This window comes from Blautia sp. Marseille-P2398 (assembly GCF_964240315.1).
GTDB classification, from domain to species: Bacteria; Bacillota; Clostridia; order Lachnospirales; family Lachnospiraceae; genus Blautia_A; species Blautia_A wexlerae.
In genome coordinates this window covers 173,015-268,671 of sequence record NZ_CAXSTD010000005.1, presented here as the reverse complement: position 1 = coordinate 268,671, position 95,657 = coordinate 173,015, and the positions used below count along the sequence as shown (strand labels likewise).

Sequence of the window (95,657 nt, the reverse complement as noted above, 5' to 3'; positions counted from 1 at the left end):
GGATTGTTTCAACAGGTGCTATATTTCAAAGATTTCTTTTGTTCTCTCTGACATCTTATCGTCCAGCATCTTTCTGCTATATTTCATAACCAGAATCAAACAAAAACACTGAATGAGAATTATTATCTAAACTCATTATGTACACTCACTTATTGCTTATTGCTTATTTCGACCGTCTAAATTTCAAGAGCATATTGTTCTTTTTTCTATTATAATATATTTATTGTATCAGAACAAGTGTTTTTGCGATTTTTTATGAATTTGAGCAGACATGCTCGAATGTGCAATTCATCCCATCACCTATAGGACGCCACTGAAAAAGTCCTTATTTTGCATAAAACAACACAATATAAAGTGTTTTTATTTGTTTCAATCTACTATATAATGTGTATAAAAATAGTTTTTCAGTGGCGTCCCTATAGAGGTGAGGGAATTCTTGCTACGGTTGTTAAAACATAAATTCTGGACTCATAGTCTGTGCATGGTGCATCTTCACTTGTAGGTTCACCTGCTGTACAGTCTGTGGTGAGCAGTCCCAGATTCATCAGCTCATCCCCGTAGTTTTCTGTTCCATTATACTCATTTCTGTAGATAAAATCCGGATCCAGTCCCTGAAGCCGTACTCTGGTAAAATCAGCATTTACTACATTTCTTTCCCTGTACCAGAATACCAGCGCTGTCTTTTTGTCCTCACTGACTGTCATCCACGCTGTTTCATTGCCCTCAAAAGGACTCTTCAATCTGTAAAAAGTTCCAAACTGAATCAGTTCTCTGTATTCTTTCATAAAAGCAATTTGCTGTTTTACTTCACTGATTTCTTCGTAAGACAGTTTATTCAGATCCAGTTCATATCCGAAGGTTCCGAAATAAGCTACATTTGCTCTTGTATGTAACGGAGTTTTCCGGTTTAACTGATGGTTGGGTACTACAGATACATGGCTTCCCATGGAACTTACAGGATAACACATACTTGTGCCGTACTGGATTTTTACACGCTCTGCCGCATCTGTATCATCACTGGTCCATCCCTGTGGCGCATAATAAAGGATTCCCGGATCAAAACGTCCGCCGCCGCTTGCACAGGACTCAAAGAGGATTTGCGGGAATGCAGTATTTAACCGCTCATACAAATCATAAACTCCAAGAATATATCTGTGGAACACTTCTCCCTGACGGTCTGCAGGAAGTGCTGCCGAATAACATTCCGTGATACTTCTGTTCATATCCCACTTGATGTAGGAAACCTTTGCTTCTGAGAGGATTTTATACATCATCTCATAAATACAGTCCACCACTTCTTTTCTGGAGAAGTCCAGCACATACTGGTTTCTTCCATGGCAGGAAAGTCTCTGGGGTGTCTGCAGGATCCAGTCCGGATGTGCACGGTAAAGGTCGGAATCCTTATTCACCATCTCCGGCTCAAACCACAGGCCGAATTTCATACCCATCTCTTCAATTCTGTCTGCGATTCCTTTAATTCCCCGCGGAAGACGTTCTCTGTTCGCAACCCAGTCACCAAGTCCTGCATGATCGTTGCTTCGTGCACCGAACCATCCGTCATCCAGTACAAATAATTCAACACCACATTCCTTTGCCTTTGCTGCGATTTCTACCAGACGGTCCTCTGTAAAATCAAAATAAGTAGCTTCCCAGTTATTGTTAAGGATTGGCCTGGGACGGTCTCTCCAGTAACCTCTTGCCAGTCTCTTCTGATATAATTTATGGAAAGTCTGGCTCATTCCATTCAGACCCTTATCAGAAAATACTACTACTGCTTCCGGAGTCTGAAAGCTCTCACCACAGTCCAGCTTCCAGTCAAAATTCTGCGGATTGATTCCCACAGTGATGCGGGTTGTATCATGAGTATCCACCTCTGCCTGCATTCTGTGATTTCCGCTGTAGATCAGGCTGAATCCCATCACTTCTCCTGCATTTTCTGTTGCCGACGGACGTCGGAGCACAATAAAGGGATTATGTTCATGGGAAGAATTTCCTCTGATGCTTCCCACAGACTGGATTCCCTGCTCTAATCTGCGTTCTTTCACATGACGTTCTCTGGACCATGCGCCCGAAAACTGCATCCACACATAATCTTTATCCGGAAGATCAAGGCTGAGACTCATTGCATTTAACAGATGTACTAATGATGTACCCTCATTTGTAAATCTGGCGCTTCTGGTGATGATTCCCCCCTGTGCAAAAATAGTATAAAGCAATTCCAGTACAATTCCTGTTACTTCATCTTTCAGTTTTACACATAAGGTCTGGGCTTCTTCGTCATTCTCCGTATAGGTAGCCGGAAGTCCTGAAAGCTTTGGCTTTCCATCTGTAACAGTGTGACTGACATAAGTAAATTCCGAGATCCTGCTGCCGTTTTCCTGAAGGATTTCCACTGCCGGATAACGATAATCAGAGCTTCCATATACCGGATATTCCAGTTTCAAATGCTCCAGCGAAAATTTGCGGTTTCCCTCATAAACACAGGCTGTCATTGCTCTTTGCTTCATTTCAAGAAGATATGAGAAATCTTCTCTGTCATGGATTCTTTTCCCAAAATAGAGGTTTCCAAGATGTCCATTGGGAAGTACGGTCATAATATAACTGATGTTATTGTTGTATAAATGGAATGTCTTTGAACTTTCGTGAAAAATAATACTCATAACTGTCCCCTTTCTATAATAAACTCAATATACATGAAATTAGGGGCAAAAGTTTTTTTGACCCTAACTTGATATCACGGATTGCTCCGCGGCTGTGCTGATATCATATACATTATTATAGAGAAAGTTATTCTGAGGTGTTATGGCATTATGTTTGTCTGAACCTTCAAAATGTTAACTGTTGATCAGCTTTTCCAGCCCATCCTCTGACACTTCCAGGTTCCTGCGGTTTTTACTTCTGTCCTGCCTTCGAAATTGAGTTGGTGTCAGTCCTGTTTCATGCTTGAATGCCCTGGCAAACCGTTCTGCATTTCCATAGCCACAGGATTTTCCAATTGATTCTACAGACAGTTCTGTAAGCACCAGCAATTCTCTTGCCCTTGTAACACGGTATTTCTGCAGAAAATCCTTTGGTGAAATATGAAGTTCATTCATGAAGATGGTGTACAGATAACTGCGGTTAACATTCAAATGCTCTGCCAGTTCCTGTACTCCGATTCCACAGGCATATTCATTTTTTATAAATGCCATGGCTTCTTTGATATATTCTCCATACCCGTTTTCTCTTCCATATTTCTTTTCTTTTGTATTACCCAGATAAGTATCAATCACTACATCTTTTGTAAGAACTGAAAAGAAATCATATAATCGGCCCTGCAGATAATACAGATTTGAGGTGGTGCTTTCTGTATGTTTCAGAATATCCAGCACAATTTTCTTTAACTCTTCTCCACTTTCTGAACGGAAGATCAACTGCTCGCTATTTAATCCGATATCCCGAATATATTTTCCTGCATTGGTGCCACCTACTCCGATCCAAAGATAACTCCACGGATCATCTTTATCTGCCTGATAGAAAGTCTGTGTACCCGGCTCGATCAGAAACCCCTGTCCGGCAGTGAGATAATGTTTTTGTCCTGACGCCTGATACATCCCCTTTCCTTTCACTACAAAATGGATCAGATAATGCGGACGGGACGCCGGACCATAGCAATGCAGCGGCCCGCATTGTGCGTAACCGCTGTAGCTTAGATAAAATTCTCTGAATTTCGGTTCCTGTAATTGTAAGACATATGAATCTTCCATAATATAAGTCTGCTCTCCTGTTTTATAAACAACCATTAACTTTCGGCTATATCATAAGGCCAGTGAACACTCATCTATCTTCTTTAATTCCTCTTCACTGAAAGATTCACTGTCCAGCACTTTCAGGTTCTCAAGGATCTGCTGCGGACGGGATGCTCCTATAAGCACACTGGTTACGATTCCGTCGCGGAGAATCCATTTCAGTGCCATCTGCGCAAGACTTTCCCCTCGCTCTGCTGCAATTGCATTCAGACTGCGGATACTGTTAAGACGTTCCTCACTGAACTGGTCTGCATGGAGAAAACGTCCGTCTGTGTTAACGCGGCTGTCCTTTGGAATTCCATTCAGATATCGGTCTGTGAGCATTCCCTGGGATAACGGGCTAAATGCAATAATTCCCTTTTTCCTCTCTGCTGCAGCCTGTTTCAGGCCATTTGTCTCGATGGTACGGTTAAAGATATTATATCTGTTCTGATTAATGATAAACGGACAATGCAGTTCTTCCAGAATATCTGCAGCGCGTTTCATTGTCTCACCATCATAGTTGGAGATTCCAACATACAATGCCTTTCCGCTTCTGACGATCTGTGCCAGAGCCTCCATGGTCTCCTCAAGAGGAGTCTCCGGATCCATACGGTGATGATAGAAGATATCTACATAATCCAACCCAAGGCGTTTCAGGCTCTGGTCAAGACTGGCGATCAGATACTTACGGCTTCCCCAGTTTCCATAAGGTCCCGGCCACATATCATAGCCTGCCTTTGTGCTGACGATCAGCTCATCTCTGTATGCAGAAAATTCCTCTCTCAGGATTTTTCCAAAATTTTTCTCCGCACTTCCGGGCTGTGGGCCATAGTTGTTTGCAAGGTCAAAATGAGTGATCCCATTGTCAAATGCTGTAAAACACATCTGCTTCATATTCTCATAAACACCGGTGTCTCCGAAATTATGCCATAAACCCAGAGATAACTCCGGCAGCATCAGCCCACTGGCACCACAGCGGTGATATTTCATGGTTTCATAACGTTTTTCATCTGCCTGATACATAAAATAATTCCTCCCTTTTCGTACAGTTTTCAAATCTTCACTTTTATTAAATCCTACTCTAATCTGCAACTTTGCAAATCACATTTTGCACCTTCTCAGACTGTATCAGCATCCTCATCTTCTCATCCCCATCCTCAATCTCAGGCTTACCACATCTAAGACTATCTGGATGCTCCGACACACAGCAATTCTTATACCAGCATTCACCCATAAGAGTCCCTTTAACAGACCACTTTTCATTTTGTGTAAATTCGCCTGCCAATGACTTCATCACTCGTTCTGTAGAATATCTTTTAAAACCTGCTATATACTGCAATGTCTTCTCGTCATCAATCTTTGATAAATTGATTCTATGATTCTCAACTGCTGCCAAGACTTCTTCACGAATTTTGATTTTATCTGTCTTTCCGGTGCCTGTCCATGCTATTAGCTTGTCAAATGCAAGAATCAGATATTCAAAACAAATCATATCCAGAATTACAATTTTTCCTTCCGACTTATCTGTTATTGATTTCAACATACGATACTTGTTACGAATATCCTGATTATCAACCACATAATCAAATGCAACGTAATATTTATCGTCATCTTTAATGTCCAAGTCTATTACCGCATCCAGTAATCCCTGATTGCTTCCTTTACTTTCGACTACAAGCTCATTATCAAAGAAAAACTTGTTAACTAATTTCCAGAAGTGAAGCCCTGCACCAGTATCCTCCGTCCATAAATATCTCATATCACAGCTCCTCTTCCAGCGTTATTCTGTTGTTATCAAACTTCAGCACCTTAAAACTTTTATCAGATACATTAAGTCCGTCACAATTTCGCAGAAAAAGCATATACTGATTTGAGAACTCAAAATTAATGAATCTCCTGATATCATCATTAATCAAGTACTCTGCATTATCTACCACAATGAAACTATCCCGGCACTGTTTTATTGCTTTTAAAAAATCATCTGATTTATAGTTAAATAATTTTATAGTCTTGTATTCGTCTGTTAGTCTTATATCTTCCAGCATTTCATAAAGCACTGTTTTACCGGTGCCGCTGTCTCCGCCAACAAGAGTAATTCTATCCTCAAATTCCAAATCGTATGAAAATGGATCTGCTTTAAAAGTAATGTTCTTATAAATCATCTGCTTCTCTCCTTTCATACTCCTTACTCCACCAGGCATTATAGCCTCTCCCGCCGGTAACTATATCAGAATTATTAAATCGGATTTTTGCATTGTCTGGGATATCAAAAAGTGTCGGTCTTGACATATAAATCTTTATATTTTCCATAGCAAAAATGATCTTTAACACATTCGGACCACATTCCTCAACATTTACCACCTTATCAGGGTGTTTTACAATATTTATCAGTGTCTTGCAGCCTGATGATAAATTACGAATTGTACCTAATCCATATTTTGTTTCTATATGCTTGTCCGGAGTCAGCTTTGCCTCATCTATTTGCCAGATTAAATCAATTTCTTTTTGTGACATTTCTTCATTACCTGTATTCAGATTAAAGTACAGGTCGTTTTGAAGTATCCAGTCTTTTGAATCAATCTTATTTGTATATATATCTATCATTTAATGTTACTCCTTTTCATTGTCAATCGCCGACTTTTGAGAATCGTTGGACCACTATAATGCCCACGTTTTCGCCCTGCATTATAAATCAAAGAATTTACTTGTATATCATATCACATTTTCGACGTTATAAATATCATTTTTTGTTGTCTATTTATCTATAACAGTTAAAGGGACTGCCTATTCTGACAGCCCCTTTTTAAACAAATAAACTATATTAAATTCCTTTAAAGCTAAAGGAGAATTCCATCTTTCCATCTGCATTTAACAGATATTCCTGATGGGTATATGCTCCCCAGCTGTCATCGCCGCCGATTCCCATCTGGCCTTTGGCTACGCGTACTACTGTGTAATGGATCTGCGGGAGTTCGTATGGATGCATGGCATTTTCCATCTCATGTGGAGTGTATGGGAGTGCGGAGAACATCATTGATTCTCCATCCATCTCAAAGTACATTCCTCTGCCCTTGCGGTCTGTGACCTTCGCCCAGCGTACTTCCTCTTTTGCTCCGCATTCCTGCGGTACCATGTATCTTGCTATATTATCCACAACTTTGTTCTGGTAAATGCCCAGTTTTGCACCTTTTTTGCGGTCTGCATAGGTTTCAGCTTCGCCCAGTCCATACCACTGGACATTGTCATAATCTGCATTGAATTTGAAAATCACCCCAAATTCCGGCATATCGCCAAGTTCTTTTACAGGATCATAAGTTAAAGTTGTCTTCACTTTTCCATCGCCGAATACTTCGTAGGTAAGCTGACACTCACTGGCTGGTGTGGTCGGCATCAGATAGGTAAATGTTACTTTTACAGAGTGGTCTGTTTCTTCTGTCTGTGGTGAATTGGATGGACCGTATGCACCTTTTCTGTATTCTTTGTGGCTTAAATACATGCTGGCAATTTTCCACTGTGCGTAGCGCATCTGCATAAGATTTCCACAGTCATTATCTGTAGGTGCACGCCAGAAGTTTGGTTTCGGGATTGCTTCGATCATCTCTTTGCCTGCATATTTGTAGGAAACCAGGCCACCATTGAGGACGGAGAACATTACTTCGAAGTGCTCGCCCCGGACACCAATATTATGTGTGCTTCGGATGATCTGTGGTTTCTTTACAAACGCATCTGATACACATACATCTTTTTCCACTGTAATCGCTGTTTCTGCAGAATCTGATTTTCCATCCAGAACATCCTCTTTCACCTGATATACATACTGTCCAAACGCAATTTCATAACCTGCAGGTGCCCATATCTCCTCCTCTTTCAGATGGAAGGAAACAGTAACTGTATATTCTCCGGCTGCTTCTGCTTTTTCAAAAGGCAGTTTATATTCTTTCTCACTCAATGGCTCAACTGCTGTTTCCAGTACTTCTGTACGGATCACTTTTCCATTCTTTGCAAGTGTTACCTTACAGTCAAAAGTATCTGTATTTACAAAGAGGTTCTTGTTAAGCACTTTTACTGTATCAGCTGTCACCTCTGCTGTAATATTCTGATAATTAAATTTCACTTCCTGCATCTTTGGAGATGGCTCTCTGTCACCGCCATATGCGATTCCGTTGCCGCTGAAATTGTAGTCTGTAGGACGTTCTCCGAAATCGCCGCCATATGCCTGGAACTCTTTTCCATAGCGGTCTTTCTTATAAATAGACTGGTCAATGTAATCCCAGATAAATCCACCCTGATATTTAGGCTCTGTATCTGTCAGGTCAGTATATTTGTGCATGGCACCGCAGGAATTTCCCATGGCATGTGTATACTCACAGCAGATAAACGGTTTGCTGTCATCCTTTGCCAGGAACTCTTTGATTGCTTCTACAGACGGATACATCTGGCTTTCCATATCGCTGGTATCATTATAACTGCGGTCATGGAAAAGTCCCTCATAATGTACCAGACGGGTAGGGTCATTCTTATGGAAAAGCTGAGACATTTCATAGATATCTTTTCCGCCAAAAGATTCATTTCCGCAGGACCAGATCAGGATTGCCGGATGATTCTTGTCTCTCTGGTACATGGAGTTGGCACGGTCAAGCATCATATCCAGCCATTCCGGTTTGTTGTGAGGAACAACATGAGTATAATCCTTTGTAAATTCCGCCACATCCCAGGAACCATGGGATTCCAGGTTTGTCTCATCGATCATATAAATACCATATTCATCACAGAGCTGATAGATCAGTGATGTATCCGGATAATGACAGGTACGGATGGCATTAATATTATTCTGCTTCATAATGCGAAGATCCTTGCGAAGTTCTTCCTCTGAAACATGTCTTCCGCTGACAGAGCTGAACTCATGGCGGTTTACGCCCTTAAACACAATACGTTTTCCGTTCAGAGTCATAATACCGTTCTTCATCTCGAAACGGCGGAATCCAACCTTCTGAGGAATTACCTCCTGAATAGTTCCTGCTTCATCATAAAGTTCAATTGTAAAATCATAAAGCTGTGGATCTTCTGCGCTCCATAATTTCGGATTATTAATTTTCCATGCAAAGCTGTTCTGTACAGTCTTGCTGCTATTTGTTCTCTGAATATAAAATGGCTCTGCATCGGCTTCTTCATTTCCAGCTTCTGTAAGAGATTTTTTCTCTTCCAGCACACATTCTCCATCTTTCTCAAGTCTGAAAACAATGCTTCCCTTTCCCCATGTCTTTACCTTAATTTCAAGATCTGCTACATCCAGATTCTCTTCCGGGATTGCCCGAATCTGGAGATCATATGCATGGGTATCCGGAACTGTATAAAGATACACATCTCTGTAAATTCCGGAGAAACGGAAGAAGTCCTGATCTTCACACCAGCTGCTGGAGGTCCATTTGAATACCTGTGCTGCCAGCTTATTCTGTCCATCTTTAAGATAATCTGTTAACTCAAACTCAGATGGAGTAAAAGAATCCTCACTGTACCCAATAAATGCTCCGTTCAGCCACAATGCAAGTCCGCTCTCTGCTCCCTGGAAAGAAATAAACAGTCTCTTACCCTTCATATGTTCCGGCACTGTAAAATATTTCACATAGCTTGCAACCGGATTAAATCTCTCCGGAATCTGACCGGGATAAATTTCCTCATGTCCTTCCCATGGATACTGGACATTAGCATACTGCGGTGCATCATATCCTTCCATCTGGATATGTGCCGGTACATGGATGTCCTCCCAGTCATAGCAACAGTAATCCTCTTTCTCAAATCCCTGAACTGCACTTTTGTAATTACGCGCATAATGAAACTTCCATAAACCGTTCAGACTGTAGCGAAAAGAAGTTTCCGTCCCATCCTGCACAGCAGTCTGCATTTCATTCCCATCTCTATAATACACATGATCTGAATGAGCTTCCATTCGGTTATCGCAGAAATACTGTGGATCTTTTACCAGTGAATAATCAAATGCCTTCATACTCTTATGTTCTCCTCATGATTTATTTTTTTAACTGTTCTCTCTGCCTGCAATATTATATTTCGCCATACATCCGTAAAACACTTCCAGCAAAATACTTTATATATGACTTTTTTCATAAAAATATCTTATACGATATTGCCAACAGCCAGTTATCCTTCATAAGCAAAATTATAACATTATACCAATCCGCACAGTTTGCATATTTGACTATATAATATTCATTTTCGACTTTTATATATTCCGGTGTCTGATATTTACCATCCTTCCTCTGTCCGGATGTCAAACTTCAGGAGAAGCTGCTCATAATTTTCTCCCTTTTTTCTCCACTCTGCAGGTGACATTCCCATCAGCTTCCGGAAATTCCGGTTAAAAGCAGAGTCCGATGCAAAACCACATTCCGTACCTATGTCAGTAACTGACCTATCTGTCTTTTTCAGTTTTTCACAGGCTGTGCGGACACGTATCAAATTTATATACTCTACAGGGCTCATATGCATACATCCGGAAAAAATCCTGCGAAAATGTGACTCACTCAGATGACAGTTTGCAGACAACTGCTCTATCTTTATATTCTCTCTGTAATGATCTGAAATATAATCCAGTGTATCTGAAATGATCCTCATGCTCCTGCTCTGCTCTTCATAAAGCATTTCCTGTTCCGGCGTCCGGTTCAGCCGGGCAATCCCTGCCAGCAGAGCCATAAGAAGTCCGGATGCCTCCTGAATATAAAACTCCTCTTCCCGGCGCATGATATCCATAATTCTAATAATACATTCAGCTATAAACGGTTCCTCTTTCTCGTTCATCAACAATGCCCCGGCGTTGATCCTTCGCAGCATTTTCTCAGCCTGTACAGCACTCTCACAATTCTTTCGCAAAAATCCCTCAACATCCACAAACAGATACTCCCATTTACAGACCGTATTTCCCATGCTGTTTGTTGTATGAGGAAACCGTTCCGGGATCACAGTAAACTGCCGCCCTGTAAACTTCCTTTTCTCCTCTCCCAGAGTAAGGATTCCCTCTCCATAATAGCAAAAACCAATCTCCATAAAATTATGAAAATGAAGGTCCTCTATACCGGTTCCATAATTCTGCACCCAGCGCTCTCCCAGAAGAGGAAGGATCGGACTTCCTGCAGGCATGTAATAATAGCGTAATTCTATTTTAGGTTTCTTTCTTTTCATAGTCTTTTATCCGAAAACTCCCTATGCAAAAAAGGCAGGTGATCTTCACCTGCCCCACAATAGCACTGCATTTATTCAGCCTTTCGCTATCCTATTCCCCTTTAGTTTCCTTCTCTGCCATTCTTGAAAACACCATCTCATATCCGTCATTTCCATAATTCAGTGAACGATTCACACGACTGATCGTTGCTGTGGAAGCTCCGGTCTTCTCAGAAATATCAAGATAGGTTCTCTTGTCCATCAGCATCTTGGCAACCTCAAAACGCTGTGATAAGGAAAGAAGTTCATTGATTGTGCACACATCCTCAAAAAAAGTATAGCACTCTTCTTTATCCTTCAGGCATAAAATCGCTTCAAAAAGCTGATCCACAGCCTCTGTTCTGATTTTTTTACTCATTTTCATGCTCCTTTTAGAACTCTGTACTTCACTTGCGGACATTTGTTTTTAAACTGTCCGTGTTATGTTTCTAACAGTGATATTTTACCACGTTAAATTATAGGAAGCAAGCCTTTAACCCAAAAGAAATCACAGATTTTTTATTTTTCTCACAAAAGCCTTTTTCGAAGAGTAAGGCAAATAAAATCATCTTTTTCGCAACGCAGCTCTACACCAAATAACTGCTTCTCAGTTTATCAGAATTTACGATTCACATACTCCCTGATTGCATCCGTAGACCGATTAAGGACCAGTTCCTCCGGAAAATCCAGTTTCTCCAGCAAATCTCTCGCCAGATCAAACTCCCCTATCAGCAGATCAAAATGGGCATCACTGTCCATCACCACCGGAACATGATATTTCTTACACAGATTCAGCACCACAGTATCATTCTCCACCGCATTCTGTCGATTACAGTCCGGATCCATAGAATGATTATTCAGTTCCAGAACCTTCCCATATTCTTTCGCCCCCTGAACCAGTGCCTCATAATCAATCTCATATCTCCCGTCATCCGGATGTCCGATAATATTCACATAGGGATTCTTCATCACATTCAGATAGCTTTCTGTATTCTCCAGCTTAGACCCCGGCTTCATGCATGGCATATGCAGACTGGCGATCACCACATCCATCCTCTCCAACGTCCGCTGCGCCAGATCCACAGTTCCCTGCGCATCCAGAATATTCACCTCGGACCCCAGAAGCAACTGAATCCCATACATCTCCCTGGGCACAATTTTCAGATTCTCAAAATAATACTTATGACAGGTTCCCGGCATAGCAGGCGCATGCTCCGTAATCCCCAGAACCTCCAGTCCTTTCTTAGAAGCTGCCTTCGCCATCTCCCTAAGTGAACAATATGCATGTCCACTCACCAAAGTATGTGTATGCAGATCCAACACTGAATTATATCTCATAACAACTCTCTCCTCATTTCGTAAAAAATCTTCCCCCACATTATACTTCCACCCCCACCCATTTCTCAAGCACATTTATTATTTCAGAGGATTGCTATAAGACACACCTCTCCTCCCCAGCCAGTAACCAGCACAGAAAAATAGTTTGTTTCGCGTGCATTTGCAGGATACTTAGATATTCTTGGTCAGAAAAAATCTGCGTTATGAGAAAACAGAGACACTGTCTGAGCCGCAGGCGAGTTTGGCTCTGTTTTCTCATGCTTTTAGCAGATTTTTTGTGGCCTAGAATATCTTAGTGTCCGAAACCGCACACGAAACAAACTATTTTTCTGCGCGTCCCTTAATAAAAAAAACAGAGCCTGCATCTTGGCAAGCCCTGCAAAAAGATTCCATTTCAAGGAGAAATTCAATTTTTTATTTTACGATAAAAGATTTTCTCTTGCTGACAACATCAAAGATAACCGCTGCCAGAAGTACAAGTCCCTTAACAACCTTCTGAATATTCTGGTCAATACCCATAATACTCATACCTAAGTTCAGAACACCCATCAGAAGAGCACCAATGATAACTCCGGGAACAGTACCGGTTCCACCATAGGCAGAAGCACCACCAATGAAACAGGAACCAATCGCATCCATCTCAAAGTTTGTACCTGCCTGCGGGTTAGCTGAATTCAGACGCGCCATGGTAACCATACCTGCGATAGCTGCCAGAAGACCCATGTTTAAATAAGCCAGAAAATAAACTTTATTAGTATTGATACCGGAAAGTTTCGTAGCCTTCTCATTACCACCAACTGCATAGAAATAACGACCTGTAGTAGTTTTGGAAGCAATATATGTATAAATCGCAATAATCACAGCAACCCAAACCAGAGAGTTCGGAATACCTTTATACTGAGCCAGACGGAACATAAATGCCAGAACAACTGCACAGATCAGGACCATCTTAACTGCCGCACCGCCAAAAGCTTCCACACTGTAACCCTTTTTCGCACGGTCTGCACGATTTTTCATTACAAGTAAAACATAAACAATACAAACAATGATACCAACTGCAAAACATGTAACATTAAATCCTTCTTTGCCAACAAAATCAGGAATGTAATTGTTAAACAGTGCCAGATAAGAATCAGGCATTGGAGCCAGTGTCTGTCCCTGAAGGACTACGTTTGATAAACCACGGAACGCAAGCATACCTGCCAGAGTTACGATAAACGGTGGGATTCGTACATAAGCAATCCAGAATCCCTGCCATGCACCGATTGCAATACCTGTGATCAGCATAACAAGCATTGTAAGATATGGATTCATATTATTGAGAACCATCATCTTACCGCCGACTGCTGCAACGAAACATACAACAGAACCAACAGAAAGGTCGATGTTACCACCAGTTAAGATACAGAACAACATACCTGTTGCAAGGATAAATACATATGCGTTCTGAGCTACAAGGTTATTTACGTTCTGCGGCAGAAGCATAACACCTTTGGTGTTTGCTGTAAACATGATGACTACCAGAACCAGAACGATCACCATGGTATATTTCTTTAATACTTCTGAAAAACTAAGCTTTTTCTCCATCTTCTTTACGCTCCTTTTCCTGATTTTACGATCTTTGACATGATCAGTTCGGAGGTTGCCTCTTCTTTGCTGACTTCTCCTACGAACTTGCCTTCATTCATGATATAGATTCTGTCTGACATTCCCAGTACTTCCGGAAGTTCAGAAGAGATCATGATAACAGATTTGCCTGCTGCAACCAGATCGTTGATAATACAGTAAATTTCGTACTTCGCACCTACGTCGATACCACGGGTAGGCTCATCCAGGATCAGAATATCCGGTTCTGCGAACATCCATTTCGCAAGAAGGACTTTCTGCTGGTTACCACCACTTAAGTTACCTACATTCTGCTCAACAGATGGACATTTTGTTTTCAGCTTTTTCCTGTATTCTTCGGCTACTGCATACTCTTTATCTGCATCGATCACCTGTCCATTGCTGATGCCTTTCATATTTGCAAGTGATGTGTTCATTTTGATGGATTTGGAAAGGATCAGTCCGTTTCCTTTTCTGTCCTCTGTAACATAAGCAAGTTTATTATCGATTGCTTCCTGTACAGTGTTCAGTTTCACTTCTTTTCCGTTCATAAAGATCTGACCGGAAATCTTGGTTCCATAGCTCTTTCCGAAGATACTCATGGCAAGCTCTGTACGTCCTGCACCCATCAGTCCGGAAATACCCACTACTTCCCCTTTATGGATCTTAAATGATACATTGTCTACTACTTTACGTTCTGAGTACAACGGATGATAAACAGTCCAGTTCTTCACTTCCATGGAAACAGCTCCGACTCTTACATCTGGGCGTTTCGGGAATCGGTCTGTCATCTCACGGCCAACCATACCCTGAATGATACGCTGCTCTGAAAAGTCATCTACTTTCTTATCCAGAGTCTCAATGGTAGAGCCGTCACGGATAACTGTGATCTTATCCGCTACATAAGAGATTTCATTTAATTTATGGGAAATGATAATCGATGTCATTCCCTGTTCTTTAAATTTCAACAGCAGATCCAGCAGTGCCTGAGAGTCATCTTCATTCAGAGATGCTGTCGGCTCATCCAGGATCAGGAGTTTCGCATGTTTCGCCAGTGCTTTCGCGATTTCTACCAGCTGCTGTTTACCTACACCAATATCCTTGATCAAAGTTCTGGAGGATTCCTCCAGTCCTACTATTTTCAAATATTTGTCTGCTTCTCCATAGGTTTCATTCCAGTTGATGGAGAAGGATTTACCTCTTTCATTACCCAGGTACATGTTCTCGCCGATGGTCATATAGGGAATCAGCGCAAGTTCCTGGTGAATGATTACAATTCCTTTTTCTTCACTGTCTTTGATTGTATTGAATTTACAGATTTCACCGTTATAAATGATGTTGCCTTCATAGGTTCCATACGGATAAATACCACTTAATACATTCATCAGGGTAGATTTTCCGGCACCGTTCTCACCTACCAGTGCGTGGATCTCGCCTTCTTCTACCTGAAGATTTACGTTATCCAGTGCCTTTACACCCGGGAAAGTTTTGGTGATATTCTTCATTTCCAAAAGTATCTTAGCCAATTTCTATTTCCCTCCCTTTCCATAACAAAGCATTTAAGTACGTCTTGGAAAGAAACGGAAATTTCTTCCAAGATAGATTTCTCTAAGATAGTTCTTCTTGTAAGATAAATACTTATTACTGATTAATACAGGCGGGAACTGCGCCCGCCTGTACAGTTTGTTAATTCTTATTATTTAATCTGATCCTCTGTATAATATCCGGAATCAATCAGCATTTCTTTGTAATTATCAACAGTTACAACAACCGGATCGCAAAGGTATGTCGGGATAACGCCTGTGCCGTTGTCATAAGATTCTGTATCGTTGATCTCCGGTTCTTCGCCTTTCATGATAGCGTCAACCATGTTAACTACTGCAGATGCAAGAGCACGTGTATCTTTGAATACGGACATAGCCTGTTTTCCTGCTACAAGGTTCTTAACGTTTGGTGTATCACAGTCCTGACCAGTGATGATCGGATACTCTCCTGTGTAGGAAGCTGCAAGTGCGTTTTCTACACCAAGTGCTGTGGAGTCGTTGGAGCAGAGAACTGCGTCAAGGTTTGTTCCGTCAGAGTAGTTACCAGCGATGATTGTATCCATTCTGTCCTGAGCTTTTGCACTGTCCCAGTTAGCAGTTGCAACCTGCTCGAACTCTGTCTGTCCGGATTTAACTACCAGTTTGCCTTCGTCGATGTATTTCTGAAGGACATCCATTGCTCCGCCGAAGAAGAAGTTACAGTTGTTGTCACCAGGATCACCTGTGAACAGCTCGATGTTGAACGGTCCGTCCTGATTGTCAAGATCAAGTGCATCTACTAAGTATTCGCCCTGTTTCTGGCCTACTTTGTAGTTATCAAATGTTGCATAGTATGTAACTGCATCGGAGTTCATAAGCAGACGGTCATAGGAGATAACCGGGATTCCTGCTTCTTTTGCCTGTTTCAGAGGCTCTCCAAGGCTGCTTCCGTCGATAGATGCAACAACCAGAAGATCACATCCGTTGGCTACCTGGTTCTCAAGCTGTGAAACCTGTGTGCTTACATCGTTAGATGCATACTGAAGGTCTACTTCGTAGCCTGCTGCTTCCAGCTCTTTCTTCATGTTCTCGCCATCCTGATTCCATCTCTGAAGGTCTTTGGTAGGCATTGTAACACCGATCAGTTTCTTATCATCCGCTTTAACAGCTACACCCGGGATAACTACCATTCCTGCTACCATTGATGCACAAAGAATTGCAGATACGACTTTCTTTCTCATTGTAAAAATCCTCCATTTCTTTTTACGTTTCTCACGTTTTCTTGATAACGTTACTATAGCACAGGGCAATCTGGACATGTTTGGCAAGAAACAAGACATTTTAAGAAAAACAAAAAATGCCCTGCACAGGACAGGACATTTTTGTTGCAAGATAATGCTATATACTGATTTACTCTTACATCTGCAAAAGCAACCGGATAATCTCTAAATATTTTATTTAACTGTAATCCGCATTCAGATAAACTTCATCTCTGCGGTGGAAACCTCCTTCAATGATCACCTTATCTATATTCTCTTTTGTCACTGCAGTTGGTTCAAGGATGCAGGAAGGAATCTCATAAGTTCCGTCATTTACTGTTTCTGTCACATCTTCCAGTTCTGCAACTCCCTTTCCACTACCCATTTCCACTGCATATTTCGCTGCTTTTCTTGCCAGATCTTCAATTGGTTTAAAAGCAGTCATATACTGTGTTCCTTCTACTATTCTCTGACAGGCTGCAAGATCTCCATCCTGACCTACAACAACCACATTTCCGGCAAGCTGATTCTCCGCCAGTACCTGTACGACCTGACTGGCAATGTCATCATTTCCGCACATAATTCCCTTAACATGAGGATATTTTTCCAGGGCTTCCTCCACATATCCGACAGCCAGTTCTGCTGTCCAGCCATCACAGTTAGCTTCATAAACCACATGCAGATCTGTGTCTGCAAGCATATCATCAAACCCCTGTTTCACCATCTGGACATTATTATCTGAAGAGGATCCCTGTATCATAAAGACATCTCCTCCCTGAGGAAGTGCATTGACAAGTGCCTGTGCCATGATCTCACCCACCTTACGGTTATCAAAGGAAATGTACAAATCTGTATTGGCATTATTGACCATTCTGTCATAGGAAATAACCGGAATTCCCGCACTCTGTGCCTTCTGTATGGCATCTGAAAGTGCTCCACAGTCTCTTGCGATCACAACGATCACATCCACCTGCTTATTTATAAAGTATTCAATCTGACTGATCTGCTCTTTGACATCTGCACCTGCATCCTGCACATTTACCTCTGCTCCCAGTTCTCTGGCAGTCGCCACAAATACATCTCTGTCGCGGATCCATCTTTCTATAACAAAAGAATCCACTGTAAGTCCGATCTGAACCTTATCCTCTTCCTTATTCTCTTCTGCTGTTTCTTCATTCTTATTCTGTTTTTGTTCTGAAGAGGAACCACATCCTGTCAGCAGTATCATCCCTGTACAAAATGCCAGTATTCCAAGCAGCAGCTTTCCGCAATTCTTTTTTGTCTTATATAATTTCATCAGCCTAACCTCTCTCTGAACTCACTAGGCGTAACTCCTTCATACTTCTTGAAAATCCTGCTGAAGTAATTGGGATCACTGTATCCTGACTGTGCACATATTTCCTTAATGGAAAGTCTGGAATCCTGCAGAAGTTCTCTGGCATTTTTCAGACGTATTTCTGTAAGATATTCAATAAAGTTCTTACCTGTTTCCTGTTTAAAAAGTTTACTGAAATAATACGGACTGATATCTACCTCTCTTGAAACATCATCCAGAGAAATATCCCTGCGGAAATTTTCATTAATATATTCCTTTGCTCTGTCAATAATACTGCCAGCTTCTTTTTCCTTGGAATTCTCCAGTTTCGTACAGATTTCTCTCGTCTTATCCAGAAACCACTTCTTCAGATTTTCTATATCCGTACAGGACTGAAGCTCCCGGATATAGCTTCTCCTGCTGTTAACATTATATTTCAAAGTTCCTGCAAAGAATGCCCTGCGTTCCGCATTCATCACCATCTCCAGGATTTTAATCTCAATGTCTTCTCTTGTGACGGCCTGCTGACTGTGCATCCATTCAAAAAATCCCTCTGCGCAGTTCATCGCTCCCGCAGCATCCTTCTCAAGGATCCTCTTCTGATATCTGATTTCCAGGTCTCTTGGATATTCCCCGTCATATTTCTGTGCCGCCGGTACATCCTCGATATGCACTACATGACTGATGCTCTCTCTCAGTGCGACCACCGCTTCCTTAAAAGATTCCTTCACGCTTCCAAGTTCTTTGACTCTTCCGATTCCACAGCGGAACATACTGTCGATCCGGTTTTCAAATTTATGTACCATATTTCTGGCTCTTGTGACAATTGCAACTCTGTCTTCGTAATCTTCTTTCGCATTTTCATAAGGAACAAGCAGTACGATCCTGTTTCCCATAATAGGACCTACAAGGCATTCAAAGAATCCCTGTGCGATTTCACGAAAAGTAGAATAAAATTTGTTTGCCTTTACACTTGCACCTACTGCATTACTGAGCACCCCATTTTCCATAGAATCTCCAAATTCTATGACCATCATATAACCGTATTTCTGACGGATATCAAGAAGCTGTGTATAATTATCCTGGTAAGTAACAAAATCATCCTGCAGAAGAATATTATTGATATATCCACTCTCAATCATAGGTACCACTGTCTCCAGTTTCTCTCTGATCAAGAGATCATCGCTTCTCTTCTGCCGTATCTGATCTACCTTTGTCATCATCTTCGCGCAGGTTTCCAGAATTACTTTCTTATTTACAGGCTTTGTGAGAAATTCCTGAACTCCCAGGTTCACTGCTTCTTTTGCATAATTAAACTTATCATATGCAGTTATGATCACAAAAACTGCTGAACTGTTAAATTTCTGAATTTCCCTGATTGCCTGTATCCCACTTATTCCCGGCATCTGGATATCCATAAAACAGATATCCGGCGAATATGCCTGTGCCATCTCCACCACAACTCTGCCTGACTTTGCACAGTGGATCTCACATTCATTTCCATATTCAGTTTCAATAATTTTCTTTAATGATTCCAGCATGATACCTTCATCATCTGCCAGCAAAATTCTATACATCTTCTCTCACTCCCATAATACTTCTCTTAGTTTTCATGCACAGGTATATAGATTACTGCTTCTGTGCCTTTTCCTTCACCTTCACTGTTAATCTCCATAAGCCCTGATTCCTCATAATAAAGTTCCAGACGACTGATCACATTATTCATACCGATTCCTGTAGAATCACCTTCTTCATTTCTGTGCTCTCTGTTTCCTGACAGAACACCCTCTATCTGTTCCCGCGTCATTCCCTTTCCATTATCTTTCACGCTGATACGTATATAATCTGCATCTCCTGTAACTGTGAGATGTATTTTTCCTTCCCATTCAATGTCACGTATTCCATGATTGACTGCATTTTCCACAACCGGCTGCAAGATCATACTTGGCATACGCACATTCTCCAGTGATTCATCCACCTCCTTGCTGAAATGGATATCTCCGGCGAACCGGACATTCAGAATATAAATATAGTTATCAACAGCCTCCAGTTCTTCTCCCAATGTGGCGTCTTCCTGTCCTTTTTTTACATTATAGCGAAAAAAATCCGCCATTTTCTCTACAAAAATCCCGGTCTGCTCTGCATCCTCCATCATTGCAAGCTGTGCTCCTGCATTCAGGGAATTAAACAGAAAGTGCGGATTGATCTGTGACTGAAGATATTTCAGCTGTGCTTCTTTCAGATGATTTTCCATAAGAAGCTCCCTCTCCATCATCTGCTGCTCTTTCTCCATACTTGCTTTCGTCCTTGCCATATACAGATCAAGATTCTCTACCATTGTATTAAACGCTCTGGTTACTGTTCCCAGTTCATCCTGTGCATCTGTATCGTGCATCTTTACATGGAAATTTCCCTGACCTACCAGTTGTGCTGTCTCTGCCATATTGGAAAGGGGAACAAACATATTTCTGGTGGCCTGGATGAGCAGAAGCATTCCACCGGCTACAATTATGATCATAATAACTGAATTGCTTATCTCCAGATATCTCATCACTGCACGAAGTACTGCATAAGTACTGGAGTTCTCCTGAAACATCAGGTTATTCAGTTCGTCAATAGATGACTGGATATATCTGTAAAGCTTTGTTGCATCATCATATTTACGCTTATACTGCTCAACGTTCCTTCCTCGTTTGGCAGCTACCGTTTCCGCAGTACAGTCCAGATATGTTTCCGACATTTTCCGGATATTCCGTTCCAGAAGCTTTACGGGATCATTGATATTATCTTCATTAAGTTTCTCAAGTTCATTTCTGTATTTTGCCTCATTCTGATAATAATCAAGAAGTGTCTGAGAATTCTTAACCTTAAGATACTTATACATATTATCCTGTACTTTCTCAAATACCTGTGAAAGTTCGGTAAGCTCTGCATTACTGGCATAAACATTATCCATCTTTTGCATGGAATTATTGATCCGCACATAAAAAAGCATATTCATGGCAAAAAGAAGGACAGCGATCATACCCACCTCTATAACGATTTTACTGACCAGTGAAAAATCTTTCCAGCGCAGCTGCTTCATCCGGACACCCCCTTCCTTCTCATTTCCCGTACTGCATTTTTGTCCAGGAAATTAATATCTACATTATAATAGGAATTGGTCCTTCCATCCTTCTGATATGCTGTCAGAGCTTCTATACTGTATCTGCCAAGCTGCTCTGTATCCACATCACAGGTAACAGAGATTACTCCCTTTTCCACTGCTGTAAGAATATCTTCGGAACTGTAATATCCTATGATTGTAACCTTTCCTGCAAGATTAAAGTCCAGCACTGCCTGACGTGCACATTCTGTAGTCTCTTCATCCATACACACAAGAATATCGGGTACTTTATCTCTCTGCTGAAAAATATCTGTTACCGCTTCTTCTGTCTCAAAGGTTCCGGTTAAGCGAAGATTTTTTCCTGTTATCTGGATATTTTGCAAAGAGCCTGCCTTTGCCTGGGCTGCATTGCTGATCTGTGTATATATCTGGCTCTGGTTCATATCATCAATATTTTTCTTCAACAGAATAAGAATACTTTCCGTATCCTCAGTCACATATTCCGCTACCTTTTCGCCATAGACACTTCCAAGCTGATAATCACTGACACCCACGAAACTCTGACGCTTGCTGTGAACTGCATCTCCCATTACAGTAACAACCGGAATTCCTTTCTGAACAGCCTCATTTATCTTCTCTTCCAGTCCCTGCTCCCCACTGTACTGCAGGATAATCCCATCTGAATTTGAAGCAATACTCATATTCATATAATCTAGCTTGCTGTAATCACTCTCTTTACCGCTACCTCTCAGTTCCAGGATTCCATCGCTCTTCTGTGCATATTCCTGCGCACAGTCATAAACAGCCTGCCAGAAAGAAGAATTCGGACTGTCTACGATCATATCGTATTTATATCTACACACCACATCATTCTTCTCTTCCAGACTACTTCCCCCGGACAGTCCCTCACAATAAGACTCTCCTATCATATAAAAAAGCACTAAAATTCCTGCCAGTGCAAAGAAAACCAGCAGTTTTGTCCGTTTCTTTTTCATCTCAATCTCCGTAAATTCTTTCTTCTATATTTTGCAGAATCTATTATACAATAAATCGGTATGAATTGCTTTCTTTTTTTCATATACTGTAATGATTACATCTGCCACCTGCTGTTTCTTTCATTCTGACACAGATATTCATACTCTGTATTCCTGAATCAGAGAGATATTTTTATGAGGAGTATCTTTGCATGAAGCGGACTTTAATATTTTTTGAAATATTATGCATGATTTTTTTCCTGCTCTTTTCTTCTGCTGACAAACGCACACAGTTCCTTACTTCACTGGCAGGTCCCGGTATGCTTTCCCTTGTAAAACAGGCATCTGCAAAAGCTACAGCTTCTGAGAATTTTTCAACTGACACCACCGCCGGGCTTCCCGTCGAAGAACCTCCCAGAATCGCACTGACCTTTGATGACGGTCCTAATGCCCGGTATACCCCCATGCTTCTGGATGGATTAAAAAAAAGAAACATCAGGGCATCTTTCTTTCTGATAGGCGAGAACATTGAAGGAAACGAAGATATACTCCTGCAAATGCGAAAAGACGGACATCTTATCGGAAATCACACCTGGGATCATGTACAGCTTGACAAGATCCCGGCGGAGAAGGCCCGACTGGAAATTGAAAAAACAAATAACAGAATCTATGAAGCTTCCGGAATTTACCCTTCTTATGTGCGACCGCCTTTCGGCGCATGGATCAAGGATATGGAACTTTCTGTCACCATGCTTCCCGTATTCTGGGATGTAGACACTCTGGACTGGCAAAGCAAAAACATCGATTCTATCCTGTCTATCGCCCAGAAACAGGTTCATGACGGTTCTATCATCCTGATGCATGACGGCTATCAGACATCTGTGGATGCAGCCCTGAAAATCGCTGATCTTTTTACTGAAAAAGGCTATGTTTTTGTCACTGCAGACCAGCTCCTGCTCACATAAAAGATTTGCTTTTTCCTGCCTGATTCGTTATACTGTTATACAAAGCTTGTACAGATTTCTCTGTAGCAGGATTATCCGCAGAGTATGCTGTACATCATTATATACAAAAGGAGTAATTAAACGAATGGACAGACTATTTAACATGGACAACAAATTCTTCACCGTCATGGGACGCGTGGCTGATCTTATTATGCTTAATGTGGTCTTTCTGATCTGTTGTCTGCCGATCGTGACTATTGGTGCGTCACTGACTGCACTCCACTATGTCACACTGAAAATGACACGTAACGAAGAATCTTATATTATCAGAAGCTTCTTCAAATCCTTTAAGCAGAACTTCAAACAGGCAACTGTCATCAATCTTATCATGCTTGCAGTTGCAGCTATCCTTTACATGGATCTGCGTATTGTAGGTAATATCGGCGGAACAATGTCTCAGGTATTGTATATCGTTTTCTTTGCATTTGGTATCCTTTATATGATGGTATTTCTGTATATTTATCCGGTGCTTGCCAAATTCTACAACTCCATCAAAAACACCTTCCGCAATGCATTCCTGATGGCTATCCGTCATCTTCCGTATACAGTCCTGATGGCAGTCATCACTCTGTTACCTGCAGGCGTGTTTTTTATTAAAAGTTTCCGCATACAGTCCATGGCCATCATGCTTCTGTGCATGTTTGGATTTGCACTGGAGGCATTTATCAACGGACATTTTCTGGTAAAGATTTTTGATAATTATATTCCGGCTGATACAGATACCCAGGATACAGACCTTCAGAACGAAAACTCTGCTGAAACTTCATCAGCAGAAAATGATCACACAGTATGACCAAATGGGGAGAAAAACCATACCACTCTCTGGACTATATGCTGAGAGAGCGGTTTGGAGAAAAGGTTTATAAGGTCACGCTAAATGGCGGCATGTCCTGTCCCAACAGGGACGGTAAGATTGGAACCCGCGGCTGCATCTTCTGCAGCGCAGGAGGAAGCGGAGATTTCGCTGCAGATGCCGCACTTTCCATCACTGACCAGATAGAAAGCCAGATCAGTATCCTTTCACAGAAACGTCCGATTCATAAATATATTGCCTATTTCCAGGCGTACACAAATACCTACGCACCTGTGGAATATCTGGAGAAAATTTTTACAGAAGCAATCTCTCATCCAAAGATAGTTGCTCTTTCCATCGGCACCAGACCAGACTGCCTCAGTCCTGAGATTGTGACACTTTTGTCCCGGTTAAATAAACAGAAACCTGTCTGGATTGAACTTGGACTTCAGACAATTCATGAGTCCACTGCCAGGTATATCCGAAGGGGATATCCTCTCTGCGTTTTTGATGATGCCGTAAAACGCCTGCGAAAAGAAAATATCGAAGTAATCGTGCATACAATTCTCGGATTACCCGGTGAAAACACAGCAGATATTCTGGAAACTATGGAATACCTCAACCATATGGATATTCAGGGAATCAAACTGCAGTTACTTCATGTGCTTCGCGGCACTGATCTGGCAGCAGATTACGAGAAAGGACTGTTTCAGACTTACGAACGGGATGAATACATCTCTCTCCTTATAAACTGTCTGGAACATCTCAGACCGGATATGGTTATACACCGCATCACAGGCGACGGCCCCAAAGATCTGCTGATCGCACCACTGTGGGCAAGCCGTAAACGTGAGGTATTAAATATGCTGCATCACAGGATGAAAGAAGAACAAAGCTACCAGGGAAGACTGTTTTCGCACTAAAAGATTCTCTGCTACTCTATGCAAAGGAGGGATAAAATGGCAACACCATTCACAGTTTACAAATTAATCGTATTATACATGCTTCAGAATACCGAAAATACCCTGACAAATTCGCAGATTTCAGAATTTATCCTGGACCGGGAATATACAAACTATTTCCATCTCCAGCAGGCAATCTCAGAACTGGTAGAAGCAGAACTAATCACCATGGACACCCGTTCCAATGTCTCCCATTACCGGATTACCGAAGATGGCATAAAGACTCTCTCCTTTTTCCAGAAAGATCTCTCTCCTGAGATCAAACAGGAAGTCAGGGAATACCTGAAATCCACCGGCTTCAAAGCCCAGGAGCGAATCGTCACTCCTGCCGATTATTACATCACCAAACAGGGAACCTATTCTGTAAGATGCCAGCTCATCGAAAAGGGCAACTCCCTCATCGACCTGAACATCGCAGCTCCTAACCTTGAGGCAGCACAGTCGATCTGTAAAAAATGGTCCACACATTACCAGGAAATATACGGTAAAATAATGGAAGAGCTCTTATAATGCTCTTCCTTTTTATTTCCTAATCTTTACAAAAAAACAGGGATACGTTATACTAAAACAAATATACGTTCTATAGCACTCCTCGTAAATAATGTATATTGATTAAGAGACTTGCTATAATTTGTCAGAAATGCTTTATGTTACTATAAACACGAAATGAAATGTGACTGTTTTATCATCATATTCTATGGAGAAAAAACTATGGATTTATTTGAATACGCCAAATCAAAAACCCTGGACCAGGAATCCCCTCTGGCATCCAGACTACGCCCCACAACTCTGGATGAAGTTGTAGGACAGCAACACATCATCGGAAAAAACACCTTATTATACAGGGCTATCAAAGCTGACAAACTGACCTCCGTCATCTTCTACGGCCCTCCCGGAACCGGCAAGACCACCCTGGCAAAAGTAATCGCCAACACTACCAGTGCAGAATTCACCCAGATCAACGCCACTGTAGCAGGCAAAAAAGATATGGAAGCAGTTGTAAAAGAAGCCCAGCAAAACCTGGGTATGTACGGCAAAAAAACAATCCTCTTCATAGACGAGATCCACCGCTTCAACAAAGGCCAGCAGGACTATCTCCTCCCATTCGTAGAAGACGGAACCATCATCCTCATCGGTGCCACAACAGAGAATCCATACTTCGAAGTCAACGCTGCTTTAATCTCCCGTTCCATCATCTTCGAACTGAAATCCCTGGAGATCTCCGAAGTCAAAGAACTTATCCTTCGCGCAGTCAACGACAAAACAAAAGGAATGGGAAACTATAAAGCCCGGATAGATGAAGACGCCCTCGACTTCCTTGCAGACATGGCAGGCGGCGACGCCAGAAATGCCCTCAATGCCATCGAACTGGGCATCCTCACTACCCCCCGTAGCGAAGACGGTCTCATCCACATCACCCTGGATGTGGCATCTCAGTGCATCCAGAAACGCGTCGTCCGCTACGACAAAAACGGAGACAACCACTACGACATCATCTCCGCCTTCATCAAAAGCATGCGTGGCTCAGACCCTGACGCAGCAGTCTACTACCTTGCAAAAATGCTCTACGCCGGAGAAGACGTCAAATTCATAGCCCGAAGAATCATGATCCTCGCCTCCGAAGACATCGGAAACGCCGATCCACAGGCCCTCTGCGTAGCAGTCGCTGCCTCCCAGGCAGTCGAACGCGTCGGCATGCCCGAAGCTCAGATCATCCTCTCCCAGGCAGTCACCTACATGGCATGCGCCCCCAAAAGTAACTCCGCAGTCAACGCCATCTTCGCTGCCATGGACTCCGTCAAACGCACAAAAACCACAGTCCCGCCACACCTCCAGGACGCCCACTACGGCGGCCACGAAAAACTGGGCCACGGCATCGGCTACAAATACGCCCACGACTACCCAAACCACTACGTACACCAACAATACCTCCCCACCGAAATCCAAGGAGAACACTTCTACGAACTCTCAGAAATGGGCTACGAAAAAAAACTAAAAGAATACCAAACAAAAATCAAATCCCAGTCTTAATAAAAAAATCCGGCAGAAACACTTTTCTGCCTGGATTTTTTATTTCTATCAGCCAATACACAGCGCAGAAAAAAGCAGCCCCTTCCAAGAGAGACTGCCCTTTTCATCATTTAATTCCCATAACCTCCATCTGCGCCAGAATCGCATCCACACACTTCTCAAATCCCAGTTTTCCTGAATTCAGGCACAGATCATAATTTGTCGCATCACTCCAGTCCCCGCCTGCAAATTTACGATAATAATCCTGTTTTCTCTTATCATCTTTGCGAAGGAACTTCTCAATTTCCTCATCACCACCGCTGATCTTCTCTCTGGACTTCTCAACACGGAATTCCCATGGTGCATGAATAAATACTCTCAGTGTATTCGGTCTGTCTCTGAACACATAATTCACGCATCGTCCCACGATCACGCATGGCTCCTTCTCAGCCAGATCATTCACAACCTTTGCCTGATAATTAAAAATATTCTCATCAGAAATAAATCCCTTCTGATCCGGTGCGATCAGTGCCCCTTTATAAAGACCGGTCTTATTGAACAGTGACGCTTTTACTTTTGTCCCTTCTTCAACCTGACCAAATAACTTCACATCAATACCGCTCTCATCCGAAGCCATCTGAATGATCTCTTTACCATAAAAAGGAACTCCCAGTCTCTTAGCCAGCATCTGGCCAACTGTACGTCCGCCGCTACCATACTGTCTCGCAATGGTAATTACAAAATTCTCCATAAAATCCCTCCTGTTTACTCTCCAAGATAAGCCTTCTGAACAGATTCATCATGAAGAAGATCACTTGCCTTACCTTCCAGTGTAATCCTTCCGGTCTCAAGGACATAAGCTCTGTCAGCAATAGAAAGAGCCTTCTTCGCATTCTGCTCAACCAGAAGAACCGTTGTTCCACTCTCACTTACCTCTTTAATGATATCAAAGATCTCATTTACAAAGATCGGTGAAAGGCCCATGGACGGCTCGTCCATCAGAATGATCTTCGGCTGGCTCATCAGCGCACGTCCCATGGCGAGCATCTGCTGCTCACCACCACTTAAGGTACCTGCAGTCTGATTCTGACGTTCCTTCAGACGCGGAAAACGTTTATATACTTTCTCAATGGTCGCATCAATCTCATTTTTATCAGATCTTGTAAAAGCACCCATCTTCAGATTCTGAAGAACAGTCATATTTGCAAACACACGTCTTCCTTCCGGAACATGTGCCATACCCATTGTTACGATCTTGTGAGGCGGAACCTTTGTGATATCCTGTCCGTCATAAATAATATGTCCTGATTTTGCCCGGAGAAGCCCTGTCACTGTATGCAGGGTAGTTGTTTTACCTGCACCGTTTGCACCGATCAGAGCAATAACTTCACCTTCATTTACAGAGAAAGAAACACCCTTCAATGCCTGAATCATTCCATAATAAACCTGTATGTCCTGTACTTCCAGTAATGCCATCTGTCTCTCCTCCTATTCTCCAAGATATGCCTTGATAACTTCCGGATCATGGAGCACATCTGAAGTCTTGCCCTGTCTCAGAACATGACCGAAGTTCAGTACAGTCAGCTCCTCACAGATACCTGAAACCAGCTTCATATCATGCTCGATCAGAAGAATGGTCATATCAAAGTTATCACGAACAAAACGGATGGTATCCATCAGTTCCTCAGTTTCATTGGGGTTCATACCTGCAGCCGGCTCATCCAGAAGAAGAAGCTTCGGCTTTGTTGCCAGTGCTCTGGCAATCTCCAGCTTTCTCTGTTTACCATAAGGAAGGTTGGATGCAAGGATATCTGCCTCTTTGTCCAGATCAAACACTTTAAGAAGCTTCATTGCTTCCTCATTCATGGTTTTCTCAACCTTAAAGTATTTCGGAGTATGTACAATACTTGTAAAAAGGCTGTATTTATCATGATTGTGAAGTCCTGCCTTTACATTGTCCAGCACACTCATCTGATGGAACAGACGGATATTCTGGAATGTTCTGGCGATTCCCGCCTTGTTGATATCAATGGTACTCTTTCCGGTGATATCCTGTCCGTCCAGATTGATGATTCCCTCGTCCGGCTTATACACACCTGTAAGAAGGTTAAAGATTGTAGTCTTACCGGCACCATTCGGACCGATCAGACCATAAAGCTGTCCTTTCTCGATGGAGACATGGAAATCATCCACTGCATGAAGACCGCCGAATGAAATATTTAAATGATTTACTTCCAGCAATGCCATAGCTTATGCCTCCTTTTTCTTAAATTTACTGAAAAGACGCTCTCTCATCTCGATTGCCTTAGGTGCCCAGTTGATCAGCATCATTACGATCAGCACGATTGCATAGAACAGCATACGGTAATCACTGAGTCCACGCAGAAGCTCAGGAAGAAGGTTCAGAATCACTGCTGCAATAATAGAACCACGCATATTTCCAATTCCACCGAGAACTACGAATACCAGGAACATGATAGACATGTTATAACCGAAGTTCTTCGGAAGTGCTGTTAAAGTTGCAAGATTATGAGCATAAAGCACACCGCCGATACCGGCTAATGCTGCTGAGATTGCAAATGCTTTCAGTTTATACTTTGTGATATCAATACCAATTGATTCCGCTGCAATACGGTTATCACGGATTGCCATGATCGCACGTCCGTCTCTGGAATTGATCAGGTTCAGAACTACGAATAAAGTAACCAGGATCAGAATCACACCTATAGTAAAGGTTGACTGTCTCGGTGTACCTGTGATACCCATGGCACCACTGATGATCATTTTTCCACCAGGCTCCATTCCAAGAGACATCTGGTCTTTCATGGAAAAATGGATTCCGTTGCTGTCAATTCCTACATAAAGCACATTGATGATATTCTTAATGATCTCACCAAATGCCAGTGTTACGATAGCAAGGTAGTCACCTTTCAGACGAAGTACAGGAATACCGATCAGGAATCCAAAGATACCTGCACATACAGCTCCGATGATCAGAGCAACGAAGAAACGAAGTCCTGCATTTGTAAATGTATCCATAGTTGCCTTTGTAAATGCTGCACTGGTGAAAGCACCGATACACATAAATCCGGCATGTCCAAGACTTAACTCACCCAGAATACCAACCGTCAGGTTCAGGGAAAGAGCCAGGATAATATATACACAAAGAGGCACCAGAAGACCCTGCATCAGGTTGGAAAGCAGATTCCCTGCGATCATTCCCTGTACGATCAGATATGCTGCAAGAACCATTCCGTATGTAATGAGATTGCTTTTTGTTGTTTTGTTTAATTTCTTCTTTTCCATGTCTGCCACCTCACACTTTCTCCTGAATGTTCTTACCAAGAATACCGGTAGGTTTCACAACCAAAACTACGATCAGAACACCGAATACAATGGCATCAGCCATCTGTGAAGAGATATAAGCTTTACCAAAAATCTCCAGGATACCCAGAACAACACCTCCGATAAAGGCTCCCGGGATAGATCCGATACCGCCAAATACAGCTGCAACGAATGCTTTGATACCAGGCATAGCACCTGTATATGGTGTCAAAGACGGGTATGCAGAGCAGAGAAGCACACCTGCGATTGCTGCAAGTCCGGAACCGATTGCAAAAGTAATGGAGATTGTTTTGTTTACGTTAATACCCATTAACTGGGCAGCGCCTTTATCCTCAGATACGGCAAGCATTGCCTGTCCTGTTTTTGTCTTGCTGATAAAGAGCATCAGACCTGCCATGATCAGGATACCACCGATAATGGTTACGATGGTTACACCAGTGATCACGATAGAACCACCTGCAAGTTTCAGGGATGGAAGACTGATCACGTTACTGAATGATTTGGTATCTGCTCCCCAGATCAGAAGGGCCACGTTCTGAAGCAGGTAGCTGACACCAATTGCTGTGATCAGAACAGCCAGAGGTGAAGCTGCATTACGCAGTGGTCGATACGCAACGCCTTCGATCACAACGCCCATGAGTGTACAGATGATAATGGACAGCAGGATGGCTAAAATCGGATTTAATCCCATGCCGCTGACTGCGACATAAACTACATAAGAGCCGACCATGATAACATCTCCATGAGCGAAGTTCAGCATTTTAGCGATTCCGTATACCATGGTATAACCAAGAGCGATGATCGCATATACACTTCCGAGGCTGATACCACTGATAAGATATGATATAAAACTACTCATAGAAGTCTTTCCTTTCTTATATTTAAATAATTTTATTGTGTGTAAAACTGGCAGATTTGCCTTTAGCGAAATCTGTCTTGTTTATTTTGCCAAAAGTAAATCTGTCATTAACGCATTAATGTAATAACGTATTAGGCAACAGGGCTGTCTGCATAATTCAGACAGCCCCGTTGGCATGCAACCATTGTCCACTCCAGGAACAATTGCATTTTATTTCTTATGAAATCTTTTCAGTTATTTCAATTTCATTATTCCATTGCTGCGTAAGCACCATCTTTGATTTCTACAGCTTTCGGAGCTTTGTTCGGCTCACCGTCTTCTGTCCATGTGATCTCGTCACCTGTAACACCTTCAAGTGTGATCTCGGTCATGCCTTTTTCAAGTGCTGCACAGATATCTGCAACATCCATGTCTGCTTTTACATCTTCTTTTTCTGCTGCTGCTTTGACTGCGTATACTGCATCATAAGCATCTGCTGCGAACTGGTTTGGTGTGTCTTTGTAAGCATCTTTGTATGCTTTTACAAAGTTCTGGGTTTTCTCATCTGTAGAATCTGCTGCAAATGGTGTAAGAAGCATCAGCCCCTCTGCAAGAGATGTATCAAAGTTTTCTACACCAAGGATACCGTCCATACCGTCGCATCCGAAGAATTTAGTTTCAAATCCCATGCTGTCTGCCTGTGCAAGGATCAGGGAAGCTTCTGTATAATAAATCGGAAGGAATACTAATTCAGCACCACCGTCTTTTGCTTTCTGAAGCTGTACGGAGAAGTCTTTATTGTTATCAGCAGTGAATGCTTCGGAAGATACGATTTCAATACCCTGATTAGCTGCTTCTGCTGTGAAGTTCTGTGTGATACCTGATGAATATACATCAGAGCTATCGTAGATAATAGCTACTTTTGTAGCAAGTTTATGCTCTCCAATGTACTGAGCTGCTGCAGTACCCTGGTTCGGGTCAGAGAAGCATACACGGAATACGTTCGGATTAGCAACACACTCTGTTGCAGATCCGGATGGAGTAAGCTGGAACATATTGTCTGCTGCTGTTTCATTTGCTACAGCTACACAAGGTGTGGAAGTAACTGTACCAACCAGGATGTTCATTCCCCAGTCTTTTAATGCGTTGTAAGCGTTCAGGGTTTTCTCAGCATCGTTTTCATCATCTTCAAATTTGAACTCTACCTGATATCCGTTGATTCCGCCGTCTTCGTTTACTTCATTGATTGCAAGCTCTGTTGCATTCTTTACAGCCTGTCCATAGATTGCTGCTGCTCCGGTTACAGGTCCGATTCCACCGATCTTAAATGTAGCATCGTCTGCAAATACAGATACAGGTGCAACTGTTGACATTACCATTGCTGCTGCCGCAGTAACACTGATGATTTTTTTCAGGTTTTTCATAATAAATCCTCCTTATATTTTGTCAGTCCTTTCGTCCCTCTTACGGCTCATAAGATTAGCTTCCGTTACCATTCATTCCACCCGGTATATCATTTTCACCAGATTCCGCAGGTTCATTTATTATGTAGAGGAACTGAAAAGTAACAAAAAGCCAACTGGGTTCCCAGCCGGCTTTGGCTTCCACTGACACTTTAATATGTTGCTGTTTTGAATTATATCACCATATATTTGACCATGCAAGAAAAACTTTATGGAAATTTAAGATTTTTCCGTCTTTCATGGACACTTGACCGTACCGCGCACGCAATTTTATCCCATTCATCGAAAAATGCATTAAAAAAGGTACACACAGAAACCGTAACAATTTCTATGTGTACCTCAAAATTCTGATTTAATTTATCAAATCTTATGTCTCTCTAAAACCGACAATTATGCAATTGCTTTTTTAGCGATCTCAGCAAGTGCTGTAAATCCTTCTGCATCGTTTACTGCAAGTTCAGCAAGCATCTTTCTGTTGATGTCGATGTTTGCAACTTTCAGTCCGTGCATCAGTTTGCTGTAGGATAATCCGTTCATTCTTGCTGCTGCGTTGATACGAGCGATCCAGAGCTGTCTGAACTGACGTTTTTTCTGCTTTCTTCCTGCATAGGAGCTAGCAAGTGCTCTCATTACAGACTGTTTAGCAACTCTATACTGTTTGGAACGGGCTCCTCTGTAGCCTTTTGCCAGTTTTAATGTACGATTATGTTTTTTCTTTGCGTTTAATCCGCCTTTAATTCTTGCCATTTCTTAAATTTCCTCCTGTTTGTCTATCTTCAATGAATAAATGCTTCTTATAAATATGGTAATGCTTTCTTCATGCTCTTAACATTAGTAGCATCAACAACAGTAGATTTTCTCAGATTTCTTTTTCTTTTCTGAGATTTCTTTGTTAAGATATGGCTCTTATAAGCTTTATTTCTTACTAATTTTCCTGTACCTGTTTTTTTGAAACGCTTTGCTGCTGCTCTGCAAGTTTTAATTTTTGGCATTGTTAATTCCTCCTTAAACTGTATCTCTATTATATTTAACGTTTTTCCGTTAAAAACATGGTCATGCTTCTGCCTTCAACCTTCGGTGCCTTCTCCACTGTTGCCACATCTGCAAGCTGCTTTGCAAAATCATCAAGCACATGTCTGCTGCTTGCCATATGTGCCATTTCTCTTCCGCGGAAACGTAATGTTACCTTTACTCTGTCACCCTTGGAGAGGAACTTTCTGGCGGCGTTGACTTTCGTATTCAGGTCATTGGTATCAATGTTTGGAGAAAGTCGCACTTCTTTGACATCGATGGTCTTCTGCTTCTTCTTGGCTTCTTTTTCTTTTCTTGCAAGCTCATAACGGTATTTACCATAATCAATGATCTTACATACCGGCGGTTTCGCCTGCGGGGCAATTTTTACCAGGTCAAGCCCTGCCTCCTGAGCTTTGAACATTGCTTCTTTCGCGGACATGATTCCAAGCTGTTCTCCGTCCGAACCGATTAAGCGTACCTCTTTGTCTCTGATCTGTTCGTTAATCATTAAATTGCTAATTGTAGTGCACCTCCATACCTGTTAGATAGATTCTAATGACTTCTCGTCGCCCTCATTTACATAAAAAAAGCGTGGACAAAATCCACACTCCGCTATCACACTGCTGATATCTTTTCTTCTTAATCTGGGGAACAATCTCTTTATTCCTGCCAACCTTAAATATCAGCCTTCTCTGTGCAATATAAACCCAAGCCGCTAAACTAAATGCGCTGAGGTGAGAGTGGAACTCTGCTTTGTTTTCTTACGTACTTGTATAAGATACCATGTTCAGTCTGCTATGTCAAGTACTTTTCACATTTTCTTTATTTTTTTAGATCTCATGTTACTGTTCACACACCACTATTCCGCGAGGTGTTTTGGCATGAATATGCCAAAATCCCGAGACATACAAGCCAAAATTCCATTGCCGCAGGCAATCTGGAATGAATTTTGGCTACGTTACTGTGAACGGAGTGAACAGTAACGATCTCATGTATATTTTCTCTCAAACTGCACATCCTATCTCCGAAACTTATTCAATGTAACTGTTCAGTACTCTTGCACTACAGCAGTATTGAATAGTTATCTCAGATTTTTTCAGGAGGGTAACTCTATGACAATTCTTAAATGTTCAGCAATGACCTGTGTTTACAACAAAGAACAGCTCTGTTCAAAGGGTGATATTGACGTGACAGGCGAAAATGCTACTTCTGCAAATGAGACAAGCTGCGGCAGTTTCCGAGAGAGAACCGGCAGTTCCATGAAAGACAGCTATACAGATGACTGTGGCTGCGACAAAATCCAGATCGACTGCAAAGCCCATAACTGTACCTATAATGATAACTGCAAATGTACAGCATCCTCCATTCAGGTAGACGGCTCTAATGCACATGCATCTTCCGATACAAGATGTGACACCTTCCAGTGCCATTGTGGCGCATAATATCAACACCATGGCAACAGGATTTTCACCCGTATATCAGGGATAATGAACTTCCCTGATCTGGTCAAAAAAAGAGACATGTCCATCTATATGGAATATGTCTCTTTTGTCTGTCTGTAAATTATTTCACTGCAAAACAGATAATCCTATCTGTTTCTTAAGAAATCCGGAATCTGGATATCCTTCTTCTGAACAGTGCTTGACGGAGTCTTAGATGCTCCAAATGGTGTGGCATTCATAGTTGGAAGGCTGAAGCTAGGCATGTTCATACCGCTTCCTGTTGCAGTTCCGGCTGTTGCTGTACCTGTCGTTGCTGTGGAAGAAGGTCTTCTTGCACCAAAGGAAGAAGCTGTGCTTCTTTTTCCGAAAGGGGTCTGCTGAAGGTTATCATCATTCAGACCTGTTGCAATCACTGTGATTCTGCAGTAGTCAGCAACTGTATCATCATACATGGCACCAAAGATGATGTTTGCTTCCTCACCTGTAAGCTCCTGTACATAGCTTGCGGCATCATTGGCATCCATAAGAGAAATATCTCCGGAAATATTAATGATAACATGTGTAGCACCTTTGATGGTTGTCTCAAGAAGTGGAGAAGATACGGCCTGCTGTACAGCTTCCATAGCTTTGTCGTCTCCTCTTGCTTCACCGATACCGATATGGGCAATTCCCTTGTCTGTCATTACAGTCTGAACGTCTGCAAAGTCAAGGTTAATCAGAGCCGGCAGATTAATCAGGTCTGTAATGCCCTGTACTGCCTGCTGCAGAACTTCATCAGCCTTCTTCAGAGCTTCCGGCATGGTTGTTCTGCGATCTACAACTTCCAGTAATTTATCATTCGGGATAACGATTAATGTATCCACTGCTTTCTTCAGATTCTCAATGCCTGCAAGTGCATTATTCATACGAGTTCTTGCTTCAAAACGGAAAGGTTTTGTAACAACGCCAACTGTAAGGATACCCATTTCTTTCGCTGCTGCTGCGATAACAGGTGCAGCTCCGGTTCCGGTTCCGCCTCCCATACCACAGGTAACGAATACCATATCCGCACCTTCCATTAACTGTTTTACTTCTTCAATGCTCTCCTCTGCTGCTTTCTGTCCAACCTCAGGCTGGGCTCCTGCACCAAGACCTTTGGTAATCTTCTCGCCAATCTGAAGTACAGTTGGAGCTTTGCACAGAGTTAAAGCCTGCTTATCAGTATTAACACCTACAAACTCTACTCCGCCGATGGCCTCTTCCACCATTCTGTTTACTGCATTATTTCCGGCTCCACCTACACCGATCACTATGATCTTGGCAGATGATTCAGCCTCGTTTGACATAATCTCTAACAACGTACTTCCTCCTTTATTTATACCTGATATCCTTTTCAGTGATTTATATCAAAGTTACATATAGATATATCATATATTTTTTTTGAGAATTAATCAACCATTAATTTTGTTTTTTTATACTTTTTTCACTCTTTTTCGGCAATTCCGGTAAATATGTTGTATCAGTGTACGGAGCCTTCTCTGATCTCAAAGTTTCCATATACTATCAATATCCCTCAGAATCATCCCCCTGATAATCACTGTTATCTTCTGTATAATCACCATATCCATCTGAATCATCTGAGTTTCCGTCGTCATATGATGAATCACTTTCTCCATCTTCTGAAGTTTCAGAACTCTGGTCATCTGCGGAACTTTCATCTCCTGAACCATCTCCCGACTCATCAGATGCCGCATCCAGAGATTCCTGTGTAGGCTTCGGTCCCACATAATTACCGGATTCGTCATACTCACCTGCTCCGGTATAATCCCCTTCCTCATCATAACCGCCATTCCAGTTCTCAATTGCTTCCTCAAGAGCAGTCTTCGGTTTTGCACCTACATAATTACCATCCTCGTCATACTCGCCGTCTCCGGTATAATTGCCATCTTCATCATAACCGCCATTCCAGTTCTCAGCAGTAACTTCTTCCTGTTCCAGTTCTTCTTCAAAGGTATTGGACTCCGTAGCCACACTCTCCATATGAAGAATACCTTTTTTTCCCTGAATTTTGGGCAGAATCGCTATCACTCGGTTCATCTTCTCTTCCAGATCAGCATCTTTTCCAAGCTGAACAGTTATATCCCCATAGATGAGGCTGATAAAATAGCTGCTGTCAAACTGGATATGATCGGGGATCATATCATTTTTCTGAAAGATTGTAGACAATGCTACAGCTGTATTCAGTACAGTATCTCCTTTAATATCCAGTTTCTCATCCATCACGATGCTGTTCACCTGAATTCCGTCAAAATACGGAACCGTCTCATCTCTGTTCTGAGAACCCTCCACAAAAATGCCATTTCTGTCAAAATAAATGTAACTGTCAAGATATCGGATGCATCCGACTGTTTTTTTCTCTTTTACGCTGATACAGATGGTATTTCGGTTCAGCTGGGTAACTTTAAATGCATCTACATATGCAATGTCCTCTGTATTTGTAGTGCTGTAGAGCAGTGGTGCAAGGACCGAATTGGAAGCCATCGGTCCCCGAAGCACCATATTCTTTACTTCTTCGTCTGTATAATGGGAAGTTCCCCTCACCTCAACAGTATCTACTTTATAATAGGAAAAAAATACTATCACAGCGACCATAACTCCGGCGCCTATCATACCTGCCAGCATCTTCTTCGTCCTTTTACTCATAGGAGGTCTTTTCCCATAATTACTTTCTCTCATAAATCCTCAAATCCTCTGTCCCCGGCTGCCATATTCTGCAGCCCAAAGTCCGTAAATCTTCACAGATATGCTCATAGCCCCTGCTGATAAACCCGGCTCCTGTAACACAGGTTTCTCCCTCTGCCATAAGTGCGGCAATGAGCAGGGCTGCACCACCTCTGAGATCTCCTGCCTGTACCTGTGTTCCCTTAAGAGTTTTTCCCCCTCTTATGATTGCCTGGTTTCCGCTTACGGAAATATCTGCGCCCATTTTTTTCATCTGAAAAGCACTGCCAAATCTCCGGTCAAAAATATTTTCCCGTATGGTACTCTGTCCCTGCGCACCTGTCAGCACCGCCATCAACGGAGCCTGCAGATCTGTGGGAAAACCCGGATAAATTTCTGTTTCTACTAAAACAGCCGGTCTGACAGCATTCTTTCCATTGACCTCTAGTGTACCACCATTTACTTGATATTGTCCACCTATTTTCCGATATACTTCCATAAACGACTGCAACTCCTCCACAGGTACATCATGAAGAATAATCTTACTTCTTGCTGCCGCAGCCGCACACAGATAGGTACCTGCAACAATACGATCCGGAGGAATACGGTAGTCTCCGCCTTTCAGTTCATCCACTCCTCTGATCGTAATTTCACCGGTTTCTTCTCCTTCTATCAGTGCTCCCATTGTTTTCAGATATCTGCAGAGCCAGAAAACCTCCGGTTCTTTCGCACAATTATAAAGATGTGTTACACCTTTTGCAAGAACTGCTGCCAGTATTGCCTGTTGAGCAGCTCCCACACTCGATTTCGGAAACACAATATCCTGCCCTTCAAATCTGACGCATTCTCCATCCAGGCCTGATGCATTTTCCCGGACATCCGCGCCAAGTGCTCTCAGTGCCATAAGATGGAGATCTATTGGTCTTTTCCCGATCGTACATCCGCCCGGATACCCTATCCTGCATTTTCTGTTTCTTGCAAGCACCGCACCTGCCAGAATGATCGAAGAACGCATTCTGCCTGTATAGACTGCAGGAATTTCTGTTCCGTCTGCGCAGGAACAATCCAGATAAAGATCATGATCGTCCCACCAGGTCACTGCACCAAGACTTTTCAAAATCTCTTCCATACAGAAAACATCTGAAATTCTGGGACATCCCCTCAGAATGCTTAGTCCTCTGTGCATCAGAGATGCGGCTATCATTGGAAGTGCTGCATTTTTTGATCCCTGTATAAAAATCTCCCCGCTGAGAGATGCTTTACCTGTCACATGGATTTCATCCAACCTTTTGCTCCCAAAGAGTCTCTTACTTTACAGTTTATGGCTTTTTCTATTATATGTTACGCCATTCTGAAACCTGTAATTCAATTTATCCTGTCACATTTCCCAACATTCATCGCAAGTCCCATTTCCCCAAGAAGAAACACTGCCGAAGTTCCTCCATAGCTGATAAAAGGCAGCGTAATGCCTGTATTGGGGATTGTATTGGTCACCACTGCAATATTCAAAATAACCTGAAGAGCCAGATGCCCCATAATCCCGCAACAGATAAGAGCTCCGGCCAGATCTTTTGCATGCATGGCAGCCACACCCAGCCGCCACAGAAGCATTGCAAACAGAAAAATCAGAAAGATAGCTCCGGCTGCTCCCATTTCCTCACATATAATCGAAAAAATCATATCATTCTGCGCTTCCGGAACAAATCCAAGTTTCTGCAGACTGTTTCCAAATCCTCTGCCGAATATTCCGCCGCTGCCGATGGCATACAGTCCCTGGATCGTCTGAAATCCTTTTTCATATTTCTCCGGATTTCTCCAGATTGCAAGACGTTCCAGACGATAGCTCTCTGCAGCAAGAAAAACAGCTATGAAACCTGCACCTGCGCTGCCAAGCCCGATAAATTCCAGATATCCCGGATTGGATACAAAAATCAGGATTCCACCGATACCCAGAATAATGATCGCTGTACTCAGATTATTTGAACCTACAAGACCAATGATCGGCAGCAGGGTCAATATTGTCCTGCACATAAATCCAAAGCCCATGGTTGCTTTTTTTGTACGCTCGATCTGCCATGCAAGAAAAAGGATTACAGCAACTTTCGCAAACTCTGAAGGCTGAAAAGATAAAGGTCCAAGATTCAGCCATCTTTTTGAGCCGTTGATCTCCTGACCTACAAAAAGTACTGCGCCGGACAAAAACATTGAAATCAGATATGCCACTGGTCCCAGCCTCAGAAAAAAATGATAATCAATGGAAGAAACCATATACATTACTCCCATACCCAATGCTGTGGCAAATAACTGTTTCTTAAAATAACAGGCAGAGTCGCCGAAACGTACTCTGCCATTATATTCACTGGAGCTGAATAATACTGCCAGGCCAAAAATCACAAGCAGTACTATCAGTACCAGCATCGTCATATCTGTTTTTGATAAATCTGTCGCTCTTTTTCGCGCCATCTGTTTCTCCGCAAAATTATCTATAGCCGGTCACTGCAGCTTCGTCTTTCTCTGCCGGACAGCTATAATTCTTACTTATAGATATTCTACAGATTTCTTACATATTCCTTGAACATATCTCCACGCTGTTCATAGTTATCAAACTGTCCCCAGCTTGCACATGCGGGAGAAAGCAAAACAGCATCTCCAGGCTGTGCTTTCTCCTCACATACCTTTACTGCCTCTTTCAGATCTTCGCAGAGGATGATGTCATGGAAACCATGTTTCTCGGCAGCTTCTTTGATTTTCTCCTTTGTCTGACCGATTAGCACCAGATAACGTACCTTTCCGTCAAATGCCTCAATCCATTCATCATAACCGGACTGTTTATCATAACCGCCGCCGATCAGAAGTGTCGGACGGTTCATTGCCTGGATTCCTTTAATTGCCGCATCCGGGTTAGTTCCTTTGGAATCATTATAATATACAACGCCTTTTTTCTCTGTCACATATTCGATTCTGTGTGCAACAGCTGTAAATTCACAGATGCTCTTACGGATGCTGTCCAAGGATACTCCATCGTAGTAAGCCATTGCAACTGCAGCCATAACGTTCTCAAAATTGTGTTTTCCAAGAAGCTTCAGATCTTCTGTCTTAACTACTTCGATTTCTTTTTCTCCGTCCTTCAGGATGATTTTATTTCCATCCAGATAAATTCCCTCATCCAGTTTACGTCCGCTGGAGAAATATACCACTCGTGGAGTCAGATGTTTTCCAAACTCACGCAGAACCTCATCTTCATAATTCAGCACGCATACATCTTCTGTACCCTGATTCTCAGTGATCAGTTCTTTCACACGTATATACTCTTCCATTGTATGATGACGGTTCAGATGGTCCTCTGTAATATTCAGGATTGCAGATACCTTTGGTGCAAACTCATCAATCGTTTCTAGCTGAAAACTGCTGATTTCTGCAACAGTTACAGAATTTGGCTTCATCTCCAGTGCTTTGGAAGTATATGGGGTTCCGATATTGCCGACTACAAAAACAGACTCACGTGCATCCTGCATAATTTTTCCAAGAAGTGCTGTTGTAGTAGTTTTTCCGTTTGTTCCTGTGATGGCAAGCACTTCACCGTCACCTACTCTGTATGCCAGTTCTACCTCTCCCCATACCGGAAGCCCCTGCTCATAAAAACTCTTTACAAGTGGAAGATCTGTAGGCACTCCGGGGCTTAAAACTACCAGATCAAGACTGTCCTGTACTTCTTTCGGAAGTTCTCCTGCATATACAGTGACCGGATATGTCCCATCTGTTTTATGTACAACTGCGTCTTTATCTGTTTCGGCATTTCCGTCATAGATAACCGGAAATGCTCCTACCTTTGCCAGAAGGTCAGATGCTCCGATTCCGCTTTTTCCGGAACCGAATACAAGTACCTTTTTTCCCTGTAATTCCATAATAATTTTCCTCCCTTTTATCAGCATAACGCTGAAATCTGCTTAGCCAAAATCTTACAGTGCCAGCAGTGCGACCATACACATAACCGCTGTAATAACTGAGAATACCGCAACTACACGTGTTTCAGACCATCCGCATAACTCAAAATGATGATGGATCGGTGCCATCTTAAAAATACGCTTTCCATGTGTTGCCTTGAAATAAGTTACCTGAATGATAACGGAAAGTACTTCGATCAGATAGATCAGACCCACGATCAGGATAAATAACGGCATCTGCATCACATAAGCCGTACCTGCAACAAAACCGCCCAATGCCAGAGAACCTGTGTCTCCCATAAACACTTTTGCCGGATATACATTAAACAACAGAAATCCCATCAGACCTCCCACAACTGCACCTGTGATCGGCTCGATCCCCGATTTCATTCCAATAGAAACTACTGTAAAAAATACTGCAACGATCAGAGTCACACTGGAAGCAAGACCATCCAGACCATCCGTAAAATTAACTCCATTCACAGTACCGATCACAGCAAAGAAAAGAACCGGAACTGCCAGCCATCCAAGATTCAGGAAATGTCCGCTCCAGAATGGGATTCTCATAGTCAGTGAGATATCTGTATACTTAACAATATAAAATACAAAAATCGCAGTCAGAACTACCTGAAGTAAAAATTTCTGCCATGGCAGCAGTCCGTCTGAGCGTTTCAGCACAACCTTCAGATAATCATCCAGAAATCCGATAATTCCAAATCCAAGAGTCAGGAACAGTACCGGAATGATCTTCGGATAATCCCCTACATAAAATAATGCAGTTATCGCTGTGGCGATCAGAAAGATCACTCCACCCATTGTAGGTGTTCCTGCTTTCTTTAAATGGGACTGTACGCCCTCTGTTCTTTCTGTCTGGCCCATCTTCAGTCTCCGGAGAAAAGGAATGATGACCGGTCCTAATACAACGCTGATTGCAAAAGAAATCAGCACAGGGATTACAACTTGAAATTCCATCTTACACCTCGTTCATTCTTTCGTTTTTTCCTGAAAGTTTTTTACTTTCAGATTTCTTTTAGTATAAGGCTTTTTTGCTTATTTATCAACCCTGCCTGCGGAATTTCCCTAATTGCCTTCTGCAGAAAAATCAGAAACATCACTTTTTTCAATTCCAAGATATGGCAGGATATTCTCAAAAATACCACGTATCACAGGTGCAGCTACTGTCCCTCCATAATAGATTCCTTTCGGATCATGAATAATACACAGTCCCAGTATCTGCGGATCTTCTGCAGGTGCAAATCCCAAAAAAGAGGAAATATAACGATTTGCACTTCTTGGCAGTGTCTGAGAAGTGGCAGTTTTCCCACCGATAGCATATCCTTCAATTTTTGCATTTTTTCCGGAGCCCTGAGATACTACTGTTTCCAGGATTTCTCTTATTTCCTTCGAAGTCTCTTCAGAGACAATTCCTTCCTTTACCGGAAAAATCAGTTTCTCACCCTCTGTTCTGTCAGGATTTAACACTGCGACTCCAAAATGCGGTGTCACCCGTCTACCTCCGTTTATAAGCGAACTTACTGTTGCAGCCAGCTGAACAGGTGTAATCTGAAAAGACTGTCCAAAAGAAACCGTTGCCAGTTCCACTTCTCCCATATTTTTCTTCTGATGCATAATAGTTCCTGCCTCTCCCGGAAGATCTATCCCGGTTTTATCCAGAAGTCCAAACTGTCTGAAATACTTATAATAACGTTCTACCCCAAGGCGAAGCCCCACCTCTATAAACACAGGGTTACAGGAATTCTGTGCACCTTCCACAAAATTCTGGGATCCATGTCCTGTTCTTTTTGCACAGTGGATTCTGCGATCCTCCACCACTTTATATCCGGGACAATAAAAACGGTCCCCAGGTGAAACAACACCAGCCTCCAGTCCGGCTGCCATGGTGATGATTTTAAATGTGGAGCCCGGTTCATAAGTATCATTCAGGCAGGGATTTCTCCACATCTGATTCAGTAATTCCTGCTTTCTTTCTGTATTTGTTTTTCCTGATGCTGTCTGCACTGCCAGTTCACTTTGTTCATTGTGATCTTCCGACGGTATTGTTATCCCGGATTTATTTAACTGCATATTCAGATCATCTGTCAGGATAAAAGGATCATTCAGGTCAAATTCCGGCACATTGACACATGCATATATTTCGCCGTTCTGTGGATTCATCAGCAGGATAGATACACGTTCTGCCTGCTTTTCCTCCATTACTTTCAAAGCTGACTGCTGCGCAAATTCCTGAATATTTACATCAAGGCTGATCATCAGGCTTTTCCCCTCTATCGGTTTTTCCCTTGTCTCACCCAATTTATCAATTTCCACACCCCTGGCATCTGTCGTTGTCAGGATTTTACCCGGCTGTCCCCTCAGGATTTCTTCATATTTCACTTCCAGACCGATAATTCCCTGATTATCACCTCCCGTAAAGCCAATGACTTTTGAAGCCAGACTTCCACATGGATAGTAACGCTTATAATCCTCATCAACTTTCACCCCTGCCAGACTGCACTCTCTTATCTCATCACCTGTACTTTTTTCCACATTTGTCTTTACTATTTCTATGGAAGAGATTTTCTCCACTCTTTTTCTCACTTCTGCCTCATCTATTTTCAGTTTTTCAGACAGCAGGGCGATTACTTTTTCAGGTTCTTTAATCTGACTGTGGATCACAGAGATTGTACATACCGTCCTGTTTGATGCCAGAACTTTTCCCTTTGCATCCAGAATCTCCCCTCTGGCCGCTTTGATCTCTCTCTCTCTTTCGTGAAGTTCTTTTGCTTTCTTATAATAATAGTCTGATCTGAAACACATAAGATATACCAGTCTTCCGATAAGGCCTGTCATCATTAAAATACAGCAGAGTAATACCACCCATATTTTTCTCTTGTGAAACGTCATATTTTTTTTCATAAAAAAAGCTCCGCAGAGATTGTCATAACAATATATGACCATTCTCTGCGGAGCTATAACTATACGTTTTTATTCCAGACCTGCTTCTTCATTGGTAATACCGTCTGTCTCTTCGTCATTATCCTCAGTCGTCTCAGCTTCATCATCCTCCAGAGGTGCCGGTGCATCAGGATTGGATACTGCATCTCCTGAAGAATCTGCATCCGTACTTCCCGAAGCACTGACAAGATTTGTAGACATCTTATAATTGCCTTCCTCATCCAATATGTGGTCTCCATTGGCATCCAGCAGATATCCGTTTTCATCAATCCGGTTTCCATCCCAGTCTATCAGATTGCCATCTGCATCCACCAGATTACCGTCACTGTCAAGTTCGCTGTCCGATATGGAAGTACTCTTTAAATGTCCCTTAAACCCTTCCCACAATTCTGTCTCCGGCACTGTTCCATCTTCAGATTCATCCGGCACTACATTCAGATACGTAAGAAGCTCCGAAAGGATTCCCTGTGCAATATACTGCGGATAAGTACTGTTTGCCTGATCCTCTACATTCGGTTCATCTACAACTACATAAATTACCACAGCCGGGTCATCTACAGGAGCAAATCCAATAAAAGAAACCAGATATTTTCCGTTTCCTCGCGGGTATTTCTCCGCTGTACCTGTTTTACCGCCTGAACTGTAACCCTGCACTTTGGAATGACGGCTGGTACCCTGCTGTACACTCAATGCCATATAGCTTCTGATATCACTGGAAATCCTGGAGGAAATCGTCTGCTTCAGAAGTATCGGCGAGATTGTTTTTATAGTTCCGCCATTACTGTCAAGAACCTTTGTCACAAGATGCGGCTGATAATAATATCCGCCATTGATAACGGAACTCATCGCATTGATTTCCTGGATCATGGTACAGGTAAAACCCTGTCCAAAAGCAGAACATGCAAGTTCTGTTTCCCCCATACTGTCCTTAGTATGGATAATACCTGCGCCTTCATTCGGCAGGTCAATCCCTGTCCTTGTTCCGAAATTAAACAGACTCTGTGCTTTGATAAACTGAGTAGCTCCCATCTTGGCACCAATCTGCATCATTGCATCATTACAGGAGTTTGCAATTACCTCTCCCAGTGTCTCTGTGCCATGTGCGCTCGGATAAACCGCACACTTGATCATAGTATCTCCAAAAGTCTGCGATCCATCGCATACAAATGTATCTGTTTCCTGTATCGCACCCTTTTCCAATGCAGAAGCCATGACGATCGGCTTTACAACAGATCCCGGCTCATAGGCATCTGTGACGCAGAAATTACTCCACATACCATTCAGAGCCTCCACTGTTTCCACATCATTCATCGCTTTGATTTCATCTTCTGTATATACAGTGGAAAGATCTCTCGGATTATTCAGATCATAACGGTCACCACCATCCATGGCAATAATCTCACCGGTGGACGGATTTTCAACAATGACACCTATATTCTTGGCCCCCATTGCCTCTTTAAATCCATTAACATATTTCTCAACAATCTGCTGTGCACCGATGTCAATGCTGGTCTGAATGCTTTTTCCATTCACCGCAGCAATAATGGTCTGCTCCACATCTGAATCATCATTGATATACCCATACTGTCTTCCGTCTACGCCTGTCAGTGTGCTGTTATAGTACCCTTCCAGTCCGATATCTGCCACATCTCTGTCCAGTGCAAAACCAATTGTATCGCATGCTGTTTCATTAAACGGGTAACTTCTCAGATAATCCTCTTCAAACCAGACGCCTTTGATATTTGCCCGTTCCTTTGCCTGCGCTTTAGTAAGACCGGAATCTTCATCCTCTGCCTTATATTTTTCAAATTCTTTCTTTTTGTCCATAGACAGCTGTTTTGTCAGTACCTGATACTGACTCTGGCTGGTTCTTGAATCGGCCAAAAGAGAACGCACTGTTTCTTCATCAATCCCCAGCACCTCATTTAAGGCACGTATTGTTGGCTCTACATAGTCCTCATCTGAATTTACAGTTTTGCAGTCCAGGATCACATTATAAACTTTATTGCTGGTAGCCAGTATATTTCCGTTCTTGTCATAAATATCGCCTCTCTTTGCCGGCAGTACCTGGCTCTCATATTTCTGCTGTGCCTGGCTTAACACCTGTTTTTTGTATTTGCTTCCACTGGTAGCATTAATATAAGTAATTCTCAGCACTAATATTACCAGAAGCAGTAACACAATTCCAAACAATATCAGCAGCTTTTCTTTCATGTTTTGATTTATTTTTCTCTGTGGTCTTCTTCGACTCTTTCTTCCCGTATTGCTCAATTAATCACCTACTTTGAATCTGGTATATCCTGATACTGTCTTACATAGCTGTTACCCGATGTAGAATAGGTTACTGTCTGATCATCTGACGGATATTTCATCCCCAGTCTCCCCAATGCAGTCTGCTTGATCTTATTCAGATCCACATTTGATGTCACCTGGCTGTAATATGCATCATTATCTTCTTTTAAATCTGCCAGTTCCTCCTCAAGAGATGCAACTGTACTCATCTTTGCGGTAATCTCTGATTTGTAACGAAGATATTTCACAGAGCAGAATAATATCGCCACACATACAACTGCCAGAAACGCTACAAATCCCCAGTTCATTGCAGTCGCCTTCTGCCTGTTCTTCTGTGCTTCTTTACTCAACTGATGTTTCTGCCTTGGTACCTGCGCAGGACTCGCCTGCACTCTTCGGTTTCGATTGGTCTGCTGCCTTCCCGGATTCTGTCTTCCCGGCTGCCTCTTTCTCTCCGGAACTTCTGCAAGACGTCTGACCGTATTTCCGTCAACATACATTCCTCTGTTTGTTCTGGCACTGGTTCTGCTTCTTCTTGCTGTTTCACTCCTGGTCGTTCTCGCCATTTCATGCCTCTCTAATTATAATACTCTCTCAAAAATCCGAAGCTTTGCACTTTTGGAACGCGGATTCTCTTCCATCTCTGTCTCCCCCGGAAGAATCGGCTTTCTTGTGATCACTTTTCCTTTGGATTTCTTCCCGCATACGCATACAGGAAAATCTGAAGGGCAGGTACACGGATTCTCATTTTTTCTGAAAATCGTCTTTACAATTCTGTCCTCCAGAGAATGAAAAGTGATAATGCAAAGTCTTCCGCCATCATCAAGGATATCGATCATTCCATCCAGAGAATCCCGCAGCACATCGAGCTCTCTGTTAAGCTCAATACGGATTGCCTGAAAAGTTCTCTTGGCCGGATGTCCTGACTTCACCTGCATCTTCATGGGAATGGATTCTCTGATGATCTCTGTCAGTTCTCCGGTGGTTGTGATCGGTTTCACCTGTCTGGCGGCAACAATATGTTTTGCAATATTTTTTGCAAATTTATCTTCACCGTAATCACGAATAATACGGTATAATTCTTTTTCTTCATAGCCATTGACAATATCGCCGGCTGTCTGCGTCTGGCGCTGGTCCATGCGCATATCGAGCGGTGCATCTACCCTGTAGGTAAAACCGCGTTCTTCATTGTCAAGCTGATAGGAAGATACTCCAAGATCAAGGAGAATCCCGTCGACTTTATAGATGCCTCTTGCTGCCAGTTCCTGTACCATGTAACAATAATTGCTGCGAATGATCGTCGCCTGTTTATAGGGGGCTAACCTCTCACTCGCAGCAATTATCGCATCCTGGTCTTGATCTATGCCAATAAATCTCCCCTTGGCAGAAAGTTTCCTGCATACCTCACCGGCATGCCCTGCACCTCCTAAAGTACCATCCACGTAGATTCCGTCCGGTTTGATATCCAAACCTTCAATGGTCTCTTCCAGTAATACAGATTTGTGTTTAAATTCCATCTCCGTCTCCTGTCTGGATTTACTTTGCAAGATACTTCAAACGAGACCTGTCAGATTGTGATTCCCATGTCCTGCATGCTCTCTGCAATGCTGTCCATGTCATCATAATCACAGATCTCATTCCATTTTTCTTTGCTCCAAACTTCAATTCTGTTCAGATTACCTGTCAGAACCACATCTTTCTCCAGACCGGCAAATTCGCGCAATGTCTGCGGTACAAGGATTCGTCCCTGCCTGTCCAGTTCACATGTAGTTGCTCCAGCTACAAAGAATCGTGAAAAAGTTCTGGCATTTTTATTTGTAAGTGGTAAAGATCTGAGCTTCATTTCAAAGGATTCCCATTCATCCATCGGATAAATGTAAAGACAGCCATCAAGCCCTCTTGTCAGAACAAACTCTTCCCCTAAGAGCTCCCTGAATTTAGAAGGAATGATCAGACGCCCCTTCGCGTCGATCGTGTGGTTATACTCTCCCATGAACATGTTACTCACCTACTCTCGCAAAATCTGAATCTCCCCTTCAGATTTCTCAGGTGGTAATGGACTCTGCCGTTATTCCCCACTCACCACCACTATTCACCACTTTCTACCACTTATGTGCTTATTCTAAACTATTTAGGCTGAAAAAACAAGGGGGAGAAAAAGATTTTTAAAATTTAGAACTCTGTTAACATTTATGAAACAACCTTATTTTTACGAGAAAAATGGGCTTTTATACACAAAAAGTGGGTTGAATTTCCACTTTCAACCCACTTATCTTTCAGATATATGTTTTTTTACTGTTCTTCTTTTGAATTTGTGGGAGAATTTCCCACATCTGGCTTTACCTGTTCATCCATCTCCGGCCGGATTTCCGGTTCCGGTTTCATTTCAGAAGTCTCAGGAAACATCTTTTTTTCTTTCACTGACTCATCCAGAAATCTTTTTCTCCTCTGCCGGCGTATAGTATCTCTTTTCTGTGCCATCACTCTGCGTATGATCACTACAGGCATAAAAACAGCAAATAATATAGCGGAAATTACCAGCGAAATCCCCACTTTTGTCCCCGGAATATAAAGCTTATCTGTTCTGAACCATTCAAAGAAAAACCTTCCCAGACCATAACCTGCCAGATAGATCATAAACAATTCGCCTTCATATTTCTTTTTTCGGCGCATGGCCATCAACAGCAGAAATAACAGCAGACACCACAGACTTTCATAAAGAAAAATCGGCTGAACCTGAATATATGAAATCCCATTTATAGTCAGCAGATTATCTCTCATTGCTCCCGAAACTTCTCCTGACCGCACAGCTGAAACCGGTATCTGCATTGCCCATGGCAGATCTGTATATTCTCCGAAAGACTCTCTGTTAAAAAAGTTACCCCAGCGCCCTATAGCCTGTCCCAGAAGTATTCCGGGACACGCAATATCGGCACTCTGCCAGAATGACGTTTTGGTAATCCTGCAAAATACCGCTGCCGCAAGAAATCCAAAGAGCAGACCACCATATAAAGCGTAACCACCATTTCGAAAGTCCAGTATGGCATTCAGATTTTCTTTATAAAATCCCCATGAAAAAGCCACATAAAATAATCTGGAACCTGCCACTGAAACCAGCAGGGAGATAAGCATCATATCGAGATACCTGTTCTGATCTTCCCCATTTCGTTTCGCTTCAAGTGTCACAAGTCCCATTCCAAGAAGAGCACCCACGGCAATCAGTACTCCATATATGGTGAATTCCATTCCAAATATCTGAAATGAGCGTGGCACATAATCAAAGACCAGGCCAAGTCCCGGAAAACGTATCGACATTTCCATAAATCACCTGTTCATCATACATTGAATCGGAATAAGATCACATCTCCATCCTGTACAACGTATTCTTTACCTTCCATTCTTACAAGACCTTTCTCTCTGGCACCTGCATAGGAACCACAGTCCAGAAGATCCTGATAATTTACAACCTCAGCTTTAATAAATCCTCGCTCAAAATCTGTATGGATCTTACCTGCTGCCTGCGGAGCCTTTGTTCCGATTTTAATCGTCCATGCTCTTGTCTCATCCTCACCTGAAGTAAGGAAACTCATCAGTCCAAGGAGATGATAGCTTGCTTTTACAAGTTTCTCAAGTCCTGATTCTGTCAGTCCCAGATCCTCCAGGAACATTTTCTTCTCATCATCATCCAGTTCAGAGATCTCTTCTTCGATTTCTGCACAGATAACGAAAATCTCACTGTTCTGCTCTGCCGCATATTTGCGCACTGCCTGTACATGGCTGTTGCTTTCACCGTCATCAGCCAGATCTCCTTCTGCTACGTTTGCTGCATAGATCACAGGCTTCCAGGTAAGCAGATTATAAGTAGACATCCAGGCTTCTTCATCTTCATTTTCCATTTCCATAGTGATTGCCATCTTGCCATCTTCCAGATGTGTTTTTACCTTCTGAAGGAAATCAAGCTCCTTGGCAGCCTCTTTGTCCATGCGTGCTGTTTTTGTAACTTTTGCAATTCTTCTCTCAAGGATCTCAAGGTCTGAGAAGATCAGCTCCAGATTAATAGTTTCAATATCACGGATAGGATCAATACTTCCATCTACATGGATAACATTGGAATCTTCAAAGCAGCGGACTACATGAACGATTGCATCTACCTCACGGATATTTGCAAGGAACTGGTTTCCAAGGCCTTCTCCTTTGGATGCTCCCTTTACAAGTCCTGCAATATCTACGAATTCAATTACAGCAGGTGTCACTTTCTTAGAATGATAAAAGTCTCCGAGAAGCTTCAGTCTCTCATCCGGCACTGTAACAACACCTACATTAGGGTCAATGGTACAGAACGGATAATTTGCAGATTCTGCGCCTGCCTTTGTCAATGAATTAAATAATGTACTTTTTCCAACATTGGGTAATCCGACGATTCCTAATTTCATTTTTTATATTTCCTCCTATAAATCCTTTGATTTTATCCCAGTCCAATAGCTAAATCTTTGATTGACCAACATATCAAATGACAATCAAGTGGATATTCACAATCCAAGCTCTTTGCCTTTTAAATCTTTTCCCATATTTCAGCTTCTCTCATCAGAAGTCCTAATACAGTACTTTGTATTATACCATAGCATCTTATCTTTGTGAATATTCATTTTCATCTCATCTTCTGCTAATATTTCCACACTTTTCGAAATGAATTTTTCAAATTCTTCTCTCGCCTTATTTCTATTTCTAATTTTTGTAAAAATCATTTTTATGCCGGCTCAAAAAATGTCCTTACACATATTCAAAAGATGAAGGGCATAAATACAGTCTCTTATAGAATACTTGAAAACAAAAAAGCACTCACCTATTTCAGGTAAATGCCTTAGTCAAGCGGATATTCACAATCCGCTCTGCTACTTGCTCATAACCGAATAACTGCTCCGCAGTTTATCAGAAAGATTCAGCCTTCCCCTCCGGGAAAATAATTTTAAACACAAAGAAAAAAATCACCATGGAAACTCCACCTGTAATAATTGTCACAAGCATGTTATAGACTGCCGGTGCCACATATGCAGATGCAACTGGCATCCACAGATTATTAAATCCATTACAGATCAGTGAAATTACCACCCATGCTATAAAATACCAGATTGCCTGATATACAGGATTTCCATGGCTTTTAAAAGTAATATTTCTCTGAAGCGGAAAATTGATACACTGTGCAAGAAATGACCCCAATTCATAACTGATAAAATAGCCAAGTCCACCACCGATCAGTATATTCCCCGTTGCATCACGCAATACATTATACCCCAGCAAGCTCCATGTAAATTTTACTCCAAACAGATTCATTGAAACCTTTGGCCACATAAATTCTGTACCAGCCAGACCAATTCCCAAAATCCCTGGTAAAAATGTAAATACAAGATACTGGAATACTGTCACGCCCATACTGAATATAACAAAATAGAATATCTGATAAAGCCATTTTGCAAAAGTAGCATGTTTCTCTTCAAAACATTTCCATATATTTTTTATATGATTCATCTGCACTTCCCTCCGGCTCCTTTTAATAATTTTTCATATTTCTTATTATTTCTTCTGTTTCTGAAATATCCGCCAACTACTTTTTTTACTCCAAGCATAAAATGGCCATTCACAGCATCGACAATTCCATATACCATTTCCATACTGACGGCCCCGCCGGTCATCTTGGCAATCCCCCGAAACGGCATATTGTAAATAAAAAGAATATTCAGATCTGGCTTTCCCTGTGCCTCACTCTTCTTTTTCATTTTTGTGAGATATCTATATATCAGCCTTGCAAGTCGACTTTTTGCATAATACATCTGACAGATTGCATCATTGATTTCCAGATTTCCACTCCATCTCCCGTTCGGTATCTCATGGCCAAGAAGTTCACGAAATTCCTCATCTGATATTTTCTGCACGATTCCTGTATAATAGTAAGGCATTTTTGCCGGATTATACGGATACCCTTTACTATTTCCTATTCTCTCAGTCATACCTGTTAAACGAATATCTGCAACACTGGCTCCTACCATAATCTGATAAGTTCCTGTTTCTATTTCCCACTGTCCCGTTTTTATATTCCAATAACGGAATGTCTTATCATCAAACGGAATCCTGAGCTGTCTGCTTTCTCCTGCCTTTAGATAAACTTTTACAAAACCTTTCAGTTCTTTTTCCGGTCGGAACACGATTGCATTAGGAAGTCCTACATACATCTGAACAACCTCTGCTCCATCTCTGTCACCTGTATTGGTAACCGAAACTTTGATTCCATCCTCTTCTATGATAAGATCAGAATATGTAAATTCCGTATAGGAAAGTCCAAAGCCAAATGGATATTGCACCCGGACTTTTGAAGTATCATAATAGCGATATCCCACATAAACACTCTCTCGGTATTCCGATGTTTTCTCATTACTTGGATAATATCGGAATGCCGGTGTCTGTTCATAAGATATGGGATATGTTTCTGCCAGTCTTCCTGATGGATTCACTTTTCCGGTCAGAATATCCAATGTTGCAGAAGCGCCTGCCTGTCCATTCAGATAGCCATGCAAAATCGCTTTGCAGCAGGTGTGCCATGGCATTTCTATCGCAGATCCTGCACTCAGTATTCCAATAATATTTTCATTCACTTTACTGATATCCTGCAGAAGATCTATCTGATTCTGCGGAATACGCATATGGGTTCTATCCAGTCCTTCTGATTCACTGATCTCATCAAGACCAAAGCAGAAAATCACAATATCTGCGTTCATGGCCAAATTTAATGCAAACTTTCTATCATTCTCATCTACATCTCCATTTCTCTGATAGCCTCTTGTCATCCCCAGAATATTCAGATCATATTGTTGCAAAATCGATGACATATCTTCTACTTTTGTTGGATTGACCATAGAAGACCCTGCCCCCTGATATCTGGGTGAAAAAACAAAATCTCCAATAACAGCGATGGATTTTTTTGTATCCAGCGGAAGAATCTGTTTTTCATTTTTCAGAAGAATCATGCTTTCTGCTGCTGCTTTCCTTGCCAGTTGATGATGTGCATTTCTGTCAAAGTTTTTATCTGAAAGCTTCTTCCCTGATGTCAGTTCCATCACTGCATCCACCAGTTCTCCAACTCTTTCATCCAAATCCGCTTCCTTCAGCGTTCCATTTCGGACAGCAGCAATCACTTCTCTTGCAGAATCGTACCCACAGGACGGCATCTCCAGATTTGAGCCGGCAGCAACACCTTTCACATGGTCATTGCTTCCGCCCCAGTCTGTTACTACAATTCCATCAAATCCCCATTCTTTGCGCAGGATATCTGTCAAAAGATGTTTGTCCTCATTAGCATAAATCCCATTAATCTGGTTGTAACTGCTCATGATTGCTTTTGCGTGTCCTTCTTTAACAGCTATCTCAAAACCGGTCAGATAAATTTCTCTTAATGTCCGTTCGTCAACAACTGCGTCCATTGCCATTCTCCGAAGTTCCTGACTGTTAACCGCCAGATGCTTCGGGCAGGCATAAACGCCTTTACTCTGTATTCCACGAATATATGACGCTGCCATCTTCCCGGAAAGATATGGATCTTCTGAAAAATATTCAAAATTTCTTCCACATAATGGGCTTCTTTTAATATTTAATCCCGGACCAAGCAGGATATTTACATCCATACTTGCTGCTTCCTCTCCAAGAGCCTGTCCAATCTCTTCCCCCAGATCCTGATTCCAGCTGTTTGCTATCGTCGCTGCTGTGGGAAAACAAGTTGCATTCAAGGATGCATTCAATCCCAGATGGTCTCCTGCTCCTGCCTGTTTTCTGATTCCATGCGGTCCATCTGAAAGAAAGATGGACGGGATGGAAAGCCTGTCAATTTCTCTGGTCTGCCAGACAGTTTTTCCACTGAGTATCGCTGCCTTTTCTTCTATTGTCATCTTTTCAACCAATTTTTGCTGTTTCATAACTGTTTTCCATCCCACTTTCATCCTTATTCAACATTCTTTCTTTTCTTATATCCTCTGATTACCAGTACTTCCATTCCTGCCATGAAAAGTGCTATTACAATGTCGATTCCAATTCCTGCTTTTTTCCAGTTTTCCATACCTGTTTCTTCGTGTTCTCCATCATAAGCCCAGCTGCTTACAACTGTATACATGACATTTTTGCAGGCATTCCTCATCTGAAGTACAGCTGTTGGATGCTCCGGATTGGCTACATTGTTCTCTTCTCCGTTAAATGTGGACAACATTGCATCTACTCCATTCGCCAAAGCTGCATCTGCATTCATAAATCCATGACCATTGTTTCGGAAGAAGTCTGTAAGTGCCATTCCCCTGAATCCCCATTCATCTCTGAGAACTGTATTCATAAGGTTACTGCTTTCTCCAGTCCATTTATCTCCAAGGAAACTCCAGGAAACCATAACCGCATTTGCGCCACCCTGTTTTACAGAAATTTCAAATGGTTTCAGATAGATTTCCCGAATTGCCTGCTCATTTGACCAGACACTTACCATCTTTGCATTTCCCTCATACAGAGCAAAATGTTTGATATAAGAATAAACCCCATACTTTCTTGCTCCTTCTACTGCTTTTGCTCCCATATTTCCTGCAAGAACTCCATCTTCTGAAAAGTATTCATAGTTTCTTGCTCCAAATGCGGTTCTATGAGTATTCATACCTGGTGCATACCAGCCTTCTGCACCCATTTCCTGACTGATCTTGCCCATGCATTCACCCCAGGCCTGTGCAAGTTCCTTATTCCATGTGGAAGCAACCACAACTTCAATTGGAAATCCAATAGAACCAACTCCTGTAAAGTTGTTATTAATTGCTGCTGGTCCATCGAAATCAAGTGTAGCCACTTTTCCCACAGAATCCATGGCTGCTGTCTGATAACCTGCCATTGCAATCATATTTGCCATTTCATCAACAGTAAGCTGATCCAGAAGTTTTTCCCAACGAGGATCGTCATAATCAGCATCACGCATATCAGCTAATGTAAGTCCATTATCTGCTCCCGTTGTCGGCATTACATCCTCATCATTGAGATATGTAGTCTTATCAAAGTTGCTGTTCAGATGATATTCAGAAACATATGGCTCACCCAGCTCTGCAGATGCCGGTGCTGCTGTAGCCTCTTCATAATTTGCAAAATGATCTGCTCGTGATAAATATGTCACATCGCCTTTTGCATCTTCAAATACATTTGTTGCTGCAGTATCATCTGATGCTCTTTTATTTTCTCCCTTATATACTACATCTTTATCTGCAGTATAAGTTTTCTGATCCAGCACAGTATGTGAATCGCTGTTGATAGAAATCGCATAATCGCCTTTTTCAAGAACATATGCTTTTGCATGATTCTCATCATAAGAGGCCATATCTTCTATACTGAATGTAACTGTAACAGTCTGAGATTCTCCCGGCTGAAGCAAATCTGTTTTTGCAAACTCGATCAGATTTGCAGAAGATTTCTCAATTCCCCCATTTGTATATGGCGGTTCATAATACACTTCTACTACATCTTTTCCGGCAACATCTCCGGTGTTGGTTACTTCTACATCTACAGAAATCTGTCCGTCTTTTTCCTCCAGTTCACCCATTTTCTGTTCAAATTCCGTGTAACTCAGGCCATATCCAAATGGATACTGTACAGTCTTATCGTAATCAATCGCACCTTCCTGTGCAGCTGTTTCATAGTACTTGTATCCTACATAAATACCTTCCACATAATTGGTAAATGCCGGAGCATACACCTGCGCAGTTCCTGCGTTCATTCCTTCAACGGCCAAATCTGCCAGATTTGTATACTCCGTTTTTTCTGCATTATTCCACCACGGAGCAGTCGTCATATCATAAATAAATGTATCCGGTGTTTTTCCGGAAGGATTGACTTCACCTGAAAATACTTTACCAAGTGCATTAAATCCCACATTTCCCGTTCCGGGGCACCATACAACAGATTTAATCTGAGGATATTCATCTGCGAAACCAAGTTCAAACTGATTTGCTCCATTATAAACCACAATCACATTATCAAAGTTTGAGCAAACCATATCTACCATATCTCTCTCAGTTTGTGAAAGCTGTAAATAATGCTCTCCCTCAGGAAAATCATCATATTCATCTGAATTATTATCATATGCTGCTTTTCTTACATCCATAGGAATATCATTATGACCTTCACCTGCTTTTCTGGAAAGAACCACAACTGCCACATCAGAATACTCTTTCGCACTTTTAATAAGCTCATCACTGTAAGTATCTACAGGTGGCTCCGGTAATGTCCAGCTCTGTTTCTGGATAGACATTTCCGGATTATCTGCACCATAATTGTTATAAAAATCAACCAGTTCCTGGTTAATAGAAAATCCGGCATTTTCAAGTCCCTGATTCAGACTGACAATATCATACAGATCATTAATTCCACCGGAACCAGCTCCTCCATAAGCCGGATTAATAGATTCCCAGCCAAAAATATTCAGTTTTTTTGTTTCATTTAAAGGAAGCAGGCTTTCATTCTTCAGAAGAACAATTCCATCTTCCATAATTTCTTCTGCTACTTCCGCAGCTTCTTCATTTGTTTCATCGCTTAAAGTTCCATTTCCCGTTGCCAGTCCAATCAACGTAGACATTGGTCCAAAACAGATCATATTCACGCAGACAACAACTGCAAGAACCATTGCGATCGCAGCTTCTCCTCTTATCAGAAATCTTTTGCCCCTGGACATCCTGCGGCATGCGATCATAATTACGATTCCAATTACAAGTGCAGCAATAATACCGATAATATACGGTTTGCATAATTGTAATACCGCCAGAACATCTTCCATTTCAACACTGATCATTCTCTTTTTTCCTCCTTTGACTCTCTCATCTTTTTCAGGTATCATTTCCTGTTGGCATTACTATAACATGGTTATTATTTCGTGCCGTTTTTGGCACAAGATGCAGCAAATCTGGCACAAAATACTAAAAAAGGTCCACCGAACCTTTTTGTCGTATGCTTGGCAACAAAAATACCCAGAGCATTACAATACTCTGGGTAAAAGAATCTTTAATTCAAACCAGTTCTGCTGTACTCCAAATACTACAGAACCATCATATTTTTCTACAGCTTTACGAATACTCTTCAATCCAAAACCATGGTTTTTACTATCCTTTTTTGTTGTTGTAATCAGATCCTCTTCATTTTTGGAAATTTCTGCTTCACAATAATTCTCTATCTTGATGAACACAAATCCTTTTTGAGCGGATACTGTCAGATGGATCAGTCTTTTTTCCGGATCTGGAATTAAAATTACATGTTCAATCGCATTATCCAAAGCATTTCCAAATATAGAACATATATCTGTTACATGCATATAATCTAATAATTTTCCATCTGCCACACAGGTAATCTGTATATGATTTTTTCGACAATGGAAAATCTTAGCTGCCAAAATCGTATCAAGTACCTGATTCCCTGTTCTGCTTATATTTTCAAAAGCAGCGATTTCCTTTTCCATGGAATCAATCCATTTTTTTCGTTTTTCTTCATCTGATTCCGCGCGAAGTCCCGTTATCTGGTGTTTCAGATCATGGTATTTCATTTGTATGAGATCCAGGCTGTCCTGATAATTTCGGTATTGATCATACTGGCTTTTCAGCATCACGTTCATTACTGAAAGTTCTTTCTCGGCAACATACTCACTGATCCTGCTCTGATAAGCATGCAGGATTGCAATTCCTCCAAAATCGATCAGTGTTCTGATAGAAAAAATATCTGCACGTTCTCTGCTCGCAAATGGTGCATTTTCATTTAAAAAGCTCAGATTACTAAAAGCAAAGATTGCAACAGCCATGATTGCCGCCGCTACTACTTCCTTTACTGTCATCTGTTCAAGATAATTCTGCTTCAGAAGATCTTTTTCTAAATAAATATCAATAGTAAAGCAGCCTCCAAAAACAACCATCGTGATCAGAATTTCAACCCAGAGGCACTGATTCCCCCATGCCTGTACAATAGATACCATCTGCCACTGCAGCGAAGCTGCAAACTCAGCAAGAACAAATGCACGGGCACAGCAATAAGCCGCTCCCAGAGGCTTCATATTTCCTCCGACCATAAGAAATCCATACATCATACCTGCAGCGATCATCATACAGGGAATCCACAAAATTTCAGTTACACTGCCTGTCAAAGTCAGAAAAATACTCTGCATTGCCAACATGAAAAGACTGCCTATAAGAAAATGTACAGATTTCATGTTTTCTTTTTTTAGGATATAAAGATAAACCAGACATGATCCCCACTCTGCTATTGCCGTATAAATTCTTGGAATATCCTGATATAACATAGTGTCCTCCATTTCGCATGAAATCATTCCATATTAAGATTTTGCAGAAGCAGATTCATGAATTCTTTTTTTCTGGTTCTGCTGACAGGTATATGTACATTATGGATCACACAATCAGAACCAACAAATCCCTCTACATGATTCATATTTACCAGATATCCCTTTGCACATCGAAAAAAATTATGTACCGCAAGTTTTTCCTCGAGTTCTTTCATCGTAATTCTTGAACAATAATCTCCTCTCGAAGTATGATAAATTACATTATGTCTCTGCCCCTCAATAAAATAGATATCTGCTATATCTATCTTTACAACTCCTTCCCCAATCGGAATCGTAAGAAATTCTTTAACCTCAGAGCGCATACGTCCAACTGCTTTATCCAGTTTCTGTGAAAAAGAAAAGTACTCAACTGGTTTTACTACATAATCCATTGCATCAACTTCATATCCACGTACTGCATATTGAATCATATTTGTAATAAACATAATAATTACTTTCTGATCCATCTGACGGATTTTTTCTGCTGCTGTCATACCGTCCATGAACCGCATCTGAATATCCATCAGAATAATGTCAAAACCGCCACTGTAATTTTCAGTGATATCTTCTCCATCACCAAATACCGTAACCTTTATTGATCTTCCCCTTTCCGTTTGATATTTCCGGATATACTCTGTTAATTGTTTTACGTAAATTTCTTCATCTTCCACAATTGCAATCTGTATCATCCTATACCCTCCACAAGAATTGCATTTTTTGTAACTGTTCAATCACACAATATAGTCCCAGGTTTTTATTATTATTTTATAAATAATTTTTGTTTCAGTATATCACTGCTTTTTTCTTGCGTCAAGCGGATGTAATATTACAAATTACAGCTGTATAATCTGGTTTTCTTTTATCGTATATCCACAGTTATCGCATACACTGTCGCCAACTGTTTTTCCATCTCTCACAAATACCTCTATATCTGCACTACATTTCGGACATTTAACTTCTTCAATTGAAGTCATGTTTCTGGCATCCATACATCCTGAAAAAAATCCCATTTTTTCACCTTTTTCCTATATATATTCTATTATTTTCTTAACCTAATTTTTCTTTTATTTTTTTATCTCATCTACTGCTGTCTGGCTGAAATCATAAAGAGAACCTCCCTCTCTCACAGTCCTAGCTTCTTTACAATTTCTTCCAGTGCACTTCTTACAGGAGAATCTTTCGGAAGCTGTATGATCGGCTTTCCATTACAGTCATACTGATATACCTGGTCATCATGTGGTACAACCCCTAACAGTTCCAGTCCCTGATTTCGGATTTCTTCCAGAGTTCCGACATCCAGTTTTCCATCCGGAACACGATTCACGATTAATCCAGTTTTCTGTGGTTTAAAGTTTAACTCCTTCATCAGCTTTGCAATACGTCCGGCTGCCTGAACACCTCTTCTGGAACAGTCACTTACAAGAATGGCAACTTCCATCATTGGCAGGATTCCTCTGCTGATATGTTCCATACCTGCTTCGTTATCAACCACAATATATGGATAATGGCTTTGCAGTTTCTGAACCTGGGTCTGCACAAGACCATTTACAAAACAATAGCAGCCCTGTCCCTGGGTTCGTCCCATTACCATCAAATCATAATCGTCTTCTTCTGCAATCGCATCAGAAAGACGCATTTCCAGATATGCCTGTTTTGTCATACCGGAGGGAATCTGATATCGTGGGTCTATGCCTGCCCGCTCAATTTCTTCTCTCAGCTCCCCAAGTGTGACCTCCGGCTCAACACCGAGCACTTCGTTCAAATTTGCATTTGCATCTGCATCCACCGCCAGGACCGGACGTTTTCCGCTTTCACATAAATACTGGATCAACAATCCACAAAGAGTTGTTTTTCCTACGCCACCTTTTCCTGATACTGCAATTACATGTCCCATGTTTTTCCTCCTAAAATTCTGAACAATCTGTTGACTTTTTCTTTAAACCTCATTATAGTTGTTACTATATAAATTACAATAATCAGTCTGTGAGATTTGTATGGTTACTCAACACATCAGAAAAATTGTTGAGAAATCATATGATCCTAACTAATACAGGAGTATATAATGTCAGAAAAAACGAGAAAACAAGATCGCCGTACCCGCTATACCAGACAAACCATAAAAGATACGTTCTTAGAATTGTTAAAACAGAAAAGTTTTACGAAAATTACAGTTACTGAGGTCTGCAAAAATGCTGAAATCAACCGTGGCACTTTTTATCTTCATTACTACGATATCTATGATGTATTATCAGATATTTTTAATGATATGACTCAGGATATGTTAACAACTGTGGATCATTTATTCTGTCTAAATCAAAAAAGCTGTTCCTATCCGTTCTGTCAGAAAATACAGATGGAATCACAATACAGGGCACTGTTTCTGGATGATGCAATTGCCCCTATTCTTCTGGAAAAAATAGCAGAAAATACAAAAGAAGGCTATGTGACCTGGCTTATGTCACACAGCCTCCTGACCTTTGAACAAGCAGAATCGGTTTTTTATTTTCAAATGAATGGCTGCCTTTCCATCAACAGACTGATGCTCCGCAATCACTGTAATGACTGGAAACAGATTCAGACAGTAATCGACAAATTTATCAAAGCCGGACTGGAAAGTTTTCTGATTCATGATCAGAGAGAAGAAAATGCTTCCGATAATTTTTGCAGCAAAATTTCTCCAACTGTTACCGCATCTTCTACACTTAGATAATGATCGGCATGATCCTGAAGAAATATTTTGCCAGATACAGGAAATTCTTCATCTGCAAACCATATCTTTAAAGTTACCGGATATCTTGGCAGAACTGGAAAAACAGCACACAGATCCGCCTTTGTCTCTGTGAATTCTGCACCCAGGTTTTTACATGCTTTCTGAATTTTCTCAGGATCTTTATCCTGCAAAAGCTTTTCCAGTTTCTGCTCTGCAGTCCGGTCAAACTTGGTTCCTCGAATCAATCCATCTTTCAGGTTACCAAAAGTAATGAGTTTCTGTGAACCTTCTGTTCCATCGGCCATATCCAGATAATGCAGCAATGTCAGATAATGCCATTCGTCCATGTCTGAGTTAATACAAAATTCAGGGAGTTGAATTTCAATCGTTTCATAAAAACTCAGTACTTCAAGCACATTTCGGCTGCTATGAAAAACAGCCCCACTTTTTGCAGCAATATCCTCTCCGGAACGATTTTGCAGCCGTTTTACTGCTGCCTGAAACATTTCCTGAAATGCACGATTTTCTGTTTGATTTTTGTATTCCATAAGTTCTCCTTTGTAAATATTTTATCGCATCACGTAATAATCAATGTTTATTCAAGGATTTTGGTGGTTTCATAAATTTGTCTACGATCAGCATATTATACAATCCTCCGTAAGTTTCATTCCTGTGTTGACTTTTCCTTTAAATTTCATTATAGTTGTAATTATATTATTTACAATCATCAAAATAATAAATATGCACAGTTTCTCAACATATTGGAAAGAACTGTTGAGAACTTGAAATGTTTTAGACAAACCAGAAATATTTTTGTCTCAAAAATGTGAAAGCAAAATCATTATATCATACTACAAGGAGTTTCTTATCATGAAATATTCAACGAAATTAAGTGATACTGTTCATGTGATGGTTCTGATTGCTATCAACCAGGAAAAATCTCTCTCCAGTGCCTCAATTGCAGAAAGTGTCCATACAAATCCCGGCTTTGTACGCCAGCTTATGTTAAAACTAAAAAAGGCCGGACTTATGACCAGTGTAGCCGGACATGCCCATCCTTCTCTTTCAAAACCGGCAGACCAGATTACATTGCTGGATATTTATAAGGCAGTTGAAGGTGAGAAACCGCTGCTTCATTTAGATACTCATACCAATCCTGATTGTGGTGTTGGTATTAATATTCAGTTATCTTTGCAGGGATTTTATAATGAAATTCAAAAAAACGCTGAAGAAAAGATGAATACGATTACTTTACAGGATATCATAAATACTTATTACCAGAGAACATCCATGCAAAATGATTTACAGAATATTATATAGAAGGAGAAACGAAAAAGAACTTCCAGATATGGATTATCTTCTAAATGATGACGAATCTGATAACAATTTGGCGAGGAAAATTTTTATATTTTCTAATCCAGGAATTTTCTTGTTATCATGCCCGCCTCCGTGCGGGCATTTTTTAATTCAGCAGAGCACCGCAGGCGGTCTTTCCTATAAAGTAAAAAAAGCGGTAAATTCAGCTCATCTGCAAGCTCCAGTGCCTCCCTGGGAAACTCATCAAAAAAACGTGTCTTGTGTTTTAGTCTCTTGACATTATCATAAGCAATTCTCCTGAGCTAAATGTAACTCTGGCATGTTCGCTGATTATCTCATTGCTTACAGTAAGTCCACTGTCTGCTGCTGTCAGACAATAGTTACTCAGGGGATATTTAAATCCTTCCAGAGTCAGATCTGTCACATTTCCTCCAAATGGAAAAAATGACACATATTTTCCAAACTGTTCTGACTTTTTCAGAACTGTTCCGTCTGAAATAAGCTTCATATAATTATACCGATCCACAAGTGTTACTTCTGCCCCCTGGTTTTGTGCCAGGACAAGGAGTCCGAAATTCGCCATCAGATGATCTACTCTGTTTCCTGTCACACCAAAGATCACTATCTTTTTCGCACCGGTCCTGATCGCATAATTCATGGCAGACTGTGTATCTGAGTCATCTTTTTCCGGTCTCAGGCGGATAACTTTTATTTCTTTTTTTTCATTTCCAAAGCCTTTTTGCAATTTCCACTCAGTCATTCCACCATAGGGAATTTCACTGTCCATACTTCTTTCTTCATGAATTTCCAGGAATTTTTTTCCATCTTCAGACAGACTGTCAAAATCTCCAATAACTGCATCCGGCAAAAGCTGATGCTCCAGAAAGAATTCCAGCCCTTTATCAGCTGCGATCAGACAGGCTTCATTCTTTTTTAAAAAATCGAGGGCAAAATCACTGTGGATATTGCCCCCGCTTACAATTATCGTATCTATCATGCTCTTCCTCAGTCAATCCTTCTTATGATCTCGTCCATTCGTTCTCTGGCATGCTTTACATTTCCTGCCAGATCATCTTTGAAAACATAAGAACCTGCTACCAGCAGATTTGCACCTGCTGTGAGCACTGTCTCCATTGTCTCATCATTGATGCCACCATCAACCTGAACATCTACATCCAAATCCTCGGCCTCGATCAGTTCACGTACTTCCCTGATCTTCTCCGTACATTCTTCCATATACTTCTGACCGCCAAATCCCGGCTGTACAGTCATGATCAGAACCATATCCACATCGCTGAGCATATGGCTTATATCATTTACAGGTGTAGCCGGTTTGATGGAAACCCCCACCTTCACACCTGCTTCCCTGATCTGTTCAATAGTTCTCTCAAGATCTTCACATGCCTCCGCATGTACTGTAATGGAATCTGCCCCACATTCCACAAAATCTCTGATATATCTCTCAGGCTCTGTAACCATGAGATGTACATCAAAAAACAACTTTGATTCCTTTCGGATAGACTTTATCACCGGCATTCCAAAAGAAATACTCGGTACAAAATCACCATCCATAACATCAATATGAAGCCATTCAATCCCCTCTTTTTCCAGGGTTTTGATCTGTTCGCCCAAACGGTTAAAATCTGCCGATAAAATAGAAGGGCACAACTGATACATAATTAGAATCTCCTTTTCTCTTTTAATTCATTATAAAGTCCCAGATAATCTTCATAGCGAAGCTGGCTGATCTTATGCTCTGCCAATGCTGCTTTCACGCCACAGTCCGGTTCATGGATATGTCTGCATCCCTGAAACCTGCACTGTTCTTCATATCTGCGAAACTCCGGAAAATACGCCTTAAGTTCCTGTTCTTCTATATCTGTCAGATATAAAGAAGAAAATCCCGGTGTATCCATCAGATAAGTATCATGTCCCACCGGTATCACCTGAGAATGACGCGTGGTATGCTTTCCACGTTTCAGCTTCTTACTTATCTCCCCGGTTTCCATCTGTACATTTTCCTGCAGTGCATTGGTAATTGAAGATTTTCCCACACCGGAAGGTCCTGCAACTACAGTTGTTTTTCCTTTCAGGATCTCACGTATTTCATCCAGCCCCTCTCCATTAAAAGTACTGGAAAAAATCACATCATATCCACAGCTCTTATAGGTTTCATATAAAAGCTCCAGTTCTTCCTGTTTTGCAAGATCTTTCTTGTTAAAACATATGACTGCCGGAACATTCTCTTTCTCCATCATGATCAGAAAACGGTCAAGCAGCATAAAATTAGGTTTAGGATTCTCCATCGCAAAAATCACAAAAGCCTGATCCACATTGGCAACGGCCGGACGGATCAATGAATTTTTTCTGGGAAGGATGGCAGTCACACTGCCTTCCTTCTCCTGTTCATCCAAAACCTCTATCTCCACATTATCCCCTACAAGAGGTTTCTGTTTATCTTTTCTGAATATTCCCTTTGCCTTGCATTCATAAATCTCATCATTTTCTGTATAGATGTAATAAAATCCTGCAATTCCTTTTATTATCTTTCCCTGCATGGATCATTCAGCCTTAGCAAATGTAATAGAATAATTTCCGAGTTCCTGATAAGTTCCACTGATCTGTTCAGACAGATACAAAGTACCCTCGCTGATACCAGGTGCACCTGTGATATCCAGATCATATGGGAACTGGATTACCTGATCTTCCAGAACAACTGAAGCTGTCGGTGTTCCGTTTACATTCTGGATCAGTTCCAGACGAACCGGACCTCCGGAATATCCTGACGGAGTATTCAGAGTCTGTGTACATTTCCATACTTCCCCGGCTGCTGCCGCCGCACTGTTATCTGCTGTCTGTGCCGGAGCATCAGATGACGCAGCAGTATCTGCGCTGTCACTCTGAGCCGAAGGTTCCTGATCTCCGGTACTTACTGTGATCACAACATTCACATTATCCGGATCTTCCCAGTTTCCGGCTTCCGGTTCCTGTGAAATTACTTCTCCTTCTGCCACCTCTGTACTCTTTTCCTCTTTTACTTCCACATTGAGGAACTTACCAAAAGTAGTAACTGCATCATTCTTTGTCATTCCGACAACACTTGGAACCTCCACACTGTCTCCATAGTCCACACCTCGGCTGACAAGCAGTGTTACGCCATCTCCTGCTGAAACAGAGTTTCCGGCTGCCGGAGTTGTGGAGACTGCATATCCCGGATCTGTAACCGGAGTACCATCATCATTTAATTCACTGTATTCTTTCTGTATCTCAACAGTTAATCCCATATCTTCCAGAGTCTGCTGTGCGTCTACTCCGGTCTGTCCATCCACATCCGGAATTGTGATCTTCTGCGCACCCTTGCTGATATAATATTTAATGGTCGTATACTGCTCTACTTTACTTCCCTTTGGAATATCCTGTGAAGAAATGGTTCCTTTTGCCTGATTTGAAGCCTCCTCGCCCATAGGCTGAATACCCAGTTTCATATCCTTTGTGATATTCTTTGCTTCATCCTCTGTTTTTCCTACCAGATTCGGCACAGTTATCATTCCGTCATCATCTGATTCCGATGTATCTGAGGCCTCAGTTTTTTTGTCTGTATCATTGTTACTTCCAATAAGTCCGGACGCCTTTCCTGCGACCAGAATGATTGCTATCAGAATCACAACACCCATCAGAAGCATTACAATAGTCAGCCCATGTCCGCCTCCTTTTTTCTTTTTCTCAGGCTTATCTGATTTCTTCCTGTGCTTTTTCACTTCCGGCTCATCATCATAATCTGTTTCATTGATTTCTTCTTCCAGAGCCTCAGGTTCTGATTTTGCGATCTGCTTCGGCATATGTTTGATCTCGCCAAGCTCCTTATCTGAGATCACAACTGTTTTTGCTTCGTTATCCACAGACGTCAGCGTTACGAAATCTCCCTGTGGATCGATCAGAGAATGCTTCAGATCTGCGATCACATCCTCCATATTCTGATAACGGCGATCCACGCTTTTCTGTGTACATTTCAGAATGATCTGCTCCAGACTGTGGGGAAGCTCCGGTGTATAAATACTTGGAGGAACAATCTCTTCCTGAAGATGTTTGATAGCAATAGCTACTGTGGTATCTCCGTCAAAAGGAACCTTCCCTGTAACCATTTCATACATTGTGATACCCAGTGAATAAATATCACTCTTCTCATCACTGTATCCGCCTCTGACCTGTTCCGGTGAACTGTAATGAACAGATCCCATTACATTTGAGCTTATGGTATTGGAAGAAGCGGCTCTTGCAATACCAAAATCTGTTACTTTTACCTTTCCATCCATGGAAATGATAATATTCTGCGGTTTTACATCACGATGTACAATCCCATGGCTGTGTGCAGCTTCCAGTCCCATGGAGACCTGGATTGCAATACTGGTTGCTTCTTTTACAGAAAGCTTTCCCTTTTTGGAAATGTACTCCTTGAGAGTAATTCCCTCAATAAGCTCCATAACAATGTAATAAACTCCGTTATCGTCACCAACATCAAATACATTCACTATATTCGGATGTGTCAGGACTGCTGCAGCCTGAGCCTCACTTTTAAACTTGCGGATAAACGTCGTATCCTCTCTGAATTCCGGCTTAAGAACTTTTACAGCAACAAACCGATTCAGCTTATGGTCTTTTGCCTTGTATACGTCCGCCATTCCGCCGGTACCAATTTTTCCTAATATCTCATAGCGTTCTGCTATGATCATTCCCGTTTTTAACATGCTTTCACCTCGTCTGTGAATGGTTCTACCAATACAATTGCAATATTATCCTTGCCGCCATTGCGGTTTGCTTCTCTTATAAGTATCCTGCCTTTTTCATCCAGATCTGTAGATGTGTCAGAAATGATTTCCCTCAGCTGGCTGTCCTCAACCATGTTGCTGAGCCCGTCCGAACACATCAAAACTACATCTCCGGGTTCCAGTTTCAGATCAAAGAAATCAATATCCACTGTTTTCTCTGCTCCAAGTGCTCTTGTAATGATATTTTTCTTCGGATGCTTCCTTGCCTGTTCAGGGTCAAGTTCTCCCATTCTTACCATCTCCTGCACCAGTGAGTGATCCCTTGTTATCTGCTGAATCTTCTCTCCGATCACATAAAGTCTGCTGTCACCTACATTTGCCACATAAGCGTAATGTCCTACGATAGTAGCTGCCACTATCGTTGTTCCCATTCCTCTGAGTTTCTCATCCTGCTGTGCCTGGGCAAGAATCTCGGTATTTACACATTCAATGGCATGACGGATTACCTTTACCGGATTAAAATCCGCATCCTGCCGGATTTCCTCCACCATAGATGTAACCGCATGAGAGGATGCATAATCACCTGCATTATGACCACCCATACCATCTGCAACAACAAACAGATTCGGAAGATTTCCAACCGGGTCAGCAGTTGCGAACACATAATCCTGGTTCATCTTCCGCTTTTGCCCGACATCAGTAGCTGAATATATCCTCATGTCACTTCTCGCTTTCTGTTTTTTCCATATAACTTTTTCTTAACTGTCCACAGGCACCATCAATATCACTGCCCATTTCTCTTCTAATAGTAACATTTATTCCACATTTTTCAAGTTTTATTTTGAAATTCTCCACAGCCTGTCTTGTTGAACGCACAAAGGAACGTTCCTTAATAGGGTTTACCGGGATCAGATTTACATGGCAGTTCATATCTCTGATTCTGCCGGAAAGTTCCCTTGCATCCTCATCGCTGTCATTAACTCCTGCTACCAGACTGTATTCAAATGTGATCCTACGCCCGGTTTCTTTAAAATAATAACGGCAGGCTTCCAGAACCTCATCCATGCTGTATTTGTTTGCGATCGGCATCAGTTCCCGTCGCTTCACATCATTAGGTGCGTGAAGGGAAAGTGCAAGTGTCATCTGAAGCTTTTCTTTTGCAAGGTCATAAATCTTCGGAACCAGCCCACAGGTAGATACAGTCAGGTTTCTCTGACTGATATGAAGTCCTCCGTCTTCTGTCAGGATATGTATAAACCTGAGAAGATTTTCATAATTATCAAGAGGTTCCCCCGTTCCCATGACCACAACATTGGAAACTCTTTCTCCTGTCAGAGCCTGTATCCTGTATATCTGATCCAGCATTTCTGACGGGAGAAGACATCTGGTCAGTCCTCCTATGGTAGATGCACAGAATCTGCATCCCATGCGGCATCCCACCTGAGAAGAAATACAGACAGAATTTCCATGTTTATACCGCATGAGAACACTCTCTATCACATTTCCATCACTGAGACGGAACAGATACTTCTGTGTACCATCAATCCGGGATGTCTGTACATCTACCATCTTCAGTGCTGTGACAGGATATTCTTTCAGTTTTTCCCTCAGGCTTTTGGAAAGATTTGTCATCTCATCATAAGAAGTAACAAGGTGTTCATGCAGCCAGCTGTAAATCTGCTTCGCACGAAAAGGCTTATCTCCCAGAGTGGTCATCAGTTTCTTTAATTCGTCGATCGTCATTGACTTAATGTCTGTCATTACTTATTTTCTCCTGAATTTTGCAATAAAGAAGCCATCTGTTTTGTGTACTCCCGGCAGAAGCTGAAGATAACCCAGAGCTGTTGTCTCAGAATGCAGTTCTTCCGGAAGATACGGATCAATACTCTCCAGTTTGAACGGATGATTATTCATAAACCACAACATGTTCTCTTCATTCTCTTCCTTTGCGATAGTACAGGTACTAAATACCAGCACTCCGCCCGGTTTCACATATTCTGCCGCATTGTCAAGGATTGTTCTCTGAAGGATTACAATCTCTTCCTGCTTCTGTGCTGTCACCCTGTATTTGATCTCCGGCTTCTTTCCAATTACTCCATATCCGGAACATGGGACATCTGCCAGAACGACATCTGCCTTGAGTTCTGAATCTACATCAAATACCGTAGCATCCATCACATGAGCCTGCACATTAATGCAGTCTGTTCTGTGAATATTCTCTTCGATCATATCCACTTTGTACTGGCTGATATCGCGTGCATCTACTGTTCCGTAATCTCCCATTTTATCTGCAACATGGAGACTCTTTCCACCAGGTGCTGCGCACATATCTATCACATAATCCCCTTTTTGCGGATCTGCAATTTCTGCCACCAGCATGGAGCTTACATCCTGCACCTGGATTTTCCCCTGTATAAATGCATCCAGTGCAAGAATATGGTTATAATTTGAAATTTCATATGCATAGGGAAGATAAGGTGCAGGTTTCACTTCCACTCCCTGATCGACCAGGCTCTCATAAATCTCTTTCTGTGGATATTTATGAGTTCTGCATCGTACTGTGATCGGTTTCTCAGTGAGAAACTCTGTAAGGATCTTTTCTGTTTTTTCTTCCCCGTAATCCTCAAGCCAACGGTTTACCAGTGTTTCCGGCATAGAATATCTGACAGACAGATATCTGACCCGATTTTCTTCTCTTGAAGGAAGTTTCAGATTTTTCCACTCTCTGGCAATCGTACGAAGAACACCGTTTACAAAAGGTTTCAGGCTGTAAAAGCCTTTTCTCTGTGCCAGCTTCACCGCTTCATTACACACTGCGCTGTCCGGCACACTGTCCATAAACCTGATCTGATAAACTGCACTTCTCAGGATTTCCCTGATCACAGGCTTCATTTTATCTACAGATACTTTTGAATATGAATCAATAATATAATCTATTAAAATACGATATTCCAGTGTTCCTTCACAGACTCTGGTAATAAAAGCTCTCTCCTGTCTTGGAAGGAACTGATATTTGGAAAGAGCATTGCGGATTGCAATATGGCTGTGTTTTCCCTCTTCCTCGATTTCCAGTAATATCTGTAATATCAGTTCTCTTGTATTTATTCCATTAGTCACGGTCTCTTCCTCCGGCAAGTATGATCAGTCTTAAAAGCTGCAGGATTGATGAAGCAAGTGCTGCAACATAGGTGAGTGCTGCCGCTGTAAGAACCTTCCTTGCACCTTTTACCTCATCGTTTCCAAGCATTCCTGAACTTCCAAGCATTTTCAACGCTCTTGAAGAAGCATTGAATTCTACCGGAAGAGTTACAAGCTGAAAAAGAACCGCAAATGTAAACAAAATGATTCCAACAGTCAGCAATGGACGGATTGAGAAAATCAGTCCTGCCAGAAACAATGGCCAGGAAAGTGTGGAACCGATGTTTGCAACAGGCACAATCGCAGAGCGAAGATTCAATGGCACATAGTTAGTCGCATGCTGAATAGCATGTCCACATTCATGCGCAGCCACCCCGATCGCAGCCACAGATGTTTTATCATATACATCCTGGGAAAGTGCAAGTTTCTTACTTCCCGGATCATAGTGGTCTGTCAGGCTGCCGGATATGGGTACTACCGTAACATCCGTAATTCCCGACATACGAAGAATCCGTCTGGCAGCATCGGCACCTGTAAGCCCCGATGCACTGCGCACTCTGCTGTAAACAGAAAACGTACTCTTTACCTTTGCAGATGCCAGTAAAGACAGCACCATTCCGATAACGAGCAGTAAATACGTAGGATCAAAATAATAATATCCGTACATCTAATCACTCCTTATGATCTGTAAAAACAATTCCATTTTCAATGTGATATCCCCGGAGAAAGGCTTCTGTTTCCATACGCTTCTTACCTTCCAGCTGTATCTCTGTAAGAATCAGCACTCCTTCTCCACATGCTGTATGGATCCCCTCTTTATCTGCCAGGAAGATTGTTCCCGGAACAGCATCTGTTTTCTCAGTGCTGACTTTACATTTCCACACTTTCAGAGTTTTTCCATTAAGAAATGTATAAGCACTTGGCCATGGATTCAGGCCGCGTACAAGGCGTTCCAGTTCTTCTGCAGATTTTCTGAAATCCATCAGTCCCATCTGTTTGGTGATCATAGCCGCATAAGGTGTAGGACTCTCCTCCGGCTGTTTTTCAAACTCCGCGGTTCCCTGCTCAATAGATGGAAGCGTCTTGATCAGCAGATCCGCACCGGCCTGCGCAAGTTTTCCAAACAGGCTTCCACCTGTTTCTGTCGGAGAGATCGGAATCACTATCTTTGAAATCATATCACCGGTATCAAGACCTTCTCCCATCTGCTGGATCGTTACACCTGATACTTTTTCCCCGTCGATCACAGCCTGCTGGATAGGCGCTGCTCCTCTGTATTTCGGAAGAAGAGACGCATGAATATTGATACATCCAAATTTCGGAAGTTCCAGGATTTCTTTTGGAATAATCTGTCCATATGCAGCAACAACTATGATATCAGGATTGATTTCTTTCAAAATCTCCAGAAATTCAGGGTTATTTCTCACTTTCTCCGGCTGATATACCGGAATATCGTGCATAACGGCTTCTTCTTTTACAGGTGTTGGCAATAATGTCTTACCTCTGCCTTTTGGTTTGTCAGGCTGGGTCACTACTGCTGCCACCGCATATCCGGCTTCTGTCAGTGCATGTAATGACGGCACTGCGAAATCCGGTGTTCCCATAAATACTATCTTCATTTGATTATCACTCCTCATCCTCATCATAGGAAACCTGATGAAGTTCTCCTTCTACCAGTTCTGTATACATATGTCCGTCCAGATGATCGATCTCATGGCAGAAAGCACGCGCAAGAAGACCTTCCCCTTCATATTCTACTTCATTCATATCTTCATCCAGAGCTTTTACCTTTACATAGTTCGGACGTGTTACCTGACCAGCCATTCCAGGTACACTTAAACATCCTTCATCACCAGTCTGTTCGCCTGATGTTTCAAGGATTTCAGGATTGATCAGCACGATAGGACCTTCTCCTATATCAATCACAACAATACGCTTCAGCATACCTACCTGTGGTGCCGCGAGGCCAACTCCCATTGCATCATACATGGTTTCAAGCATATCCCCGATCAGATCATGAATACGTGGTGTCATCTTTTCTACCGGTCTGCTGACCTTTGCAAGTACTTCATCGCCCTGTAATCTGATTTTTCTAAGTGCCATTTCTTTATTCTCCTCTTCTTTGATTATGATGTTAGGATCAAAAGATATTTTGCCCCTAACCTGATATCTTGATTATTGTTATATCACGATTTCAGAAATTACTGCCTGTCGGATTTCCTTTCTGCAGCAGATTACTTCAGTAATGAGATTTTGAAAAACTCTGCCATAATTAACTGAAATCAAATTGTATGTATATTTTCCGGAAACCGGAATTTATCTCTATGTATTTCTCCAGCTGGTCTTTGATGTGTACCAGCGTTTTATGATCTTTATGTTTTAAATAGATAACCTGTCTGTAAATATCCTTAACTTTTCCAACTGACGCATATGCCGGGCCAATGATATGCAGGTCATTTTCTCTGTATATCCTTTCTATATAAAGTTTCAGATAATACATGGCCTGAACCAGTTTCTCATCTTCCGGACCTGAACCCAGAACTGCCAGCATATGTGCCGCAGGCGGATAATCCAGAAGCATACGGTAACTCATCTCTTCCTCATAGAATGCCTGATAATTCTGCACTGCCGCCGCCTGAATACTGTAATGATCCGGATGATAGGTCTGGATCACTGCCTCTCCCGGTTTTTCCCCCCGTCCTCCCCGGCCGACTGCCTGACAGAGAAGCTGAAAGGTACGTTCCGCACATCGATAATCCTCTGCATTCAGCGAAAGATCCGCTGCTACTATTCCCATGAGTGTGACATCCGGAAAATCATGCCCCTTAACGATCATCTGTGTTCCGATCAGTATATCTGCCTCATGAGCAGCAAAAGCTGCAAGGATCTTTTCATAGCTGCCCTTGGTTCTTGTTGTATCAAAATCCATTCTGAGAGTCCTGACTTCTGGAAAATCTTCCCGCACTACCTTCTCGATCTGCTGTGTTCCTGCCTTAAATCCGCCAATATAAGGCGATCCGCACACCGGGCATATCCGGGGTTTTCCTGTCTCATATCCACAGTAATGACATAAAAGCCTTTCATTATTATGCTCCGAAAGAGAAACATCACAATGCGGACACTTCATCACATGTCCACAGGACCGGCAGGATACAAAACCTGCGTATCCTCTTCTGTTCAGAAAAAGCATTACCTGTTCTTTTTTCTCAAACCGGCCTTTCATCTTTTGCCGGAGTTCTCTGCTCAGTACAGACCTGTTTCCTGCTTTTAATTCCTCACGCAGGTCTACGATGGAAACCCGGGGCAGAGGTCTGCTTCCATATCTTGTCATCAGCCTGACCAGACTATATTCCCCATTCATTGCCTTACTGTAGGCTTCCACTGATGGAGTAGCTGAACCCATTACCACATTTGCATGTTCTAAAACAGCTCTCTGGATTGCAGTTTCCCTTGCATGATAACGGGGTGTGCTTTCACTTTTATAGCTTGGTTCATGTTCTTCATCAATAATGATCAGTCCCAGACTGGCAAATGGCGTAAACAGCGCAGATCTGGGACCGATCATCACCTGGACTTCTCCCTTTTTCGCACGTTTAAACTGATCATAGCGTTCTCCCTGAGACTGTCTGGAATTGATAACTGATACTTTATCCCCAAATCTGGCATAAAATCTGCGTACCGTCTGATATGTCAGAGCAATCTCCGGAATCAGCACGATTACTTCTTTTCCCTGAGAAAGCGTCTGCTCGATCAGCTTTATATACACCTGGGTTTTCCCGCTCCCTGTCACTCCCTCGATCAGTACAGGCTTCGGCGATGGTTTTTCCCACTCTCTCTGTATCTGTTTTACTGCCGCTTCCTGTTCATCTGTAAGCGGCATTCGCCTTTCTCCGGAAATATCACCTGTATTCAGTGAAGTTCTCATTATCTCATCATATTCTATGCGGATAATCCCCTGCTCCTGAAATTTCTTTACAACAGCAGAAGTTGTCCCCAGTTCTTTCGCCGCATGTGTATAATCCAGTCTTTTTTTCTCCAGAAGTTCCCTCAGAAGTCTTGTTCTGGCTTTAAACCTTGTTTGTTCAAGTTCTTTCAGCAACTGCGTTCCCGCCTCTTCGGAAATATCCAGGCATATATATTTTTTCTCTTTTGCCTTGATTTTCTCCTGGATAGGAAGTACTGTCCTGAGAGCCTGGATCATGGTGGAACCATAATTTTCTCTCATCCAGGCTGCCAGGGCGATCAGTCTGGATTCCGTAGTCTCTTCTCCACTGCAGATTTCACTGATTTCTTTAATCTTTTCGGGAGCAATTTTCGGTTTATCTGACAATCCGATCACATATCCTTTACGCACCCGGCCGGCATTTCCAAAAGGGATGGCTGCCACCATCCCTGCCTTTATTTTCTTCTCCAGCCTTTCCGGTACACGATATTGAAAACTCCGGTCCAGTTTATCACTGGAAATATCAATTATTATATCAGCATATATCATGAACTTATTCCTGTTTGACCCGCTACCTATTTACCAGCAAGAATATCTGCGATCAGGACACGTTCATCCATAGGATATTTCTTTCCTTTAATTTCCTGATAATCCTCATGTCCCTTACCTGCCAGAACTATAATATCCCCCGGCTCTCCATGATGAATCGCATAGGCGATGGCTTCTTTTCTGTCCGGAATCTCTACATATTTTCCATCGGTTTTTGCCATACCGATCTTGATATCATCGATGATCGCCTGTGGTTCTTCATCACGTGGATTATCAGAGGTAATGATGGTAAGGTCTGCAAGCTTTCCGGAAACCTCTCCCATCTCATAGCGGCGAAGCTTCGATCTGTTGCCTCCGCATCCAAACAGACATACCAGTCTGTGGGGATGATATTCTTTCAAAGTGGTCAGAAGACTCTCCAGAGCCATGGCATTATGCGCGTAATCGATCATCAGAGTAAAATCATCGGATACTTTTACCATTTCGATACGGCCTTTTACCTTAGCTACTTTTAAGGCTTTGAGAATGTTCTCTTCCGAAACCTTAAAATGACGGCAGATCGCGATTGCTGTCAATGAATTGTAGATGCTGAATTTACCGGGAATATCTATCTCTACATGAAAATCCAGAAGTCCTTTCAGATGGTAGGAAATACCCAGATATCCTTTACCTCCGACCAGCTTTGCATCTTCCGCACGAAGGTCTGCTTCCGGTGAAAATCCATAAGTTTCCAGGCTGCATGTATGACCTTCAATAATCTTCTCGAAATGTTCATCATCTCTGTTTACAATTCCTACCTTGCACTGTTTCAGAAGTAAGGACTTGCATCTGAGATAATCATCAAAATCCTTATGTTCATTTGGTCCGATATGATCCGGCTCAATATTTGTAAAAATACCAAAATCGAAAACAAATCCCTGAGTTCTGTGAAGCATCAGTCCCTGGGAGGAAACTTCCATAACCACACAGTCACAGCCGGCTTCTGCCATCTCATGGAAATATTCCTGAATCACATAAGACTCCGGTGTTGTGTTCTTTGCAGGAATCACTTTGTCACCGATGATCGCTTCAATGGTTCCGATCAGTCCCACTTTATATCCGGCATTTTCCAGAATAGATTTTACCATATACGTAGTGGTTGTTTTTCCTTTTGTTCCTGTGATACCAATTGTTTTCAGTTTCTCTGCGGGATATCCGAAATATGCGGCAGAAATAAACGCCATTGCATATCGTGTATCTTTCACAAGAATGACTGTCACATCTTCCGGTGCTTCCACAGCTTCTTCCACGATCAGAACCTTTGCTCCTTTTGCAACTACATCCGGCACAAATTTATGGCCATCCACCACTGCACCGCGGATACAGATAAAAAGAGAGCCCTCTTCTACTTTCCGGGAATCATAAATCACATTTTTTACTTCCTGGTCTGTACTGCCCTGAAGACATGTATATTCCAGCTTTTCCAGTAAGGATATTAATTTCATTTTAATCCTCCATATCATTTCCTGCCTGCCTGAATTTCATACAGCCTCTGCGGCAATTTCGTTACTGTTCACTCCGTTCACAGTAACTTAGCCAAAATTCATTCCAGATTGCCTGCGGCAATGGAATTTTGGCTTGTATGTCTCGGGATTTTGGCATATTCATGCCAAAACACCTCGCGGGATAGTGATGTGTGAACAGTAACGCAATTTCTTTAAAGTCAGGCAGAGGTGTTTTACTAAAGCGTATATTCTATATAAGAATAGCACACCTCCCCTGTCGTTTCAACGTTGTTTCTCTACTTCTGCTGTTTTTTTGTCTTCCTGTAACAGAATGCACTGACTCCGGACATGATTGCAAAAATCCCCAGTACAATATACAAAGCCGTTTCTGTCTCATCTCCTGTACGTGGTTTGGAAGCAGTAGTATAAGCACTTCCGGACTTTGAGTCATATCCATAACTCTGGGAAGCCAGAGATGCCGGTTGCGGCGTAACTGTAACAATATTATCAGTTTCCTTTAATTCTACGTTTGCCTTAGATGTCATTGCCTGTGTACCAGTCTCATCAGATGTAACGATTACCTCATTGATCAATTCCTGACTTGCCATATATTGTGGAACAGTCACTGTGGCGTAAAGTGCAAAAGCCTCTCCCGGTGCGATCTGCGGAATCAGCGCCTGTGTGCCTGTGCTGTTTAATGTTACGCCCTCTTTCCTGACAAAGTTTGCCTGAATACCGGCATTTTGGAATCTTTCTGTACTGAGAACCGAATGAAGTGTCCGCTCACCTGTATTCCTGATGCAGATCTGATATGTGATCGTATCTCCCGGATATGCCTGTGTTCTGTCCGCAGTTTTCTCCACCTCAAAAGCCGCCTTTAATGCAATGACTTCTGTTTCGACTGATTTCTGACATCCAATACTTTCTTCCTTTCCCGGATATTTCGCTTTTACAGTTACTGTATGAATAAGCTCTCCTGCCTGCTCTTCTGTAAGCTGTACTGTCATCTGAAGATTTCTGATTTCTCCTGCCTTAAGACCTGAAATAATTCCCTGCATACCATTTGCAGTAAATCCCTCTTCCTGTTTCCATTCGGCTTTTATATTATCCTGAGAAAAAACACTGGATATCTCTATATTTTCCAGAGGTAATTCTCCTGTATTCTCTACAGACAATATATAATTAAGGTTCTGCCCTGCACGTACCTCTTTCGTCTCCTGCTGTAACCGGGCTGTGATCCCTGTTTTTGCCTCCTGTACGGAAAGCAGAGCTGAAGGAGTTTCTGCAACAGTCCGGGTTTCATCCCCTGATTTCATCCAGAAATACGCACCTGTCCCCTCCCAATCTTTGCAAAGCGGTGCATCCTGGCACAGAGGATAATCTGTTTTTACAGAAGAAATACGATATTCTTCACGCAGAGACACCGGCACTTTCATGGTAAAGATATCTGTTTCCGCATCTGAAAGTGCAGTCTCACAGGTCAGCTTTGTAATCTGGGTTGTCTCACCTTTCTTATTTTGTATCTGTACGGATTCAGCCTGCAGATCATTCTTTAACGCTTCTGCATTTACCTGAAAATATTCTGAAATATATACAGTCAGAAAATATCTGGTTTTATCTTCCCTGATCTCATTTTGGTTCTCCTGCTCACTCTGTTGTGTCTGTCCGGTTTCTGTGTCAGATCCTTCTGCGTTTTCTTCTGCCTTCCGGTATTCTTCGCTTTCTATATCTTCTATATCTATTACTGCACTCTCTGATTCACACTCTGTATTTTCGGAATCCACTTCATCTGTCGTATTTTCTGCTGCTTCTGCTTCTCTCACTTCGCCATCCCATGTACTATTTTCCATCTGCAACTGTCCGTTCTCCGAAGCAGTATTTTCCTGTTGACTTTTGTACAGTTCTTTCAGACCGCTCACTTCCAGTGTCAGTTCTGCCTGAAATTTCTCTTCATCGATCCACTGTGCACTCTGCTTTAAACCCACAGCAGGAACATATAACTCTGCAGCTTCAAATTCTGCTGCTGATACTGCTCCTGCTCCCAAAATCCCGACAGCAGCCGTTATCATGACTGCTTTTTTTAACTGATTCCATATTCTTTTTTCCATTCTCTCATTCTCCTGAATTTTTATTCTATGTCATCTGAGGTACTTCCACTGTCAGAATGATATCGGTACAGTATCTTTCGAGATTATAAGTTCATATCCACAGACATACGCATCTCTCCTCTCTGTTTTGCACAATAAATAAGATTTTCAGAGTTTCTGCTCAGGATTCAAAACCATCTCCCGGACTATCAATAAATAATTGGAAATTTTTGCACCGGACCGGTGCGTGAAAATAAGAATACTGATAACGGCTGTTGCCGATGAATCTACTTTAGCATGTCTATGCTATAAAAACAAGATACCACTTTTTATTTTTCGTATTTGTTTATAATTCTTTTATAAATTTACCGATTGTTTCAGAAATTCGACATACTTTGAACATAATTTTCCCATATAATAGGTCTTGGATAGATGAAAAACCACTCTCTATCTCCCCCCTCAAAAAAACAAAACAGCTCTCACAGAAATGTGAGAGCTGTTTGTTTTTTGTTACTGTTCACTGATAATATCCCGCGAGGTGTTTTTTGAGTTATTTTCTATTGCAATTCTACTGGCAGTCTTTTATAATGTAGGATATCAATATGATTGAATATTTATGATATCAGTGATAAAAAATTTCAAAAATCTTTATATATAAGATCACCCCGCAGATATCATATTTACAGAACATGAAAGAATCGAGGTAATTCCCATGAGCGAAAAAATTACAGTAGTTGCACTGGGCCACAGAGCATTAGGAACCACCTTACCGGAGCAGAAAATCGCTACAAAAAAAGCAGCCAAAGCTGTCGCAGATCTTGTAGAAGCCGGAAATCGTGTAGTCATTTCCCACAGTAACGGTCCACAGGTTGGAATGATCCACACAGCCATGAATGAATTTGGCAAAACACATCCTGACTATACATTTGCACCTATGTCCGTATGTTCGGCAATGAGTCAGGGCTATATCGGATATGACCTCCAGACCGCAATCCGCGCAGAACTTATTTCCCGAGGTATTTATAAACCGGTAGCTACTATCCTTACACAGGTTGTCATTGATCCATATGATGATGCTTTCGCTGAACCTGAGAAGATCATCGGACGTGTCCTTACAGAAGAAGAGGCTGAAACTGAAGAAAGCAAGGGAAACTTTGTCACTAAACTGGCTGACGGCACTTATAAAAGAATCCTGGCAGCTCCGAAACCGCAGAAAATCGTAGAGCTTGAAACAATCCGCACACTTGTAGATGCGGGCCAGGTAGTAATCGCAGCAGGCGGCGGCGGAATCCCGGTTATGGAACAGGGAATCGATCTTCATGGTGCAAGTGCGATCATTGAGAAAGACCTTTCCAGCGGACTTCTTGCACAGGAATTAAATGCAGATACTCTTCTGATCCTTACCAGTGTTGAGAAAGTAAGTCTGAACCTCGGTCAGGACAACGAAGAATATCTTAATACAATTTCTGTAGATGATGCTAAGAAATATATGGCTGACAATCAGTTTGCCCCAGGCTCCATGCTTCCTAAATTCGAAGCCGGAATCTCTTTTATCGAAAAGGGAGATAACAGAAGAACGATCATCACAGATATTGCGCATGCAAAGGATGGATATTTCGAAAAAACCGGAACTATCATTAAATGATTCTATAGCAATCCTCGTAAATAATACATTTAAGAGGATTGCTATATTTTATCTGACAATACAAAAAGACATATACCAGAGCAATACATATCATCTTGCCGGTATATGTCTTTTAATTATCATATTATGATGTCAGATTCAAAAGTTTACCCCTGACCTGATATTACATAGATTTACGTTCCGCAATCTCTGCCATCTTCGCTTCGTTCAGACGAGTATCACCATGCACACGGCTGTAGGAAAGATATCCGTTCATACGGTCAATCTTTGTCAGATTCTTGGAACCGCAGACCGGACACACGTCCATTTCAAGTTCCTCATGTCCGCAGTCATCACAGTAAGCAAGGGAAAGATTTACTCCCTCATAATATCCCAAAGACATGGCTCTGCGAATCAGAGTGCGTATTGCTTCACGATTATAATCGATCGGATAACGTACATACTGAATCTTACCGCCGTTGCACAACTCCCAGAAACGTCCCTCCAGATCCTGTTTTTCAATCGGAGTTACATCTTCAGTCACATGACAGTGGAAACTGTTGCTTACATAAGGACGATCAGAAACCCCTTTCACAATGCCATACATCTTACGGAACTGTTCCACCTGCAGTCCGCATAAACTCTCTGCCGGTGTTCCATAAATTGCATAAAGATAACCATCTTTCTCTTTAAATTCATTTACTTTCCTGTTGATATATTTCAGCACATCCAGTGCAAACTGCCCGTCTTCAGCAATGGATTTGCCATTGTAAAGTTCCTGGAGTTCATTTAATGCAGTGATTCCGAAGGATGCTGTCATTGGTTTCAGAATCTTGCCAATCTTTTCATTCGGTTTCAGATGTCCACCGTAAAATCCTCCCTCACAATATGCCAGCGGGTTGGTTGACGCACGCATCTGTCCCAGATAATCATAGGTACGGATATGCAGATTACGGATCATCTCAAGATAGAAATCCAGCACTTCGTAGAAATCCCTGCTCTCTGCTCTGGCTTTGGCAAGGATCATTGGAAGATGAAGGCTTACCGCACCGATGTTAAATCTTCCCACAAACACAGGAACATCCTTATCATCTGCCGGATACATACCGCCTCTCTCGTACCAGGGGCTTAAGAACGCACGACATCCCATAGGACTTATAACCTTTCCATACTGCTTGTACATACTGGAAATATATCCTTTTCCTGACATGGACAGCCAGTCCGGATACATAGTCTTGGCAGAACAGTCAACCCCTGCCTCAAATACATCCTCACTGATCTTGCCTTTTCCATGGATATTTTCATCATAAAGGAATACGATTTTCGGGAAGAGTACCGGTTTCTTGCGTCCTGCCTTACCCTGTCCGCCTTTATGCACTTCAAGAAGAGAAATACTTGCCATCTTCTCGAACTGCTTTATTCCAAGTCCAAGAGTTACAGTTACAAATGGATAATCCCCTCTGGAAGATCCGACTGTATTCAGCTTATACTCAATCCCCTGCCATCCCTGGTCAAAATCTCTGCGAACTTTGTCAAGCGCATACTCGATCGCACGTTCTTCACGTCCTGTCCAGCTCTCGTCAGAGTATTTCATAAATTCCTGGATATATTTATCGTAACTCTTCTGTGCATAAGGTGCAAGAATCTTGTCTACTTCCGGTACTGTGAATCCGCCATACTGCTGTGCAGCAGTGCTCAGGATAATATCACCCATAACATCAAACGCAGTATCCAGTGTCTTAGGCTCATTGTACCATACATTTCCCATCTCAAATCCGCCGCTGAGTACAGATGCCACATCAAAGAGACAGCAGTTCATGGTATCCAGACGTGCAGACTGGTCATGAATATAAATATAACCATCTTTACATGCCTGAAGTTCATTACGATTCATAAAAAATTTACGATAAAGCTCTTTGTTCAGTTCATTAAAGATCAGGCTTCGCTTTGTAGCTACAAGCGCACTGTCTGTATTGGCATTACTCTTATCACCAATATAACGGATTGCCTGACTCTTGGTATATACATCATCCATCATATGGATAAAGTCAAGTTTGTAATTTCTGTAATCGCGGTAGCTCTTAGCCACTGCCGGGTTCACTCTCTCAAGTGCTCCCTCTACGATGTTGTGCATCTCCTGGATCTCTATCTCATTCTTTCCCAGTGCCTCCGCATGTTCTTCCGCAAACTGGCAGATAAATTCCTTCTCTTTATCCGAAAATGTGTATAAAATTCTGGCTGCCGACTTATTTACTGCTGCTACGATCTTCTGTGAATTAAACTCTTCTCTCGTACCATCTTTCTTTATAACATATATCATACCTTTTGCTCCCATATACAATATATAGTATTTTTTTCTTTCATTCACCACAATTCTCTCTATATGTGGTACGTTTAACAAGTATAGCACAGTCTCTGACAAAAAGAAAGGGGCAAAAAATTATTCGTCATATTGCTGAATTTGATACATGGCAAGATAATTATCTTGACCATCCAGAGATACCACAGATACCTCATCCCCGGCATGTAATTCTATTTTCTCCTCGTGGTCTGCTTCGTCAAATTTTACAGTTTCATCTTTTCCTGAAGAACTTCTGATTTCCAGAGCAACCTTCTCCCAGCCGGACACTATCCTGTATTCTCCCGGATCTATTGTAAAATCATACCCCTGGTCACTGGCATCTATATCGCCAATCTCTGATGCAGTATCATCCGTTCTGACAATATAATTCTCTCCGGTGAACATATACCAGTCCGGATTGCCCCTCTGTTCATCCTGTCCGTTCTTTACTGCACTGATAGTCTCAGACCAGTCATCTGTCCAGTTATTCTCATTACTTTCATTATTTTCATTACTTTCATTATTCTTATTACTCTCATTTACTTCATCAGAACTGCTGTCATCAAAAATACTGTTGAGATCTATGTCAAACTCATCATAGATAAATTCTTCTATCCTGTATCCAATCGTATCCCAATTCTCTGCCATCTGACCTATTATTACCATCAGAATCAGCACAATGATCCAGAAAATTTTGCCTGCCTTGCCGCTCTTTTTCTTCTCACTTTTTGCTGTCTTTTTTCCGGTGCTGTATGTACGGGCAGTCTGTGCGCTGTACGACTGACCTGATGTTTTCTTTGTCCCTGATGTTTGTATTCTTGAAGTTTGTACTTTTGTATTTTGCGTTCTAATAGTCTGTGTTCTGGCAGACGAAGTTTTTGCAGCTTTGGGAACTGTTTTATTTCTGTCAGACAAAGGGATCTCGTTCTCTGCCATTGCTTTTTTCACCTTTGCCGAAGCATGACGATAGTGCTCTGAACGGTCTTCGTTCAGATGATACAGTTCCATATCATTTCTATATGGCATTCCACAATATTTACACCTGCCGTTTACAATTGGTCCATCACAGACCTGACACCTTTTTCCCATATATCTTCCCCCTGAGTTTTATATAAATTTAACGCTTCATTCATTTACACATTTATTTTAACATTTCGCCCCAATCTTGCAAAGCTGAAATTGTGTTACTGTTCGTTCTGGTTACTGCTCACTCCGTTCTCAGTAACACGCTTCGCGATGCACAGAATTTATGCTAATCGCATAAATTCGCGCGGTATGTCTCGGGTTTTCTGTGACCTTCGCTCACAAAAAACACCTCGCGGGATATTACCAGTGAACAGTAACTCGTTCTGTTCTCCGTAACCATAATATCCCGCGAGATACTTCCAAATGAACAGTAATAATTGTCAAACTACCATTTTCCTGTTATAATAGCGTGGGAAAAGATAATGGATATTCAGTAAACAACAATATTTTTTATCAGTTTGCCATAAAATATGCAAATACAGAAATTACAGGAGGAATCCACTCATGGAACAGATTAAAATTCCTGACGGGTATCAGTCATCTTTAAATCTTCACGATACCCAGATTGCCATTAAGACTGTGAAAGATTTCTTTCAGCAGACACTGGCTCAAAAACTGAATCTGCTGCGTGTTTCCGCTCCGGTATTCGTTAATCCGTCATCCGGTCTGAACGATAACTTAAACGGCGTGGAACGTCCGGTAAGCTTTGATATCAAAGGCCAGCCGGAGAATGCTGAGATCGTACACTCTCTCGCCAAATGGAAGAGATATGCATTACAGAAATATGGCTTTGCTCATGGTGAAGGACTTTACACAGACATGATTGCGATCAGAAGAGACGAAGATTTGGACAATATCCACTCCGTATACGTAGATCAGTGGGACTGGGAAAAGATCATCAGCAAGGAAGAACGCAACATGGACACACTTGTTTCCACAGTACGTGCTATCTACAGCGTTCTCCGCAAGACCGAAAAATACATGGCTGTTCAGTACGATTACATCGAAGAAATCCTTCCGAGAGAGATCGCATTTGTCAGCACCCAGGAACTGGTCGACATGTATCCTGATCTCACTCCAAAGGAACGTGAATACAAGATTGTCAAGGAAAAAGGTGCCGTATTCCTTATGCAGGTCGGCAAAACCTTAACCAACGGAGAACGTCATGACGGACGTGCACCGGACTACGATGACTGGGAATTAAACGGTGATATCCTTGTTTATTATCCTGTTCTCGACATTGCTCTGGAGCTTTCTTCCATGGGTATCCGCGTTGACGAGGATGCGCTTGACAGACAGCTTACCATCGCAGGATGTGATGACAGACGCGAGCTTCCTTTCCAGAAAGCAATCTTTAACAAAGAACTTCCATATACTATCGGTGGCGGCATCGGCCAGTCCCGTATCTGTATGTTCTTCCTCAGAAAAGCACACATCGGTGAAGTACATGCTTCCCTGTGGCCGGAAGAAGTAATGAAAGAAGCAGCAGCAAAAGGAGTACAGCTTCTGTAAAAAAGCCATAAACCTGGAATACTCAGAAATCACAGACACACAGATGTGTAAATACACAATGTATATCTGAGTGCCTTATCAGACAAATGTAACGGGGCGAATACAAAAGTGAATATTTTATTTTTTTTAACACCTAAAAGTGATGTAGCATATATATTTGAAAATGAGACTCTTCGTCAGACTCTTGAGAAAATGGAACACAGAAAATTTTCCTGCATTCCGCTTCTGAGTCTGGACGGGAAATATAAAGGAAGTATTTCCGAGGGTGATCTTCTCTGGGGAATGAAAACCTTAAATGTTCCCGGACTGAAAGAAGCAGAGAGCATTTCCATTATGGCAATCCCGCGAAGAGCAACATACAAGGCAGTTCACGCAGATTCTGACATGGAGGATCTGCTGGACAAGGCAATTAACCAGAATTATGTTCCGGTTGTAGATGATCAGGGATACTTTATCGGCATCATCACCCGTAAAGAGATCATTAAATACTGCTACAAAGAACTGAAGAAATATATAAAGGCTTCAGATTCATAAAAAGAGCTGCCGCATTGCAATTTTTCAATTGCTAATGCGGCAGTTCTTTTTATATTCTTTATAACGCCTCAACAGACTTCAACAAAATTCCTGTTTTTCCTTTTTCTGTGCCAGAAGCTTTCCGAACAATGCTGCCAACACCTGCTGAAACAGAGTTCCGATCATTACCGGAAACATAACTTCACCCGGAAAATATGCAGCTGCGATCACCGCTCCTGCGCTGATATTGCGCATCCCGGTTCCATACATCATGGAAACCGCCGTACTGCGATCCTTTCGGAAGATATACGCCACAAACCAGCCGAGTGCATATCCGGAAGCAGCCAGGACAAGGATTGCCAGTGCAACCTTCACCCTCTGCATATTCATATCCCGGATATATGGTGCTACTTTGGAAGAATTGGACGTTACCACAAATATCAGTGCCAGCTTTGAAAAAGGCGCCAGCTTTCCCGGCCATGTTTCCATTACTTTTCCATCTGTGATCTGATTTAATACCATCGCAACAACAGCAGGAAGCGCAACCATAAATATCAGCTCCCGCATCATCCTGGCAGGATCTATGGTCACCGCAGAACCCAGCAGGATCTTCAGCGTAGCCGGGATCAGAAAAGGTGCCAGTACCGTATCCAGCACTACCAGAGACAACGACAGAGGACTGTTTCCATCATAAATCGTCACCCACATCAGACTTACCACTGCAGTGGGAACTGCAAACTCCAGTACCATTCCGGTGATCAGCTCCATGTTATTTCCAAAGAAAAGATGACCTGCCCCGCAGGCTGCTGTCGGAATTACCACATGGACCAGAAGCATGATAATAAGCAGTGAGCCCGGATGTCGGAATACATTTGCCACATCTTTAAATCTTGACTTCAACGCCCCGGCAAATGTCATAAATGCAAATACGGCCGGCACATAAGGCAGACCGCATTTGGCAATATCAGGAAAGCACACCCCCAGCAACAGACAGGTCGGTGTCACCAGGGCCATCCATTTTTCTATGAAACTGTTAAATTTTCTCAGCATCTTATAAAACCTTTGAAAGGAAGTCTTTCAGTCTAGGATTCTTCGGATTCGCGAAAAATTCTTTCGGAGTATTCTCTTCCTGTATCTTACCGTCATCAATAAAAAGAACTCTTGTTGCCACTTCTCTTGCAAATCCCATCTCATGAGTAACTACAACCATGGTCATACCTGACTGCGCAAGTTCTTTCATCAATTCCAGAACCTCACCTACCATCTCAGGGTCAAGTGCGGAAGTTGGCTCATCAAAAAGCATCACATCCGGATTCATGGCAAGAGAACGTGCAATGGCAATACGCTGTTTCTGCCCGCCCGAAAGCATATCCGGATATGCATTGGCTTTGTCCGGAAGACCTACACGTGCCAGAAGCTCATCCGCTTTCTTTGAAGCTTCATCCTTTGTCATCAGCTTCAGTTCTACAGGTGCCAGCATAATATTCTGTTTTACCGTTTTATGCGGAAAAAGATTAAACTGCTGGAATACCATTCCAATCTTCTGACGGTGTCTGTTAATGTCAACCTTCGGATCTGTAATATCAGTTCCTTCAAAGAGGATCTGTCCGCCTGTCGGAACCTCCAGAAGATTCAGTGATCTCAGGAAAGTAGATTTACCGGAACCGGAAGGACCAATGACGGCTACTACTTCTCCCTGACAGATATCTGTTGTTATTCCATCGAGAACCTGATTTGTACCAAAAGCTTTCTTCAGATCCTTTACCTGGATCAGTACATTCTTATCGCTCACTGGTTCTTAATCTCCTTTCCAGTTTATTCATCCCCCATGTAAGGATTCCAACGATCACAAGGTAAATCGCTGCTGCTGCCATCAGAGGCCAGAACGCATTGTATGTACGGCTCTGGATCAGCATAGCTCCTTTTGTCAGGTCCATCATACCGATATAACCGATGATGGATGTCTCTTTGATCAGCACGATAAATTCATTTACCAGCGCAGGAAGTACATTCTTAAATGCCTGCGGGATAATAATCAGTCGCATGGTCTGGCTGAAATTCAGACCAAGGCTTCGTCCTGCCTCTGTCTGTCCCTGGTCAATGGACATGATACCGGAACGGACAATCTCAGCTACATAGGCACCTGAGTTGATACCAAAGGCAAGTCCGCCTACAATGATCTTGTTAATGCTTACAGCACCAAAAATTACAAAATTCATGATCAACAGCTGGATCATGGTTGGTGTTCCACGAATTACAGTCAGATAAACTCTGCAGATCGCATTGAGGATCTTAAAGGAGCCTGACTTATCGTGCGCAGAACGGATGATTGCTACAAGGAAACCGATGATCAGACCTACAATTACCGCAAATACTGTGATAATAAGAGTTGTTTTCAGACCATCCAGAAGCCAGAGATAGCGGTCATCTTTAATAAAGTTCAGATAAAAATCTTCTTTTACATTCGCTAATATCATAGGATTATTCATAAAAACCTCTGTTCCGAAAAGAGAGCTGTTGGCAAATCGTCAACAGCTCTGTTATTTGTTATTTTAATACTTATTTCTTTACAATAATTACCTGGCTTGCATCTGCATAGGTATCTGTAAAGTCAACGCTTGATTTACGGTCTTCTGTTACAGTCATACCAGCTGCACCGAAGTCTGCTTTGCCAGACTGTACTGCCGGAAGGATGGAATCGAATTCCATATCTTCAATTTTCAGTTCATATCCAAGCTTATCACAGATTGCCTGAGCGATATCAGCATCGATGCCAACGATATCATCACCTTCATGATATTCATATGGTTCGAACTCAGCGTTAGTAGCCATTACCAGAGTTCCATTGGAACGGTCAACATCTTCCGGTGATTCATATGGAGTCTTACCGGCATCCTCACCAATGTAATTGTCCATGATGCTGTCGATAGTTCCATCCTCTTTCAGTTCCTTGAGAGCTCCGTTAATCTTGTCAAGAAGTTCATCATTGCCTTTCTTTAAGCAGATTGCATATTCTTCTTCCTCGAATGGCTCATCCAGAATCTTGAGATCATCATTATTCTCAGCAAATTTCTGAGCCGGCTGTGAATCGATGATTACACAGTCGATCTGTCCTGCCTTTAATGCCTGAACAGCTTCACTTCCCTTGCTGTAACGTTCTACTGTAGAACCATCTTTCTCATAATCAGATGCATCAAGGTCACCTGTTGTACCAAGCTGAACACCGATTGTTGCTCCTGCAAGATCATCTTTGGATTCAACTTTCTGAGCTGCGGATACGCTTCCTGCCATGGAAAATACCATTACTGCACTGAGTGCAAGAGCTGCAAATCTCTTTTGATCTTTCATCTTTTTTCCTCCTCGCATCCGAAAGTATATCTACGGCTGCCATCTTTTTACCTTCTTCAGACAACAGCGTATAATTATGCGTTTCGGTTGTATATTTTTGTTTTTAATTTTAACATACTTTCTATAAAATGCAAGGTAAAACTTGAATAACAGATATATTTTCCATATAATGTATAATACATAACTGTTCCGGGAAGGGCAAAATGTTTTTTTACATGAAGATCACAGAAAAACTTTCCCGGTAAAAGATTCGTAATTTTCACTTTTTCATAACATTTTTTCTATATGATACAAGAGGTGTATAAATATTTAACCAAATAAGGAGGCTTTTCTGATGAAATTTACAAAAATGCATGGTATTGGAAATGATTACGTATATGTAAACTGTTTTGAGGAAACTGTGGAAAATCCTTCCGCAGTAGCCAGATATGTCAGTGACCGTCACTTTGGTATCGGTTCCGACGGACTGATCCTGATCAAGCCATCCAAAATCGCAGACTGCGAGATGGATATGTATAATCTTGACGGTTCCCAGGGTGCCATGTGCGGAAACGGTATCCGCTGTGTTGCCAAATATGCCTATGACTACGGCATCGTAGACAAAGAACATATTTCTGTTGCTACAAAAAGCGGCATCAAATATCTGGATCTTACTGTAGAAAACGGAAAGGTATCCCAGGTTAAGGTAAATATGGGTTCTCCGATTCTGACCGCCAGACAGATTCCGGTAGTGTCAGAGAAGGAGGAAGTTATCAATGAACCTCTGGATGTAAACGGAAAAATCTATTACATAACCGCTGTTTCCATGGGAAATCCCCACGCTATTGTTTATATGGATGATATTGACCATCTGGATATTGAAAAGATCGGCCCTGCTTTCGAAAATCATGTTGCATTTCCGGATCGTGTAAACACTGAATTTGTAGAAGTGATCGATGAACATACTGTAAAAATGCGCGTATGGGAACGCGGTTCAGGCGAAACTCTTGCCTGCGGCACAGGTGCATGTGCGGTAGCAGTCGCTTCTGTTCTGAACGGACATGTAGACGGTGACAGTCCTGTCACTGTAAAACTTCTCGGCGGTGACCTGCAGATTTTCTGGAACAGACAGGAGAATCTTGTTTACATGACAGGCCCGGCTGCCACAGTATTTGACGGTGAAATTGATGTAAGCTTTCTGAAATAAAAAACTGTCTGAAACTGCAGCAAATAACAGACAGCTTATCTGCTTCAGCTGCCGGTCACAATATTACGCAACAAAAAAACGGATACACACCATTCAGCTATGGTTATGTATCCGTTTTTTATCAACTTTTACACTGCAAATTCCAGTATTCTTTCCACAATAAATACCGCAGCACATGCGAATAACGCAACTGTAAGAAGACTTTTCTCCTTATATGCCGCAATCAGTGCCACAATAAATCCCACAGCAGCCGAGATCACACTGTCTGTGGCAAAAAGGATCGCCGGAAATGTCATGGCTGCCAGACATGCGTAGGGAACATAGTACAGAAATGATCTGATAAACGGACTTGTGATCTCTTTTCTGGAAAGAGCAAGCGGGAGCATACGGATCAGATATGTAACTGCTGCCATTACCAGAATGTAAATATAAATATTATGACTCATGAACACCCTCCTCCTCTTTCTCATCCTCTATCGGACAGAAGTATGCGGCAGCCCCTGCCACGATCAGTGTAGTAATAATGATCACAAAACCTGACGAAACCTCCGACAGAAACGGAATCACTTTAAACAAAGTGCTGATCAGCATTGCTGCCACGACAACTGCCAGTACTGCCTTATTCTGCTTTGCCGGAGGAATAATAATTGCAAGGAACATACCGTAAATAGCCACGCTGAGTGCACTCATCATAAAATCCGGAAGAAGATTTCCGGAAATTGCTCCTGCCAGGGTTCCAAGTACCCATCCCGGGATTGCCACACACATGGCACCATAATTATAAAATGCGCTTACCTTTCCGGGCTGACTGGCACTGATCCCGAAAATCTCATCCGTCACACCAAATGCTGCAATATAGCGGTGAACCAAAGATTCATCTCTTCTGAATTTCTGAGCAAGGGAAAATGACATCAGACAATATCTCAGATTAATGATCAGCTGTGTCAGTGCCATCTCCCAGTAAGAGCCGCTCATTACCATGATCTCAAGTCCTGCAAACTGCCCTGCTGAAGTCACGTTTGTCAATGAGATCAGCACAGCCTGCCAGATACTCAGTCCATCAGCAACTGCCATCATGCCAAATGTAAACGATACAGCAAAATATCCCAGTCCTATGGGAATACCATCCTTAACTCCTTTTCTGAAGCTTTCACTTCTCATGTTTCTATCCTCCTGTCACCTTTTGTGATCCTTTGATAACTGTTTAACTCTTTCACAGCTACAACTTTCGTATTTACTGATACACACAGATAACCCGGAGAACAGTATTCTGTCTCCGGGTTTCAGTCAGGATTATCTGATCTGTTTTATTGCATATGCATAAATTCTCTTATAAGTCCTCATAGAATAATGAACACCATCATCTGTATAACCGCGAAATTCACAGCGAGTCGTATAACCACATCTCATCAGATAAGAATAACTGTTGATCCATGTAAAATTCCCGTTCAGTCTCTGTCTGAGTCTGTTATTAAATCCGCGGATCTCAGACTCCTTCCGCGTGGATTTCATTGCCGTATTACATGGATTCACAGACATATAAAATAATTCACAGTTCCTGGCAGTCAGCTTTCTGGATAATCCATTCATATAAGAAGCATAGTCTGACGCAACAGAATCATAACTGATGGACTTCCTGTTTTTGTGGATCAGGTCATTTACTCCCAGATTGAAAATAACTGCCACCGGCTTCGCATTGTCATCCATCCCGCTTATTTCATTCAGCAGTTCCTTTTCTCCGTATTTTTTCATCCAGTCAAGCCCTTCTCCTGTCTTGCATACAAATCCAACTTTCTTTAAACTGTCAGAACTGCATTGCTGCTTCAGAGTACTGCGAAGCATTGCTGTGCGGGAATCTCCCACAAAAATAATCTTATCATATTTCTCCACACTGTCCGCAAGACCGCCTGCATAAATATCCGGTTCCTGATTCCATTTATACTTCACCGGATAAAGATGAATATTTTTCGTAACCTGAATTTTCTGATATGCCTGATACATTGGATTACAGGTCTGTCCGGGAACTGTTGACCATCCCAGAAATGTATATCCCCTCTTATTCACTTCCACAGGAAGAATCACAGAACCACCGCTTTTCACTTTCTTTTTTGTGATTTCTCCTGAAGTCTCTATTGTAACTGTTTTCGTGGATGTTTTTTTCTTTTGCACTGTTGAATTCTTAGCAGTCTGCATTATTGCCGCCTGTGCTGCAGACGGGGGTGCTGCACATATTAATACACACGCCAGAAAAAATAATAACATTCTTTTTACACACATCTGTCTCTTCTGTTTTCTCATTATTGCCTTCTTTTATGATTTCATATATTATCTGTTATTTTTACCGGTACTTACAGCAATTTCGCTGTCTTTTCTCTTCACCATACTGCTTCCCAGTCAATTTGACCAAACAGTTGTATTTCAGTTTACATCATCTGATAGAAACAGTCAACAGTCTTCGCCACTGCCTTTACATTCTTTACAGACTCCATACAAAATAGAATTCTTACACTGCAGGGTAAATCCATGACTTTCTTCAATATGATGAGAAATTTCTTCCATAAAATGACATTCCAGATGAATGATCTTTCCACATTTTACACACTTCAGGTGCAGATGCTGTTCACATCCCCGTCCCGGTTCTACATACTGATAAGCAGCCTGGCAGCCTTTCTCTGCAACATATTTGATCACAGTTCCATCCTTTGCAAGCTTGTCCAGATAGCGGTAAATGGTTGTGATATTTACCTCACTGTCATGTTTCTTCAGATACTCATCCACATCAGCAGCTGTAACCGTATGGTCATTACTGTTTTTCAAATATTCAAGTATTTTTCTGCGGCTTGCTGTCGCATAACTGCTTCCTGCCATAATTTTATCATTCCTCCTAAAATCAGCTTCTTCTGACAGAGCAGACTCGGTTGATCAGAAAACAATTCCTGCAAATTCAATAATAATTCCCCAGAATACACCAAGTCCATAAAGTACTCCCACAATTTTCAGGTTCTGAACCCTGTCTCTGTTCAAACGAAACAGAATCAGAAGCCCAACTCCTGCATTTACAAGAAGTCCCGCCATCATCGCCCCGGCTCCGATAATATGATCCAGATATAACTGGGTGATTACTACAGAAGAAGCGCAGTTGGGAATCAGTCCCACTAAAGCTGCGATCAGTTCACCTGCAATCGGTGTTCCTGTAAAAAGTCCTGCCAGTGTCTCTTCTCCGACTAATCCAATGATAATATTTAAAACAAGAGAAATCAAGAAAATGTACACAAAAACTTTTAATGTGTGAAATGCTGCTGAAGAAATAACTCCATGTTCACAATGGCAGCGTTCTTCTTCACAGATTTCATGAATATCCACATCAGGTTCCTGTTTCTTCAGAATATGTGTGTAAACATACTCCAGCACCAGGCCGGAAAGTATTCCGATCACCGCTTTGCAGGTCAGGATTTTCACAATTGTAACTACAGGAACTGCATTGGAGATCATGATCGGAAACATTTCATCTGAAGTAGACAGATACACCGCGATCAAAGTTCCCACTGTGATCACACGTCCGGCAAAAAGGCTGGATGCCGCTGCCGAAAATCCACACTGTGGGATCACTCCCAGAAGTCCACCCCATACCGGTCCGAATTTTCCGGCTGTACGAATTCTCTTTCGTGCTGCCGCACCTGTCTTATGCTCCAGCCATTCCATAAACAGATAAGTAAGAAAAAGAAAGGGTAGCAGCTTGATGCTGTCTATTACTGAATCTAATATAATCTCTGACATATAGTTCTCCTTATATTTGCACTTTATTTGTATTTGCAACTTATTTACATTTGCAACTTATTTGCATTTCTGTATTATATAGTATTTTTATAATTTGTCAAGTCTGTAAACCATACAATTGAAATATTCCAAAAAAAAGACCATCTTTCAGATATGGGGGAAAATCCGGAAGATGGTCTTTTTATTCATGTTTTATTTATACAATATATAAGGATGTTATATCTGTATTATTCAGCAACTGCCTTAAATGCTTCATCAAGATCCTGAATGATATCGTCAATATTCTCTGTACCAATGGAAAGACGAATTGTATTTGGTTTGATACCCTGATCGAGAAGTTCTTCTTCTGTGCACTGGCTGTGTGTTGTTGTAGCCGGATGGATAACAAGAGATTTAACATCAGCTACATTGGCAAGCAATGAGAACAGTTCCAGATTATCAATGAAGTCCTTTGCCTTCTGCGCATCACCTTTAATCTCAAATGTAAAGATGGAACCGCCGCCATTCGGGAAGTATTTCTTATAAAGCTCCTGCTGAACCGGATCTGTGGATACAGACGGATGATGAACTTTCTCTACCTGCGGATGGTTATTTAAGTACTGAACAACTTTCAGTGCATTCTCTACATGGCGTTCAACACGAAGTGACAGTGTTTCAAGTCCCTGAAGGAAAATGAATGAGCTTACCGGAGAGATGGTTGCACCTGTATCACGAAGAAGAATTGCACGAATCTTTGTAACAAATGCTGCCGGTCCGCATGCCTTTGTAAAGCTTACGCCATGATAGCTTGGGTTCGGCTCTGTCAGAGATGCGAATTTACCTGATGCTTCCCAGTCAAATTTACCACTCTCAACGATCACACCTCCGATTGTTGTACCATGTCCACCGATGAATTTAGTTGCAGAATGAACAACGATATCTGCACCATATTCGATTGGTCTTACAAGGTAAGGTGTTGCAAATGTGTTATCCACTACAAGCGGAATCTTATGTGCATGAGCAATCTTTGCGATAGCTTCAATATCAACTACATCAGAGTTCGGGTTTCCAAGAGTCTCGATGTAAACGGCTTTTGTGTTATCCTGAATTGCGT

86 protein-coding genes (1 of these 86 cut by a window edge) are annotated in these 95,657 nt (G+C 41.9%); 13 read left to right on the top strand and 73 right to left on the bottom strand.

The window, feature by feature from the left end:
* Positions 1 to 416 precede the first annotated feature (416 nt).
* The 17 genes from ACESZG_RS08295 to ACESZG_RS08215 form a co-directional block, all read right to left on the bottom strand.
* Entirely contained in the window at positions 417 to 2,660 is a 2,244-nt protein-coding gene (locus ACESZG_RS08295; protein WP_118339226.1) for an alpha-galactosidase, read from the bottom strand.
* Between the two features lie 174 nt (positions 2,661 to 2,834).
* Positions 2,835 to 3,746, bottom strand: coding sequence for an AraC family transcriptional regulator (locus ACESZG_RS08290; protein WP_118339330.1), 912 nt, complete (start codon positions 3,744 to 3,746; stop codon positions 2,835 to 2,837).
* A 51-nt stretch (positions 3,747 to 3,797) separates the two neighbouring features.
* The gene (gene mgrA, locus ACESZG_RS08285; protein WP_118339229.1) at positions 3,798 to 4,793 is read right to left on the bottom strand and encodes an L-glyceraldehyde 3-phosphate reductase; all 996 of its coding nucleotides are present in this window, start codon (positions 4,791 to 4,793) and stop codon (positions 3,798 to 3,800) included.
* Positions 4,794 to 4,851: 58 nt separating this feature from the next.
* A complete protein-coding gene (locus ACESZG_RS08280) occupies positions 4,852 to 5,529 on the bottom strand; it encodes a hypothetical protein (protein WP_118339232.1) in 678 nt (225 codons plus the stop codon).
* 1 nt (position 5,530) lies between these two features.
* Positions 5,531 to 5,950, bottom strand: a complete 420-nt coding sequence (locus ACESZG_RS08275; protein ID WP_226840065.1) for an ATPase — start codon at positions 5,948 to 5,950, stop codon at positions 5,531 to 5,533.
* Positions 5,922 to 6,374 carry a DUF4869 domain-containing protein gene (locus ACESZG_RS08270; RefSeq protein WP_118339238.1) on the bottom strand — a complete coding sequence of 151 codons (453 nt, stop codon included), beginning with the start codon at positions 6,372 to 6,374 and terminating at the stop codon, positions 5,922 to 5,924. The genes ACESZG_RS08275 and ACESZG_RS08270 overlap by 29 nt, the downstream gene beginning before the upstream one ends.
* A 217-nt stretch (positions 6,375 to 6,591) precedes the next feature.
* On the bottom strand, positions 6,592 to 9,774 hold the full coding sequence (locus tag ACESZG_RS08265; protein ID WP_118339241.1) for a glycoside hydrolase family 2 TIM barrel-domain containing protein: 3,183 nt from the start codon (positions 9,772 to 9,774) through the stop codon (positions 6,592 to 6,594).
* Between the two features lie 257 nt (positions 9,775 to 10,031).
* A complete protein-coding gene (locus ACESZG_RS08260) occupies positions 10,032 to 10,964 on the bottom strand; it encodes an AraC family transcriptional regulator (protein WP_118339244.1) in 933 nt (310 codons plus the stop codon).
* 91 nt (positions 10,965 to 11,055) lie between these two features.
* Positions 11,056 to 11,361 carry a YerC/YecD family TrpR-related protein gene (locus tag ACESZG_RS08255; protein ID WP_008706557.1) on the bottom strand — a complete coding sequence of 102 codons (306 nt, stop codon included), beginning with the start codon at positions 11,359 to 11,361 and terminating at the stop codon, positions 11,056 to 11,058.
* A gap of 236 nt (positions 11,362 to 11,597) precedes the next feature.
* A complete protein-coding gene (locus tag ACESZG_RS08250; protein ID WP_118339247.1) occupies positions 11,598 to 12,320 on the bottom strand; it encodes a phosphatase in 723 nt (240 codons plus the stop codon).
* 414 nt (positions 12,321 to 12,734) lie between these two features.
* Positions 12,735 to 13,907 (bottom strand): multiple monosaccharide ABC transporter permease, encoded by a 1,173-nt coding sequence (gene mmsB, locus ACESZG_RS08245; RefSeq protein WP_118339250.1) that lies wholly within the window; start codon positions 13,905 to 13,907, stop codon positions 12,735 to 12,737.
* A gap of 5 nt (positions 13,908 to 13,912) precedes the next feature.
* Positions 13,913 to 15,451, bottom strand: coding sequence for a multiple monosaccharide ABC transporter ATP-binding protein (mmsA, locus tag ACESZG_RS08240; RefSeq protein WP_118339253.1), 1,539 nt, complete (start codon positions 15,449 to 15,451; stop codon positions 13,913 to 13,915).
* A 170-nt stretch (positions 15,452 to 15,621) separates the two neighbouring features.
* The gene (gene chvE / locus ACESZG_RS08235) at positions 15,622 to 16,638 is read right to left on the bottom strand and encodes a multiple monosaccharide ABC transporter substrate-binding protein (RefSeq protein ID WP_373217961.1); all 1,017 of its coding nucleotides are present in this window, start codon (positions 16,636 to 16,638) and stop codon (positions 15,622 to 15,624) included.
* 268 nt (positions 16,639 to 16,906) lie between these two features.
* Positions 16,907 to 18,004 (bottom strand): sugar ABC transporter substrate-binding protein, encoded by a 1,098-nt coding sequence (locus ACESZG_RS08230; protein ID WP_243104504.1) that lies wholly within the window; start codon positions 18,002 to 18,004, stop codon positions 16,907 to 16,909.
* Entirely contained in the window at positions 18,004 to 19,599 is a 1,596-nt protein-coding gene (locus tag ACESZG_RS08225; RefSeq protein ID WP_022380167.1) for a helix-turn-helix domain-containing protein, read from the bottom strand. The genes ACESZG_RS08230 and ACESZG_RS08225 overlap by 1 nt, the downstream gene beginning before the upstream one ends.
* Positions 19,600 to 19,625: 26 nt before the next feature.
* Complete coding sequence (locus ACESZG_RS08220; RefSeq protein WP_119243437.1) at positions 19,626 to 21,107, bottom strand: sensor histidine kinase; 1,482 nt, start codon at positions 21,105 to 21,107, stop codon at positions 19,626 to 19,628.
* The gene (locus ACESZG_RS08215; protein ID WP_349080688.1) at positions 21,104 to 22,123 is read right to left on the bottom strand and encodes a substrate-binding domain-containing protein; all 1,020 of its coding nucleotides are present in this window, start codon (positions 22,121 to 22,123) and stop codon (positions 21,104 to 21,106) included. Before ACESZG_RS08215 ends, ACESZG_RS08220 begins: the two co-directional genes overlap by 4 nt.
* 191 nt (positions 22,124 to 22,314) lie before the next feature.
* On the opposite strand from ACESZG_RS08215, the gene ACESZG_RS08210 reads away from it, so the two are divergent.
* From ACESZG_RS08210 to ACESZG_RS08190, 5 genes are all read left to right on the top strand, one after another.
* Positions 22,315 to 23,067, top strand: a complete 753-nt coding sequence (locus tag ACESZG_RS08210) for a polysaccharide deacetylase family protein (RefSeq protein ID WP_227194296.1) — start codon at positions 22,315 to 22,317, stop codon at positions 23,065 to 23,067.
* A 124-nt stretch (positions 23,068 to 23,191) separates the two neighbouring features.
* The gene (locus tag ACESZG_RS08205; RefSeq protein ID WP_173720810.1) at positions 23,192 to 23,899 is read left to right on the top strand and encodes a YesL family protein; all 708 of its coding nucleotides are present in this window, start codon (positions 23,192 to 23,194) and stop codon (positions 23,897 to 23,899) included.
* Entirely contained in the window at positions 23,896 to 24,822 is a 927-nt protein-coding gene (locus tag ACESZG_RS08200) for a TIGR01212 family radical SAM protein (RefSeq protein ID WP_055058620.1), read from the top strand. Before ACESZG_RS08205 ends, ACESZG_RS08200 begins: the two co-directional genes overlap by 4 nt.
* A gap of 36 nt (positions 24,823 to 24,858) precedes the next feature.
* Positions 24,859 to 25,371, top strand: a complete 513-nt coding sequence (locus ACESZG_RS08195; RefSeq protein ID WP_008706534.1) for a DUF4364 family protein — start codon at positions 24,859 to 24,861, stop codon at positions 25,369 to 25,371.
* A 201-nt stretch (positions 25,372 to 25,572) separates the two neighbouring features.
* Positions 25,573 to 26,892: a replication-associated recombination protein A gene (locus tag ACESZG_RS08190; protein WP_349080685.1), complete on the top strand. Its 1,320-nt coding sequence runs from the start codon at positions 25,573 to 25,575 to the stop codon at positions 26,890 to 26,892.
* 106 nt (positions 26,893 to 26,998) lie between these two features.
* On the opposite strand, the gene ACESZG_RS08185 is transcribed toward ACESZG_RS08190, so the two are convergent.
* From ACESZG_RS08185 to infC, 9 genes are all read right to left on the bottom strand, one after another.
* On the bottom strand, positions 26,999 to 27,622 hold the full coding sequence (locus tag ACESZG_RS08185) for an AAA family ATPase (protein ID WP_025578074.1): 624 nt from the start codon (positions 27,620 to 27,622) through the stop codon (positions 26,999 to 27,001).
* A 14-nt stretch (positions 27,623 to 27,636) separates the two neighbouring features.
* Positions 27,637 to 28,347: an ABC transporter ATP-binding protein gene (locus ACESZG_RS08180; protein ID WP_020993607.1), complete on the bottom strand. Its 711-nt coding sequence runs from the start codon at positions 28,345 to 28,347 to the stop codon at positions 27,637 to 27,639.
* 12 nt (positions 28,348 to 28,359) lie between these two features.
* On the bottom strand, positions 28,360 to 29,118 hold the full coding sequence (locus ACESZG_RS08175; protein ID WP_025578122.1) for an ABC transporter ATP-binding protein: 759 nt from the start codon (positions 29,116 to 29,118) through the stop codon (positions 28,360 to 28,362).
* Between the two features lie 3 nt (positions 29,119 to 29,121).
* A complete protein-coding gene (locus ACESZG_RS08170; protein ID WP_020993609.1) occupies positions 29,122 to 30,177 on the bottom strand; it encodes a branched-chain amino acid ABC transporter permease in 1,056 nt (351 codons plus the stop codon).
* Between the two features lie 10 nt (positions 30,178 to 30,187).
* Positions 30,188 to 31,075, bottom strand: coding sequence for a branched-chain amino acid ABC transporter permease (locus tag ACESZG_RS08165; protein ID WP_008706530.1), 888 nt, complete (start codon positions 31,073 to 31,075; stop codon positions 30,188 to 30,190).
* A 248-nt stretch (positions 31,076 to 31,323) separates the two neighbouring features.
* Positions 31,324 to 32,478, bottom strand: coding sequence for an ABC transporter substrate-binding protein (locus tag ACESZG_RS08160; RefSeq protein ID WP_020993610.1), 1,155 nt, complete (start codon positions 32,476 to 32,478; stop codon positions 31,324 to 31,326).
* 429 nt (positions 32,479 to 32,907) lie between these two features.
* Positions 32,908 to 33,264 carry a 50S ribosomal protein L20 gene (gene rplT / locus ACESZG_RS08155; protein WP_022380175.1) on the bottom strand — a complete coding sequence of 119 codons (357 nt, stop codon included), beginning with the start codon at positions 33,262 to 33,264 and terminating at the stop codon, positions 32,908 to 32,910.
* Between the two features lie 47 nt (positions 33,265 to 33,311).
* Complete coding sequence (gene rpmI, locus ACESZG_RS08150) at positions 33,312 to 33,509, bottom strand: 50S ribosomal protein L35 (RefSeq protein WP_008706525.1); 198 nt, start codon at positions 33,507 to 33,509, stop codon at positions 33,312 to 33,314.
* A 35-nt stretch (positions 33,510 to 33,544) separates the two neighbouring features.
* The gene (infC, locus tag ACESZG_RS08145; protein WP_008706524.1) at positions 33,545 to 34,039 is read right to left on the bottom strand and encodes a translation initiation factor IF-3; all 495 of its coding nucleotides are present in this window, start codon (positions 34,037 to 34,039) and stop codon (positions 33,545 to 33,547) included.
* 604 nt (positions 34,040 to 34,643) lie between these two features.
* Here infC and ACESZG_RS08140 point away from each other — a divergent pair.
* Positions 34,644 to 34,973 carry a DUF1540 domain-containing protein gene (locus ACESZG_RS08140; protein ID WP_008706523.1) on the top strand — a complete coding sequence of 110 codons (330 nt, stop codon included), beginning with the start codon at positions 34,644 to 34,646 and terminating at the stop codon, positions 34,971 to 34,973.
* A 146-nt stretch (positions 34,974 to 35,119) separates the two neighbouring features.
* On the opposite strand, the gene ftsZ is transcribed toward ACESZG_RS08140, so the two are convergent.
* The 21 genes from ftsZ to ACESZG_RS08035 form a co-directional block, all read right to left on the bottom strand.
* Positions 35,120 to 36,298: a cell division protein FtsZ gene (gene ftsZ, locus ACESZG_RS08135; protein ID WP_227194384.1), complete on the bottom strand. Its 1,179-nt coding sequence runs from the start codon at positions 36,296 to 36,298 to the stop codon at positions 35,120 to 35,122.
* Positions 36,299 to 36,515: 217 nt separating this feature from the next.
* Positions 36,516 to 37,655 carry a cell division protein FtsQ/DivIB gene (locus ACESZG_RS08130; RefSeq protein ID WP_373217951.1) on the bottom strand — a complete coding sequence of 380 codons (1,140 nt, stop codon included), beginning with the start codon at positions 37,653 to 37,655 and terminating at the stop codon, positions 36,516 to 36,518.
* Between the two features lie 19 nt (positions 37,656 to 37,674).
* Positions 37,675 to 38,958 carry a UDP-N-acetylglucosamine 1-carboxyvinyltransferase gene (gene murA, locus ACESZG_RS08125; RefSeq protein WP_055059346.1) on the bottom strand — a complete coding sequence of 428 codons (1,284 nt, stop codon included), beginning with the start codon at positions 38,956 to 38,958 and terminating at the stop codon, positions 37,675 to 37,677.
* Between the two features lie 80 nt (positions 38,959 to 39,038).
* Positions 39,039 to 40,136: an FtsW/RodA/SpoVE family cell cycle protein gene (locus ACESZG_RS08120; RefSeq protein WP_008706519.1), complete on the bottom strand. Its 1,098-nt coding sequence runs from the start codon at positions 40,134 to 40,136 to the stop codon at positions 39,039 to 39,041.
* A gap of 86 nt (positions 40,137 to 40,222) precedes the next feature.
* Positions 40,223 to 41,578 (bottom strand): UDP-N-acetylmuramoyl-L-alanine--D-glutamate ligase, encoded by a 1,356-nt coding sequence (gene murD / locus ACESZG_RS08115; RefSeq protein WP_022380471.1) that lies wholly within the window; start codon positions 41,576 to 41,578, stop codon positions 40,223 to 40,225.
* 54 nt (positions 41,579 to 41,632) lie between these two features.
* The gene (mraY, locus tag ACESZG_RS08110) at positions 41,633 to 42,589 is read right to left on the bottom strand and encodes a phospho-N-acetylmuramoyl-pentapeptide-transferase (protein ID WP_025578129.1); all 957 of its coding nucleotides are present in this window, start codon (positions 42,587 to 42,589) and stop codon (positions 41,633 to 41,635) included.
* A 108-nt stretch (positions 42,590 to 42,697) separates the two neighbouring features.
* Positions 42,698 to 44,533, bottom strand: a complete 1,836-nt coding sequence (locus ACESZG_RS08105) for a peptidoglycan D,D-transpeptidase FtsI family protein (protein ID WP_373217948.1) — start codon at positions 44,531 to 44,533, stop codon at positions 42,698 to 42,700.
* A 69-nt stretch (positions 44,534 to 44,602) separates the two neighbouring features.
* The gene (locus ACESZG_RS08100) at positions 44,603 to 46,786 is read right to left on the bottom strand and encodes a peptidoglycan D,D-transpeptidase FtsI family protein (protein ID WP_373217947.1); all 2,184 of its coding nucleotides are present in this window, start codon (positions 46,784 to 46,786) and stop codon (positions 44,603 to 44,605) included.
* 65 nt (positions 46,787 to 46,851) lie between these two features.
* Positions 46,852 to 47,430 (bottom strand): hypothetical protein, encoded by a 579-nt coding sequence (locus tag ACESZG_RS08095; RefSeq protein WP_020993617.1) that lies wholly within the window; start codon positions 47,428 to 47,430, stop codon positions 46,852 to 46,854.
* A 15-nt stretch (positions 47,431 to 47,445) separates the two neighbouring features.
* Positions 47,446 to 48,381: a 16S rRNA (cytosine(1402)-N(4))-methyltransferase RsmH gene (gene rsmH, locus ACESZG_RS08090; RefSeq protein ID WP_008706511.1), complete on the bottom strand. Its 936-nt coding sequence runs from the start codon at positions 48,379 to 48,381 to the stop codon at positions 47,446 to 47,448.
* A 50-nt stretch (positions 48,382 to 48,431) separates the two neighbouring features.
* A complete protein-coding gene (gene mraZ / locus ACESZG_RS08085; RefSeq protein ID WP_020993618.1) occupies positions 48,432 to 48,863 on the bottom strand; it encodes a division/cell wall cluster transcriptional repressor MraZ in 432 nt (143 codons plus the stop codon).
* A gap of 293 nt (positions 48,864 to 49,156) precedes the next feature.
* Complete coding sequence (lgt, locus tag ACESZG_RS08080; protein ID WP_242857107.1) at positions 49,157 to 50,179, bottom strand: prolipoprotein diacylglyceryl transferase; 1,023 nt, start codon at positions 50,177 to 50,179, stop codon at positions 49,157 to 49,159.
* A gap of 20 nt (positions 50,180 to 50,199) precedes the next feature.
* Positions 50,200 to 51,297 (bottom strand): redox-regulated ATPase YchF, encoded by a 1,098-nt coding sequence (gene ychF / locus ACESZG_RS08075; RefSeq protein WP_008706507.1) that lies wholly within the window; start codon positions 51,295 to 51,297, stop codon positions 50,200 to 50,202.
* Positions 51,298 to 51,435: 138 nt separating this feature from the next.
* On the bottom strand, positions 51,436 to 51,609 hold the full coding sequence (locus tag ACESZG_RS08070; protein WP_172730318.1) for a hypothetical protein: 174 nt from the start codon (positions 51,607 to 51,609) through the stop codon (positions 51,436 to 51,438).
* Between the two features lie 184 nt (positions 51,610 to 51,793).
* The gene (locus ACESZG_RS08065) at positions 51,794 to 52,390 is read right to left on the bottom strand and encodes a hypothetical protein (protein ID WP_055059339.1); all 597 of its coding nucleotides are present in this window, start codon (positions 52,388 to 52,390) and stop codon (positions 51,794 to 51,796) included.
* Positions 52,387 to 54,825 (bottom strand): glycoside hydrolase family 3 C-terminal domain-containing protein, encoded by a 2,439-nt coding sequence (locus ACESZG_RS08060; RefSeq protein WP_173698816.1) that lies wholly within the window; start codon positions 54,823 to 54,825, stop codon positions 52,387 to 52,389. Before ACESZG_RS08060 ends, ACESZG_RS08065 begins: the two co-directional genes overlap by 4 nt.
* 26 nt (positions 54,826 to 54,851) lie before the next feature.
* Entirely contained in the window at positions 54,852 to 57,713 is a 2,862-nt protein-coding gene (locus tag ACESZG_RS08055; RefSeq protein WP_118613489.1) for a glycoside hydrolase family 3 C-terminal domain-containing protein, read from the bottom strand.
* A gap of 183 nt (positions 57,714 to 57,896) precedes the next feature.
* A complete protein-coding gene (locus ACESZG_RS08050) occupies positions 57,897 to 59,204 on the bottom strand; it encodes an ATP-binding protein (protein WP_373217943.1) in 1,308 nt (435 codons plus the stop codon).
* 23 nt (positions 59,205 to 59,227) lie between these two features.
* Positions 59,228 to 59,932, bottom strand: a complete 705-nt coding sequence (locus ACESZG_RS08045) for a LytTR family DNA-binding domain-containing protein (RefSeq protein WP_019162588.1) — start codon at positions 59,930 to 59,932, stop codon at positions 59,228 to 59,230.
* A gap of 144 nt (positions 59,933 to 60,076) precedes the next feature.
* Positions 60,077 to 60,253 carry a hypothetical protein gene (locus ACESZG_RS08040; RefSeq protein WP_172679286.1) on the bottom strand — a complete coding sequence of 59 codons (177 nt, stop codon included), beginning with the start codon at positions 60,251 to 60,253 and terminating at the stop codon, positions 60,077 to 60,079.
* A gap of 113 nt (positions 60,254 to 60,366) precedes the next feature.
* Positions 60,367 to 61,137, bottom strand: coding sequence for an AAA family ATPase (locus ACESZG_RS08035; RefSeq protein WP_373217940.1), 771 nt, complete (start codon positions 61,135 to 61,137; stop codon positions 60,367 to 60,369).
* A gap of 168 nt (positions 61,138 to 61,305) precedes the next feature.
* Between ACESZG_RS08035 and ACESZG_RS08030 the strand changes: the two genes are divergently transcribed.
* Positions 61,306 to 61,953, top strand: a complete 648-nt coding sequence (locus ACESZG_RS08030) for a TetR/AcrR family transcriptional regulator (RefSeq protein ID WP_173720889.1) — start codon at positions 61,306 to 61,308, stop codon at positions 61,951 to 61,953.
* Here ACESZG_RS08030 and ACESZG_RS08025 read toward each other — a convergent pair.
* Complete coding sequence (locus ACESZG_RS08025; protein ID WP_119235045.1) at positions 61,875 to 62,501, bottom strand: DUF3786 domain-containing protein; 627 nt, start codon at positions 62,499 to 62,501, stop codon at positions 61,875 to 61,877. The genes ACESZG_RS08030 and ACESZG_RS08025 overlap by 79 nt on opposite strands.
* 322 nt (positions 62,502 to 62,823) lie before the next feature.
* Here ACESZG_RS08025 and ACESZG_RS08020 point away from each other — a divergent pair, with 322 nt between their 5' ends.
* Together ACESZG_RS08020 and ACESZG_RS08015 are read left to right on the top strand one after the other, a co-directional pair.
* Positions 62,824 to 63,273, top strand: coding sequence for an Rrf2 family transcriptional regulator (locus tag ACESZG_RS08020; protein WP_025578148.1), 450 nt, complete (start codon positions 62,824 to 62,826; stop codon positions 63,271 to 63,273).
* Positions 63,251 to 63,547: a hypothetical protein gene (locus tag ACESZG_RS08015; RefSeq protein WP_373217938.1), complete on the top strand. Its 297-nt coding sequence runs from the start codon at positions 63,251 to 63,253 to the stop codon at positions 63,545 to 63,547. The genes ACESZG_RS08020 and ACESZG_RS08015 overlap by 23 nt, the downstream gene beginning before the upstream one ends.
* Here ACESZG_RS08015 and ACESZG_RS08010 read toward each other — a convergent pair.
* From ACESZG_RS08010 to ACESZG_RS07950, 13 genes are all read right to left on the bottom strand, one after another.
* Positions 63,536 to 64,267, bottom strand: coding sequence for a thiamine diphosphokinase (locus ACESZG_RS08010; RefSeq protein WP_055058136.1), 732 nt, complete (start codon positions 64,265 to 64,267; stop codon positions 63,536 to 63,538). The genes ACESZG_RS08015 and ACESZG_RS08010 overlap by 12 nt on opposite strands.
* Before the next feature lie 8 nt (positions 64,268 to 64,275).
* Positions 64,276 to 64,947, bottom strand: coding sequence for a ribulose-phosphate 3-epimerase (rpe, locus tag ACESZG_RS08005; protein WP_227226845.1), 672 nt, complete (start codon positions 64,945 to 64,947; stop codon positions 64,276 to 64,278).
* Positions 64,948 to 64,949: 2 nt separating this feature from the next.
* Entirely contained in the window at positions 64,950 to 65,828 is an 879-nt protein-coding gene (gene rsgA / locus ACESZG_RS08000; RefSeq protein WP_373217935.1) for a ribosome small subunit-dependent GTPase A, read from the bottom strand.
* Positions 65,829 to 65,831: 3 nt separating this feature from the next.
* On the bottom strand, positions 65,832 to 68,015 hold the full coding sequence (gene pknB / locus ACESZG_RS07995; protein ID WP_373217933.1) for a Stk1 family PASTA domain-containing Ser/Thr kinase: 2,184 nt from the start codon (positions 68,013 to 68,015) through the stop codon (positions 65,832 to 65,834).
* On the bottom strand, positions 68,009 to 68,755 hold the full coding sequence (locus ACESZG_RS07990; protein WP_022380479.1) for a Stp1/IreP family PP2C-type Ser/Thr phosphatase: 747 nt from the start codon (positions 68,753 to 68,755) through the stop codon (positions 68,009 to 68,011). The genes pknB and ACESZG_RS07990 overlap by 7 nt, the downstream gene beginning before the upstream one ends.
* 1 nt (position 68,756) lies before the next feature.
* Positions 68,757 to 69,797, bottom strand: a complete 1,041-nt coding sequence (gene rlmN, locus ACESZG_RS07985; RefSeq protein WP_025578161.1) for a 23S rRNA (adenine(2503)-C(2))-methyltransferase RlmN — start codon at positions 69,795 to 69,797, stop codon at positions 68,757 to 68,759.
* 3 nt (positions 69,798 to 69,800) lie between these two features.
* Positions 69,801 to 71,153 (bottom strand): 16S rRNA (cytosine(967)-C(5))-methyltransferase RsmB, encoded by a 1,353-nt coding sequence (gene rsmB, locus ACESZG_RS07980; RefSeq protein ID WP_022380481.1) that lies wholly within the window; start codon positions 71,151 to 71,153, stop codon positions 69,801 to 69,803.
* The gene (locus tag ACESZG_RS07975) at positions 71,146 to 71,841 is read right to left on the bottom strand and encodes a zinc metallopeptidase (RefSeq protein ID WP_118571206.1); all 696 of its coding nucleotides are present in this window, start codon (positions 71,839 to 71,841) and stop codon (positions 71,146 to 71,148) included. Before ACESZG_RS07975 ends, rsmB begins: the two co-directional genes overlap by 8 nt.
* Positions 71,842 to 71,845: 4 nt before the next feature.
* On the bottom strand, positions 71,846 to 72,793 hold the full coding sequence (fmt, locus tag ACESZG_RS07970) for a methionyl-tRNA formyltransferase (RefSeq protein WP_118330181.1): 948 nt from the start codon (positions 72,791 to 72,793) through the stop codon (positions 71,846 to 71,848).
* 7 nt (positions 72,794 to 72,800) lie between these two features.
* On the bottom strand, positions 72,801 to 73,277 hold the full coding sequence (def, locus tag ACESZG_RS07965) for a peptide deformylase (RefSeq protein ID WP_008706495.1): 477 nt from the start codon (positions 73,275 to 73,277) through the stop codon (positions 72,801 to 72,803).
* Positions 73,278 to 73,446: 169 nt separating this feature from the next.
* Complete coding sequence (gene priA / locus ACESZG_RS07960) at positions 73,447 to 75,666, bottom strand: primosomal protein N' (RefSeq protein ID WP_373217929.1); 2,220 nt, start codon at positions 75,664 to 75,666, stop codon at positions 73,447 to 73,449.
* A 26-nt stretch (positions 75,667 to 75,692) separates the two neighbouring features.
* Positions 75,693 to 77,150: a UDP-N-acetylmuramoyl-L-alanyl-D-glutamate--2,6-diaminopimelate ligase gene (locus ACESZG_RS07955; protein WP_025578170.1), complete on the bottom strand. Its 1,458-nt coding sequence runs from the start codon at positions 77,148 to 77,150 to the stop codon at positions 75,693 to 75,695.
* Positions 77,151 to 77,446: 296 nt separating this feature from the next.
* Positions 77,447 to 79,258, bottom strand: a complete 1,812-nt coding sequence (locus ACESZG_RS07950; protein ID WP_373217927.1) for an LPXTG cell wall anchor domain-containing protein — start codon at positions 79,256 to 79,258, stop codon at positions 77,447 to 77,449.
* Between the two features lie 691 nt (positions 79,259 to 79,949).
* Between ACESZG_RS07950 and arcC the strand changes: the two genes are divergently transcribed.
* Positions 79,950 to 80,882, top strand: a complete 933-nt coding sequence (gene arcC, locus ACESZG_RS07945) for a carbamate kinase (RefSeq protein WP_008706491.1) — start codon at positions 79,950 to 79,952, stop codon at positions 80,880 to 80,882.
* Positions 80,883 to 81,045: 163 nt separating this feature from the next.
* Here the strand turns inward: arcC and nrdD are convergent, their stop codons facing one another.
* Together nrdD and ACESZG_RS07935 are read right to left on the bottom strand one after the other, a co-directional pair.
* Positions 81,046 to 83,181: an anaerobic ribonucleoside-triphosphate reductase gene (gene nrdD, locus ACESZG_RS07940; protein ID WP_020993622.1), complete on the bottom strand. Its 2,136-nt coding sequence runs from the start codon at positions 83,179 to 83,181 to the stop codon at positions 81,046 to 81,048.
* A 120-nt stretch (positions 83,182 to 83,301) separates the two neighbouring features.
* Positions 83,302 to 84,291, bottom strand: a complete 990-nt coding sequence (locus tag ACESZG_RS07935) for a hypothetical protein (protein ID WP_055059325.1) — start codon at positions 84,289 to 84,291, stop codon at positions 83,302 to 83,304.
* A 441-nt stretch (positions 84,292 to 84,732) separates the two neighbouring features.
* On the opposite strand from ACESZG_RS07935, the gene asnA reads away from it, so the two are divergent.
* Positions 84,733 to 85,740 carry an aspartate--ammonia ligase gene (gene asnA / locus ACESZG_RS07930; RefSeq protein ID WP_008706487.1) on the top strand — a complete coding sequence of 336 codons (1,008 nt, stop codon included), beginning with the start codon at positions 84,733 to 84,735 and terminating at the stop codon, positions 85,738 to 85,740.
* Between the two features lie 108 nt (positions 85,741 to 85,848).
* Positions 85,849 to 86,274: a CBS domain-containing protein gene (locus tag ACESZG_RS07925; RefSeq protein WP_022380489.1), complete on the top strand. Its 426-nt coding sequence runs from the start codon at positions 85,849 to 85,851 to the stop codon at positions 86,272 to 86,274.
* Between the two features lie 78 nt (positions 86,275 to 86,352).
* On the opposite strand, the gene ACESZG_RS07920 is transcribed toward ACESZG_RS07925, so the two are convergent.
* The 4 genes from ACESZG_RS07920 to ACESZG_RS07905 form a co-directional block, all read right to left on the bottom strand.
* Positions 86,353 to 87,303 carry a bile acid:sodium symporter family protein gene (locus ACESZG_RS07920; RefSeq protein WP_022380490.1) on the bottom strand — a complete coding sequence of 317 codons (951 nt, stop codon included), beginning with the start codon at positions 87,301 to 87,303 and terminating at the stop codon, positions 86,353 to 86,355.
* A gap of 1 nt (position 87,304) precedes the next feature.
* Complete coding sequence (locus tag ACESZG_RS07915; protein WP_008706482.1) at positions 87,305 to 88,045, bottom strand: amino acid ABC transporter ATP-binding protein; 741 nt, start codon at positions 88,043 to 88,045, stop codon at positions 87,305 to 87,307.
* On the bottom strand, positions 88,035 to 88,742 hold the full coding sequence (locus ACESZG_RS07910) for an amino acid ABC transporter permease (RefSeq protein WP_022380491.1): 708 nt from the start codon (positions 88,740 to 88,742) through the stop codon (positions 88,035 to 88,037). Before ACESZG_RS07910 ends, ACESZG_RS07915 begins: the two co-directional genes overlap by 11 nt.
* Positions 88,743 to 88,812: 70 nt before the next feature.
* Positions 88,813 to 89,601: a transporter substrate-binding domain-containing protein gene (locus tag ACESZG_RS07905; RefSeq protein WP_055149499.1), complete on the bottom strand. Its 789-nt coding sequence runs from the start codon at positions 89,599 to 89,601 to the stop codon at positions 88,813 to 88,815.
* 334 nt (positions 89,602 to 89,935) lie between these two features.
* Here ACESZG_RS07905 and dapF point away from each other — a divergent pair, with 334 nt between their 5' ends.
* Complete coding sequence (gene dapF, locus ACESZG_RS07900) at positions 89,936 to 90,787, top strand: diaminopimelate epimerase (protein WP_022380493.1); 852 nt, start codon at positions 89,936 to 89,938, stop codon at positions 90,785 to 90,787.
* 128 nt (positions 90,788 to 90,915) lie between these two features.
* On the opposite strand, the gene ACESZG_RS07895 is transcribed toward dapF, so the two are convergent.
* From ACESZG_RS07895 to ACESZG_RS07870, 6 genes are all read right to left on the bottom strand, one after another.
* Complete coding sequence (locus ACESZG_RS07895; protein ID WP_008706474.1) at positions 90,916 to 91,233, bottom strand: AzlD domain-containing protein; 318 nt, start codon at positions 91,231 to 91,233, stop codon at positions 90,916 to 90,918.
* Positions 91,223 to 91,948: an AzlC family ABC transporter permease gene (locus ACESZG_RS07890; protein ID WP_025578184.1), complete on the bottom strand. Its 726-nt coding sequence runs from the start codon at positions 91,946 to 91,948 to the stop codon at positions 91,223 to 91,225. Before ACESZG_RS07890 ends, ACESZG_RS07895 begins: the two co-directional genes overlap by 11 nt.
* A gap of 132 nt (positions 91,949 to 92,080) precedes the next feature.
* On the bottom strand, positions 92,081 to 93,085 hold the full coding sequence (locus ACESZG_RS07885) for an InlB B-repeat-containing protein (RefSeq protein WP_373217921.1): 1,005 nt from the start codon (positions 93,083 to 93,085) through the stop codon (positions 92,081 to 92,083).
* A gap of 147 nt (positions 93,086 to 93,232) precedes the next feature.
* Entirely contained in the window at positions 93,233 to 93,655 is a 423-nt protein-coding gene (locus tag ACESZG_RS07880; RefSeq protein ID WP_008706467.1) for a Fur family transcriptional regulator, read from the bottom strand.
* A gap of 54 nt (positions 93,656 to 93,709) precedes the next feature.
* Positions 93,710 to 94,564 carry a putative manganese transporter gene (locus ACESZG_RS07875; RefSeq protein WP_008706466.1) on the bottom strand — a complete coding sequence of 285 codons (855 nt, stop codon included), beginning with the start codon at positions 94,562 to 94,564 and terminating at the stop codon, positions 93,710 to 93,712.
* A 227-nt stretch (positions 94,565 to 94,791) separates the two neighbouring features.
* Positions 94,792 to 95,657 carry the 3' portion of an O-acetylhomoserine aminocarboxypropyltransferase/cysteine synthase family protein gene (locus ACESZG_RS07870; protein WP_022380497.1) on the bottom strand. The gene runs 448 nt beyond the window's last position, so 866 of the gene's 1,314 nt are visible here — the last part of the coding sequence; its start codon lies beyond the right edge, outside the window — the gene reads right to left on this strand; it ends in the stop codon at positions 94,792 to 94,794.

What these genes read in the sequence shown, in the direction of transcription:
- ACESZG_RS08105 (WP_373217948.1), bottom strand. Translation starts at nt 44,533, where the DNA reads ATGAAAAAAAATATGACGTTTCACAAGAGAAAAATATGGGTGGTATTA.
- ACESZG_RS08295 (WP_118339226.1), bottom strand. Translation starts at nt 2,660, where the DNA reads ATGAGTATTATTTTTCACGAAAGTTCAAAGACATTCCATTTATACAAC.
- ACESZG_RS07885 (WP_373217921.1), bottom strand. Translation starts at nt 93,085, where the DNA reads ATGAGAAAACAGAAGAGACAGATGTGTGTAAAAAGAATGTTATTATTT.
- ACESZG_RS07950 (WP_373217927.1), bottom strand. Translation starts at nt 79,258, where the DNA reads ATGGAAAAAAGAATATGGAATCAGTTAAAAAAAGCAGTCATGATAACG.
- ACESZG_RS08035 (WP_373217940.1), bottom strand. Translation starts at nt 61,137, where the DNA reads ATGGGACATGTAATTGCAGTATCAGGAAAAGGTGGCGTAGGAAAAACA.
- ACESZG_RS08275 (WP_226840065.1), bottom strand. Translation starts at nt 5,950, where the DNA reads ATGAAAGGAGAGAAGCAGATGATTTATAAGAACATTACTTTTAAAGCA.
- infC (WP_008706524.1), bottom strand. Translation starts at nt 34,039, where the DNA reads ATGATTAACGAACAGATCAGAGACAAAGAGGTACGCTTAATCGGTTCG.
- ACESZG_RS08050 (WP_373217943.1), bottom strand. Translation starts at nt 59,204, where the DNA reads ATGTTATATCAGGATATTCCAAGAATTTATACGGCAATAGCAGAGTGG.
- mgrA (WP_118339229.1), bottom strand. Translation starts at nt 4,793, where the DNA reads ATGTATCAGGCAGATGAAAAACGTTATGAAACCATGAAATATCACCGC.
- ACESZG_RS08020 (WP_025578148.1), top strand. Translation starts at nt 62,824, where the DNA reads ATGAAATATTCAACGAAATTAAGTGATACTGTTCATGTGATGGTTCTG.
- ACESZG_RS08100 (WP_373217947.1), bottom strand. Translation starts at nt 46,786, where the DNA reads ATGAAAGAAAAGCTGCTGATATTGTTTGGAATTGTGTTACTGCTTCTG.
- ACESZG_RS08060 (WP_173698816.1), bottom strand. Translation starts at nt 54,825, where the DNA reads ATGAAACAGCAAAAATTGGTTGAAAAGATGACAATAGAAGAAAAGGCA.
- ACESZG_RS08170 (WP_020993609.1), bottom strand. Translation starts at nt 30,177, where the DNA reads ATGGAAAAGAAGAAATTAAACAAAACAACAAAAAGCAATCTCATTACA.
- ACESZG_RS07975 (WP_118571206.1), bottom strand. Translation starts at nt 71,841, where the DNA reads ATGTACGGATATTATTATTTTGATCCTACGTATTTACTGCTCGTTATC.
- ACESZG_RS08290 (WP_118339330.1), bottom strand. Translation starts at nt 3,746, where the DNA reads ATGGAAGATTCATATGTCTTACAATTACAGGAACCGAAATTCAGAGAA.
- ACESZG_RS08260 (WP_118339244.1), bottom strand. Translation starts at nt 10,964, where the DNA reads ATGAAAAGAAAGAAACCTAAAATAGAATTACGCTATTATTACATGCCT.
- ACESZG_RS07910 (WP_022380491.1), bottom strand. Translation starts at nt 88,742, where the DNA reads ATGAATAATCCTATGATATTAGCGAATGTAAAAGAAGATTTTTATCTG.
- ACESZG_RS07890 (WP_025578184.1), bottom strand. Translation starts at nt 91,948, where the DNA reads ATGAGAAGTGAAAGCTTCAGAAAAGGAGTTAAGGATGGTATTCCCATA.
- ACESZG_RS08015 (WP_373217938.1), top strand. Translation starts at nt 63,251, where the DNA reads ATGATTTACAGAATATTATATAGAAGGAGAAACGAAAAAGAACTTCCA.
- ACESZG_RS08040 (WP_172679286.1), bottom strand. Translation starts at nt 60,253, where the DNA reads ATGGGATTTTTTTCAGGATGTATGGATGCCAGAAACATGACTTCAATT.
- ACESZG_RS07880 (WP_008706467.1), bottom strand. Translation starts at nt 93,655, where the DNA reads ATGGCAGGAAGCAGTTATGCGACAGCAAGCCGCAGAAAAATACTTGAA.
- ACESZG_RS08010 (WP_055058136.1), bottom strand. Translation starts at nt 64,267, where the DNA reads ATGATAGATACGATAATTGTAAGCGGGGGCAATATCCACAGTGATTTT.
- ACESZG_RS08255 (WP_008706557.1), bottom strand. Translation starts at nt 11,361, where the DNA reads ATGAGTAAAAAAATCAGAACAGAGGCTGTGGATCAGCTTTTTGAAGCG.
- ACESZG_RS08165 (WP_008706530.1), bottom strand. Translation starts at nt 31,075, where the DNA reads ATGAGTAGTTTTATATCATATCTTATCAGTGGTATCAGCCTCGGAAGT.
- ACESZG_RS08220 (WP_119243437.1), bottom strand. Translation starts at nt 21,107, where the DNA reads ATGAAGCAGCTGCGCTGGAAAGATTTTTCACTGGTCAGTAAAATCGTT.
- def (WP_008706495.1), bottom strand. Translation starts at nt 73,277, where the DNA reads ATGGCACTTAGAAAAATCAGATTACAGGGCGATGAAGTACTTGCAAAG.
- fmt (WP_118330181.1), bottom strand. Translation starts at nt 72,793, where the DNA reads ATGAAGATAGTATTTATGGGAACACCGGATTTCGCAGTGCCGTCATTA.
- ACESZG_RS08045 (WP_019162588.1), bottom strand. Translation starts at nt 59,932, where the DNA reads ATGATACAGATTGCAATTGTGGAAGATGAAGAAATTTACGTAAAACAA.
- ACESZG_RS08160 (WP_020993610.1), bottom strand. Translation starts at nt 32,478, where the DNA reads ATGAAAAACCTGAAAAAAATCATCAGTGTTACTGCGGCAGCAGCAATG.
- ACESZG_RS08140 (WP_008706523.1), top strand. Translation starts at nt 34,644, where the DNA reads ATGACAATTCTTAAATGTTCAGCAATGACCTGTGTTTACAACAAAGAA.
- arcC (WP_008706491.1), top strand. Translation starts at nt 79,950, where the DNA reads ATGAGCGAAAAAATTACAGTAGTTGCACTGGGCCACAGAGCATTAGGA.
- ACESZG_RS08190 (WP_349080685.1), top strand. Translation starts at nt 25,573, where the DNA reads ATGGATTTATTTGAATACGCCAAATCAAAAACCCTGGACCAGGAATCC.
- ACESZG_RS08030 (WP_173720889.1), top strand. Translation starts at nt 61,306, where the DNA reads ATGTCAGAAAAAACGAGAAAACAAGATCGCCGTACCCGCTATACCAGA.
- ACESZG_RS08070 (WP_172730318.1), bottom strand. Translation starts at nt 51,609, where the DNA reads ATGATTTTTACAAAAATTAGAAATAGAAATAAGGCGAGAGAAGAATTT.
- ACESZG_RS07935 (WP_055059325.1), bottom strand. Translation starts at nt 84,291, where the DNA reads ATGGGAAAAAGGTGTCAGGTCTGTGATGGACCAATTGTAAACGGCAGG.
- rsgA (WP_373217935.1), bottom strand. Translation starts at nt 65,828, where the DNA reads ATGCAGGGAAAGATAATAAAAGGAATTGCAGGATTTTATTACATCTAT.
- ACESZG_RS08065 (WP_055059339.1), bottom strand. Translation starts at nt 52,390, where the DNA reads ATGAATCATATAAAAAATATATGGAAATGTTTTGAAGAGAAACATGCT.
- rpmI (WP_008706525.1), bottom strand. Translation starts at nt 33,509, where the DNA reads ATGCCAAAAATTAAAACTTGCAGAGCAGCAGCAAAGCGTTTCAAAAAA.
- ACESZG_RS08025 (WP_119235045.1), bottom strand. Translation starts at nt 62,501, where the DNA reads ATGGAATACAAAAATCAAACAGAAAATCGTGCATTTCAGGAAATGTTT.
- ACESZG_RS08055 (WP_118613489.1), bottom strand. Translation starts at nt 57,713, where the DNA reads ATGATCAGTGTTGAAATGGAAGATGTTCTGGCGGTATTACAATTATGC.
- rsmH (WP_008706511.1), bottom strand. Translation starts at nt 48,381, where the DNA reads ATGGAATTTAAACACAAATCTGTATTACTGGAAGAGACCATTGAAGGT.
- ACESZG_RS08280 (WP_118339232.1), bottom strand. Translation starts at nt 5,529, where the DNA reads ATGAGATATTTATGGACGGAGGATACTGGTGCAGGGCTTCACTTCTGG.
- ACESZG_RS08185 (WP_025578074.1), bottom strand. Translation starts at nt 27,622, where the DNA reads ATGGAGAATTTTGTAATTACCATTGCGAGACAGTATGGTAGCGGCGGA.
- nrdD (WP_020993622.1), bottom strand. Translation starts at nt 83,181, where the DNA reads ATGATATATGTTATAAAGAAAGATGGTACGAGAGAAGAGTTTAATTCA.
- ACESZG_RS07920 (WP_022380490.1), bottom strand. Translation starts at nt 87,303, where the DNA reads ATGCTGAGAAAATTTAACAGTTTCATAGAAAAATGGATGGCCCTGGTG.
- ACESZG_RS08225 (WP_022380167.1), bottom strand. Translation starts at nt 19,599, where the DNA reads ATGTATAGAATTTTGCTGGCAGATGATGAAGGTATCATGCTGGAATCA.
- lgt (WP_242857107.1), bottom strand. Translation starts at nt 50,179, where the DNA reads ATGTCGATACGTTTTCCGGGACTTGGCCTGGTCTTTGATTATGTGCCA.
- ACESZG_RS08200 (WP_055058620.1), top strand. Translation starts at nt 23,896, where the DNA reads ATGACCAAATGGGGAGAAAAACCATACCACTCTCTGGACTATATGCTG.
- ACESZG_RS08250 (WP_118339247.1), bottom strand. Translation starts at nt 12,320, where the DNA reads ATGAGATATAATTCAGTGTTGGATCTGCATACACATACTTTGGTGAGT.
- ACESZG_RS08215 (WP_349080688.1), bottom strand. Translation starts at nt 22,123, where the DNA reads ATGAAAAAGAAACGGACAAAACTGCTGGTTTTCTTTGCACTGGCAGGA.
- ftsZ (WP_227194384.1), bottom strand. Translation starts at nt 36,298, where the DNA reads ATGTCAAACGAGGCTGAATCATCTGCCAAGATCATAGTGATCGGTGTA.
- mmsB (WP_118339250.1), bottom strand. Translation starts at nt 13,907, where the DNA reads ATGGAGAAAAAGCTTAGTTTTTCAGAAGTATTAAAGAAATATACCATG.
- ACESZG_RS08195 (WP_008706534.1), top strand. Translation starts at nt 24,859, where the DNA reads ATGGCAACACCATTCACAGTTTACAAATTAATCGTATTATACATGCTT.
- ACESZG_RS08205 (WP_173720810.1), top strand. Translation starts at nt 23,192, where the DNA reads ATGGACAGACTATTTAACATGGACAACAAATTCTTCACCGTCATGGGA.
- rlmN (WP_025578161.1), bottom strand. Translation starts at nt 69,797, where the DNA reads ATGACAGACATTAAGTCAATGACGATCGACGAATTAAAGAAACTGATG.
- ACESZG_RS08175 (WP_025578122.1), bottom strand. Translation starts at nt 29,118, where the DNA reads ATGGCATTGCTGGAAGTAAATCATTTAAATATTTCATTCGGCGGTCTT.
- ACESZG_RS08210 (WP_227194296.1), top strand. Translation starts at nt 22,315, where the DNA reads ATGAAGCGGACTTTAATATTTTTTGAAATATTATGCATGATTTTTTTC.
- chvE (WP_373217961.1), bottom strand. Translation starts at nt 16,638, where the DNA reads ATGGTAGTTATCCCGGGTGTAGCTGTTAAAGCGGATGATAAGAAACTG.
- ACESZG_RS08130 (WP_373217951.1), bottom strand. Translation starts at nt 37,655, where the DNA reads ATGAGTAAAAGGACGAAGAAGATGCTGGCAGGTATGATAGGCGCCGGA.
- ACESZG_RS08270 (WP_118339238.1), bottom strand. Translation starts at nt 6,374, where the DNA reads ATGATAGATATATATACAAATAAGATTGATTCAAAAGACTGGATACTT.
- ACESZG_RS07875 (WP_008706466.1), bottom strand. Translation starts at nt 94,564, where the DNA reads ATGTCAGAGATTATATTAGATTCAGTAATAGACAGCATCAAGCTGCTA.
- ACESZG_RS08230 (WP_243104504.1), bottom strand. Translation starts at nt 18,004, where the DNA reads ATGAAATTATATAAGACAAAAAAGAATTGCGGAAAGCTGCTGCTTGGA.
- rpe (WP_227226845.1), bottom strand. Translation starts at nt 64,947, where the DNA reads ATGTATCAGTTGTGCCCTTCTATTTTATCGGCAGATTTTAACCGTTTG.
- ACESZG_RS07895 (WP_008706474.1), bottom strand. Translation starts at nt 91,233, where the DNA reads ATGAGTCATAATATTTATATTTACATTCTGGTAATGGCAGCAGTTACA.
- ACESZG_RS07990 (WP_022380479.1), bottom strand. Translation starts at nt 68,755, where the DNA reads ATGAGGATATATTCAGCTACTGATGTCGGGCAAAAGCGGAAGATGAAC.
- ACESZG_RS07905 (WP_055149499.1), bottom strand. Translation starts at nt 89,601, where the DNA reads ATGAAAGATCAAAAGAGATTTGCAGCTCTTGCACTCAGTGCAGTAATG.
- mraY (WP_025578129.1), bottom strand. Translation starts at nt 42,589, where the DNA reads ATGGAATTTCAAGTTGTAATCCCTGTGCTGATTTCTTTTGCAATCAGC.
- ACESZG_RS08180 (WP_020993607.1), bottom strand. Translation starts at nt 28,347, where the DNA reads ATGGCATTACTGGAAGTACAGGACATACAGGTTTATTATGGAATGATT.
- ACESZG_RS08120 (WP_008706519.1), bottom strand. Translation starts at nt 40,136, where the DNA reads ATGGCGCGAAAAAGAGCGACAGATTTATCAAAAACAGATATGACGATG.
- dapF (WP_022380493.1), top strand. Translation starts at nt 89,936, where the DNA reads ATGAAATTTACAAAAATGCATGGTATTGGAAATGATTACGTATATGTA.
- mraZ (WP_020993618.1), bottom strand. Translation starts at nt 48,863, where the DNA reads ATGTTCATGGGAGAGTATAACCACACGATCGACGCGAAGGGGCGTCTG.
- ACESZG_RS07955 (WP_025578170.1), bottom strand. Translation starts at nt 77,150, where the DNA reads ATGAAATTAATATCCTTACTGGAAAAGCTGGAATATACATGTCTTCAG.
- asnA (WP_008706487.1), top strand. Translation starts at nt 84,733, where the DNA reads ATGGAACAGATTAAAATTCCTGACGGGTATCAGTCATCTTTAAATCTT.
- priA (WP_373217929.1), bottom strand. Translation starts at nt 75,666, where the DNA reads ATGATATATGCTGATATAATAATTGATATTTCCAGTGATAAACTGGAC.
- ACESZG_RS08095 (WP_020993617.1), bottom strand. Translation starts at nt 47,430, where the DNA reads ATGGCGAGAACGACCAGGAGTGAAACAGCAAGAAGAAGCAGAACCAGT.
- ACESZG_RS08265 (WP_118339241.1), bottom strand. Translation starts at nt 9,774, where the DNA reads ATGAAGGCATTTGATTATTCACTGGTAAAAGATCCACAGTATTTCTGC.
- pknB (WP_373217933.1), bottom strand. Translation starts at nt 68,015, where the DNA reads ATGTTAAAAACGGGAATGATCATAGCAGAACGCTATGAGATATTAGGA.
- murD (WP_022380471.1), bottom strand. Translation starts at nt 41,578, where the DNA reads ATGGAATTACAGGGAAAAAAGGTACTTGTATTCGGTTCCGGAAAAAGC.
- rplT (WP_022380175.1), bottom strand. Translation starts at nt 33,264, where the DNA reads ATGGCAAGAATTAAAGGCGGATTAAACGCAAAGAAAAAACATAATCGT.
- ychF (WP_008706507.1), bottom strand. Translation starts at nt 51,297, where the DNA reads ATGAAATTAGGAATCGTCGGATTACCCAATGTTGGAAAAAGTACATTA.